General features: G+C 60.4%; 106 protein-coding genes and 2 tRNA genes (2 of these 108 cut by a window edge). 74 read left to right on the top strand and 34 right to left on the bottom strand.

The genetic code is table 11. The features are described from left to right. From hisI to pyk, 11 genes are all read left to right on the top strand, one after another. A protein-coding gene (gene hisI / locus ACWTV1_RS01400; RefSeq protein WP_100388949.1) for a phosphoribosyl-AMP cyclohydrolase crosses the window boundary here: on the top strand, window positions 1–224 show its 3' portion. 154 nt of this gene lie to the left of the window's left edge; 224 of the gene's 378 nt are visible here — the last part of the coding sequence; its start codon lies beyond the left edge, outside the window; its stop codon occupies window positions 222–224. Beyond that, on the top strand, window positions 217–1,743 hold the full coding sequence (locus tag ACWTV1_RS01395) for an anthranilate synthase component I (RefSeq protein ID WP_498503824.1): 1,527 nt from the start codon (window positions 217–219) through the stop codon (window positions 1,741–1,743). The genes hisI and ACWTV1_RS01395 overlap by 8 nt, the downstream gene beginning before the upstream one ends. Next, on the top strand, window positions 1,740–2,309 hold the full coding sequence (locus ACWTV1_RS01390; RefSeq protein WP_498503823.1) for a Trp biosynthesis-associated membrane protein: 570 nt from the start codon (window positions 1,740–1,742) through the stop codon (window positions 2,307–2,309). The genes ACWTV1_RS01395 and ACWTV1_RS01390 overlap by 4 nt, the downstream gene beginning before the upstream one ends. 60 nt (window positions 2,310–2,369) lie before the next feature. Then, window positions 2,370–2,600, top strand: a complete 231-nt coding sequence (locus ACWTV1_RS01385; RefSeq protein ID WP_100388952.1) for a DUF6704 family protein — start codon at window positions 2,370–2,372, stop codon at window positions 2,598–2,600. Window position 2,601: 1 nt separating this feature from the next. Next, complete coding sequence (gene trpC / locus ACWTV1_RS01380; RefSeq protein ID WP_498503822.1) at window positions 2,602–3,372, top strand: indole-3-glycerol phosphate synthase TrpC; 771 nt, start codon at window positions 2,602–2,604, stop codon at window positions 3,370–3,372. Then, entirely contained in the window at window positions 3,372–4,589 is a 1,218-nt protein-coding gene (gene trpB / locus ACWTV1_RS01375; RefSeq protein ID WP_498503821.1) for a tryptophan synthase subunit beta, read from the top strand. Before trpC ends, trpB begins: the two co-directional genes overlap by 1 nt. Before the next feature lie 2 nt (window positions 4,590–4,591). Further along, window positions 4,592–5,374, top strand: a complete 783-nt coding sequence (gene trpA, locus ACWTV1_RS01370; RefSeq protein WP_498503820.1) for a tryptophan synthase subunit alpha — start codon at window positions 4,592–4,594, stop codon at window positions 5,372–5,374. A gap of 24 nt (window positions 5,375–5,398) precedes the next feature. Beyond that, on the top strand, window positions 5,399–6,457 hold the full coding sequence (lgt, locus tag ACWTV1_RS01365; protein ID WP_498503819.1) for a prolipoprotein diacylglyceryl transferase: 1,059 nt from the start codon (window positions 5,399–5,401) through the stop codon (window positions 6,455–6,457). A 107-nt stretch (window positions 6,458–6,564) separates the two neighbouring features. Next, entirely contained in the window at window positions 6,565–11,139 is a 4,575-nt protein-coding gene (gltB, locus tag ACWTV1_RS01360) for a glutamate synthase large subunit (protein ID WP_498503818.1), read from the top strand. Beyond that, window positions 11,132–12,589 (top strand): glutamate synthase subunit beta, encoded by a 1,458-nt coding sequence (locus ACWTV1_RS01355; RefSeq protein ID WP_498503817.1) that lies wholly within the window; start codon window positions 11,132–11,134, stop codon window positions 12,587–12,589. Before gltB ends, ACWTV1_RS01355 begins: the two co-directional genes overlap by 8 nt. 46 nt (window positions 12,590–12,635) lie before the next feature. Further along, complete coding sequence (gene pyk / locus ACWTV1_RS01350) at window positions 12,636–14,081, top strand: pyruvate kinase (RefSeq protein WP_498503816.1); 1,446 nt, start codon at window positions 12,636–12,638, stop codon at window positions 14,079–14,081. A 115-nt stretch (window positions 14,082–14,196) separates the two neighbouring features. Here the strand turns inward: pyk and ACWTV1_RS01345 are convergent. Continuing rightward, window positions 14,197–14,279, bottom strand: a tRNA-Leu gene (locus tag ACWTV1_RS01345). Between the two features lie 39 nt (window positions 14,280–14,318). Between ACWTV1_RS01345 and ACWTV1_RS01340 the strand changes: the two genes are divergently transcribed. Continuing rightward, window positions 14,319–14,924 (top strand): ANTAR domain-containing response regulator, encoded by a 606-nt coding sequence (locus ACWTV1_RS01340; protein WP_100388959.1) that lies wholly within the window; start codon window positions 14,319–14,321, stop codon window positions 14,922–14,924. Window positions 14,925–15,008: 84 nt separating this feature from the next. Here the strand turns inward: ACWTV1_RS01340 and ACWTV1_RS01335 are convergent, their stop codons facing one another. Further along, window positions 15,009–15,440, bottom strand: coding sequence for a PaaI family thioesterase (locus ACWTV1_RS01335; protein ID WP_498503815.1), 432 nt, complete (start codon window positions 15,438–15,440; stop codon window positions 15,009–15,011). Between the two features lie 87 nt (window positions 15,441–15,527). Between ACWTV1_RS01335 and polA the strand changes: the two genes are divergently transcribed. The 4 genes from polA to rpsA all read left to right on the top strand — a co-directional run bounded on the left by polA (window position 15,528) and on the right by rpsA (window position 21,970). Then, window positions 15,528–18,176 (top strand): DNA polymerase I, encoded by a 2,649-nt coding sequence (gene polA / locus ACWTV1_RS01330; protein ID WP_498503814.1) that lies wholly within the window; start codon window positions 15,528–15,530, stop codon window positions 18,174–18,176. Between the two features lie 76 nt (window positions 18,177–18,252). Next, window positions 18,253–18,519 (top strand): HPr family phosphocarrier protein, encoded by a 267-nt coding sequence (locus ACWTV1_RS01325; RefSeq protein ID WP_498503813.1) that lies wholly within the window; start codon window positions 18,253–18,255, stop codon window positions 18,517–18,519. 37 nt (window positions 18,520–18,556) lie between these two features. Continuing rightward, on the top strand, window positions 18,557–20,269 hold the full coding sequence (locus ACWTV1_RS01320) for a DUF885 domain-containing protein (protein WP_498503812.1): 1,713 nt from the start codon (window positions 18,557–18,559) through the stop codon (window positions 20,267–20,269). Window positions 20,270–20,503: 234 nt separating this feature from the next. Further along, complete coding sequence (rpsA, locus tag ACWTV1_RS01315) at window positions 20,504–21,970, top strand: 30S ribosomal protein S1 (protein WP_100389304.1); 1,467 nt, start codon at window positions 20,504–20,506, stop codon at window positions 21,968–21,970. 78 nt (window positions 21,971–22,048) lie between these two features. On the opposite strand, the gene ACWTV1_RS01310 is transcribed toward rpsA, so the two are convergent. Then, window positions 22,049–22,639, bottom strand: a complete 591-nt coding sequence (locus tag ACWTV1_RS01310) for a DUF4126 domain-containing protein (protein ID WP_498503811.1) — start codon at window positions 22,637–22,639, stop codon at window positions 22,049–22,051. Between the two features lie 39 nt (window positions 22,640–22,678). Here ACWTV1_RS01310 and coaE point away from each other — a divergent pair, with 39 nt between their 5' ends. Both coaE and uvrB read left to right on the top strand, forming a co-directional pair. Continuing rightward, window positions 22,679–23,296 (top strand): dephospho-CoA kinase, encoded by a 618-nt coding sequence (coaE, locus tag ACWTV1_RS01305; RefSeq protein WP_498503810.1) that lies wholly within the window; start codon window positions 22,679–22,681, stop codon window positions 23,294–23,296. 60 nt (window positions 23,297–23,356) lie between these two features. Beyond that, window positions 23,357–25,429, top strand: coding sequence for an excinuclease ABC subunit UvrB (gene uvrB, locus ACWTV1_RS01300; protein ID WP_498503809.1), 2,073 nt, complete (start codon window positions 23,357–23,359; stop codon window positions 25,427–25,429). A gap of 74 nt (window positions 25,430–25,503) precedes the next feature. Here the strand turns inward: uvrB and ACWTV1_RS01295 are convergent, their stop codons facing one another. Further along, window positions 25,504–26,634: a glycosyltransferase gene (locus ACWTV1_RS01295; protein ID WP_498503808.1), complete on the bottom strand. Its 1,131-nt coding sequence runs from the start codon at window positions 26,632–26,634 to the stop codon at window positions 25,504–25,506. Between the two features lie 79 nt (window positions 26,635–26,713). Between ACWTV1_RS01295 and uvrA the strand changes: the two genes are divergently transcribed. The 10 genes from uvrA to ACWTV1_RS01245 all read left to right on the top strand — a co-directional run bounded on the left by uvrA (window position 26,714) and on the right by ACWTV1_RS01245 (window position 38,030). Continuing rightward, entirely contained in the window at window positions 26,714–29,587 is a 2,874-nt protein-coding gene (uvrA, locus tag ACWTV1_RS01290) for an excinuclease ABC subunit UvrA (protein WP_498503807.1), read from the top strand. A gap of 17 nt (window positions 29,588–29,604) precedes the next feature. Continuing rightward, the gene (uvrC, locus tag ACWTV1_RS01285) at window positions 29,605–31,551 is read left to right on the top strand and encodes an excinuclease ABC subunit UvrC (RefSeq protein WP_498503806.1); all 1,947 of its coding nucleotides are present in this window, start codon (window positions 29,605–29,607) and stop codon (window positions 31,549–31,551) included. Between the two features lie 21 nt (window positions 31,552–31,572). Further along, the gene (gene rapZ, locus ACWTV1_RS01280; protein WP_498503805.1) at window positions 31,573–32,448 is read left to right on the top strand and encodes an RNase adapter RapZ; all 876 of its coding nucleotides are present in this window, start codon (window positions 31,573–31,575) and stop codon (window positions 32,446–32,448) included. Window positions 32,449–32,493: 45 nt separating this feature from the next. Further along, window positions 32,494–33,477, top strand: coding sequence for a DNA-binding protein WhiA (whiA, locus tag ACWTV1_RS01275; RefSeq protein WP_100388971.1), 984 nt, complete (start codon window positions 32,494–32,496; stop codon window positions 33,475–33,477). Window positions 33,478–33,584: 107 nt separating this feature from the next. Further along, window positions 33,585–34,211 carry a superoxide dismutase gene (locus ACWTV1_RS01270; RefSeq protein ID WP_100388972.1) on the top strand — a complete coding sequence of 209 codons (627 nt, stop codon included), beginning with the start codon at window positions 33,585–33,587 and terminating at the stop codon, window positions 34,209–34,211. A gap of 108 nt (window positions 34,212–34,319) precedes the next feature. Then, complete coding sequence (gene gap / locus ACWTV1_RS01265) at window positions 34,320–35,327, top strand: type I glyceraldehyde-3-phosphate dehydrogenase (RefSeq protein WP_498503804.1); 1,008 nt, start codon at window positions 34,320–34,322, stop codon at window positions 35,325–35,327. 12 nt (window positions 35,328–35,339) lie between these two features. After that, on the top strand, window positions 35,340–36,557 hold the full coding sequence (locus tag ACWTV1_RS01260) for a phosphoglycerate kinase (protein ID WP_498503803.1): 1,218 nt from the start codon (window positions 35,340–35,342) through the stop codon (window positions 36,555–36,557). Then, window positions 36,545–37,342, top strand: a complete 798-nt coding sequence (gene tpiA, locus ACWTV1_RS01255; protein WP_100388975.1) for a triose-phosphate isomerase — start codon at window positions 36,545–36,547, stop codon at window positions 37,340–37,342. The genes ACWTV1_RS01260 and tpiA overlap by 13 nt, the downstream gene beginning before the upstream one ends. 46 nt (window positions 37,343–37,388) lie before the next feature. Then, window positions 37,389–37,637 (top strand): preprotein translocase subunit SecG, encoded by a 249-nt coding sequence (gene secG, locus ACWTV1_RS01250; protein ID WP_100388976.1) that lies wholly within the window; start codon window positions 37,389–37,391, stop codon window positions 37,635–37,637. A gap of 30 nt (window positions 37,638–37,667) precedes the next feature. Next, complete coding sequence (locus ACWTV1_RS01245) at window positions 37,668–38,030, top strand: RNA polymerase-binding protein RbpA (RefSeq protein WP_100388977.1); 363 nt, start codon at window positions 37,668–37,670, stop codon at window positions 38,028–38,030. Between the two features lie 147 nt (window positions 38,031–38,177). Here the strand turns inward: ACWTV1_RS01245 and pgl are convergent, their stop codons facing one another. The 6 genes from pgl to tkt are packed head-to-tail and all read right to left on the bottom strand — an operon-like array spanning window position 38,178 to window position 46,351. Further along, window positions 38,178–38,981 carry a 6-phosphogluconolactonase gene (gene pgl / locus ACWTV1_RS01240; RefSeq protein WP_498503802.1) on the bottom strand — a complete coding sequence of 268 codons (804 nt, stop codon included), beginning with the start codon at window positions 38,979–38,981 and terminating at the stop codon, window positions 38,178–38,180. Next, window positions 38,981–39,952, bottom strand: coding sequence for a glucose-6-phosphate dehydrogenase assembly protein OpcA (locus tag ACWTV1_RS01235; protein WP_100388979.1), 972 nt, complete (start codon window positions 39,950–39,952; stop codon window positions 38,981–38,983). The genes pgl and ACWTV1_RS01235 overlap by 1 nt, the downstream gene beginning before the upstream one ends. Beyond that, window positions 39,949–41,490 carry a glucose-6-phosphate dehydrogenase gene (gene zwf / locus ACWTV1_RS01230; RefSeq protein WP_498503801.1) on the bottom strand — a complete coding sequence of 514 codons (1,542 nt, stop codon included), beginning with the start codon at window positions 41,488–41,490 and terminating at the stop codon, window positions 39,949–39,951. Before zwf ends, ACWTV1_RS01235 begins: the two co-directional genes overlap by 4 nt. Before the next feature lie 35 nt (window positions 41,491–41,525). After that, entirely contained in the window at window positions 41,526–43,124 is a 1,599-nt protein-coding gene (locus ACWTV1_RS01225) for a glucose-6-phosphate isomerase (protein WP_498503800.1), read from the bottom strand. Next, complete coding sequence (tal, locus tag ACWTV1_RS01220; protein ID WP_498503799.1) at window positions 43,121–44,233, bottom strand: transaldolase; 1,113 nt, start codon at window positions 44,231–44,233, stop codon at window positions 43,121–43,123. The genes ACWTV1_RS01225 and tal overlap by 4 nt, the downstream gene beginning before the upstream one ends. Window positions 44,234–44,257: 24 nt before the next feature. After that, window positions 44,258–46,351 carry a transketolase gene (gene tkt, locus ACWTV1_RS01215; RefSeq protein WP_498503798.1) on the bottom strand — a complete coding sequence of 698 codons (2,094 nt, stop codon included), beginning with the start codon at window positions 46,349–46,351 and terminating at the stop codon, window positions 44,258–44,260. Between the two features lie 231 nt (window positions 46,352–46,582). On the opposite strand from tkt, the gene ACWTV1_RS01210 reads away from it, so the two are divergent. Further along, the gene (locus ACWTV1_RS01210; protein WP_498503797.1) at window positions 46,583–47,503 is read left to right on the top strand and encodes a heme o synthase; all 921 of its coding nucleotides are present in this window, start codon (window positions 46,583–46,585) and stop codon (window positions 47,501–47,503) included. Between the two features lie 28 nt (window positions 47,504–47,531). On the opposite strand, the gene ACWTV1_RS01205 is transcribed toward ACWTV1_RS01210, so the two are convergent. Then, window positions 47,532–48,464 carry a COX15/CtaA family protein gene (locus ACWTV1_RS01205; protein WP_498503796.1) on the bottom strand — a complete coding sequence of 311 codons (933 nt, stop codon included), beginning with the start codon at window positions 48,462–48,464 and terminating at the stop codon, window positions 47,532–47,534. A gap of 246 nt (window positions 48,465–48,710) precedes the next feature. Between ACWTV1_RS01205 and sufB the strand changes: the two genes are divergently transcribed. Genes sufB through ACWTV1_RS01180 form a run of 5 tightly spaced genes read left to right on the top strand, consistent with a single transcriptional unit; the run spans window position 48,711 to window position 52,785 of the window. Then, window positions 48,711–50,129, top strand: coding sequence for a Fe-S cluster assembly protein SufB (gene sufB, locus ACWTV1_RS01200; RefSeq protein ID WP_339620503.1), 1,419 nt, complete (start codon window positions 48,711–48,713; stop codon window positions 50,127–50,129). After that, window positions 50,130–51,317, top strand: coding sequence for a Fe-S cluster assembly protein SufD (gene sufD, locus ACWTV1_RS01195; RefSeq protein ID WP_498503795.1), 1,188 nt, complete (start codon window positions 50,130–50,132; stop codon window positions 51,315–51,317). Next, window positions 51,314–51,649: a non-heme iron oxygenase ferredoxin subunit gene (locus ACWTV1_RS01190; RefSeq protein WP_100388988.1), complete on the top strand. Its 336-nt coding sequence runs from the start codon at window positions 51,314–51,316 to the stop codon at window positions 51,647–51,649. The genes sufD and ACWTV1_RS01190 overlap by 4 nt, the downstream gene beginning before the upstream one ends. A 37-nt stretch (window positions 51,650–51,686) precedes the next feature. Continuing rightward, a complete protein-coding gene (gene sufC / locus ACWTV1_RS01185; RefSeq protein ID WP_100388989.1) occupies window positions 51,687–52,451 on the top strand; it encodes a Fe-S cluster assembly ATPase SufC in 765 nt (254 codons plus the stop codon). 4 nt (window positions 52,452–52,455) lie between these two features. Beyond that, the gene (locus tag ACWTV1_RS01180; protein ID WP_100388990.1) at window positions 52,456–52,785 is read left to right on the top strand and encodes a metal-sulfur cluster assembly factor; all 330 of its coding nucleotides are present in this window, start codon (window positions 52,456–52,458) and stop codon (window positions 52,783–52,785) included. On the opposite strand, the gene ACWTV1_RS01175 is transcribed toward ACWTV1_RS01180, so the two are convergent. After that, a complete protein-coding gene (locus ACWTV1_RS01175; RefSeq protein ID WP_498503794.1) occupies window positions 52,782–53,408 on the bottom strand; it encodes a biotin transporter BioY in 627 nt (208 codons plus the stop codon). The genes ACWTV1_RS01180 and ACWTV1_RS01175 overlap by 4 nt on opposite strands. A 113-nt stretch (window positions 53,409–53,521) precedes the next feature. Here ACWTV1_RS01175 and ACWTV1_RS01170 point away from each other — a divergent pair, with 113 nt between their 5' ends. Then, the gene (locus ACWTV1_RS01170; protein ID WP_100388992.1) at window positions 53,522–55,120 is read left to right on the top strand and encodes an ABC-F family ATP-binding cassette domain-containing protein; all 1,599 of its coding nucleotides are present in this window, start codon (window positions 53,522–53,524) and stop codon (window positions 55,118–55,120) included. On the opposite strand, the gene ACWTV1_RS01165 is transcribed toward ACWTV1_RS01170, so the two are convergent. From ACWTV1_RS01165 to ACWTV1_RS01155, 3 genes are read right to left on the bottom strand one after another with little or no spacing between them, the layout of a single operon-like run. Next, window positions 55,117–55,953: an SURF1 family cytochrome oxidase biogenesis protein gene (locus ACWTV1_RS01165; RefSeq protein WP_498503793.1), complete on the bottom strand. Its 837-nt coding sequence runs from the start codon at window positions 55,951–55,953 to the stop codon at window positions 55,117–55,119. The genes ACWTV1_RS01170 and ACWTV1_RS01165 overlap by 4 nt on opposite strands. Beyond that, a complete protein-coding gene (locus ACWTV1_RS01160; RefSeq protein WP_498503792.1) occupies window positions 55,950–56,192 on the bottom strand; it encodes a hypothetical protein in 243 nt (80 codons plus the stop codon). The genes ACWTV1_RS01165 and ACWTV1_RS01160 overlap by 4 nt, the downstream gene beginning before the upstream one ends. Next, the gene (locus ACWTV1_RS01155) at window positions 56,189–56,488 is read right to left on the bottom strand and encodes a DUF3099 domain-containing protein (protein ID WP_100388995.1); all 300 of its coding nucleotides are present in this window, start codon (window positions 56,486–56,488) and stop codon (window positions 56,189–56,191) included. Before ACWTV1_RS01155 ends, ACWTV1_RS01160 begins: the two co-directional genes overlap by 4 nt. 70 nt (window positions 56,489–56,558) lie before the next feature. Here ACWTV1_RS01155 and ACWTV1_RS01150 point away from each other — a divergent pair, with 70 nt between their 5' ends. Continuing rightward, window positions 56,559–57,281 carry a beta-ketoacyl-ACP reductase gene (locus ACWTV1_RS01150; RefSeq protein WP_498503791.1) on the top strand — a complete coding sequence of 241 codons (723 nt, stop codon included), beginning with the start codon at window positions 56,559–56,561 and terminating at the stop codon, window positions 57,279–57,281. A gap of 50 nt (window positions 57,282–57,331) precedes the next feature. Here the strand turns inward: ACWTV1_RS01150 and serB are convergent, their stop codons facing one another. Continuing rightward, on the bottom strand, window positions 57,332–57,970 hold the full coding sequence (serB, locus tag ACWTV1_RS01145; RefSeq protein ID WP_498503790.1) for a phosphoserine phosphatase SerB: 639 nt from the start codon (window positions 57,968–57,970) through the stop codon (window positions 57,332–57,334). A gap of 129 nt (window positions 57,971–58,099) precedes the next feature. On the opposite strand from serB, the gene ACWTV1_RS01140 reads away from it, so the two are divergent. Further along, a complete protein-coding gene (locus tag ACWTV1_RS01140; RefSeq protein WP_100388997.1) occupies window positions 58,100–58,882 on the top strand; it encodes an ABC transporter ATP-binding protein in 783 nt (260 codons plus the stop codon). A 73-nt stretch (window positions 58,883–58,955) separates the two neighbouring features. Beyond that, a complete protein-coding gene (locus tag ACWTV1_RS01135; RefSeq protein WP_100388998.1) occupies window positions 58,956–59,207 on the top strand; it encodes a type B 50S ribosomal protein L31 in 252 nt (83 codons plus the stop codon). Window positions 59,208–59,351: 144 nt separating this feature from the next. On the opposite strand, the gene ACWTV1_RS01130 is transcribed toward ACWTV1_RS01135, so the two are convergent. Further along, the gene (locus tag ACWTV1_RS01130; protein WP_100388999.1) at window positions 59,352–60,050 is read right to left on the bottom strand and encodes a 3'-5' exonuclease; all 699 of its coding nucleotides are present in this window, start codon (window positions 60,048–60,050) and stop codon (window positions 59,352–59,354) included. 143 nt (window positions 60,051–60,193) lie between these two features. Between ACWTV1_RS01130 and ACWTV1_RS01125 the strand changes: the two genes are divergently transcribed. Both ACWTV1_RS01125 and ACWTV1_RS01120 read left to right on the top strand, forming a co-directional pair. Next, window positions 60,194–61,102, top strand: a complete 909-nt coding sequence (locus ACWTV1_RS01125) for an alpha/beta fold hydrolase (protein WP_498503789.1) — start codon at window positions 60,194–60,196, stop codon at window positions 61,100–61,102. Further along, on the top strand, window positions 61,102–62,187 hold the full coding sequence (locus tag ACWTV1_RS01120; protein WP_498503788.1) for a glycosyltransferase family 4 protein: 1,086 nt from the start codon (window positions 61,102–61,104) through the stop codon (window positions 62,185–62,187). Before ACWTV1_RS01125 ends, ACWTV1_RS01120 begins: the two co-directional genes overlap by 1 nt. A gap of 36 nt (window positions 62,188–62,223) precedes the next feature. On the opposite strand, the gene ACWTV1_RS01115 is transcribed toward ACWTV1_RS01120, so the two are convergent. After that, complete coding sequence (locus tag ACWTV1_RS01115) at window positions 62,224–62,856, bottom strand: histidine phosphatase family protein (RefSeq protein WP_498503787.1); 633 nt, start codon at window positions 62,854–62,856, stop codon at window positions 62,224–62,226. Between the two features lie 55 nt (window positions 62,857–62,911). Next, on the bottom strand, window positions 62,912–63,742 hold the full coding sequence (locus ACWTV1_RS01110; RefSeq protein ID WP_498503786.1) for a Sir2 family NAD-dependent protein deacetylase: 831 nt from the start codon (window positions 63,740–63,742) through the stop codon (window positions 62,912–62,914). An 82-nt stretch (window positions 63,743–63,824) separates the two neighbouring features. On the opposite strand from ACWTV1_RS01110, the gene ACWTV1_RS01105 reads away from it, so the two are divergent. From ACWTV1_RS01105 to ACWTV1_RS01095, 3 genes are all read left to right on the top strand, one after another. Next, window positions 63,825–64,628: a TrmH family RNA methyltransferase gene (locus ACWTV1_RS01105; RefSeq protein ID WP_498505014.1), complete on the top strand. Its 804-nt coding sequence runs from the start codon at window positions 63,825–63,827 to the stop codon at window positions 64,626–64,628. A gap of 34 nt (window positions 64,629–64,662) precedes the next feature. Beyond that, window positions 64,663–65,889, top strand: a complete 1,227-nt coding sequence (locus ACWTV1_RS01100; RefSeq protein WP_498503785.1) for a D-alanyl-D-alanine carboxypeptidase family protein — start codon at window positions 64,663–64,665, stop codon at window positions 65,887–65,889. A 111-nt stretch (window positions 65,890–66,000) separates the two neighbouring features. Further along, entirely contained in the window at window positions 66,001–67,107 is a 1,107-nt protein-coding gene (locus ACWTV1_RS01095) for a fatty acid desaturase family protein (protein ID WP_498503784.1), read from the top strand. Window positions 67,108–67,230: 123 nt separating this feature from the next. Here the strand turns inward: ACWTV1_RS01095 and ACWTV1_RS01090 are convergent, their stop codons facing one another. Continuing rightward, window positions 67,231–67,992, bottom strand: a complete 762-nt coding sequence (locus ACWTV1_RS01090; RefSeq protein WP_498503783.1) for an SGNH/GDSL hydrolase family protein — start codon at window positions 67,990–67,992, stop codon at window positions 67,231–67,233. Between the two features lie 154 nt (window positions 67,993–68,146). Between ACWTV1_RS01090 and ACWTV1_RS01085 the strand changes: the two genes are divergently transcribed. The 3 genes from ACWTV1_RS01085 (at window position 68,147) to ACWTV1_RS01075 (ending at window position 71,662) form a co-directional block, all read left to right on the top strand. Next, window positions 68,147–68,410 (top strand): GlsB/YeaQ/YmgE family stress response membrane protein, encoded by a 264-nt coding sequence (locus tag ACWTV1_RS01085; RefSeq protein ID WP_100389007.1) that lies wholly within the window; start codon window positions 68,147–68,149, stop codon window positions 68,408–68,410. A 141-nt stretch (window positions 68,411–68,551) separates the two neighbouring features. Beyond that, entirely contained in the window at window positions 68,552–69,799 is a 1,248-nt protein-coding gene (dinB, locus tag ACWTV1_RS01080; protein ID WP_100389008.1) for a DNA polymerase IV, read from the top strand. 93 nt (window positions 69,800–69,892) lie between these two features. After that, window positions 69,893–71,662 carry a DEAD/DEAH box helicase gene (locus ACWTV1_RS01075; protein WP_498503782.1) on the top strand — a complete coding sequence of 590 codons (1,770 nt, stop codon included), beginning with the start codon at window positions 69,893–69,895 and terminating at the stop codon, window positions 71,660–71,662. 163 nt (window positions 71,663–71,825) lie between these two features. Here ACWTV1_RS01075 and ACWTV1_RS01070 read toward each other — a convergent pair whose 3' ends face one another. The 4 genes from ACWTV1_RS01070 to imuA' all read right to left on the bottom strand — a co-directional run bounded on the left by ACWTV1_RS01070 (window position 71,826) and on the right by imuA' (window position 78,109). Beyond that, a complete protein-coding gene (locus ACWTV1_RS01070) occupies window positions 71,826–72,029 on the bottom strand; it encodes a cold-shock protein (RefSeq protein WP_100389010.1) in 204 nt (67 codons plus the stop codon). 155 nt (window positions 72,030–72,184) lie between these two features. Then, window positions 72,185–75,628 carry an error-prone DNA polymerase gene (locus ACWTV1_RS01065; RefSeq protein WP_498503781.1) on the bottom strand — a complete coding sequence of 1,148 codons (3,444 nt, stop codon included), beginning with the start codon at window positions 75,626–75,628 and terminating at the stop codon, window positions 72,185–72,187. Beyond that, window positions 75,628–77,214: a DNA polymerase Y family protein gene (locus ACWTV1_RS01060; RefSeq protein ID WP_498503780.1), complete on the bottom strand. Its 1,587-nt coding sequence runs from the start codon at window positions 77,212–77,214 to the stop codon at window positions 75,628–75,630. The genes ACWTV1_RS01065 and ACWTV1_RS01060 overlap by 1 nt, the downstream gene beginning before the upstream one ends. A 58-nt stretch (window positions 77,215–77,272) precedes the next feature. After that, complete coding sequence (imuA', locus tag ACWTV1_RS01055) at window positions 77,273–78,109, bottom strand: DnaE2-dependent mutagenesis accessory factor ImuA' (RefSeq protein ID WP_498503779.1); 837 nt, start codon at window positions 78,107–78,109, stop codon at window positions 77,273–77,275. A gap of 78 nt (window positions 78,110–78,187) precedes the next feature. On the opposite strand from imuA', the gene ACWTV1_RS01050 reads away from it, so the two are divergent. The 3 genes from ACWTV1_RS01050 (at window position 78,188) to ACWTV1_RS01040 (ending at window position 80,986) form a co-directional block, all read left to right on the top strand. Continuing rightward, window positions 78,188–79,207, top strand: a complete 1,020-nt coding sequence (locus ACWTV1_RS01050; RefSeq protein WP_498503778.1) for an ATP-binding cassette domain-containing protein — start codon at window positions 78,188–78,190, stop codon at window positions 79,205–79,207. Beyond that, a complete protein-coding gene (locus ACWTV1_RS01045; RefSeq protein WP_100389015.1) occupies window positions 79,204–80,049 on the top strand; it encodes an ABC transporter permease in 846 nt (281 codons plus the stop codon). Before ACWTV1_RS01050 ends, ACWTV1_RS01045 begins: the two co-directional genes overlap by 4 nt. Before the next feature lie 223 nt (window positions 80,050–80,272). Further along, on the top strand, window positions 80,273–80,986 hold the full coding sequence (locus tag ACWTV1_RS01040; protein WP_498503777.1) for a GDSL-type esterase/lipase family protein: 714 nt from the start codon (window positions 80,273–80,275) through the stop codon (window positions 80,984–80,986). A gap of 10 nt (window positions 80,987–80,996) precedes the next feature. Here the strand turns inward: ACWTV1_RS01040 and ACWTV1_RS01035 are convergent, their stop codons facing one another. Further along, window positions 80,997–81,716: a LysR family transcriptional regulator substrate-binding protein gene (locus ACWTV1_RS01035; protein WP_498503776.1), complete on the bottom strand. Its 720-nt coding sequence runs from the start codon at window positions 81,714–81,716 to the stop codon at window positions 80,997–80,999. 37 nt (window positions 81,717–81,753) lie between these two features. Between ACWTV1_RS01035 and ACWTV1_RS01030 the strand changes: the two genes are divergently transcribed. The 5 genes from ACWTV1_RS01030 to ACWTV1_RS01010 all read left to right on the top strand — a co-directional run bounded on the left by ACWTV1_RS01030 (window position 81,754) and on the right by ACWTV1_RS01010 (window position 86,921). After that, window positions 81,754–82,116 carry a DUF5997 family protein gene (locus tag ACWTV1_RS01030; RefSeq protein WP_100389308.1) on the top strand — a complete coding sequence of 121 codons (363 nt, stop codon included), beginning with the start codon at window positions 81,754–81,756 and terminating at the stop codon, window positions 82,114–82,116. A gap of 97 nt (window positions 82,117–82,213) precedes the next feature. Continuing rightward, window positions 82,214–83,401 carry a GAF domain-containing protein gene (locus ACWTV1_RS01025; protein WP_498503775.1) on the top strand — a complete coding sequence of 396 codons (1,188 nt, stop codon included), beginning with the start codon at window positions 82,214–82,216 and terminating at the stop codon, window positions 83,399–83,401. A 225-nt stretch (window positions 83,402–83,626) separates the two neighbouring features. Further along, window positions 83,627–84,202 (top strand): DarT ssDNA thymidine ADP-ribosyltransferase family protein, encoded by a 576-nt coding sequence (locus ACWTV1_RS01020; protein ID WP_498503774.1) that lies wholly within the window; start codon window positions 83,627–83,629, stop codon window positions 84,200–84,202. A 21-nt stretch (window positions 84,203–84,223) separates the two neighbouring features. Continuing rightward, window positions 84,224–85,543: a GNAT family N-acetyltransferase gene (locus ACWTV1_RS01015; protein ID WP_498503773.1), complete on the top strand. Its 1,320-nt coding sequence runs from the start codon at window positions 84,224–84,226 to the stop codon at window positions 85,541–85,543. Window positions 85,544–85,622: 79 nt separating this feature from the next. Further along, the gene (locus ACWTV1_RS01010; RefSeq protein WP_498503772.1) at window positions 85,623–86,921 is read left to right on the top strand and encodes a M18 family aminopeptidase; all 1,299 of its coding nucleotides are present in this window, start codon (window positions 85,623–85,625) and stop codon (window positions 86,919–86,921) included. A 79-nt stretch (window positions 86,922–87,000) separates the two neighbouring features. Here the strand turns inward: ACWTV1_RS01010 and ACWTV1_RS01005 are convergent, their stop codons facing one another. Further along, window positions 87,001–87,522, bottom strand: a complete 522-nt coding sequence (locus ACWTV1_RS01005) for an RNase H family protein (protein WP_100389021.1) — start codon at window positions 87,520–87,522, stop codon at window positions 87,001–87,003. Between the two features lie 124 nt (window positions 87,523–87,646). Here ACWTV1_RS01005 and ACWTV1_RS01000 point away from each other — a divergent pair, with 124 nt between their 5' ends. Then, complete coding sequence (locus ACWTV1_RS01000) at window positions 87,647–88,420, top strand: ABC transporter ATP-binding protein (RefSeq protein WP_498503771.1); 774 nt, start codon at window positions 87,647–87,649, stop codon at window positions 88,418–88,420. After that, a complete protein-coding gene (locus tag ACWTV1_RS00995; protein ID WP_498503770.1) occupies window positions 88,402–89,973 on the top strand; it encodes a transporter in 1,572 nt (523 codons plus the stop codon). Before ACWTV1_RS01000 ends, ACWTV1_RS00995 begins: the two co-directional genes overlap by 19 nt. Window positions 89,974–90,038: 65 nt before the next feature. Here ACWTV1_RS00995 and ACWTV1_RS00990 read toward each other — a convergent pair whose 3' ends face one another. Together ACWTV1_RS00990 and ACWTV1_RS00985 are read right to left on the bottom strand one after the other, a co-directional pair. Further along, window positions 90,039–90,323: a GNAT family N-acetyltransferase gene (locus tag ACWTV1_RS00990; RefSeq protein WP_498503769.1), complete on the bottom strand. Its 285-nt coding sequence runs from the start codon at window positions 90,321–90,323 to the stop codon at window positions 90,039–90,041. A gap of 11 nt (window positions 90,324–90,334) precedes the next feature. Continuing rightward, the gene (locus ACWTV1_RS00985) at window positions 90,335–90,820 is read right to left on the bottom strand and encodes a glutathione peroxidase (RefSeq protein WP_498503768.1); all 486 of its coding nucleotides are present in this window, start codon (window positions 90,818–90,820) and stop codon (window positions 90,335–90,337) included. A 121-nt stretch (window positions 90,821–90,941) separates the two neighbouring features. Between ACWTV1_RS00985 and ACWTV1_RS00980 the strand changes: the two genes are divergently transcribed. From ACWTV1_RS00980 to ACWTV1_RS00970, 3 genes are all read left to right on the top strand, one after another. Then, window positions 90,942–91,880, top strand: a complete 939-nt coding sequence (locus ACWTV1_RS00980; protein ID WP_498503767.1) for a J domain-containing protein — start codon at window positions 90,942–90,944, stop codon at window positions 91,878–91,880. A 91-nt stretch (window positions 91,881–91,971) separates the two neighbouring features. After that, the gene (locus tag ACWTV1_RS00975; protein WP_498503766.1) at window positions 91,972–93,249 is read left to right on the top strand and encodes an APC family permease; all 1,278 of its coding nucleotides are present in this window, start codon (window positions 91,972–91,974) and stop codon (window positions 93,247–93,249) included. A 38-nt stretch (window positions 93,250–93,287) separates the two neighbouring features. Continuing rightward, the gene (locus ACWTV1_RS00970) at window positions 93,288–94,007 is read left to right on the top strand and encodes an endonuclease/exonuclease/phosphatase family protein (protein ID WP_100389311.1); all 720 of its coding nucleotides are present in this window, start codon (window positions 93,288–93,290) and stop codon (window positions 94,005–94,007) included. 65 nt (window positions 94,008–94,072) lie between these two features. Here the strand turns inward: ACWTV1_RS00970 and ACWTV1_RS00965 are convergent, their stop codons facing one another. From ACWTV1_RS00965 to ACWTV1_RS00955, 3 genes are all read right to left on the bottom strand, one after another. Continuing rightward, window positions 94,073–95,590 carry a SulP family inorganic anion transporter gene (locus tag ACWTV1_RS00965; RefSeq protein WP_498503765.1) on the bottom strand — a complete coding sequence of 506 codons (1,518 nt, stop codon included), beginning with the start codon at window positions 95,588–95,590 and terminating at the stop codon, window positions 94,073–94,075. 267 nt (window positions 95,591–95,857) lie between these two features. Further along, on the bottom strand, window positions 95,858–97,558 hold the full coding sequence (locus ACWTV1_RS00960; protein WP_498503764.1) for an ABC1 kinase family protein: 1,701 nt from the start codon (window positions 97,556–97,558) through the stop codon (window positions 95,858–95,860). Between the two features lie 36 nt (window positions 97,559–97,594). Next, entirely contained in the window at window positions 97,595–98,161 is a 567-nt protein-coding gene (locus tag ACWTV1_RS00955) for a PadR family transcriptional regulator (RefSeq protein WP_100389028.1), read from the bottom strand. Between the two features lie 173 nt (window positions 98,162–98,334). Between ACWTV1_RS00955 and ACWTV1_RS00950 the strand changes: the two genes are divergently transcribed. Beyond that, window positions 98,335–100,095: a pyruvate dehydrogenase gene (locus ACWTV1_RS00950; protein WP_498503763.1), complete on the top strand. Its 1,761-nt coding sequence runs from the start codon at window positions 98,335–98,337 to the stop codon at window positions 100,093–100,095. Between the two features lie 145 nt (window positions 100,096–100,240). On the opposite strand, the gene ACWTV1_RS00945 is transcribed toward ACWTV1_RS00950, so the two are convergent. After that, window positions 100,241–100,324 (bottom strand) — tRNA-Leu (locus ACWTV1_RS00945). 152 nt (window positions 100,325–100,476) lie between these two features. On the opposite strand from ACWTV1_RS00945, the gene ACWTV1_RS00940 reads away from it, so the two are divergent. Both ACWTV1_RS00940 and ACWTV1_RS00935 read left to right on the top strand, forming a co-directional pair. Further along, window positions 100,477–101,808: a M20/M25/M40 family metallo-hydrolase gene (locus ACWTV1_RS00940; protein ID WP_100389029.1), complete on the top strand. Its 1,332-nt coding sequence runs from the start codon at window positions 100,477–100,479 to the stop codon at window positions 101,806–101,808. A 24-nt stretch (window positions 101,809–101,832) separates the two neighbouring features. Then, a complete protein-coding gene (locus ACWTV1_RS00935) occupies window positions 101,833–102,684 on the top strand; it encodes an undecaprenyl-diphosphate phosphatase (RefSeq protein ID WP_100389030.1) in 852 nt (283 codons plus the stop codon). Window positions 102,685–102,743: 59 nt separating this feature from the next. Here the strand turns inward: ACWTV1_RS00935 and ACWTV1_RS00930 are convergent, their stop codons facing one another. Beyond that, window positions 102,744–103,679 carry a proteasome assembly chaperone family protein gene (locus tag ACWTV1_RS00930; protein WP_100389031.1) on the bottom strand — a complete coding sequence of 312 codons (936 nt, stop codon included), beginning with the start codon at window positions 103,677–103,679 and terminating at the stop codon, window positions 102,744–102,746. Window positions 103,680–103,743: 64 nt separating this feature from the next. Between ACWTV1_RS00930 and ACWTV1_RS00925 the strand changes: the two genes are divergently transcribed. From ACWTV1_RS00925 to ACWTV1_RS00870, 12 genes are all read left to right on the top strand, one after another. Next, window positions 103,744–104,415, top strand: coding sequence for an HAD family hydrolase (locus ACWTV1_RS00925; protein ID WP_498503762.1), 672 nt, complete (start codon window positions 103,744–103,746; stop codon window positions 104,413–104,415). Further along, window positions 104,412–105,398 (top strand): tRNA (adenine-N1)-methyltransferase, encoded by a 987-nt coding sequence (locus ACWTV1_RS00920; protein WP_100389032.1) that lies wholly within the window; start codon window positions 104,412–104,414, stop codon window positions 105,396–105,398. Before ACWTV1_RS00925 ends, ACWTV1_RS00920 begins: the two co-directional genes overlap by 4 nt. Window positions 105,399–105,408: 10 nt before the next feature. Continuing rightward, complete coding sequence (locus ACWTV1_RS00915; RefSeq protein ID WP_498503761.1) at window positions 105,409–106,410, top strand: FKBP-type peptidyl-prolyl cis-trans isomerase; 1,002 nt, start codon at window positions 105,409–105,411, stop codon at window positions 106,408–106,410. A gap of 47 nt (window positions 106,411–106,457) precedes the next feature. Beyond that, complete coding sequence (locus ACWTV1_RS00910; protein ID WP_100389033.1) at window positions 106,458–107,441, top strand: helix-turn-helix transcriptional regulator; 984 nt, start codon at window positions 106,458–106,460, stop codon at window positions 107,439–107,441. Further along, a complete protein-coding gene (locus ACWTV1_RS00905) occupies window positions 107,434–108,417 on the top strand; it encodes a helix-turn-helix transcriptional regulator (RefSeq protein ID WP_498503760.1) in 984 nt (327 codons plus the stop codon). The genes ACWTV1_RS00910 and ACWTV1_RS00905 overlap by 8 nt, the downstream gene beginning before the upstream one ends. 8 nt (window positions 108,418–108,425) lie before the next feature. Beyond that, window positions 108,426–108,773, top strand: a complete 348-nt coding sequence (locus ACWTV1_RS00900; RefSeq protein WP_498503759.1) for a hypothetical protein — start codon at window positions 108,426–108,428, stop codon at window positions 108,771–108,773. After that, window positions 108,774–109,145: a hypothetical protein gene (locus ACWTV1_RS00895; RefSeq protein ID WP_498503758.1), complete on the top strand. Its 372-nt coding sequence runs from the start codon at window positions 108,774–108,776 to the stop codon at window positions 109,143–109,145. Window positions 109,146–109,234: 89 nt separating this feature from the next. Then, a complete protein-coding gene (gene tatA, locus ACWTV1_RS00890) occupies window positions 109,235–109,450 on the top strand; it encodes a Sec-independent protein translocase subunit TatA (RefSeq protein ID WP_100389037.1) in 216 nt (71 codons plus the stop codon). Window positions 109,451–109,500: 50 nt separating this feature from the next. Beyond that, window positions 109,501–110,259, top strand: coding sequence for a twin-arginine translocase subunit TatC (gene tatC / locus ACWTV1_RS00885; RefSeq protein WP_498503757.1), 759 nt, complete (start codon window positions 109,501–109,503; stop codon window positions 110,257–110,259). 25 nt (window positions 110,260–110,284) lie between these two features. After that, window positions 110,285–112,717 (top strand): DEAD/DEAH box helicase, encoded by a 2,433-nt coding sequence (locus ACWTV1_RS00880; RefSeq protein ID WP_498503756.1) that lies wholly within the window; start codon window positions 110,285–110,287, stop codon window positions 112,715–112,717. Between the two features lie 12 nt (window positions 112,718–112,729). Next, a complete protein-coding gene (gene lnt, locus ACWTV1_RS00875; protein WP_498505013.1) occupies window positions 112,730–114,295 on the top strand; it encodes an apolipoprotein N-acyltransferase in 1,566 nt (521 codons plus the stop codon). Then, complete coding sequence (locus ACWTV1_RS00870) at window positions 114,288–115,013, top strand: polyprenol monophosphomannose synthase (protein ID WP_498503755.1); 726 nt, start codon at window positions 114,288–114,290, stop codon at window positions 115,011–115,013. Before lnt ends, ACWTV1_RS00870 begins: the two co-directional genes overlap by 8 nt. Here the strand turns inward: ACWTV1_RS00870 and ACWTV1_RS00865 are convergent. Continuing rightward, window positions 115,010–115,343, bottom strand: the 3' portion of a protein-coding gene (locus tag ACWTV1_RS00865) for an RNA polymerase-binding protein RbpA (protein WP_100389042.1). 32 nt of this gene lie beyond the right edge of the window; only the last 334 of its 366 coding nucleotides appear in the window; the start codon falls outside the window, past its right edge; its stop codon occupies window positions 115,010–115,012. The two genes, ACWTV1_RS00870 and ACWTV1_RS00865, sit on opposite strands and share 4 nt — an antisense overlap.

The following is a 115,343-nucleotide window of genomic DNA, read 5'->3' as shown; positions in this document are numbered from 1 at the left end:
TCACTGAGGGGCGCGTGACGTTCTACAGCCGCAGCCGTCAGGAACTCTGGCGCAAGGGCGACACGAGCGGGCACCGCCAGTACGTGCGCACTGCGGCCCTGGACTGCGACCGTGATGCGCTGCTCGTGGGCGTTGAGCAAATCGGCCCTGCGTGCCACACCGGCACTCACTCCTGTTTCGAAGTAGATCCGCTCGTTCCCCGTCAAGGATTCTCTGATGAATAGCACCACCACTCGCGAAGAGTTCGATCAGCTCGTCGCTGCCGGCCACCGAGTCGTTCCGGTCATCCGCCAACTCTTCGCTGATGGTGAGACTCCGGTCGGGGTCTACCGCAAGTTGGCAAAAGCAAATCCGGGCACTTTCTTGCTCGAGTCGGCAGGTCAGGGCGGTATTTGGGCACGCTTCTCGTTCGTCGGCGTAGCGAGCTTTGGTGTGCTCACGCAGCACAAGCATGGCGTTGAATGGATCGACTACGGGATGCCGCGTGAGCGCATTCTGGGCGACGACTGCCCGACGGCTCCGCTGGAAGCACTCGCGCATCTCAACGAGCGCTGGAAGACTCCGCGCGTTGAGGGTCACCCTCCGTTGACCGGCGGTCTTGTCGGCTTTGTCGGCTGGGAAGCCGTTCGAGAGCTCGAAAACCTTCCGGATGCCCCTCCCGCTGACTTCGAGGTCCCGAGCCAAGCGCTCAGCTTTGTTTCCGATCTCGTGGTTCTCGACCACCGTTTCGGCACGGTTTTGCTCATCTCGACCGCGCTGAACGATGCTCACCAGTCTGCCGACGACATGTGGACCGAAACGCAATTGCGTCTCGACTCCCTCCAAGCGGGCCTAGCTCAGCCGACGGAAGCCTTCTTGGCCGATGTCGACATCGAGATCGAACCGCAACCCACCCCGCGCACCACTCCTGCCGAGTACGCAACCGCCATTGAGAAGTCCAAAGAATTTATTCGTGATGGCGATGTCTTCCAAGTCGTAATCTCTCAACGTTTCGACCACGAGGTCTCGGCGACTCCGCTCGACGTGTACCGCGTATTGCGCACTCTGAACCCGTCGCCGTACATGTATTTGCTCTCGCTCGTCGATGTGGATGGGCGACCGTACTCAATCGTAGGCGCGAGCCCCGAGGCGCTCGTGAAGGTCAGCCAAAAGCGTGTGCACATGCATCCGATCGCGGGTTCGCGTCCGCGGGGCAGTGACACCGAACGCGATCTTGAACTTGCGGAGGAATTGCTCGCTGATACCAAGGAACGAGCCGAACACCTGATGCTTGTCGACCTTGCTCGTAACGACCTCCTGAAGGTCTGCACTCCCGGCACGGTCGCGGTTACGGAATTCATGCAGGTCGAGCGCTTCAGCCACATCATGCACCTCGTATCGTCCGTAGAAGGCGATCTGCGCCCTGAAGCAACCGCGGTCGATGTGTTTCGCGCAACGTTCCCCGCCGGCACGCTCTCGGGTGCCCCGAAGCCTCGCGCTCTAGAGATAATTGACGAGCTCGAACCCGCTCAGCGCGGTGTGTATGGGGGAGTCGTGGGTTACTTCGACTTCGCCGGTGACGCTGACCTGGCGATTGCTATTCGCACGGTCACGATTGTTGACGGTATGGCTCGGGTGCAGGCTGGTGCCGGGCTCGTTGCGGATTCAGATCCCGCCGCAGAGCACCAAGAAGCGCAGAATAAGGCTGCAGCCCCGTTGCGTGCTGTTGCAGTCGCTAATGCGATGACACAGTTGAGTTCATGAACGGTAAGCGGTCTCGAACAGTAGTTCTCGCGGGACTCGTACTTCTCGCCGCTCTGGTAATGCTCACGTGGACCCAGCGGTGGTTCACAATCACGCTCCCGGATGATGTCACGGTCGAGGTGCTCGGCAGCGACGCGGCCGGTGCGCTGGCTGCGCTCGCACTTTCCGTGTTCGCGCTGGTTGCCGCTCTCAGCATCGCGTCGGTGCTTGTGCGACGGATTCTCGGTGTCGTGGCGGCAGCGGTAGGCGTGGCAATTGTCGTCGTGAGCCAAGCGACCATCGCCGACCCCGCTTTATCGTCGTCCGAACTGGTAACCCAGTCCACCGGCATCAGCGGCATTGATTCTGTACGGGCGCTCATCGTCGCGGTTGAGGGCAGCATGTGGTCGTACACCGCGCTCGTGGCAGGGGCGCTAATCGTCCTCGTGGGGTTGCTTGCAACGATCTCCGCTCACCGGTGGCCGACTGCCACGAAAAAGTACGAGCGAGCAACCGCCATCGTCGCGGATGATCCCGCCTCGCAGTGGGACGCGCAAAGTCGTGGAATCGACCCGACAGAGCGCTAATTGGCAACGCCGAGCGGCTTACTCCCGCTACAATTTAGGATCAGCAAAGAATGGAGCCTGATGAGTACTGATAATGACCCCGGCCACGGAAACTCTCCGGCGGCATGGACCGCTGTAGTGATCATGTTGGTCGCGTTCACGATCGGAACGCTCGCTTTCTGGTTCAACATCGCGTGGCTTGTCTTCGCGTCGGCCGGACTGGTTGTCGTTGGGCTGATCGTCGGCCAGGTGCTCAAGCGCCTCGGCTATGGCGTGGGTGGCGACAAGCTCACCCCCAAGACGCACAGCTAGAGTGCTCTCCGATTTAGTTGACGGCGCTCGTGAAGACGCCGCCGTCCGTCGTGAGTCTGTCAGTCTCGCCGCTGTAGAGCGCGCTGCGGCTGACGCTGCTCCGGCGCTGGATGCTCTTGAAGCGCTGTCTCCTCGCGAGCGTGTGCACATCATCGCTGAAATCAAGCGATCGAGTCCGTCTCGCGGTTCCCTCGCGGAGATCGCTGATCCTGCGTCGCTCGCCACCTCGTATCAAACCGGGGGAGCGAGCGCGATTAGCGTGCTCACCGAACAGCGCCGCTTCGGCGGTTCGCTCGATGACCTGATGACGGTGAAGTCTGTAGTGCGGCTTCCCGTGTTGCGTAAGGACTTCATCGCCGAGCCGTATCAAGTGTTTGAGGCTCGTGCCGCCGGTGCTGACCTCGTTCTTTTGATCGTTGCGGCGCTGGATCAACCCACATTGACCACGCTCTACAACCTCATCGTGCAGCTCGGTATGACTCCGCTGGTGGAAACACACTCAGCAGAGGAAGTTTCTCGCGCCCTCGACGTGGGAGCGAGCCTCGTGGGAGTCAACGCTCGCAACTTGAGCACGTTTGAACTTGACCAAAATCTGTTCGGTGAACTCGCTGACCAGATTCCTAGCGGAGTCATCCGCATCGCAGAGTCGGCAGTGAAAACCGCCGCAGACGTTGCGCATTACCGCAACGCGGGAGCGGACGTCGTTCTCGTGGGCGAAGCTCTCGTCACGGGCGACCCGATCGCCACTTTGCAAGACTTTTTGGACTGCTAATGCTGAAAGATGAAGTGGGCCCCTACTTCGGTGAGTTCGGCGGGCGATTCGTTCCAGAATCGCTCATTGCTGCGCTCGATGAGTTGGATGTCGCTTACAACGAAGCCAAGAACGATCCGGAGTTTGCTGCCGAGCTTGCTGAGCTCCACGCGAGTTACACGGGCCGTCCTTCGATCATCACTGAGGTCCCGCGTTTTGCGGGACACGCCGGGGGCGCTCGGATCATCCTCAAGCGTGAAGATCTCAACCACACGGGTTCGCACAAGATCAATAACGTTCTCGGCCAGGCGCTGCTAGCCCGCCGCTTGGGCAAGACACGTCTGATCGCGGAGACCGGCGCCGGACAACACGGTGTGGCCACGGCCACTGCAGCTGCCCTCTTCGGAATGTCGTGTGTCGTGTACATGGGCGAGGTCGACACTGAGCGCCAAGCGCTCAACGTTGCGCGCATGCGCCTCCTCGGGGCAGAAGTCATCCCCGTTACGGCAGGCTCGCGCACGCTGAAGGACGCAATCAATGAGGGACTGCGCGACTGGGTCGCCAACGTTGAAGACAGCCATTACCTCATGGGCACCGTTGCCGGCCCTCATCCTTTCCCGGTCATGGTGCGCGACTTCCACCGTGTTATCGGTGATGAGGCGCGCAAGCAAGTTCTCGAACTCACCGGAGCACTGCCAACCGCGGTCGCCGCGTGCGTGGGTGGCGGTAGCAACGCGATGGGAATCTTCCATGCCTTCCTCGACGACACCGATGTGGCCCTCTACGGCTATGAGGCAGCAGGCGAAGGGCACTTGACCGAGCGTCACGCTGCCACGCTCACCAAGGGACGCCCCGGCGTTCTGCACGGTGCTCGCAGCTACATGCTGCAGGACGACGAAGGCCAGACCGTTGAATCGCATTCGATCTCGGCAGGGCTCGACTACCCCGGAGTGGGCCCCGAACACTCTTGGCTCAAGGACATCGGCCGCGCCAACTACGAACCGATCACCGATGCCGAAGCGATGGAGGCGCTGCGACTGTTGAGCCGCACCGAGGGAATCATCCCCGCTATTGAGTCTGCGCACGCCTTGGCCGGAGCGATCAAGCTCGGCAAGCAGTTGGGCCCAGAATCGGTCATCCTCGTGAACCTCAGCGGTCGCGGAGACAAAGACATGGAAACAGCGGCCGAGTATTTCGAACTGATTGATTCAGCCGAAGCCAGCAAGGCAGGGGAGTAGCCGTGAGCGCAGTAGAAGCGGCGATTGCTCGCGCCAACGCGGAACGTGGCGGAGCCCTCATCGGCTACTTGCCCGTCGGTTTCCCGACCGTTGCCGAGAGCATCGAGGCAGCAGTCGCAATGGCGGAGAACGGCGTCGATGTTATTGAACTCGGCCTTCCCTACTCTGACCCGGTCATGGACGGTCCCGCAATCCAGAAGGCAACGCAGACCGCGCTGTCGAACGGTTTTCGCCTTCAAGACGGCTTCGATGCGGTTCGCGAGATTACCTCTCGAGTTTCGGCACCGGTTGTTCTGATGAGCTACTGGAACCCGATCATGCAGTACGGCGTTGATCGTTTCGCCGATGAGCTCAAGGCTGCCGGCGGGTCTGGAATCATTACTCCAGACCTCGTGAGCGACGAAGCGGCTGACTGGATCGCTGCATCCGAGCGAACAGGTCTCGACCGGGTGTTCCTCGCGGCTCCGTCGTCGAGCGACGCGCGCCTCGTTCGTGCGGTTGAAGCGAGCACCGGGTTCGTTTACGCCGTCTCCACGATGGGAATTACGGGCGCACGTTCCGACGTCGACGCTGCAGCCAAGACTCTCGTGGCACGTCTGCGTGAAGCTGGCTCCACCAGCGCCTGCGTCGGTCTAGGTATCTCTACCGCCGAACAGGTCCGTGAGGTCCTCACCTACGCCGACGGTGCAATTGTCGGTTCAGTGTTCGTCAGTGCTTTGTCGACCGGTGGGGTGGATGCTGTCGCGAAGACTGCAGCGTCACTCGCGACCGGTACTCTTGCTTAGTCGCAGTCCAGAAAGGTGACCTCCTTGTCATTAGTGCCCCTCAGTATCCCGAGCCCACCTGACTCGTGGTCGACGCTTGTTACGATCCCGTTCGATCAGTGGTTCAGTGCTGTCGGCCTCGACTTCGGTCAAGCAGTCCAGATTCACACGTACGCGATTTGCATCCTGCTGGGAATCATCGCGGCGACGATGCTCACCGAACGTCGCCTCACACGTCACGGCGCCGAACCCGGAATCGTCATTGACATCATCATCTGGGCGGTGCCGCTCGGTCTCGTCGGTGCCCGTTTGTACCACGTCGCGACTCACCCTGGCGATTACTTCTACGACGGGGCAGACCCGTGGGAGATTATCCGCATCTGGAACGGCGGCAACGCCATCTTCGGGTCGCTCATCGGTGGCGCTGTTGGTGCCTACATCGGAGCCCGCATCACGGGCATCCGGTTCTGGAGTTTTGCGGATGCTCTGGCTCCCGCCATGCTTTTGGCTCAGGCCATTGGTCGCCTCGGTAACTACTTCAACCAGGAGCTCTTCGGGCAGCCGACGGCATTGCCGTGGGGCCTGCAGATCGATGCCGGCAACTCAGCTATTCCGGTGGGGCTTCCCGCCGACACGCTGTTCCACCCGACGTTCCTCTACGAAATGATCTGGAATGTTGTGGGCATCGTGTTCCTGCTCACCATGGAACGCCAGTACGGCTTTGTCAAGAAGCACGTTCTCGGTCTTACCGTTCCCGTCTTCGCGCCTACCGGTCCTGTCCGTCTGCAGTGGGGCAAGGTTTGGGCGCTGTACATGATTTGGTACGGAATCGGCCGAGTGTGGTTTGAGTCGATTCGCATCGACCCCAGCGAAGTGATTCTCGGGCTGCGCGTGAATGTCTGGGGAGCCGTGTTGACTGTTGCTCTCGGTATCGTTCTCTTCATCATCCAGTCACGTCGACACGTGGGCGCCGAAAAGACGGCCTACGTTGACGGACACACGTGGTCTGCCGATGGTGTTGTAAACTCCGAAGATCGTTATTCCGAGCATGACATTGTCGTCAACGCTGTCCAGGAGTCCGCTCCTGTCGTAGCTTCGAAATAGTCCGCCACAAGCGGTCGCACCCCCTCAGGCCTGAATCAGGCGCTGAAAATTGTCTCTGGGCCATAGAAGTCCCTCTCCGCACCAGTAATACGTGAGGACGGTACGGCATGGCTGTTACCCCACCCTTTGAACGCTTTGGATCGATCCCTGCAGCACAGGGGATGTACGACCCAACAGACGAGAAAGATGCCTGCGGGCTCGCCATGGTCGCGACGCTGCGTGGCACGCCCGGGCACGACATTATTGCGACCGCCCTCGAGGCGCTGCGTAATCTCGAACACCGTGGCGCAGTCGGTTCCGACGCCGGTACCGGTGACGGTGCTGGCATCATGCTCCAAATTCCGGATGCGTTTTTCCGCGACGTCGTAGAGTTCGACCTGCCTACCGAGGGTCGCTACGCCGCCGGCATCGCGTTCTTGCCCCTCGACAGCGCAGCGCGCGCCGAGGTGAAAGAGGGCATCGAGAAGCTCGCTGAAGAAGAGGACCTCACCGTTCTCGGCTGGCGCGACGTTCCGATCCAGCCGGGAGAGCTTGGCTCGCTGGCTCGCGGCGCTATGCCCGCGTTCGAACAACTCTTCCTGCAGTCGAAGCGAGTCGATCTCAAGGGAACGCTTCGCGGTATTCACCTTGATCGCCAGACGTATCGCCTGCGTAAGCGCGCCGAGCGCGAGCTTCACGTGTACTTCCCGTCGTTGTCGTGTCGCACGATCACCTATAAGGGAATGGTTACGACGCTTCAGCTCGAGCCGTTCTACCCTGACCTGTCAGACGAGCGCTTCGCGTCCAAGCTCGCGCTTGTTCACTCGCGCTATTCCACAAACACGTTCCCGTCCTGGCCGCTTGCTCAGCCGTTCCGCATGGTCGCTCACAACGGCGAGATCAACACCGTGCAGGGAAACCGCAACTGGATGCGCGCCCGTCAGTCTCAGCTCGAGTCCGCGGTCTTTGGTGACATCAAGGACATTCTTCCGGTCAACACTCCGGGCGCCAGCGACTCGGCTTCGTTCGATGAGGTTGTCGAACTGCTCAACTTGGCTGGTCGTTCATTGCCGCACGCCATGATGATGATGGTTCCCGAAGCGTACGAGAACCAGACCGATACCGATCCGCGTCGTCGTGCCTTCTACGAGTACCACTCGATGCTCATGGAACCGTGGGATGGTCCTGCCGCCCTTGTCTTCACCGATGGCTCTCTCGTGGGTGCCACTCTCGACCGCAACGGACTTCGCCCCGGACGTTACTTGGTGACGGATGACGGTCTCGTTGTTCTCGCGAGCGAGATCGGCGTCTTCGACGTCGAACCGACGAAGGTTGTTCGTAAGGGACGTCTCCGCCCCGGCAAGATGTTCCTCGTTGACACGGCTGCTGGTCGCCTGATCGAAGATGACGAAATCAAGGCAGAGCTAGCTGCATCGCAGCCCTGGGCTGAGTGGCTCGAGAGCGGTCGAATTGCCCTCGAAGAGCTTCCTGAGCGCGAGCACATCGTGCACACACCCGCGTCGGTCACTCGTCGTCAGCGCACCTTCGGTTACACCGAAGAAGAAGTGCGCATCCTCATCGAGCCCATGTCGCGGCTCGGCGCCGAGCCGTTGGGTGCCATGGGGTCGGATACTCCGATTGCTGTGCTCTCACAGCGCCCACGCCTACTCTTCGACTACTTCACTCAGCAGTTCGCCCAGGTCACTAACCCGCCGCTCGACTCCATCCGGGAGGCTGTCGTTACCTCCATGGCGCTGGGCATCGGTCCGCAGCGCAATCTGCTGAACGCAACGCCGGAGCACGCCAAGCAAGTCGCGCTGCCGTTCCCTGTGATCGACAACGACGAGCTCGCCAAGATCCAGCACATTGAACCGCACCCCGGAAGTCGTCTTTCGACGACGATCAAGGGGCTGTACCGCGTTGATGCGGGCCCCTCCGCAATGGAATCCCGGCTCGCCGAGATGTGCGCTGAAGCCGATGCTGCTATTGCCGCCGGCGCTGAGTTCATCGTTCTCTCTGACCGTGACTCGAACAAGGACCTTGCGCCTATTCCGTCCTTGCTCATGCTCGCTACCGTGCACCACCACCTCATTCGTCAGCAAGAGCGTATGAAGGTAGGCATGATCGTCGAGGCTGGTGACGTTCGGGAAGTTCACCACGTCGCGCTGCTCGTCGGTTACGGTGCTTCCGCCATTAACCCCTACCTCGCTATGGAGTCCGCGGAAGAACTCGTCCGCAATGGCACCATCACCGGACTCACGCCTGAGAAGGCTGTTCGCAACCTCATCACTGCGCTCGGTAAGGGCGTACTCAAGATCATGTCCAAGATGGGCATCTCAGTGGTGAGCTCTTATGCGGGTGCCCAAGCTTTCGAAGCTGTCGGCCTCTCGCAGGCGTTCGTTGACCAGTACTTCACCGGCACCAAGAGCATCCTTGGCGGTATTGGGCTCGATGTCATCGCTCGTGAAAATGCAGAGCGTCACATTGCTGCGTACCCCGAAGACCGGGCGCCTACGGTCCACGAGCGCCTGAACACGGGTGGCGAGTACCAGTGGCGCCGTGAAGGCCCACCGCATCTCTTCAACCCCGAAACAGTGTTCAAGCTGCAGCACGCTACGCGTAACCGGCGTTACGACATCTTCCGGGAGTACACCTCCAAGGTTGATGAGCAGGCCGAAAACTTGATGACTTTGCGTGGCCTCTTTAAGTTCAAGAAGGATGAGCGTACGCCTATCTCGATTGACGAGGTCGAGCCAGTATCGAGCATCGTCAAGCGCTTCAGCACGGGGGCGATGAGCTACGGCTCCATCAGCAAGGAAGCCCACGAGACCCTGGCTATCGCGATGAACCAACTTGGTGCGCGTTCCAACACGGGCGAGGGTGGCGAAGACGTCGACCGTCTTCTCGACCCAACCCGTCGTAGTGCAATCAAGCAGGTAGCTTCTGGCCGCTTCGGCGTAACGAGCATGTATTTGACGCACGCCGATGACATCCAAATCAAGATGGCTCAGGGAGCAAAGCCCGGTGAAGGTGGGCAACTACCTGCTGGCAAGGTGTACCCGTGGATCGCTCGAACGCGTCACGGTACTCCCGGTGTCGGTCTGATTTCGCCGCCGCCTCACCACGACATTTACTCGATCGAAGACCTCAAGCAATTGATCTTCGATCTCAAGCGCTCGAATCCCTCGGCGCGCGTCCACGTCAAGCTCGTAAGCCAGAAGGGCATTGGCGCGGTTGCTGCCGGTGTCACGAAGGCTAAGGCGGATGTTGTTTTGGTCTCCGGCCATGATGGCGGTACCGGCGCGAGCCCACTGAACTCGCTCAAGCACGCGGGCACGCCCTGGGAGATCGGTTTGGCTGAGGCCCAGCAGACGCTCATGCTCAACGGCATGCGCGACCGCGTCGTGGTTCAGGTAGACGGCCAGATGAAGACCGGCCGCGATGTCATTATCGGTGCGCTTTTGGGCGCTGAAGAGTATGGCTTCGCTACGGCTCCTCTCGTTGTGTCGGGTTGTATCCTGATGCGCGTCTGTCACCTCGACACGTGCCCCGTTGGCGTCGCGACTCAGAATCCCGAGTTGCGGGAGCGCTTCACCGGCAAGCCTAAATTCGTCGTGAACTTCTTCGAGTTCTTGGCTCAAGAAGTGCGCGAATACCTTGCAGAACTTGGCTTCCGCACGCTGGAAGAAGCGATCGGCCACAGCGAACTGCTGGATGTGGACCGTGCCGTTTCGCACTGGAAGACTGACGGGCTCGACTTGTCTCCGATATTCGACGGTCCCGAGTTCAGTGACTCTGAGCCTCGCACGCATGCCGTCGAGCAGGATCACGAACTCGCTGAGCACTTCGACCAGCAGCTCATTCAGTTGAGCAAGGCCGCTTTAGAGAACAAGGAGCCGGTCGAGATTGATCTGGCTGTTCGCAACACTGATCGAGCGGTCGGAACGATGCTGGGTCACGAAGTAACTCGCCGCCATGGCGAGCACGGATTGCCCGCGGATACGATCTCGATCACACTGCACGGTTCTGCCGGTCAGTCCCTGGCCGCGTTCGTCCCCGCCGGCATCTCGATCAAGCTCTATGGTGACAGCAACGACTACGTCGGTAAGGGCTTGTCGGGCGGCTCGGTTGTGGTGCGCCCTGACCTCACCAGTGTGTTCGCTGCGGAGAAGAACGTCATCGCTGGAAACGTCATCGGTTACGGTGCCACCAGCGGAAGCATTTTCATCCGCGGCAAAGTCGGTGAGCGCTTCATGGTGCGAAACTCAGGCGCTACCGCAGTTGCCGAAGGCGTCGGCGACCACGCGCTCGAGTACATGACGGGCGGGCTGGTGCTGATCCTTGGCGCCACTGGCCGCAATCTGGGTGCGGGAATGTCAGGCGGTACCGCTTACATCCACCAGCTCCGCGAGGAACGTGTCAACGGTGACTCCCTGAGTTCAGGGGAGCTCATGTTGAGCGGCCTCGGTAGTGCCGATATTGAAATCGTCAAGGATCTCCTCGAACGTCATCTCGAAGAGACCGGGTCAGTAGTTGCCGAAAGCATGCTGGCCGATATGGATGCCACGGCAGCCCAATTTACGAAGGTTACGCCTCGTGATTACGCGGCCGTCATTCAGACTCGAGAGACTGCATTAGCCGAGGGACTCGACCCCGACGGGGACGTTACCTGGGCACGAATTAGGGAGGTTACCGGTGGCTGATCCCAAGGGATTCCTCAAGGTTCAAGAGCGCGAGCTTCCGAAGCGGCGCCCCGTCAGTCTCCGACTGATGGATTACAAAGAGGTCTATGAGCAGCAGGAGTCGGGCCAGTTGGCTCGGCAGGCTGGTCGTTGTATGGACTGTGGCGTGCCGTTCTGTCATCAGGGGTGCCCGCTTGGCAACCTGATTCCGGAGTGGAACGACCTTATGCGCCGCGGCGAAAGCGCCGAAGCGATCGAGCGTCTCCATGCCACTAACAACTTCCCGGAGTTCACGGGACGTTTGTGCCCGGCACCATGCGAGAGCTCGTGCGTGCTGGGAATCAACCAGCCGGCAGTCACGATCAAGCAAATCGAAGTCTCGATCATCGAGCAGGCCTTCGCCGACGGTAACGTCACGCCCCACCCGCCCGGACGCTTGACGGGCAAGACCGTTGCCGTTGTCGGCTCGGGCCCCGCGGGGCTCGCTGCCGCTCAACAGCTCACTCGCGCAGGCCACACTGTCGCTGTTTTCGAGCGCGAAGACCGCATCGGCGGATTGCTGCGCTACGGAATTCCAGACTTCAAGATGGAGAAGCGCCACATCGAGTCGCGCCTCGCTCAAATGCAGGCAGAGGGAACGCGTTTCCGCGCCGGCGTCAACATCGGAGTCGACATCTCGTGGAGCGATCTCCGCTCACGTTATGACGCTGTCGTTGTTGCTACCGGCGCCACCGTGCCCCGCGATCTGCCGATTCCGGGACGCGACGCCCTTGGCGTCCACTTCGCCATGGAATACCTCGTTCAGTCCAACCGCGCAGTCGCGGGCGACACCGTGAGCGAACAGGTAACGGCTGAAGGCAAGCACGTCGTCGTTCTTGGTGGCGGAGACACGGGGGCTGACTGCATTGGCACCGCTCACCGTCAGGGTGCGCTCTCGGTCACGAACCTCGCCATTGGTGTTCAGCCTCCGAGCGAGCGCCCCGAGCACCAGCCCTGGCCGCTCACGCCGACGCTTTTTGAGGTCTCTAGCGCCCACGAAGAGGGCGGCGAACGCCAGTACTTGGCGTCCACCGTTGAGTTCTTGACGAACTCGGTTGGCGAAGTGCGCGCTATTCGTGTCGCCGAAACTGAGTTCGTTGACGGTCGTCGTGTACCAAAGGTAGGCACCGAGCGCGAGATCCCTGCGGATCTCGTTCTGCTGGCTCTCGGGTTCACCGGGCCCGAAACTGACACTCTCGACAAGCAGCTTCCGCTCGAGGCTGACAACCGTGGCAACCTCACCCGCGACGACAACTACGAAAGTGGAACGCCCGGCGTCTACGTCGTAGGAGATGCCGGGCGTGGCCAGTCGCTGATTGTATGGGCGATCGCTGAAGGTCGGGCTGCGGCATCCGCCGTTGATCGCTACCTTGAGGGGGAGACGCAATTGCCGTTCCCCGTTCGCCCGAACGATCGCGGTATGACGCTCTAAGAGTTCCACCACCACTACCACCACCACTAACCCGTCAAAGGAAGATATGAGACGCGCTAAAATCGTCGCGACACTCGGCCCGGCTACGTCGAGCTACGAGAACATCAGGGCAATCATCGATGCAGGTGTCGATGTTGCCCGTATGAACCTCAGCCATGGAAGCTACGCCGTCCACGAAGAGGTGTACGCGAACGTTCGTCGCGCCGCTCAGGATGCCGGCAAACCGGTAGCGGTGATGGTTGACCTTCAGGGCCCCAAGATTCGTCTCGGCAAGTTCGAAGACGGCCCGTACGACCTCGCGGTTGGCGACATCTTCAAGATCACTATCGAAGACATCGTGGGTAACCGTGAAATCTGCGGCACGACGTTCAAAGGACTGCCCCAAGACGTCGCCCCCGGCGACTTCCTACTGATCGATGACGGCAAGGTCAAGGTCAAGGTTGTTTCGGCGACTGACACCGTCGTTACGACTGAGGTCGTGGTTGCTGGCGCCGTATCGAACAACAAGGGAATCAACCTTCCCGGTGTGGCCGTCAACGTTCCTGCTTTGTCTGAAAAGGACGAAGACGACCTTCGTTGGGGTCTCAAGCTCGGTGCTGACCTCATCGCACTCTCGTTCGTGCGCAACGCGGAAGACATCGTCCGCGTCCACGAGATCATGGATGAAGAAGGCCGCCGCGTTCCCGTCATCGCCAAGATCGAAAAGCCGCAGGCTGTAGATCACCTCGAAGCCATTGTGGACGCATTTGACGCGATCATGGTTGCTCGCGGTGACCTTGGTGTTGAGCTCCCGCTCGAGGCAGTGCCGATCGTTCAGAAGCGCACCGTTGAGCTCGCTCGTCGCATGGCGAAACCCGTTATCGTCGCGACGCAGATGCTTGAGTCGATGATTTCGAGCCCCGTGCCAACTCGTGCCGAGACGTCTGACGTTGCTAACGCCATCCTCGATGGCGCTGACGCCGTCATGCTCAGCGGCGAGACCAGCGTGGGGGAGTACCCCGTCATCACCGTGCAGACCATGGCGAAGATTGTGGAGTCCACCGAAGAGCACGGCCTCGACCGCATCGCGGAGCTCGGCACTAAGCCGAAGACGCAGGGTGGTGCCATCACGTTGGCCGCTGCTGATGTCGCGTCGTTCGTCGAAGCGAAGTTCGTCTGTGTCTTCACCGAGTCAGGCGACTCGGCTCGTCGTATGTCGCGTTTGCGCTTCCGCATTCCGATGAAGGCGTTCACTCCGAGCCCGGAGATTCAGCGCCGCATGTCGCTGATCTGGGGTATCGAATCGTTCACTGTCGACCGTGTTACTCACACCGATGAGATGTACCGCCAGGTTGATGAGATTCTTCTCGGACAGGAACTCGCACAGGTCGGCGACAAGGTCGTCGTGATCTCGGGATCCCCTCCCGGAATCTCCGGTTCCACCAACGACCTGCGCGTGCACGTCATTGGCGATGCCGTCAACGCCAAGGCACCAGCTTGGGCCACAAAGTAGCGTCACGAGGCTTCTGAGGCCCCTCTGCGGCACGAACTTTCGACTTCGTGCCGCAGGGTTCGTTAACGAGAAAAAACCGGGAGCAGAACTGCTCCCGGTTTTCCCTTGTTCGTTGTGCCGAATGTGGGACTCGAACCCACACGTCCTTTCGAACAAAGCATTTTGAGTGCTCCGCGTCTACCATTCCGCCAATTCGGCTGACTACAACGCTGAATAGAATACCGTAGGCTTGGCTCTGTGACTGACCAAAACACCAATCAAACTGCTCCTCGCCGCGTTGTCGTTGCCGAAGATGAGTCGCTCATCCGCATGGACATTGTCGAAATCCTGCGGGATGCCGGCTACGAGGTCGTCGGTGAAGCCGGTGACGGCGAGACCGCTGTCGCCCTCGCTACCGAGCTGCGCCCCGATCTGGTCATCATGGATGTCAAGATGCCCCAGCTCGACGGAATCTCCGCAGCCGAGCGCCTGAGCGCCAACCACATTGCTCCCGTAGTGCTTCTCACGGCGTTCAGCCAGAAGGAGCTTGTGGAGCGTGCCTCTGAGGCCGGCGCTCTGGCTTACGTGGTCAAGCCCTTCACCCCCAACGACTTGCTGCCTGCGATCGAGATCGCTCTCAGCCGCTACACCCAGATCATTACGCTGGAAGCCGAGGTCAGCGACCTCGTTGAGCGCTTCGAAACGCGCAAGCTCGTCGACCGCGCCAAGGGCCTTCTCAACGAGAAGATGGGGCTCAGCGAGCCAGACGCGTTCCGTTGGATTCAGAAGGCTTCTATGGATCGCCGTCTCACCATGCACGATGTTTCGCAGGCGATCATCGATCAGTTGAGCGCCAAGAAGTAGACGCATCACCAAAAACCCGGTCCGCCTCGTGATTGCGAGGAGAACCGGGTTTTCGTGTTTCTCAAGCGTGCGACACGCCCCTGGTTACGTCGTGGGGCGATCTTTCAGGATGTTTGTAATCCGGATCGTGGAGAGGCGGCGCTCTTGCTCGTCGCGAACGACGATCTCGTGAGTCGCTAATGTGCGCCCCAGAGCAAGCGCGGTGCAGGTAGCGGTCACGACGCCGGAGCGCACCGATCGGCTATGAGTGGCGTTGATCTCGATCCCCATGGCAATGCGCCCCGGACCGGCGTGGATCGCGGATGAAATCGAGCCCAGGGACTCTCCGAGCACGACGTGTGCTCCGCCGTGAAGGATGCCGATTACTTGGGTATTGCCCTCTACTGGCATAGTCGCCACGGAGCGTTCAGCGCTGAGCTCGAGAAATTCGATGCCCATTTTTCGGGTGAGTGAGCCGCCACCCGACTCAACGAGGCGAGCAATTAGTTCGGGATCGAGGTCATCGGGGTATTTCACAGAGGGTGTCCTTCTTGTTGGGCCGTTTCCGCTGTCGGCAGCCCCGGCTAGGCTGGCTGCGTGTCGGATTCCCAAAAGCCTACTCTTATGATCATTGACGGCCACTCGCTGGCCTTCCGAGCCTTTTATGCGCTCCCCGTCGACAGTTTTCAGAACCGCGAGGGGCAACACACCAATGCCATCCACGGTTTCTTGTCGATGCTGATTTCTCTTCTTCAGAACGAGAAACCAACGCATCTAGCGGTCGCGTTCGATATCTCGAGGTACTCCTTCCGTACCCGTGAGTACCCCGAGTACAAAGGAACCCGCGGCGAGACGCCCGTCGAGTTCGTCGGTCAAATACCGCTTCTCGAGGAAGCGCTCAAGGCCATCGGCATTCAGACGCTCAGCAAAGAAGACTTCGAAGCCGACGACATCCTCGCCACTCTGGCCCACGAGGGCTCGGCGAACGGCTATCGCGTGCTCGTGGTTTCGGGCGACCGCGATGCGATCCAGATGGTCAACGACAACGTCACCTTGCTGTACCCGAACGCTCGCGGTGTTTCTGAGCTCAAGCGTTACGACCGCGATGCAGTGTTCGAGCGTTACGGCGTGGAACCCCATCAGTATCCGGATGTCGCAGCACTCGTCGGGGAGACCAGCGACAACCTCATCGGCGTCGACAAGGTGGGGGAGAAGACCGCGGTCAAATGGGTCAATCTGTACGGGTCCCTCGACGAGGTGCTGGCTCACGCTGAAGAGATCAAGGGCGTCGTCGGCCAAAATCTTCGCGATCAGATCGATCGACCTGCGCGTAATCGCAAGCTCAACCATTTGCTGACCGATGTCGACTTGCCGGTGAGCGTGGGAGACCTCGACCGCCGACCTATCGACGAGACGGCCGTCCGTGAGGTATTCGATCGTCTGCAGTTCAAGACGTTGCTGCAGCGAGTAATGAAGATCGCTGCCGCCGAACGCGGCGACGACGCGACTGCCGCGGCATCATCCGACGCCGTGGATGACTCGGCGGCGATTCCCGCCATCCGCACGATGGTCGACGAAGAGCTCGCTAAATGGATTTCTACCAACAGCAAAGACAACACGGCGCCGCTCGGGCTCACGGTCACGAGCGTGGACGGCGTTGTGACCGCGTTAGGGCTCGCGACAGCCACTGAGACAGCGTTCGTTCCTTGGGCTGCTGATCGCCCCGACTACGAGGCGCTCACGACTTGGCTCGCGAGTGATTCGCCCAAGTTCATGCACTCCGCCAAGACGCAGCTCAAGATAGCCGCAGACTCGGGTCTGAACATTGCCGGTGTCGCTTTCGACACGATGTTGGCAGCCTGGGTGCTCAAGCCGAGTGGTAAGCCCGAAGAGCTTGAGGCACAGGTTTACAACTACCTCGGTGAAACTATCGAGCAGGGCGATCCCAACCAGTTGGTCCCCGAAACCGAAGAACTGAGTCCTGCAACGAAGTCGTGGTACGTCGTGCGGCTAGCTGAGTACCTTGCGTCGCGCCTCGACGAGGGATCCCTTGCGGTTCTTACCGACATCGAAATGCCGCTTGTGCCCGTCTTCGCGCAGATGGAACGCACCGGAATCGCGGTCAACCGCCAGCTGCTCACTGATCTCAGCTCGTCGCTCAGTACGACTGCGGCTGACGTCGCCCGGAATGCGTTTGAAGTGATTGGGCGCGAGATCAACCTCGGTAGCCCGAAGCAGCTTCAAGACGTGCTGTTTACTCAGCTCGAAATGCCGAAAACTCGTGCCAATAAAACGGGGTTCTCGACGGATGCTGCCAGTCTCGCCGATCTCCAAGAACAAGCACCGCATCCCTTCCTCGACTTGCTGCTTCAGCATCGCGATGCGACCAAGCTGGTTCAGATCATCACCGGAATTGAGAAAGCGATCGATGACTCCGGTCGTGTTCACACGACCTATGAGCAGGCCGGATCCAGCACGGGACGCATTGCCTCGAACGATCCCAACCTGCAGAACGTGCCGGTCAAGACGGCCACAGGGCGACAGATTCGCGCGTCGTTCGAAGCGGGGGCGGGATTCGACACTCTCCTCACTGCGGACTACTCGCAGATCGAAATGCGCATCATGGCCCACCTCTCCGGCGATGAGGGCCTTATCCAAGCCTTCAACGAGGGCGAGGACCTCCACCGTTTCGTCGGCTCTCGCATCTTCGGCGTCGAGCCGGCAGACGTCACCGCCGAAATGCGCACCAAGGTCAAGGCGATGTCGTACGGGCTCGCCTACGGTTTGAGTGCGTTCGGCTTGAGCAAGCAGTTGCGTATCGAGACCAGTGAAGCCAAGGCGCTGATGACTGACTACTTTGCTCGCTTCGGCGCAGTGCGTGACTACCTGCGCAACGTCGTTGAGCAGGCTCGAGTCGATGGGTACACCACGACAATCTTCGGCCGCCGCCGTCCCTTCGGAGACCTCAACTCCAAGAATCGCGTTCTGCGGGATAACGCAGAACGTCAGGCCCTCAACTCGCCTATTCAAGGCTCGGCAGCCGACATCCTCAAGCGGGCAATGTTGCAGATCGATGCGGACATTCGCAGCGAAGGACTTCAGTCGCGCATTCTGCTTCAGGTGCACGACGAATTGGTCTTTGAAATCGCTGGGGGAGAACTCGAACGAATGACTACACTCGTTCATGAGCGAATGTCAGGGGCTGCGTCGTTGACGGTTCCGCTCGATGTACAAATCGGTACGGGCCATAACTGGGACGCTGCCGCGCACTAGTCGCGCTGGTGGCCGATCCCGTACGCCGTACCCGGTAAGCGGGAGCAACACGCGCGCACCCCACGAAGGAGCAGATGTGAGTAGCAGAACAGTCACTGTTGGTTCGAAAGTGGGGCTGCACGCCCGCCCCGCTTCGGTATTCGCGCAGGCGGTCGCTGAGTGTGGTGTTGTAGTGATGCTGACGGATGCCGCGGGCAAGACCGTGAACGCGGGCAGCATCCTCAGCGTGCTCTCGATGGGTATCGGCTACGGAGATTCGATCACTCTCAGTTCCGACGACGAGAACGCCGACCCCGCTTTGGATTCTCTCGCTCAGTTGCTCGCAAGCGAACTCGACAACTAACACGCCCACCCCGGCAACTTAAAGGAGCCCGACAACGATGTCAGAGACGAACACCTCATCCGCAGCAGCCGACCATGCACCTCGTGCGGCCACACCGATCGACGCGATCGCCGAGGCGTGGGTAGAAAAGCTGGTGGACCTGAATCCCGCTATTGGAACCTATATCGGTTCGCCGGGGGAGCACTCAGGCTATGCCGACTACTCGCCTGAAGGTCACGCGAATGTGGTCGCGGCTACCCGTGAAGTGCTGGCGAGGCTAGAAGCGGCACCGATCATCGATGACGTCGACGTCGTCACCAAGGCAGAGATGGTCTCGACGCTCAAGCTTGATCTCGATTCCGATGCCGCTCAGCTGTGGAAACGCGATCTCAACAACCTCGCTAGCCCTGCTCAAGATATTCGTGGCGTTCTTGACTTGATGCCCACCGCGACTGAAGCGGATTGGTCTGTCATCGCCGAGCGCCTCCACAACATCCCCGAGGCAATCAACGGCTACATCGCAACGCTTCGTCACGGAATCGAAGGTTCAGTCGTTCCTGCCCAGCGTCAAGTCGCTGAAGTGATAACTCAGGCGCGCCAAATCGCGGCTCCCGGCGGGTTCTTTGACTCGTTCATCGCCCAGGCCGCCGCGGTAGGTGGCAGCAGCACGCTCAACTCCGCATTGTCGGAGGGCGCAGCGGCTGCAGCATCCAGCTATCAGAAGCTCGAACACTTCTTGGCAGAGGAACTGGCGCCGAATGCAACAGCGCAGGATGCATTCGGTCGCGATTTGTACGCGCTGCAGTCGCAGTCGTTCCTCGGCGCGAAAATCGACCTGGACGAGACCTATGAATGGGGAATCGAAGAGCTTGCGCGCATGACGGCCGAGCAACAGGAGATCGCTCACGAGATCAAGCCGGGCGCTTCGATCGCTGAAGCGATCGAGCTTCTCGACGCTGATCCCTCCCGCACCCTCCATGGCACTGATGCTCTGCAGCAGTGGATGCAAAAGCTCAGCGATGAAGCGATCGAGGCGCTGGCGGGCACCCACTTCGACATTGCTGAACCGATGCGCGCTCTCGAGTGCATGATCGCCCCCACGCACGATGGAATCATCTACTACACCGGCCCCAGTGATGACTTCTCGCGCCCCGGCCGCATGTGGTGGTCGGTTCCCGAATCGGTGACGGAGTTCACGACTTGGCGCGAAGCAACGACCGTCTATCACGAGGGCGTTCCCGGCCACCACCTCCAGATTGCTCAGGCTGTCTACAACCGCGATCAGCTGAACACGTATCGGCGTCAACTGGCCGGCTCATCGGGTCACGCCGAAGGCTGGGCGCTCTACGCCGAGCGACTCATGAGTGATCTGGGCTTCCTTGACGACCCTGCGAATCGTCTTGGGATGCTCGACGGCCAGCGGATGCGGGCGGCTCGGGTAGTTCTTGACATCGGCGTGCACCTCGGCAAGCCCAAGCTCACGGGTTCTGGCGTCTGGGATTGGGACTATGCCCTTGATTTCATGACGAACAACGTGACTTTGGACCCCGCAAACGTGCGGTTCGAAGTGAACCGTTACTTCGGGTGGCCAGGGCAAGCCCCGTCCTACAAAGTTGGTCAGCGCATTTGGGAACAGTTGCGAGACGAGTGCCAAGCCAACGAGGGTGCGGACTTCGATCTCAAAGAGTTCCACCGGCGAGCTCTTAACGTCGGCGGCGTCGGTCTTGACACGCTCCGTGCAGCACTTTTGGCCCCATACTCGGTGTCGTAATCCCGCGGTCGTCAGTGGCGATGCTCGAGTATCGGTCCACTGTGGATGCGGGTGAAGCGACATCCGCGAAATACCGGCGCTTAACAGTTGGTTTTGTGGGCTTCGAAGGGCTAGGCTGGAGTGTCGCAATTGCGACTTCTTATTCGCCTGCCTTCGGCGATCCACAAGATTCATTTCGTCGTCGGCCCAATTATGCGCTTCTCGAAGCGTGACCCATACCGGAGCAACTACTACATGACAAACGCAACGACCGACAAGGCACCCAAGCAGGTCGCCATCAATGACATTGGATCTGCTGAAGATTTCCTCGCCGCGGTCGAAAAGACGCTGAAGTTCTTCAACGATGGTGACCTTATCGAAGGTACCGTCGTCAAGATCGACCGCGACGAGGTTCTCCTCGACGTCGGTTACAAGACTGAGGGTGTCATTCCCTCTCGTGAACTTTCCATCAAGCACGACGTTGACCCCACTGAGGTCGTCAACGTTGGTGACACCGTTGAGGCCCTCGTTCTCCAGAAGGAAGACAAAGAAGGCCGCCTCATCCTCTCCAAGAAGCGCGCACAGTACGAGCGTGCTTGGGGCGACGTCGAGAAGATCAAGGAATCGGATGGCGTTGTCACCGGTTCGGTCATCGAGGTCGTCAAGGGTGGACTCATCGTTGACATCGGACTTCGTGGATTCCTCCCGGCATCGCTCATCGAGCTGCGCCGTGTTCGTGACCTCACGCCGTACCTCGGCCAGGAGATCGAAGCCAAGATCCTCGAGCTCGACAAGAACCGCAACAACGTTGTTCTGTCGCGCCGTGCACTCCTTGAAGAGACGCAGTCGGCTAGCCGCACTTCGTTCCTCAACAACCTCGCCAAGGGCCAGGTTCGTAAGGGTGTCGTTTCCTCGATCGTCAACTTCGGTGCATTCGTTGACCTCGGCGGCGTAGACGGCCTCGTCCACGTTTCTGAGCTCTCGTGGAAGCACATCGAGCACGCTTCAGAAGTTGTTGAAGTTGGCCAGGAAGTTACGGTTGAAATCCTCGAGGTTGACCTCGAGCGCGAGCGCGTGTCGCTGTCGCTCAAGGCAACGCAGGAAGACCCGTGGCAGGTATTCGCCCGTACCCACGCAATCGGACAGGTTGCTCCCGGTAAGGTCACCAAGCTCGTTCCGTTCGGTGCGTTCGTTCGCGTCGCAGACGGCATCGAGGGCCTCGTGCACATCTCCGAGCTTTCGGGTAAGCACGTTGAACTCGCCGAGCAGGTTGTGTCGGTTGGCGACGAAGTATTCGTCAAGGTCATCGACATCGACCTCGAGCGTCGCCGCATCTCGTTGAGCCTCAAGCAGGCCAACGAGGGCGTTGACCCCGAGGGTACCGAGTTCGACCCGGCTCTCTACGGAATGCTCACGGAGTACGACGACCAGGGTAACTACAAGTACCCGGACGGCTTCGACCCCGAGACCAACGAGTGGAAAGACGGCTTCGAGTCACAGCGCGAAAAGTGGGAGCAGGATTACGCTGCTGCCCAGGGTCGCTGGGAACAGCACAAGAAGCAGGTTGCCGCCGCAGCGATTCAGGAAGAATCGATCAGCAGCGCGCCCGCCGGAGCATCCTCGTTCTCGAACGATGACGCTGCATCGAGTGCAGGCGCGGGAACGCTCGCAGACGACGAGACTCTCGCCGCTCTTCGCGAGAAGCTCTCAAGCAACAACTAGTAGTACCTAGCTGAACGTTGTGGCCAGTCTCCTTCGGGAGGCTGGCCACAGTCAGTTAAGGCGGCGTCTGTCTGAGCGCTAAGAAGTGCGAGCTTTGAGCCGACGAGCTCGTCTCACTCGCACGACAAGCAGAGCGATAAGCCCCACGAGCGCGATCGTGCCGATCACCGGGACGATCAACGCGAGCAGACTGAGCACTACGCTGCTGATGTCTTCTACAGTGCTCACGACCGGCGCTGCTACTCCGGCTGTTGCCGCATTGAGCACCGGGCGGGCCGCCATCTTCGTGGCATGGGTACCCAGCGCGAGTACTATTCCGATCACGACGGGCACCCAGGCGCTCGACGAGAAAAAGGATGCGGGGTCGGTGACGACCGCTGTTTCTGAGGCAGCCCCGGTCCCAAAAGCGATGCCGCCAGCTGCCGGTCGGACAATAGTTTGGATCCAGTCGTTGATTGAGTCGACCATAGGCACCTTGTCGGCGATGACCTCGACGACGAGAAGTACGCCGAGGATCGCAATCACCCAAGGATTCTCGAGCCAAACCCAGGCGCTGGGCAACTCGACGAAATCCAGTGTTCGGCCCGCGACCCCGAGCACGAGTAGGGGTATGTACGCGTTAAGACCGGCCGCCACAGCGAGTCCGCTACCGGTGAGAACTTCGAGCATCCGCAGATCCTTTCGACAGGCTGAGGCTAGCATTAGGGCATGCATTTGATAGCGCTCACTGGAGGCATTGCCTCGGGTAAATCGACCGTCGCGGCGCGTTGGGCGGAGCACGGAGCCGTCGTTGTCGATGCGGATGTGCTGGCACGAGAGGTCGTGGAGCCGGGGTCGCCAACGCTCGGTGCGATTGCGGAGCGTTTCGGCTCGCAGGTGTTGCGGAGCGACGGGGCGCTCGACCGTCAAGCACTTGGGGCACACATCTTTGGTGATGCGAAGGCGCGCGAAGCTCTGAACGCGATCACGCATCCCGCCATTAGCGCTCTTGCGCATCAACGCTTCGAGCAGGCCGCTGAGCAGAACCCTGACGTGTTCGTCATCTACGATGTGCCGCTGCTCGTGGAGTCCGGTCAGCCACTGGCGAAGTTTGAGGCGGTCGTAACGGTCGAGGCCGATGCGGAGCGTCGAGTGCAAAGGCTCATTACCCATCGGGGCATGGATCGCAGCGAGGCAGAGCGTCGCGTTGCATCGCAAGCAACTGGCGATCAGCGCCGTGCCATTGCCGACTTCGTCGTCGATTCCGGTGACGACCTGGAGAGCACCGTCGCCCGAGCGGATGACGTGTGGCACCAACTCCGCAACAAGCTGGTGCGTTCGCCCTAAGCGTTCGCTAGACGCTCGACTCTCAGGCTCGTTGTCAGTGCCCTTGTTTACACTTGAGGGATGCAACCAACTCGATCTGTGCGTCCTTTTGAGGTGATCAGCGAGTACTCGCCTTCGGGTGACCAACCTCAAGCGATCAAGGAATTGGCTCAGCGCATCAACGCGGGCGAAACAGACATCGTGCTGTTGGGTGCTACCGGTACGGGTAAATCCGCAACCACCGCGTGGCTAATCGAGCAGGTGCAGCGCCCCACGCTCATCATGTCGCACAACAAGACTCTCGCGGCTCAACTCGCTAACGAGTTCCGCGATTTGATGCCCAACAACGCTGTCGAGTATTTCGTGTCTTATTACGACTACTACCAGCCTGAGGCCTACATTCCTCAGACAGATACCTTCATCGAGAAAGACTCCTCAGTTAACGCCGAGGTTGAGCGTCTCCGTCACTCCACTACAAACTCGCTACTGAGCCGCCGCGACACCGTGGTGGTTTCGACGGTGTCAAGCATTTACGGGTTGGGCGCCGCAGAATCCTACTTGGAAGCGATGATTGCTCTGCAGGTAGGCATGCGCATCGATCGGGAAGCGCTCATTCGCAAGTTCGTCGGCATGCAGTACCAGCGCAACGACTACGACTTCTCCCGCGGTAATTTTCGAGTGCGTGGCGACACTATTGAGATCATCCCGGTGTACGAAGAGTTAGCTATTCGCATCGAGATGTTCGGCGATGAGATCGAAGCCCTCTACTCGCTGCACCCGCTCACCGGCGAAATCATGAAAAAGATGGACTCAGTTTCCGTCTTCCCCGGCACGCACTATTCGGCCAGCCCCGAAACGATCAAGACCGCTATCGTCTCGATCCAAGAGGAACTGGCCGATCGCCTCGCCGTCCTGGAACGTCAGGGAAAGCTTCTCGAAGCACAGCGTCTTCGCATGCGCACGACGTTCGACATCGAAATGATGGAACAGATCGGGTTCTGCAACGGAATCGAGAACTACTCGCTCCACATGGACGGCCGCCAACCGGGGGAGCCGCCGAGTTGTTTGCTCGATTATTTCCCCGATGACTTCCTCGTTGTGCTCGATGAGTCGCACGTCACGGTGCCTCAAATTGGTGCGATGTACGAGGGCGACGCCTCTCGCAAGCGCACTCTGGTCGAGCATGGCTTCCGCCTCCCCAGTGCGCTCGATAACCGACCGCTCAAGTGGGAAGAATTTCTCGACCGGGTGGGCCAGAAGGTTTATCTTTCGGCGACGCCCGGTAAGTACGAACTCGGAATCACTGACTCCATCGTTGAGCAGGTCATCCGCCCCACGGGTCTTATCGACCCTCAGATCGTCGTCAAGCCGTCGAAGGGGCAGATCGATGATCTGCTCGAACAAATCACGGCGAGGGTGGAGAAGAACGAACGCATCTTGGTGACTACGCTCACGAAGAAGATGGCAGAAGAGCTCACCGAATTCCTCTCAGAAAACGGCGTACGCGTGCGCTACCTGCATTCGGATGTCGATACGCTGCGCCGAGTTGAACTGCTCACAGAACTCCGCCAGGGCGTCTACGACGTGCTCGTCGGCATCAACCTGCTACGGGAGGGTCTCGACCTTCCTGAGGTGTCGCTCGTGGCGATTCTCGACGCCGATAAGGAAGGCTTCCTCCGCTCGTCGACCTCCCTCATCCAGACCATTGGTCGAGCCGCGCGTAACGTCTCGGGCGAAGTGCACATGTACGCTGACGTGGTGACGCGCTCGATGGCGTTCGCGATCGAAGAAACCGATCGGCGCCGAGAAAAGCAGATCGCCTACAACACCGAACACGGAATCGATCCTCAACCTCTTCGAAAGAAGATTGCTGACATCACTGACGCGCTGCTCCGCGAAGGTGCAGACACCGCTGAGCTGCTCGCCACGCGCAGCCGGGACGGAAAGAAGCGCGCTCCGACGCCGAATCTCAAGCGAGAGGGAATCGCGGCCGCGGGCGGGAACGATCTCGAGCAAATAGTTTCAGACCTCAACGAACAGATGCTGCAGGCAGCATCCGAATTGAAATTTGAACTCGCTGCTCGACTGCGCGATGAAGTTCAAGATCTCAAGAAAGAACTGCGGCAGATGGAGCAGGCAGGTCACTTGAAATAGCGGCCGGTGCGTGCCAGCGCCAAACGCGATCGCAGCGGTTGTAGGTGCCCTGACGCGAGGAGCGGCTGTGCTCCCTAGTTGCGCAGCGATTCATGGAGAGCGAGGAGAGTTCGCTCTGATTCGGCGGAGTCATAGGGGAGCGCTGTAGCACGCGCAGCATTTCGCCTATTCTCGACCGGCTCACCCTGAATGATGCGCAGTGCGTGTTCAATATGGGTCAGATCCGGCTCGACTGAGAGTCCGCCACCGTCGACGAACAGGAGGGATGGGCTGCAGGTGCTGGTTGCAACAACGGGCGTTCCTGAGGCGAGCGACTCCAACGCAACGGCGTGACCGTCATGGCTTCCGACTGTCACTAAGGTGATGTCAGCGGTGGCAAAAACTTCGGCACGTTCAGCGAGCTCAAGATCCCTTGCGCTCAGAAACTGTACGGGCAGCTCGATAGTGCTGCGCTCCAGACGCCCCAGAAGCGGTCCATCTCCCAGAATCACCAGATGAACATTCTCGCCGGCTGCAACGAGCCGCTTCACCACGTCGACGGCGAGGGCAGGTATACCGGCAGCGGTGAGGGGCGTTGCGCACAGAAGGACGATGTCCGCATCGCTGGAATCGCGAAGGGTGCTGTTGTGGCGAAGCGGCGAGAACACCTCTAGGTTTACGCCCGCCGGAGCGTGGATCAACTCATCGTCGCTAGCTGTTGCTGAGACAGCTGCTGCATTCGCTGCGCGAGCGCTGTCGCCCGCATCCTGTACGGAGTCGGGCGTGTTTTCTGGATGCACGAGCCCCTGAGCGATGGGAGCCACGCTGACTACCCGGCCGTAACCGACGAGGTCATGGATGCTCGGCGCAGCATTGTTGGATGGGTCGACAATGTAGATCGCGGGAATACGGTTCTGTTGCGCCCACGACCCGATTTCACGAGCGCTGAGGCGATCGGCGACCTCAATGTGATCGGGAACAAGCTTCTCGAGTGCATGGCGAATTGCTTTCGCTATCGGCACAAAGCCACGAGATAGCGAGCGTCCCCGAGCGGGAACGGTGATAACCGTGCCGTACTCAGCCCACGCTACAGATGCCTCTTTACCCGGAACAACGACCGTAAATTCGTGGCCTGCTGCTCGGTAAGCGAGTCCGCGAGAGCGAACCGCGCTCGACGGGCCGAGCGGGGGAGCAGTAAAGAAACTCGTGACGTGCGCAATGTGCATGGTGCCATTATCCCGGTTGCTTCTCGCGATACACGGCGAACGTACAGGCAATGTCAGTGGTCTCCGTAGAATAGGAAGAGTGACTACTGCACAGTCGATCCCCAATTCTCACCTCAGCGTCCGTGGCGCTCGGGTTCACAATCTCAAGAACGTCGACCTGGAGATTCCGCGCGATTCTCTCGTCGTCTTTACCGGCCTGTCTGGTTCGGGTAAGTCGAGTCTTGCGTTCGACACGATTTTCGCGGAGGGTCAACGACGCTATGTTGAGTCTCTCTCGGCCTACGCCCGCCAGTTCTTGGGACAGGTGGATCGACCCGACGTCGACTTCATCGAGGGCTTGAGCCCTGCGGTTTCGATCGATCAGAAGTCAACCAACCGCAACCCTCGCTCTACTGTCGGCACGATCACAGAGATTTACGACTACATGCGGCTTTTGTGGGCTCGCATCGGTGTCCCGCATTGCGCTGTTTGTGGCGAAAAGATCGAGCGCCAATCGGTGCAGCAGATCGCTGACCAGCTCATGAAGCTCGAGACAGGCAAGCGCTACCAGGTGGTGAGCCCCGTGGTCTCGCAGAAGAAGGGCGAATTCGTCGATCTCTTCGCAGAGCTCGCGTCGAGCGGTTACTCTCGCGCCATTGTTGACGGCGAAGTTGTGCAGCTCAGTGATCCGCCCAAGCTCAAGAAGCAGTTCAAACACGACATCTCCGTTGTCGTCGACCGTCTGGTCGCTGGCGACGATATCCTGACGCGTCTCACCGACTCCCTCGAAACTGCGCTTCGTCTCACCGATGGCACCGTTGCGATCAATTTTGTGGACGACGAGGGTGATGCCGCCTGGCGTTCGTTCTCCGAAAAACTGTCGTGCCCAAATAACCACCCCGTCCAACTCACCGAGATCGAGCCACGTACGTTCTCGTTCAATGCTCCTTTTGGCGCTTGCCCGGAGTGTTCAGGGCTCGGTACTCGCATGTCGATCGACGCTGAACTGCTCGTTGCTGACGACTCGGTGAGCCTTGCTGAAGGCGCGATTCTTCCGTGGGCTCAGGCGGGTAAGGGCCTCTATAACTACTTTAAGAAGCTACTCGGTGGCCTTTCTCGTGATCTCGATTTTTCGTTGAACACCCCGTGGGGCGAATTGCCCGAAGATGTGCGGGAGGCCGTGCTTCGCGGCAACGACTTCAAGGTCTCGGTCAAATGGAAGAACCGTTACGGCCGTGAGATGAAGTACTCAACCGGCTTCGAAGGTGTTATTCCGTACATTGAGCGTAAGTATCTCGAGGCCGAGACTGACGTGCAACGTCAGCGTTACGCCGCGTACCTTCGAGAGATTCCGTGCCCTGTCTGCGACGGAAAACGACTCAAGCCTGAGGTCTTAGCTGTCACGGTCGCTGATAACAGCATTTCGGATATCTGCGAGCTCAGCTTGATTGATGCCTACGGTTTCATGAAGGAACTGGAACTCTCCGATCGGGATGCTCGGATCGCCGCGCAGGTGCTGCGTGAAATTCGTTTGCGCCTCGAGTTCTTGGTTGAAGTAGGGCTGAGCTATCTCAATCTCGCGCGCGCAGCAGCCACGCTGAGCGGTGGAGAAGCGCAGCGTATCCGACTGGCAACCCAGATCGGTTCTGGCCTTACCGGAGTCCTCTACGTGCTCGATGAGCCCAGCATCGGCTTGCACCAACGTGACAACCGTCGACTGATCGAGACGCTCGTGAAGTTGAAAAACCTCGGCAACACGCTCATCGTGGTCGAGCACGACGAAGACACTATTCGAACAGCGGACTGGGTCGTTGACATTGGGCCGGGAGCCGGCGAGCACGGTGGAGAAGTCGTTCACTCCGGCTCCTACAAAGACCTTCTCAAGAACAAGAAGTCAATTACGGCTGATTACCTCTCGGGGCGAAAGGCTATCGAGACGCCGAAGAAGCGCCGCCCCGTCGACAAGAACCGTCAGATTGTGGTCGAAGGCGCCAAGGCCAACAACCTCAAGAACCTTACGGTCAAGTTCCCCTTGGGAACCTTCACGGCGGTGACGGGGGTGAGCGGGTCTGGCAAGTCCAGTCTCGTCAACGACATTTTGTACAAGGTGCTCGCCAACGAGCTCAACGGCGCACGCCAGATCCCGGGAAAGCACACACGCGTTACTGGCCTTGAGAACCTCGACAAGGTTGTGCACGTTGATCAAAACCCGATCGGCCGCACTCCACGATCGAACCCTGCCACCTACACAGGAGTCTTCGACAAGATTCGAACTCTCTTCTCGGAGACCGCGGACGCTAAGGCGCGCGGGTATCTTCCCGGTCGCTTCAGTTTCAATGTCAAGGGCGGCCGTTGCGAGAACTGCTCGGGTGACGGCACGATCAAGATTGAGATGAACTTCCTGCCCGACGTTTACGTCGCGTGTGAAGTGTGCGGGGGAGCCCGGTACAACCGCGACACGCTCGCCGTGAAGTACAAAGCGAAGAACATCGCCGAAGTACTCGATATGCCGATCAGCGAGGCTGCAGAGTTCTTCGAGGCGATCTCCAGCATCCACCGGTTCTTGAAGACGTTGGAAGATGTTGGACTCGGCTACGTGAGGCTCGGCCAGAGCGCGACCACCCTCTCGGGCGGTGAAGCTCAGCGCGTCAAGCTTGCGACTGAGCTGCAGAAGCGTTCCATGGGCCGCAGCATTTATGTTCTCGACGAGCCGACGACTGGTCTGCATTTCGAGGATGTACGTAAGCTACTCCTCGTCCTTAATGGACTCGTCGACAAGGGCAACACTGTCATCGTCATCGAGCACAACCTGGACGTCATCAAGTCGGCAGACTGGCTCATCGACCTCGGTCCTGAAGGTGGTTCTGGCGGCGGTGAGTTGCTGTCCACTGGCACACCAGAAAAGGTCGCCAAGGTCGCTGGCAGCCACACTGGTCAGTTCCTCGCTGAGGTGTTGAGCGGCAACCGTGTCTAGAACGCGAGGGATGCACCGTGGCTAATACCGTCGCGTGGCGGCCCCGAGCGGGCGATATCCCGAACCAGCCAGGGGTCTACCGATTTACGGACGACAACAAGCGAGTGCTGTACGTCGGTAAGGCGAAGAACCTTCGCGCCCGGTTGAGTAATTATTTTGCCCCAGTGGCGACGCTTCACGAGCGCACTCGGCGCATGGTTCTGTCAGCGTCGAACGTCGAATGGACGATTGTTGGCAACGACTTCGAAGCGCTCCAACTGGAGTACACCTGGATCAAGGAATTTGATCCACCTTTTAATGTTCAGTACAAAGACGATAAGTCTTACCCGTATTTGGCGATCACGATGGGCGACGAGGTTCCAAGAGTGCTCGTCACTCGAAACCGAAACCTTCCCAATGCTCGCTATTTCGGACCGTATTCCCGCGCGTGGGCTATCCGCGACACTGTTGACGTACTACTCAAGGCATTCCCGATGCGCAGCTGTTCCACGTCGGTGTACAAGCGCGCCCAGCAGACCGGACGTCCCTGCCTCCTCGGCGATATTGGTAAGTGTGCCGCTCCCTGCGTTGGCCGAGTGTCTCAAGAGGATCACAAGTCGATCGCTCTTGACTTTGCCTCGTTCATGGCGGGCAACGATTCTCGAATGTTGGACTCCATCCGGGTGAAAATGACGGATGCCGCTGGCGAACAAGACTACGAATCCGCTGCGCGGTACCGCGATCAGATCGGCGCAATGGAGACTGCGCTCGCTAAGAACCAGATCGTGCTCTCCGAAGACGTTGACGCCGATTTCTTCGGCATCGCCCACGACGAGCTTGCGGCTGCCGTACAGCAGTTCATCGTGCGCGGCGGGCGCATTCGCGGTGTGCGGGGCTGGGTTGTCGACAAAGAACTCGATGTCGAGCTCGGTGGACTCGTTGAATCGGTGCTCCAGAACGCTTATGACGACACCTCGCCGCCGCGCGACGTACTGGTACCGGCGCTGCCGGACGACAGCACAGCGCTCGAAGAGTGGCTAGCGCAACGGCGGGGTTTGGGGGCTCGGGTTCGGCTTCGGGTTGCCCAGCGTGGCGAGAAGGCAGCGCTTGCGCAAACCGTGGAGACCAACGCGAAGAACGCGCTCATGCTCTACAAGTCGAAGCGAAGCGGCGACTTCGTTGCCCGATCGCAGGCGCTGGCTGATATTCAAGAAGCACTCGGCATGGCAGAAGCGCCATTGCGCATGGAGTGCTTCGATGTTTCACACCTTTCCGGAACCAACGTTGTTGCCTCCATGGTCGTGTTCGAAGACGGCCTACCAAAGAAGCAGCATTACCGTCGTTTCAACATCGCAGAGACCACCGATGACACGGACTCGATCTACCAGGTGCTGAAGCGCCGCCTCGCTTACCTCGCTGCCGGCGATGCAGTCCCTACTGCAGCCGAGGTCGAAGAAGCAGCGATGCTAACGGAAAGCTCTAATGCGGCGGGCGACACGGCACGCTCCGCCGCCGAAAGCGACGTTGTTCCGGCACCACCGTCCAAGTTCGCCTATCCGCCACAACTTCTCATTGTGGATGGGGGTCAGCCCCAAGTGAACGCAGCGCAGCGCGCTCTCGAAGAATCGGGTGTCTCAGGCATCCAGTTGGCGGGAATCGCCAAGCGACTCGAGGAGATTTGGCTTCCGGATTCTGATTACCCCGTCATATTGCCTCGAAACAGCGATGCGCTCTTCCTGATTCAACGTCTTCGCGATGAAGCTCACCGTTTCGCGATCACGCATCAACGCCAACGACGCTCCAAGGACATTTCTTCGGTGCTCTCCACCGTTCCGGGCCTCGGTCCCTCGCGCATCAAGGCGCTACTCCAACACTTCGGTTCAGTGGCGCGGCTCAAGGCAGCCTCCGCTGAACAAATGAGCGAAGTGCCGGGCATCGGCGAGACCACGGCAGCCGCAATCATCGAGAAGCTGGGTCAGCGCTAGCTCGGGTAGTCTGGACACACCATGAAACCCGTCACAGAGCAGCAGGAAGTACTCATTGTGACCGGCATGTCGGGCGCGGGGCGTTCGACTGTTGGCAACGCCTTAGAAGACCTTGGATGGTATGTCGTCGACAACCTTCCGCCTCAGATGCTGCTGCCACTCGTGGATCTTGCTCACCGGGCGGGGGATTCGCTCCCTCGTGTAGCTGCCGTCATCGATGTTCGCGGCGGAAAGCTCTTTTCGGATGCGCAACACGCAATTGAAGCGCTGCGAGGCTCCACGTCATTGCGGGTGCTCTTTCTCGATGCCGAAGATGTAGCACTCGTGCGTCGATTCGAGCAGGTGCGCCGGCCGCATCCGCTTCAAGAAGAGGGCACTCCGCTCGATGGCATCGCCGCTGAACGAACGCGCATGGCTGAAATTCGCTCGAACAGCGACATCATCATCGACACTACCGACCTCAATATTCATCAGCTCGCCACCACGATCATCGAAAAGTTCTCTGTGGAGAACGACGCTGGATTGCGTATTACTATTGAGAGCTTCGGATTTAAGTACGGACTTCCAGCGGACGCCGACATGGTGGCTGACTGCAGATTCTTGCCTAATCCCTTTTGGGTGCCCGAGCTCAAAGCACTAGACGGACTCAATGAACGCGTCCGTGCGTATGTGGTTGGGGCGCCCGGAGCACAGGAGTTCGTTGCGGATTACGCACGAGCCCTCGAACCTGTATTCGCCGGGTATCAGCGCGAGAATAAACGACACGCAACGATCGCGATCGGCTGTACTGGTGGCAAACACCGTTCGGTCGCGATTGCCGAAGAGTTGTCAGCTATTCTTAGCGGCCTGCCCGGTGTAGCCGTCAGCATCAAACATCGGGACCGTGGACGAGAGTAGATTACTCATCCAACCGGACCGTCATCTTAGAAGGAAGGCCAGTTAGTGGCATTAACTGCTGAAGTCAAAGACGAACTGGCACGAATTCAGTTAGGCAAGACGACTGAGCGCGCTGCAGAGCTCGCGACTATTTTGCGTTTCTCCGGTGGTCTCCACCTCATTTCTGGACGCATCGCAGTCGAGTCTGAGCTGGAGAGCGAATTGCTCGCGCGACGGGTACGCCGCGATATCGCTGAGCTATACGGCGTGCGTTCCGAGATTTCACGTGTCGCCTCGTCGGGCGGTGGCCGTCGCACTAACAACCTTCTCGTTCGCGTGCTCGATGGGGGAGAGACCCTGGCGCGTCAGACCGGACTTTTGGATGCGCGTCGGCGACCCATCCGTGGGCTTCCGAATCGTGTTACCACCGGCGGTCGCGGCGAACTCGCTGCCGTGTGGCGCGGTGCCTTTCTCGCTGCTGGTTCACTGACTGACCCTGGACGCTCCGCCGCGCTCGAGGTCACGTGCCCCGGCAATGAAGCAGCCATGGCGCTCGTGGGAGCAGCCGGCCGTCTTCGCGTCGCCGCTAAAGCCCGCGAAGTCCGCGGCGTGCATCGCGTTGTGGTTCGTGATGGTGAAGCGATCAGCGCCATGCTCACGATCATGGGAGCGAACACCACTGTGGTGAGCTGGAACGAGCTTCGCCAGCGCCGCGAAGTGCGCGCGACTGCCAACCGCTTGGTGAACTTTGACGACGCGAACCTTCGTCGATCGGCGCAAGCAGCCGTTGCAGCCTGTGCGCGGGTTGAGCGTGCGCTCGAAATTCTGGGCGACGACGTTCCGCAGCACCTTCGGTATGCGGGAGAGCTTCGGTTGAGCCACCGCGATTCGAGCCTCGACGAGCTTGGTCATCACGCCGACCCACCCATGACAAAAGATGCCGTGGCCGGTCGTATTCGCCGCTTGCTGGCTATGGCAGACAAGCGCGCCAGTGATCTGGGCGTTGCTGGCACCGAGGCAAACCTTCCTGCGGAGTTGGACGAGGCTTAGCGTTCCCTCCATGCGGCACGAGTGTCGCATGGACGTGGTTAGACTGGGAACATCGCCTGGCCGTGCTTACAGCCGGTTCAGGAATCTAGATCCTAGGAGGACTTTCGATGGCTGACTACACTCTTCCCGAACTCTCGTACGACTACTCCGCGCTTGAACCAAGCATCAGCGCGATGATCATGGAGCTGCACCACAGCAAGCACCACCAGGCCTACGTCACTGGAGCGAACGCAGCGATCGCTGGCCTCGCAGAGGCTCGCGATTCCGGCAACCTTGCCAACGTGAACAAGCTCGAGAAGGACTTGGCCTTCAACTTGGGCGGCCACGTCAACCACTCGATTTTCTGGACCAACATGTCTCCCAACGGTGGCGACAAGCCCACCGGCGACCTCGAGAGTGCGATCGATGACCACTTCGGATCGTTCGACAAGTTCACCGCGCACTTCACTGCGACCGCCATGGGCGTCCAGGGCTCCGGTTGGGCAGTACTCGCTTGGGACTCGATCGGAGAACGACTGATCATCGTTCAGTTCTTCGATCAGCAGGGAAACCTCCCCGCCGGTATCGTGCCTCTCCTCATGCTCGACGTGTGGGAGCACGCGTACTACCTCGACTACAAGAACGTACGTGCCGACTACGTCAAGGCGTTCTGGAACATCGTTGACTGGGCAAACGTACAAGACCGCTTCAGCGCAGCTCGCTCGAAGACAAACGGTCTCCTGCTACTCTCGTAGCGGCATCGTGGCCGGGTTAGGCCCCGGCTTAAGCCCTGTCTCCGCTAGAAGCAACATCCCACCACTACAGCACGACGCGTCGTAGACGCCTGATTTTCTGGAGTAACAGTGAGCGTAAAAATCGGTATTAATGGTTTCGGTCGCATTGGTCGCAACTTCTTTCGAGCGGCTATGGCCAAGGACAGCAACATTGAAATCGTTGCCGTCAACGACCTGACAGACAACAAGACGCTCGCTCATCTGCTCAAGTACGACACCATCACTGGTCGCCTCAACGCCGACGTTACGTTTGATGACGACCAGATCGTCGTTGACGGCAAAGCGATCAAGGTTTTCGCCGAGCGCGACCCTTCCAACCTGCCGTGGGGCGAGTTGGGTGTTGACATCGTCATTGAGTCGACCGGCCACTTCACCAAGTCGGCGGATGCTGCCAAGCACATTGCTGCAGGCGCCAAGAAGGTCATCGTTTCAGCACCGGCTACGGGCGACGACGTCGCTACGTTGGTTCTCGGAGTGAACGAAGACACCTATGACTCGGCCGTCCACAACATCATCTCGAACGCTTCGTGCACCACGAACTGCTTGGCTCCTCTTGCCAAGGTGTTCATGGACAACTTCGGCATCGAGACTGGCTTCATGACCACGGTTCACGCGTACACCGCTGATCAGAACCTTCAGGATGGCCCGCACGGCGACCTGCGTCGTGCACGCGCTGCGGCGCAGAACATCATCCCGACCTCGACGGGCGCCGCTAAGGCACTCGGTCTCGTCATCCCCGAGCTCGTCGGCAAGCTCGATGGCTATGCACTGCGCGTTCCCGTCATCACTGGATCGATCACGGACCTCACGATCACCACGCATGCCGACGTCACCGTCGAGCAGATCAACGCAGCGTACAAGGCAGCGGCTGAGGGCCCCCTCAAGGGAATCCTCAAGTACACCGAAGACGCGATCGTATCGACCGACATCGTTGGCGACCCGCACTCGTCGATCTTCGACGCTGGTCTCACGAAGGTAATCGGCAACCAGGTCAAGGTCGCTTCGTGGTACGACAACGAGTGGGGCTACTCCAACCGCCTCGTTGACGTTGCAGAGTTCGTCGGCGCACGCCTCTAACCCTCAACGACTATGAGCCTCAGAACTCTTTCAACGCTCTCCGACTTGCGCGGAAAGCGCGTCATCGTCCGATGCGATCTGAACGTCCCGCTCAAGGATGGTCAGATCACCGACGACGGTCGCATCCGTGCATCCTTGCCCACACTGAACGCTCTCATCAACGAGGGCGCCCGCGTGGTCATCGTTTCTCACCTGGGTCGCCCCGGGGGAGAGCCCGATGCTCAGTACAGCCTCGAGCCTGTCGCTCAGCGACTCTCGGAGTTGTTGGGTAAGGCAGTGGTGTTCGCTAAGGACACCGTAGGTCACGCCGCCGAACAGGCCGTCGCTGACCTCGAAGACTGCGGCGTAGCGCTGTTGGAGAATCTGCGGTTCAATTCCGGTGAAACTTCGAAGTCAGAGACCGAACGCGAAGAGTTTGCTCACAAACTCGCTCGCTTCGGCGACGCGTTCGTCTCTGACGGTTTCGGAGTCGTGCACCGAAAGCAGGCCAGCGTTTTCGAGCTTGCTCAAGCTCTACCGAGCGCTGCAGGACTGCTCATCGAGACCGAACTGGGAGTGCTTGAACGCCTTACGGTCACTCCTGAGCGTCCCTACACGGTTGTCTTGGGTGGTTCCAAGGTCTCCGACAAGCTCGATGTCATCGGAGCATTGCTCCCTCGCGTCAACTCACTCCTTGTCGGCGGCGGGATGCTCTTTACTTTCCTTGCGGCACAGGGCTACAAAGTCGGCGCGAGTCTTCTCGAGGAAGACCAGCTCGAGACTGTCAAGCGCTACTTGACTCAAGCAGATGAGCTTGGCGTCGAGATCGTGCTGCCCACAGATATTTCTGTAGCCGCATCATTCGGCCCCGACGCTGCGCACACCGTCACCTCAGCGCACGCGATCGAAGATACTGAATTCGGCTCTTCGGGCATCGGCCTCGACATCGGTCCCGAGACTGCAGCGCGGTTCGCTCAGGTAATTCGAGAGTCAAAGACGGTTTTCTGGAACGGCCCCATGGGCGTGTTTGAGTTCCCCGCTTTCGCTGCGGGCACGAAGGCGATCGCTCAGGCTCTGACCGATACCGAAGGTTTCGGCGTGGTTGGCGGCGGAGACTCTGCCGCTGCCGTACGCGCATTAGGTTTCGACGACGACCAATTTGGTCACATTTCTACGGGTGGCGGTGCAAGCCTCGAGTTCCTTGAGGGTAAGCAGCTCCCCGGACTGGAGGTACTCGGATGGCAAAGGTAAAGCGCGTCCCGCTTATCGCGGGCAACTGGAAGATGAATCTCGACCATCTTCAGTCGATCGCTTTCGTGCAGAAGCTTGCATGGACGCTAAAAGACGCGAATCACGATTTCGGCGTCGATGGCGCAGAGGTAGCGGTATTCCCTCCGTTCACTGACCTGCGGTCGGTGCAGACGCTCGTCGCTGCCGACAAACTCGACGTCCGCTTCGGCGGTCAGGACGTCTCCGAGCACGAGTCCGGTGCCTACACTGGCGAGATCTCGGGAGCGTTCCTCTCAGCCCTTGACTGCCGTTACGTTTTGGTCGGGCACTCGGAGCGTCGCACGATGCACGGTGAGACCGATGAGCAACTCGCTCGCAAGGTTGCCGCTGCCCTCAAGCACGGCCTCGTGCCTGTCTTGTGCGTTGGCGAAACTGCCGACGACCTCGAAGCTCACGGTCCGAGCGCCGTTCCTGTTGCTCAGCTGAAAGCTGGTCTCGCCGGCATCACGGGTTCGCCCGAGATCGTCGTAGCTTACGAGCCCGTATGGGCTATTGGCTCGGGCAAGGCCGCTACTCCGGAACAAGCCGAGCAGGTAGCCGCCCGTCTCCGCGAGACACTTGCTGAAGTGCTTGGCGACGATGTCGCCGCAGCCACCCGCATCCTCTACGGCGGTTCGGTGAAGTCGAGCAACATCGCGAGTCTCATGCGAGAGCCGAACATCGACGGTGCTCTCGTCGGTGGAGCGAGCCTTGATGTGGCCGAATTTGCCAGCATCTCGCGCTTCTCCAAGCACGTCGGCACCTAAACGCTATACTGTTCGAGGCCGCTACGGCCTGTTCGAAAGGTTCTTTGTGGAAATTCTCCAGGTTGTGCTGCAGGTATTGCTCGGTATCACGAGCTTGCTGCTCACACTTCTTATCCTTCTCCACCGCGGTCGCGGTGGAGGTCTCTCCGACATGTTCGGAGGAGGAGTCACGTCCAACCTCGGTGCGTCGGGTGTTGCTGAACGCAACCTCAACCGTATTACGGTGATCCTCGGCATCGTCTGGATCAGCTGCATCGTGGTTCTTGGTCTCATCACCAAGTTTGACGGCGCTTAAGAACCTCTAGCCTCAAGACGAAGGAACACAGTGGTATCAGGCGGAAGTGCAATTCGTGGTTCGCGCGTGGGCTCAGGCCCCATGGGCGAGCAAGATCGTGGGTTCCAAGCTGAACGTGTCCAAATCTCGTATTGGGACGCTGCTGGCAACGAAACCGTGCGATCGTTCGCTGCCAATGTGCCCGATGAAGATATCCCGGAGACGATCGATTCGCCATCCACGGGTCTTCCTGCAGGCCGGGACAAAGAGAACCCGCCCTCAGTTTCAAAGCTCGAACCGTACAAGACACACTTGGCCTACGTAAAAGAACGTCGTAGCGACGACGAAGCCGCAGAGCTTCTCGACGAGGCACTCGTTCAGCTCCGCACACGCCGCGGCACCGTGACATCTTAGAAGATACAACTCGGCCAGCGAACTCAGAGTTCGCGCGGCAGGCTCGCAGCTTGTAATAATAGGAAAGCCCCAACCGATTCGGTTGGGGCTTTCCTATTGTCTCGAAACCTGGCGCTACCGCGTGTGCGAGCGCGTTGGCGAAAGGACTTAGTGCTCGTCTGTCGAATCGGCGCTCGTCCAAAACTGGCCTGGGTCGATCAGCGCCGCCGGAACCTGCGCCGCTGCATCAGAGTCGACAAGGAACAGAGTCTTGCGGCGCCCTTCGAGCCCGGCCGCCGGAACTTCGTTGTAGCTCGCACCAGCGAGCGTGAGTCCAAGAGCAGATGCCTTGTCAGCGCCGGCCACTACTGCCCAGATACGTACCGATGAGTTGATGACCGGCAGTGTGAGGCTAACGCGCTCGTCGGGTGGTTTGGGCGAGTTGCGAACGGCAATCACTGTGCGCTCGGTCTCACGGATGCCCTCACGCTCGGGGAAGAGCGATGCGATATGTCCGTCAGGACCGATACCAAGAAACACGATGTCGAAGTTCGGGTACTTGCCATTGCGTGCGGCGTGCGCCCGCAGATCGTTAGCGTAAGCCTGAGCAGCGTCATCCAGCGACAGCCCTGCGTCAGAGGCCGCTACGGCGTGAACGCGAGCCGGATTAACCGGGATGTGGTCGAGAAGCGCAGCGCGCGCCTGTGCATCATTGCGCTCAGGATCTCCGGCGGGCAGCCAACGTTCGTCGCCCCACCAGAAGTTGACGCGAGACCAATCAACGGCGTCACGCTGCGGAGATTCGTTGATGGCAGCCAGAACAGCCTGTCCCATACTCCCACCGGTCAGTACGACTGTGGCTTCATCGAACTCCGCGATGATTTGGGGCACCTTGGAAAGAAAGTGAGCCGCTACCGCTTGGGCGAGATCAACCTTGTTGGGGTGGACTATTGCACGACGTTCGTTGCTCATCAGATCTTTGCCTTCACGTATTTTTCGATCTCGACACCGGTGATGTCACTCACGCCGTAGCGGACGACGTTTCCGAAAAGCTTGTCGGGGTCAAGTCTGCGCAGTTCCTCCGAGAGGCAATCGCGAAGGTTTCGACGGGGGAGTGAGATGTCGTGCACCGGTTGATCGGGCTGCGTCAAAGTAGCGATCGACGCCACATTGCGCTCGAGCGTGATCGTGCCAGATGCACGTTCTAAGATCACGGCGTGAATTCCGGTGGGGACTGGCGATCCGTCTGCGACGTCAAGAGTCACAGTTACCTTGAGTTGCATTTGCAACCACGCTGCCAGAAGCATCGTCGAAGCAGAATCTGCGGAACCGCTCACGGTAACCGCGGTGATCGGCTCGTACGGCGGCTGGTCGAGCACAGCGGCTAGCTGCGCTCGCCATAGCGTAAGGCGAGTCCAAGCGAAGTCAGTGTCGCCGGGAACGTAGGTCTTGCACATGCGGTGCATCGCATCGAGCGGCGACGCACTTGCCGCCGCGTCGGTGATGCGGCGCTGGGCAATGCGTCCCAGTGGCGACTCGGATGCGCTCTCCGGGCCTTCGCCCGGCCACCATGCGACTACCGGCGCATCGGGCAGCAAGAGCCCCGTGACAAGGCTCTCCTGATCGAGTGCGGCATCGCCGTGGGCGGTCACGACGATAACTTCGCTCGCTCCGGCATCCCCGCCGACGCGAATCTGGGCGTCAACGCGTGCTTCCTCATCCGACGATGAAGCGGTGGGACTGGTCGACACCACGAGAACCCGCATGGGGTGCTCGCGTGAGGCGTCGTTGGCCGCCTCGATTGCTTCTTCTTCGTTGCCGAACTCGGTCGCGATAATCAATGTGAGTACGCGTCCGAGAGCAACGGCACCGCCATCTTCACGAATGCGCACGAGCGCTTTCGAAATTTTAGCCGTGGTGGTGTTGGGCAAATCAACGATCATGGTCGTCTCCAGACTCGGCCGTCGCGCTCCATGAGGTCATCGGCAGACTTCGGGCCCCAGGTTCCGGGACGGTATTGCTCTGGGGCGCCCTGCGTTGCCCAGAACTCTTCAATCGGGTCGAGAATTTTCCAGCTGAGCTCGACCTCTTCGTGGCGTGGGAACAACGGGGGATCGCCGAGAAGTACGTCGAGAATCAAGCGTTCGTAGGCTTCGGGGCTTGCTTCGGTGAAGGCGTGACCGTAGCCAAAGTCCATCGTGACATCGCGAACGTGCATTTCTGCACCGGGGACTTTGGAGCCGAAACGAATCGTGACACCTTCATCGGGCTGCACGCGAATCACGAGCGCGTTTTGCCCGAGTGCAGAAGTGCGGCTTTCCTCGAAGAGGTACTGCGGTGCCCGCTTGAATACGACGGCGATTTCGGTAACCCGACGTCCAAGGCGCTTGCCGGCGCGAAGGTAGAAGGGCACGCCTGACCATCGCCGAGTTCCGATATCAAGACGGATGGCAGCATACGTCTCCGTGGTCGACTCAGGATTCATTCCGTCTTCGTCGAGGAAGCCGCTGACCTTCTCGCCGCCCTGCCAACCGCCCGCATATTGTCCGCGCGCAGTGTGCTCCCCGAGGTTTTCTGGAAGGCGCACGGCTGAGAGCACTTTCTCTTTCTCAGCGCGCAGGTCAGCGGCATCAAACGACACAGGCTCTTCCATTGCGGTGAGCGCGAGAAGTTGCAAAAGATGGTTCTGGATGACGTCGCGTGCGGCGCCAATGCCGTCGTAGTAACCAGCCCGGCCGCCCACTCCGATGTCTTCAGCCATGGTGATCTGAACGTGATCGACGTGGTTGGAGTTCCAGAGGGGTTCGTACAACTGGTTCGCAAACCGCAGCGCCAAAATGTTCTGCACGGTCTCTTTACCGAGGTAATGGTCGATGCGGAAGACGCTGTCGGGCGGGAAGACAGACTCCACAACGTCATTGAGATCACGAGCCGTATGAAGGTCACTACCGAAAGGCTTTTCGATAACAACACGGCTCCAGCGACCTTCGCGCTGTTCTGCGAGGCCAGAGTTACGAAGCTGCTCGGTCACCTGCGGGAACGACTTGGGCGGAATCGAAAGATAGAACGCGTGGTTACCCATGGTTCCTCGTTCGCGATCCAAGTCGGCCAAGGTGTCCTTGAGTCGCTCAAATGCCGCGGCATCGTCGAACTCGCCTTGGACGAAGCGGATGCCCTGAGCGAGCTGCCTCCAGACGTCCTCGTCAAAGGGCGTGCGCGCATACTGCTTTACGGCATCATGGACGACCTTCTCGAAGTCTTGGTCTTCCCAGTCGCGGCGGGCAAAGCCCACGAGGGCAAAGCCAGGAGGAAGTAGCCCCCGGTTGGCGAGGTCGTACACAGCCGGCATGAGCTTCTTGCGCGACAAGTCGCCGGTTACGCCAAAAATGACCAGAGCGCTCGGGCCCGCAATGCGATTAAGCCTGCGGTCCGAGGTCAACCTCAAGGGGTTGAATTCGGCACTGATGTCAACGGGGGACATACTTCTCCTCTGTACGCTGCGCTAACGAGCGGCAGCTATCCGATGGCGTCGAGAACGAGCGGCAACGAAACCTTCGGGTTCGAGACCGTGAGGCTCAACACCGGACGGCCATGCCCTGCCAGAACGCTGGCGTCACCAGCAGCCTGCGCACGGATAAGTTCGCCGAACGTAAACGGACGGTCAGGAATCTGCAGATCAGACTCTTCAACCACGATGATCTGCAAGAACACGCCTACCGCGGGGCCGCCCTTATGGAACTGGCCAGTCGAGTGCAGGAAGCGAGGTCCCCAGCCGAACGTCACAGGGCGCTTAGCGCGCGCTGCAGCACGCTCACGGATCTCCGCGAGCTCGGGGTAGGCGGTGCGATCGGCGTAAGCCTGGATCGCGACGTAGCCATCGTCATCCAAGTAGGACAGCAACGACGAGACGACGCCCGCGAGATCGGTGCTCTCTGCCACGACTCCAGCGGTACCGCGAACCTCGATATCCCCGGCGACGAAGGCGGGAGCCTGCGGCGGTGTGGGGTTATCGATCAGCTCGCGCGCTGCGTTCTTCGCAGCTTCGACATCCGGCTGGTCGAAGGGGTTGATGCCGAGAAGACGTCCGGCAACAACGGTCGCGTACTCCCAGAGAAGTAGCTGCCCGCCGAGCGAGCCGGCAATTTCAATCTCGCCTTCGACGACCTCTTTGGTGTCATCCCAGTCGCCAACGAGTCGAACCACCTGCAGGTCATCGAGACCTTCAGCAATCTCGGGGGAGTCAGGCTGCAAAACAACGGGCAGGATGCCCGTGCCCAGTTTTCCCGTTGACTCAGCAATGAGCTGTTCAGCCCAATCTCCGAAGCCGAGGATGTGGGTACCGTCAGCAACGATGCCCAGCTTGTCTTTGCGCGGATCCGTGCCAGCGATCGCAGCGCCGAGCACGAGGCCCGGATTGCTCTCGTTGTCTACCGCGAGTTCCACCATCATTGCTTCGGCTTCGTCAAGAAGCTCCGACAGGTCAACGCCAGCGAGTCCTGACGGAACAAGGCCGAACGCGGTGAGTGCCGAGTAGCGCCCGCCAACGTTCGGGTCGGCGTTAAAGACACGGTATCCGGCGGCACGAGCCGCACCATCCAAGGGCGAACCGGGATCGGTCACGATGATGATGCGTTCGCGGGGGTCGATCCCGGCATCAGTGAAGAACTTCTCGTAGATTCGTTTCTGCGAGTCGGTCTCCAACGTCGATCCCGACTTCGAAGAAATAACTACTGCAGTCGACTGCAGTCGGTCAGCCAACGCAGCCTGCACCTGAGCGGGATCGGTTGAATCAAGAACCGTGAGCTCCACGCCGTAGGTGCGAGTAATGACCTCGGGCGCGAGCGACGAGCCGCCCATTCCGCCCAGCACGAAGTGATCGACGCCAGCGGCACGCATTTTATCGCGCAACGCGTAGATGTCATCGATCATTGGGCGTCCGACGGAAACGGCTTCGACCCAACCGAGACGCTTAGCCGACTCCTCTTCAGCGTCGGGGCCCCACAGGGTCGCGTCGCCTCCGGTGATTCGGCTCGCCACGAGATCGTTGACTAGCTGCGGAACAATACGGTTGACGGCTTCGGCAGCCGCGCCTGATACTGCGATTTTCACACTCATTTTGCAGCCTCTAGTGCGGCGGAAACTGTGTCGAGAAGCTCGTTCCAGGAAACGATGAACTTCTCAACGCCTTCTTTCTCAAGAAGCGCAGTTACCTCGTCGTAGGAAATTCCGAGCGCTGACAAAGCGTCCAAGGTGATGTTCGCGGCGTCGTAGCTAGCCGTCACTTGCTCGCCCTCGATGACTCCGTGGTCGAAGGTTGCTTCCAGAGTCTTCTCGGGCATCGTGTTCACGGTCTCGCCGACGGCGAGCTCGGTCACGTAGAGCGTGTCGGGCAGGCTTGGATCCTTGACACCGGTGGATGCCCACAGCGGACGCTGCTTGTTGGCGCCAGCGGCAATGAGGGCCTGAGCGCGGTCGGTCGCGAATGCGTTCTCGAAGACCTCGTACGCCAAGCGTGCGTTAGCGACGCCCGCCTTGCTCTTCAGGGCCTTGGCCTCGTCGGTGCCGAGCGCGTCGAGACGCTTGTCGATCTCGGTGTCGACACGCGACACGAAGAACGAAGCGACCGAGTGGATCTTCGAAAGGTCGTGGCCTGCGGCCTGAGCCTTCTCAAGACCCGTCAGGTACGCCTCAATGACATCGCGATGGCGCGCCAAGCTGAAGATCAAGGTGACGTTGACGCTGATACCAGCGGCAATGGTCTCGGTGATTGCTTCGAGACCCTCTACCGTTGCCGGAATCTTGATCATGGCGTTCTCGCGAGCAACCTTGGCCCACAGCTGCTGTGCCTGAGCGATCGTGCCGGCGGCGTCGTGAGCCAGTCCGGGCTCAACCTCGATCGACACGCGGCCGTCGCGACCAGCGGTTGCATCGTAAACGGGACGGAAAATGTCGCTGGCAGCAGCGACATCGTCCGTGGTGATCTCGAAGACAGCATCCGTCACGCTCGTACCCTTGGCGGCGAGAGCAGCAACCTGCTCGTCGTATGCCTCGCCCTTGGCCAGCGCCGTAGCGAAGATCGTAGGGTTTGTGGTGACGCCGACGACGTTGCGTGACGCCATCAGTTCCTGCAGTCCGCCTGAGTTGATGCGTTCGCGAGAAAGGTCGTCTAGCCAAATGCTCACTCCGAGGTCGGAGAGGGCTGCGGTGGGGGTTTCGTTGGTCATTCTTATCTCCTTGACTGGGGGTGCCTAAACGGCATCCAGCGAATCGCGTGCGGCGGCCACAACGGCCTCGGTGGTGATACCAAACTCACGGAAGAGTGTCTTGTAATCCGCGGATGCGCCGAAGTGGTCGATCGAGATGCTGCGACCAGCGTCGCCGACATACTCGCGCCATCCGGTGGACACTCCCGCTTCAACTGACACGCGTGCACGCACAGTGGAAGGCAAAACAGACTCACGGTATTCCGCGGACTGCTCAGCGAACCACTCGAGGCTCGGTGCCGAAACAACGCGAGCGTTGATTCCGTCTGCCTTGAGCGTCTCGCGTGCCTCTACAGCGAGCTGAACTTCTGAGCCGGTTGCGATGAGAATCACATCGGGCGTTCCGTTCGGAGCCTCTGCCAGTACGTAGGCGCCACGAGCGACGTTGGATGCCGCAGCGAAGGTCTCTCCGCTTGCCTCTGCTTCGCCACGCTCGAAGACGGGGATGTTCTGACGGGTAAGAGCGATACCAGCGGGTCCGTTGCGGCGCTCGAGGATGGTCTTCCACGCCCATGCCGTTTCGTTGGCGTCGGCGGGACGGACGACATCCATGCCCGGGATCATGCGGAGGCTTGCGAGCTGTTCGATGGGCTGGTGAGTCGGTCCGTCTTCACCGAGAGCGATCGAGTCGTGGGTCCAGACGAAGATCGACGGAACTGCCATCAAAGCAGCAAGACGAACTGCGGGACGCATGTAGTCGCTGAAGATCAAGAACGTGCCACCAAATGCGCGGGTGTTTCCGTGCAGAACGATGCCGTTGATGATCGCGCCCATAGCGTGCTCTCGGATACCGAAGTGAAGAACACGGCCGTATTCGTTGCCGCTCCACTCGTCGGTCGAGTGCTCGGCAGGAATGAAGGACTTTCCGCCAGCGATCGTAGTGAGGTTCGACTCGGCGAGGTCAGACGAACCGCCCCAGAGTTCGGGCATGACGGCACCGATAGCGCCAAGAACCTTGCCGCTCGCCGCGCGCGTCGAAACATCCTTGCCCGCTTCGAACTGGGGGAGTGCCTCGTCGATGCCTTCAGGCAACGCGCCCGCGAGCACGCGGTCGAGAAGTTGCTTGCGCTCAGGGTTCGCAGCAGCCCACTCGTCGAACTTCTCAGTCCACTCAGCGCGTTCCTGCTTGCCACGTTCTACAGCCAAGCGAGTGTGAGCAATTACGTCGTCGTCGACTACGAAGCTCTTCTCGGGGTCGAGACCCATCGCGACCTTCGTCGCAGCGAGCTCGTCAGCTCCCAAAGCAGATCCGTGGATCTTTCCGGTGTTCTGCTTGTTGGGTGCCGGCCAACCAATAATGGTGCGCAAGATGATGAGCGAGGGCTGGTCGGAAACGGCTTTGGCATCTTCGATTGCAGCGTTGAGAGCTTCGACGTCTTCGACGTACTCGCCGGTCTTCTTCCAGTCAACTACCTGGACGTGCCAGTTGTAAGCCTCGTAGCGCATCTGCACATCTTCGGTGAAGGCGATGTTAGTGTCGTCTTCGATCGAGATCTGGTTGCTGTCGTAGATCGCAATGAGGTTTCCGAGTTGCTGGTGACCCGCGAGTGATGATGCTTCGGCGGAAACGCCTTCTTGGAGGTCGCCATCACCTGCGATGACATAAACGAAGTGGTCGAACGGGCTCGTGCCCGCAGCTGCCTCGGGGTCAAATAGTCCACGCTCATAGCGGGCTGCGTAAGCGAAGCCGACTGACGATGCGATGCCCTGGCCAAGAGGGCCAGTGGTGATCTCTACGCCCTTAGTGTGGCCGAATTCGGGGTGTCCGGGAGTCAGCGAACCCCAAGTACGAAGTGCCTTGAGGTCATCGAGCTCGAGGCCATAGCCACCCAGGTACAACTGAACATACTGAGTGAGCGAGCTGTGGCCCACGGAAAGGATGAAGCGGTCGCGGCCGATCCACTGATCATCGCTTGGATCACGACGCATCACCTTCTGAAAGAGCAAGTACGCTGCAGGCGCCAGGCTCATCGCGGTACCGGGATGCCCGTTACCTACCTTCTCAACAGCATCAGCCGCCAGAATTCGAGCGGTGTCTACCGCTTTATTGTCGATGTGATCCCATTGAAAAGCTGCCATGAGATTAATGACCCTTCTGCAAGCGAAGTGCCCGACCGAAAACGATCAGGGCACATGAACGACCCGCCACGCGACATCATTGCCTCAGTCGGAAGTGTCTCGCTGCACCACACTGTGTGCAGGCAGTCCACCGACAGGCGGGCACCCCAAGTATAGGGAACCGAGCAAGTGCTCGCTGCCCAGTTACGGGCGCGGTCAGCGCAATTCTTTATGCGGATTACAATCGTTGGTATGGATGTCACGTTAGAAGCCCCCACGCAGCAGGAACGCATTGGCATCCTTCGTAAGATTCGCGCTTACGTTGCGCTGACGAAGCCCCGTGTTATCGAGCTGCTTCTCGTCACCACCGTCCCCGTTATGGTGCTCGCTGCCAATGGCATCCCGAATCTCTGGCTGGTCCTCGCGACTCTCGTCGGCGGCATTCTCAGTGCCTCCTCCGCGAATGCGTTCAACTGCTACATCGACCGCGATATCGACCGCGTGATGGCCCGCACCAAGGGCCGCCCCTTGGTGACCGGCGAGCTGAGCGACCGCGAGGCGTTGATGTTCGCCTGGATCAGTGGAGTCGGCTCCGTCGTGTGGCTCGGCGTTCTGACGAACTGGCTCGCTGCGGCACTCTCGCTCTTCGCCATCCTCTTCTATGTCTTCGTTTACACACTGTTGCTCAAGCGGCGCACCCCTCAGAACATCATCTGGGGTGGCATTGCTGGGTGCATGCCCGTACTCATCGGCTGGGCTGCTGTGACCGGCGACCTCTCATGGGCTGCCTTCATTCTCTTCGCGGTGGTATTCCTGTGGACGCCGCCGCACTACTGGCCCCTGTCGATGAAGTATCGCGCTGACTACCAGTCGGTTGGCGTTCCCATGCTCGCAGTCGTCCGCGGCCGTGCGGCAGTGGGCCTGCAGGTCATTCTTTACGCGTGGGCTACCGTCGTGTGCTCGTTGCTGCTCGTACCGGTTGCAGGGATGGGCGTGCTGTACACGCTCGTCGCAGCCCTCAGCGGTGCATGGTTCATCATCGAATCTCACCGTCTCTACAGCACCGCGATTCGTCACGGCGAAGTCAAGGCCATGCGCGTGTTCCACAGCTCAATCAGCTACTTGACGCTGGTCTTCCTGGCTGTGGGCATCGACCCGCTGCTCCCGTTCTAGCTCGGGAACAACGGGCCCACCGTTTGCGCTAGAGAGCAGCCTTTTCTGCGCTAGTGCGCTCGACTTGGGTGACGCTGGGTCGCAGCGAGAGCACGACCGCGGTCATGGCCGCGGCAATCGTGCAGGCGATCACCATGTGGCTGCCCACGAGGAGAATAGGTAGTCCGCTGCGCGACTGGATGATTCCGATCAATGCCTGAACGACCTCAAGCACGAGCAGAATGATGGCGAAGTCCATGATGCGGCGGTGCCCGCCACGTGCCAACACGATGACGAGCGCGAGGGTCGCCGCGATCAACGCGTAACCCGGCCAGCTGTGCACGTGCTGCAGGATGCCGGCGTCAAGGCCATTGCGGGCGGTTCCGTCGTCGCCGGCGTGAGGGCCTGCTCCCGTAGTCAGGATTCCCGCGACGATCGTCAATGCCACAAAGAGGCTCGTCACATGCGTGAGAATCGCCACGGGCTTGGGCACCGAGAGTGCCGGTCCGCGAAGACCAGTCCAGACCCGATAAACGAGGGCCGCGCTAATAGCCACCAAGATCGCCGAGATGGCGTAGTGAACGCCCACGATGCTGGGGTCGAGCTGAACGCGCACCGAAAGACCTCCGATGAGGCCCTGAAGGACGGTGCCGCCCAAAATCATGAGGGACAGCGACATGAGGTCGCGGCGTTCGCGACGGATGCGCAGCACCATCAGCACCATGAGAATCGCTACGAAGCCGACGATGATTGAGAGCAAGCGATTGCCAAACTCGATTACACCGTGAACTCCCATCTCAGGAGTCGCGATCAATGACGCGTCTGTGCAGAGCGGCCAGGTCGGGCATCCGAGTCCCGATCCGGTCAAGCGAACGGCCCCGCCTGTGGCGACAATGAGGATTTGGATGACCAGTGAAGTGACTGCAAAAAATCTCACTCGAGCGTCGACAGAATGGGGCAATCGTGCGATGACGGCGTTCACGGCCGTACCTCCTGTTATTTCGGGCTTCTGCCTGTAGAATGGATTGCGTTCAGGAACACAGCCCACGCCGGGAAGTCAATGTTGACAGCGGGATAGTCTCTCGCTTGTCCTGTTTCAGTCTAAGTTCGCCCGCGCAGTGTTGTGACACAGCGCACGCGCACCTCACGAAATATTCCCGGCAAAGTGCTGTGCGAAGGAATGCCAACGCAGCCACCTTGGTTGATAGGGGCAGGAAAAGAGGTACCAATGTCCGACGTGCTGATTGATCGTCCGGAACTCAATGGCTTGGGCCAGTATGAGTTTGGCTGGGCTGACTCCGACGTTGCGGGAGCCTCTGCGCGACGGGGCATCAACGAAGAGGTCGTTCGCGACATCTCTACGCTTAAAAACGAACCCGAATCTATGCTCAAGATGCGCCTTAAGGGCCTCGAGCTGTTCGGTCGCAAACCCATGCCGAAGTGGGGCGCCGACCTATCGGGCATCGACTTCGACAACATCAAATACTTCGTGCGCTCTACCGAGAAGCAAGCCCAGACGTGGGAAGACCTTCCGGCAGACATTCGCGACACCTACGAGAAGCTGGGAATCCCGGAAGCCGAGCGCAACCGCCTCGTCTCCGGTGTTGCTGCGCAGTACGAGTCTGAGGTGGTATTCCACTCGATCAACGCCGAGCTTGAAGCCAAGGGCGTTATCTTCATGGACACCGATACGGCACTGCGCGAGCACCCCGAGTTCTTCGAAGAGTACTTCGGAACCGTAATTCCGGCCGGCGATAACAAGTTCGCGGCTCTCAACACGGCCGTCTGGTCGGGCGGCTCGTTCGTCTACGTCCCTAAGGGCGTTCATGTAGAGATCCCGCTGCAGGCTTACTTCCGCATCAACACGGAAAACATGGGCCAGTTCGAGCGCACCCTGATCATCGCTGACGAGGGTTCCTACGTTCATTACATCGAGGGTTGCACCGCGCCGATCTACAAGTCGGACTCACTGCACTCCGCAGTTGTAGAGATCATCGTCAAGAAGGACGCCCGCGTTCGCTACACGACAATCCAAAACTGGTCGAACAACGTCTACAACCTCGTGACCAAGCGAGCAATCGCGCACGAAGGGGCCACCATGGAATGGATTGATGGCAACATCGGGTCCAAGGTCACGATGAAATACCCATCGATCTACCTGGTGGGGGAGCACGCCAAGGGCGAAACGCTTTCCGTCGCATTCGCTGGCCCCGGTCAGCACCAAGATGCCGGCGCGAAGATGATCCACATGGCGCCCTACACGACGTCATCGATCGTCTCGAAGTCTGTCGCACGGGGTGGCGGCCGCGCTGGTTACCGCGGAGAAGTCCGCGTTGACGAGAAAGCCCACCACTCGGCCAATACCGTTCGCTGCGACGCGCTGCTGGTTGACACCATCTCTCGCTCGGATACGTATCCGGCAATCGACATCCGCGTGGATGACGTACAGCTCGGCCACGAAGCTACGGTTTCGAAGGTCAGCGCTGAGCAACTCTTCTACCTGCAGTCCCGCGGTATGGAAGAGGACGAAGCTATGGCGATGATCGTCCGCGGCTTCATCGAACCCATCGCGCGCGAACTGCCCATGGAGTACGCCTTCGAACTCAATAAGCTCATTGAACTGAGCATGGAAGGATCCGTCGGCTAAATGACCGTCGTTACACCAGAACAACACGGATTTAAGGCTCACAGCGACGGCGGATGGGACGCAAGCGAAAAAGGCTTCGTTCCCGTTCAGACTCGTTCGGAGCGCCCCAAGTCATTCACTCACGATGATTTTGCTGCGGTCAACGGACTTGAAGCAGAGTGGAAGCTCACTCCCGTCAAGCTTGTCAAGCCGCTCATCGACGACGCCCTCGACGGCTCGCCGTACGACATTGCTACTGACGCGGTCGACGGCGCCACCGTCGAGTGGGTTTCACGCGATGATTCTCGCGTCGCTTCCGCTGGCGCGCCCGAAGAGCGTGCTTCCGCTAACGCGTGGAGCAGCTTTGAACAAGCTTTGGCGATCACCTTGACGGGCGAAGAGCACAGCACAGTGCGAATCTCGCGCTCGACTCTCGGCACCGCTGCACGCGGCGCGCACACGGTAATTACGGCTCGTCCTCACAGCAACACCACGGTGATCATCGAATCTGCCGGTGAAACCTTGCTGAGCGAGAACGTTGAAGTCGTTGTCGAAGAGGGCGCAACCTTGAACTTCGTGAGCGTGCAGGATTGGGCGGCTGACGCCATCCACCTCTCAAGCCACTTTGTTCAGGTAGGGCGCTCGGCCACGCTGAAGCACACGATCGTCTCGCTCGGCGGCAAAGTCGTTCGCGTGAACCCGTCCGTTCACCTGTCGGGAGAGGGCGCCGACGGCGAACTCTACGGTCTGTACTTCGCTGACGCGGGACAGCACCTCGAACAGCGCGTGTATCTGCACCACCAAGCTGCCCAGACTCGCGGTCGCGTCAACTACAAGGGCGCGCTTCAGGGCGACGGCGCACGCACGGTGTGGGTCGGTGATGTCTTGATCGGTCACGACGGTGCTGGCACAGACAGCTACGAGCAGAACCGAAACCTAGTTCTTACCGAAGGCACGCGCGCCGACTCGATCCCGAACCTTGAAATCGAAACCGGAGACATCCAGGGAGCTGGCCACGCTAGCGCCACCGGACGCTTCGATGACGAACAGCTGTTCTATCTGCAGGCTCGTGGAATCTCCGAAGCAGAGGCACGCCGCCTCGTTGTCATCGGCTTCCTCGCAGAGATCGTTCAGAAGGTGGGCGACGAAGAACTCGAAGCGCGACTTACTGTTGCGATCGAGTCTGAGTTGGAAGGAACTCACTCGTGACCGCTCAGCGCGTCTGTGGCGTCGATGAACTCGAACTCAACAAGGCCTACCGCGTTGAACTCGACGGCACCGCAATTTGCATCGTCAAGGACTCCGCCGGTGAGGTACACGCCATTGGCGATACCTGCACCCACGGGGACATCTCCCTTGCTGAAGGCTTCGTTGAAGACGGTGCGATTGAATGCTGGGCTCATGGCTCCCTTTTCTCTCTTGACACGGGAAAACCACTGAGTTTGCCCGCCTATGAACCTGTACCGGTCTTTGTAGTGAAGATCGACGACGACGGAGGGGTTCACATCGATCCCGAAGACACCGTCGCCATCGAGAGCTAACGGCTCTCCACACGAGACCATTAAGGAAAGAAAACCAATGTCAGTACTGTCAGTCAAAGACCTGCACGTGAGTGTCGAAACCGAGCAGGGTACAAAGCAGATCCTCAACGGCGTCGACCTCGAGATCAAGCAGGGCGAAATCCACGCGATCATGGGCCCCAACGGCTCGGGTAAGTCGACTCTCGCTTACACAATCGCTGGTCACCCCAAGTACCACGTCGAGGGCGGCTCAATCACTCTCGATGGTGCTGAGGTCCTCGACATGAGCATCGACGAGCGTGCCCGCGCTGGCCTCTTCCTGGCCATGCAGTACCCGGTAGAGATTCCGGGCGTCAAGGTCGCCGATTTCTTGCGCACCGCTAAAACAGCTCTCGCCGGTGAAGCCCCGGCTCTTCGTCCGTGGATCAAAGAGGTCAACGAGTCCATGAAGGCTCTCCGCATGGACAAGACCTTCTCCGACCGCAACGTAAACGAAGGTTTCTCTGGTGGCGAAAAGAAGCGCCACGAGATTCTTCAGCTCGAGTTGCTCAAGCCGCGCTTCGCTATTCTCGACGAGACCGACTCCGGCCTCGATGTCGACGCGTTGAAGATCGTCTCGGAAGGCGTGAACCGTGCCCAGGAAGCAACCGGACTCGGCCTGCTGCTGATCACGCACTACACGCGCATTTTGCGCTACATCAAGCCCGACTTCGTGCACGTGTTCGTTGACGGTCGCGTCGCCGAAGAAGGCGGTCCGGAACTTGCAGATCGCCTCGAGAACGAGGGCTACGATCGATTTTTGACCGACACGAGCGTAGCCTAAGCGTATGTCTACCGTTTTGGCGCCCGCTCTCTTCGACGAAGTCGAAGAAGCCCTCAAGGACGTTGTTGACCCCGAGCTCGGTGTCAACATCGTCGACTTGGGTCTCATCTACGATCTCAGCTGGGATCCCGAAAACAATGCCCTGATCATCAGCATGACGCTGACCTCAGCCGGTTGCCCACTTACCGACGTCATTGAGGAGCAAATCGCTCAATCTCTCGATAACGTCGTAGAGGCCTTCCGCATCAACTGGGTGTGGATGCCGCCGTGGGGCCCCGAAAAGATCACTGACGACGGCCGCGACATGATGCGCGCTCTCGGCTTCTCGATCTAAACAAACTCCGCAGCTCGTGGTCGTCGCTGCAGCACTGCCTTCCAAGTAAACGAAAGTAGCGCTGCGGCGATTGTCACTTTAATGAGCGCGCCAACGATGAACCGTGCGACGCCGATAGTGAACAGATAGGCGAGGCTGAACTCTTCACCGGCTTCTGACAGCACTCTCGCGATGCCCATCATTCCGAATGCGTAGATGACAACACTGCCGATGACGCTGGCGAGAGCGGCTCGCCAGAAGGACTTGTTCCAGCCCCGTTCGGCGAGGGCGCCGATCAACCAGGCCGCAGCGATGTAGCCAACGATGTAACCGCCGCTGGTACCGGCAACGACATCGGCACCGCCTTGAGCGTTACTGAATACCGGGAGGCCACTAAGCCCGAGCGCTGCGTAGAGCACCATGGCGAGGGCCGCCCGTGTGGCGCCGAGACTAAGTCCTACGATCATTACAGCGAGCGTTTGCGCCGTAATCGGAACGGGATTCAGGGGAACGACGAGTTGGGCAGCAATCGCAGTGAATCCGGCCGCAGCCGCGATAAAGACGACGCTGGAAGCGGGACTCGGGCCAAAGATGAGGTCGATCATCGTCGGCTTGAAGAATCGCTCGCTCACGCTCTTAGCCATGGCATTCCCTTTGAATCGTCGTTCGTGCACTGATCGACCAGCGCTAGGAAGTAGACTAGTTGGTTGGTGCTGTCGCCCACTTTCTCCAACCCCCAAGATTTGGATGTTTTGCCGTGCTTGCTGTGCATGACCTCGAGTTGCGCGTAGGCGCACGCATGCTGATGCAAGGTGTCAACTTTCGCGTAGACCGCGGAGACAAAATCGGGCTTGTTGGGCGCAACGGTGCTGGCAAAACCACGTTGACCAAAACCCTCGCGGGGGAGTTGGAAGCCACCGACGGCAAGATCGAACGCACGGGTGAAATCGGCTACTTGCCGCAGGACCCACGCTCGGGAAACCCCGAAGATCTCGCCCGAACCCGAATTCTCGATGCGCGTGGGCTGGGAAGCATCGTTCTCAAGATGCGCCAGGCTCAAGACGAAATGGGCAGCAGCGATCCCGCCATCAGCGCCGCAGCGATGGACCGGTACAGCAAGCTCGATGACCGCTTCTTAGCGCTGGGTGGTTACGCGGCCGAGGCCGAAGCCGCGTCGATCGCCAGCAACCTCAGCCTTCCTGACCGCATCCTCGATCAGCCGCTTTCCACGCTTTCGGGCGGACAGCGTCGCCGCATCGAACTCGCGCGCATTCTGTTCTCGGGCGCTGACACGATGCTGCTCGACGAGCCGACAAACCACCTCGACGCCGATTCGGTTGTGTGGCTCCGCGAGTTCCTCAAAAACTTTAGCGGCGGTCTGATCGTGATTAGCCACGATGTTGAACTGGTGGAAGACACCGTCAACAAGGTGTTCTATCTCGATGCCAACCGCCAATTGATCGACCAGTACAACATGGGCTGGAAGCACTACCTGCGCCAGCGCCAGTCCGACGAAGAGCGTCGCAAGAAGGAACGAGCCAACGCCGAGAAGAAGGCGTCAACGCTGCAGGCTCAGGCCGCACGTTTCGGTGCGAAAGCATCCAAAGCTGCCTCAGCTCACCAGATGGTGGCCCGCGCCGAGAAACTGCTTGCCGGGCTTGAGGATGTTCGCGCCTCTGACCGGGTCGCCGCTCTGCGTTTCCCGGATCCAGCACCGTGTGGTCGTACGCCGCTCATGGGTTACAACCTCAGCAAGAGCTACGGCTCACTCGAAATCTTCGCCTCCGTCGATCTCGCGATCGACCGCGGTTCCAAAGTAGTCATCTTGGGATTCAACGGTGCGGGAAAGACGACGCTGCTTCGCATGCTCGCCGGGGTAGATTTGCCGGACACTGGCCACATCGAGCCCGGTCACGGCCTTCGAATTGGTTACTACGCTCAGGAGCATGAAACGATTGACGTCAAGCGCTCCGTGCTTGAGAACATGGTTTCGTCGTCGCCCAACATCACCGAGATGGAAGCGCGTCGTGTTCTTGGGTCATTCCTGTTCACCGGGGATGACGCGACTAAGCCTGCTGGAGTTCTTTCCGGTGGAGAGAAGACCCGTCTTGCTCTCGCGATGATCGTCGTGAGCGGCGCAAACGTGTTGCTGCTCGATGAGCCGACTAACAACCTCGACCCTGCGAGCCGCGAAGAAATTCTCGGCGCCCTCGCGAACTACACCGGTGCCGTCGTTTTGGTCAGCCACGATGAGGGCGCTGTCGAAGCCCTCAACCCCGAGCGGGTCTTGATCCTGCCCGACGGTATCGAAGACCACTGGAACAAGGACTACGCAGACCTCATCAGTCTGGCCTAAGAATCGAGCAACGCGTCTTCGATCTCCGCGTCAGTGGGGCCACGCTTCTCTGACTTGAGGCGACGCTTCTTAGCGCGCTCCTGCTCGGCGGGGTCGTCTTCATTGATCAGGCGGTACTCCTGACGCACAGCCCAACCCAGGCCGATAAAAGCGAGTACACCGAACGCCACCCACTGGAATGCGTAGGACAGGTGCGCGCCTTCGTCGAGGAGCGGTTTGGGGTAGGCGAGTGGTCGTACGTCGGCGGCAGGCGTCTCTGTGGCGAGCAACCCATAGGCGCCGGTGTAAGTGGAGTCGCCGAGGATCTCCGCGATCGCCGGTAAGTGAATGGTTGCAATCTGACCCTCAGGAGCTGAACGCCCGAATACGGTTGGTTCACTCGGCTTGAGCCTCATGACGACATCGACGGTGCCGGTCGGAGCTTCGGGTACCGAATCCGGCGCGTCTTGGCTATTACCCGAGGGCACCCAGCCGCGATCGACGACGATGATTTCGCCGCTCTCGAGTTGTAGCGGCACCAATACTTCGAATCCTGGCTGTCCGCCGTACGGACGGCCTCGAACGAGGAGCTGTTCGTCGTTGAGATACTCGCCGCTCACCGCGACCGACATCCACTTATTATCTTCGTTGAATTCGTTGAGCTCAGGCATCACTGAGTCAAGAGATCGCGGAGCGGATTCCCAGTTTTCGCTGACACGAGCTACTTCAGTAGCGGCCTCTTCGCGGCGATCAAACTGCCAGTGTGAGAGAAAAACGCAACCAATTGCAAACACGATCACGAGCGTGAGGTAGCCGAACCAGCGACTTGAAAGTACGAAACGCCACTTACTCACGCAGCACCGCCATCCGGAACCATGCTGACAGGGGAGTCGAGATCGCTCACCAGAACGGGGAATCCCCGGCTTGCGAGATAGTCACGAAGAAACTCTTCGTGCTCGGCACAGGCGAGCCACACCTTCACACGCTCGGGGCCGTGAATACGAGGGTTACGCCAGTTGACGTTGACCTGCGCTGGCGCACTGCAGCCAGCGCGCGAGCACTGTTGCGTGCTCGGGCCACTCTCTCCGATCACCGAGCAGCCTCATCCGATCCATGAGCGAGAAAAGAATCACGCGACTCGAGAGCAAACTGGCCTGGCGCGCTCACGGCGCCCGAACGGCGCGTCTCGACGTTAGCGAGGACGACCGCGATATAAGGCAAGACCACTGCACCAAGAATCGGCAGCACGAGCCACCAGCCGCGCACGAACACACACAGCAACACGCAGACAACGCGAATCGCCATAGCTATGGAGTAGTTGATGACGCGGCGACGACGCTCATCATCCGGCCGCTCAGGGAGCGACGTGATCGACTCTGGAGTGTTCATTGGCTTTCTTCGGTTGCCGAGGTTGTACCCCTAAGCCTACGCCGCCCTCGGCGACTATATGCTGGGAACCATGAGCACCACTGCAACTGAACCACGAATCGTTCTCGTTACCGGCGGCAATCGCGGCATCGGCCGGGCCATCGCCGAAGAGTTTGTGGCTCAGGGCTACCGCGTAGCCGTGACTGCGCGCTCGGGCACCGGCCCCGACGGAACCCTCACGGTCCCCGCAGATGTCACCGACGCTACAAGCATTGATGCCGCTTTCACCGAGGTTGAAGCCAAGCTAGGCCCGGTTGAAATCGTTGTCGCCAATGCCGGCATCACCCGCGACATGCTGTTGATGCGCATGAGTGACGAAGACTTCACCGACGTACTCAACACCAATCTTTCCGGAGCCTTCCGCGTCGTCAAGCGGGCCTCAAAGGGCATGATGAAAGCGCGCTTCGGGCGCGTCATCCTTGTATCGAGCGTTGTCGGCCTCTTGGGCTCGGCAGGTCAAGTCAACTACTCCGCATCGAAGAGCGGTCTGATCGGGCTCGCTCGCTCGCTCACTCGTGAGCTGGGCAGCCGCGGAATCACCGCCAACGTGGTTGCTCCCGGTTTCATTGAAACTGACATGACAGCAGCTCTCGCGACCGAGCAGCAGGATGCGTACCTCAAGCAGATTCCCGCGAACCGCTTTGCCCAGCCGTCTGAAGTTGCGAAAGCAATCACGTGGCTGGCCAGCGATGACGCCGGCTACATCTCAGGCGCGGTTATCCCAGTCGATGGTGGCCTAGGAATGGGCCACTAACCCACCAACCCACCGGACAGCTGCCCAAACTGGGCAACCTCGGATGCACGCTAACTGCGCAATCCCAAGAGCGGCAGAACGGCGCTGAGGTCGCGAATGTCGATGTGTACGTCGGCATTGGCGCGAACGATCGGTTTCGCGGTGATACCGACAGCCAGCCCCGCGACCTCCATCATGCGGAGATCGTTGGCGCCGTCGCCGACGGCAATGGTTCGCGAAAGCGGAATACCCGAATCGACGGCCCATTCGCGCAGTGCATCGGCTTTGGCTTGCGCGTCGATGACGGGACCGAGAACCGCCCCGGTCAGGGCACCATTGGCTACTTCGAGTCGGTTCGCTCGGGCGTAGTCCAGCCCAAGCGTGGTTGCGAGGGGATCAAGAAGCTCATGGAAGCCACCCGAGACTGCGGCAACGCGGCCTCCGGCATCCTTCACTCCAGCAATAAGTTCGGTGGCACCGTTGGTGACCCGGATGTCGCGAGCACACTCGGCGATCACGCTCTCCTGGAGACCCGCGAGCGTTGCGACTCGCGCTCGGAGGCTCTGCTCGAAATCGAGTTCGCCGTTCATGGCGCGCGTGGTGATGTCGGTAACTTCTGGTTCGGAGCCTGCGCGAGCGGCGAGGAGTTCGATGACTTCGTTCTCGATGAGGGTCGAGTCGACATCGAAAACAACGAGAAACTGTGCCACAACGAGGCTCCTTCTAACGACGATTACTAGCGTGAGGTTCTTCACCTCACCACTTCACTCGTCAGACTATCGGGATCGCCCTTCGCGCCTCGCCCATAGAAGCCTGCGAAGCAATATGATGAACACATCATGGCTAGCGTTCTTTCATTCACCGACGTCACCGTCACACGTAGTGGCAACACGATCCTCGACTCCGTTTCTTGGAGCGCGGACGCCTCCGACCGGTGGGTGATACTCGGTCCCAACGGTGCAGGCAAGACAACACTGCTCCAAATCGCTGCGGCGCAGATTCATCCTAGCTCGGGTGATGTCACCGTCCTCGACAGCACGCTCGGCTCTGCTGACGTGTTTGATGTGCGCCCGCGCATCGGCTTTTCGTCAACGGCTCTTGCCCGCCGCGTGCCCAGCAACGAACGCGTTATCGATGTCGTGCTTACAGCGGCGTACTCGGTGACGGGGCGCTGGAACGAGGAGTACGAAAACGTCGACATTCGTCGTGCGCGCCGAGTACTCGCCGAATGGAGCCTTTCGCACCTCGAGGAACGTCGCTTCGGCGACCTCAGCGATGGTGAGCAAAAGCGAGTTCAAATCGCGCGCTCAGTCATGACCGACCCAGAAATTCTTCTTCTCGATGAACCAGCAGCAAGTCTTGACCTCGGTGCACGGGAAGAACTTGTTCAATTGTTGAGCGGCTATGCGCAAGCGGAGACCGCGCCGGCAATTGTTATGGTCACGCACCACGTTGAGGAGATTCCCCGCGGATTTACTCACGCGCTGGTTTTGACCGAAGGATCTGTGCACAGCGCCGGTAGAATCGACGACGTTGTTACATCAGAGAACTTGAGTGCCGCATTCGGCCTCGAACTCATCATCACGAAAGACGCCGGCCGCTACACCGCACGAGCCGCCTAATCCTCTGATAGGCTTGTGTGTCGGTCCGAGTGACCGCCTACGTCTTTTTTCATCCAGAATCCAGGGAAATCCAATGAAGTCCGAGATCCACCCCACGTACGCGCCCATCGTTTTCCGCGACCTCGCGTCTGGTTCCACGTTCCTTACCCGTTCGACCGTGTCGAGCGACAAGACGATCGAGTGGGAAGACGGCAACACCTACCCGGTGATTGACGTTGAAATCTCCTCGGAATCGCACCCGTTCTACACCGGTAAGCAGCGCATCATGGACTCCGCCGGCCGCGTTGAGAAGTTTAAGAACCGCTACAAGGGCTTCGGCAACTAGTAGTAGACAGTTTTTCCTGAAGGCGACCGGTTATCCGGTCGCCTTCAGTCGTTAACTTGGCGGACCGCACAACGTACTCCGCCACCAACGACAAGTGCGCAGCGCCCGAGGGCACTGCGCACTTCGACGTAATGAGCCGTGCGGCTACTGGGGGAGTGAGCGCACCGGCCAGTCAGGGTTGGCCACGAAACTGTGATCGCCCTTGGACGAGCGCATGTAGTCCTGAAAACTGGCGGCCTGATCGGCGTACCAGCGCTGCTGCTGCGAATGCAGTTCTCCGAACGGGATGCTGAGCTGGTCACCGTACTTGGCGAGGAGTGCCTGCGCGACACGTGCCGCCGCAATGGCATCTGACCCGGCATCATGCGCATCGTCGAGGTCGACGCCATAAAGCGCGGACGTGACTTCGAGCGTGCGCTTGCCGCGGCGGTAGCGGTCGACGGCTTTGTCAATCACGAGCGGATCGATCACGATGTACGGCTCTGCCAGGCCCTCAAGCGCGTACCGACGACATTCGCGGTCGAGCAGCGACAGGTCATAAGGAGCGTTGTAGACAACCAGCGGGATTCCGAGAGCACAGGTCACCTTGAGGGTCTGCACGATCTCCGCGACGACCAAGGATGCCTGCCGGCCTTCTGCTTGAGCTCGTGCGGTCGAAATTCCGTGAATTGCCGCCGCACCCTCCGGAATCTCGATGCCGGGATCGGCGAGCCAATCCCACCGCGATACGACAGCGCCAGAGGCATCGACGATCGCGATGCAGGCTGAGACGATGCGACTAGTTTCGACATCGACGCCGGTGGTTTCAAGATCAAAGGTGGCTAAAGTGCCGGAGTTGCTCATGCACTCAGCGTAGAGCGCGACACTGACACCGGGAACTCGGCTCGCGGCACTCCGCGGGGAAGCGGCTAGCCAAGCACTGCTCCGCAGCAGCCCCGGTATGCTCAATGCCGCCAACTGACGCCGCACTACATAGGATTGTCTGAATGAAGCCCGCATCGCCTTATGGAGCACTGCTCGACGCCACACCGGCGAAGCACTCCGAAATAGCCGTGTTGGGGTCATCCACCCATTACTGGGAGTACGGCCCCGCAGACGCCGACACCGTGCTGGTGCTGGTCCACGGGTTTCGGGGCGACCACCACGGTCTTGAGGCTGTCTGCGCCCACCTTCGCGGCATCCGCATCGTTAGCCCTGACCTTCCGGGTTTTGGTGAATCTGAACCGCTCACTGGGCACGTTCATGACATCGAGGGCTACGCGCTGTGGCTCGACGCGTTCGTAGGACAACTCGGGCTCAGCGGTCGCGCGTACATTCTGGGGCACTCGTTCGGGTCAATCGTCGTGTCTGCTGCACTTGCACGCGGGCTCACCACGCCCCAACTCATTCTGGTGAATCCCATTGCTGCGCCAGCGCTCTCGGGGCCCAATGGTGTGCTCAGCAAGATCACGCTGTGGTTTTATCAGGCTGCTCGCGCCCTCCCTCTCGCCATCGGTGCACCGCTGCTCAGCAACTGGCTGGTAGTCCGCGTGATGAGTCTCGCCATGGTCAAGACCCGCAACCCTGAGCTGCGCCGCTGGGTGCACCAACAGCATCATGCTCACTTCAGCAGCTACGCCAACCGCGACAGCCTGCTCGAAGCCTTCGAAGCCTCGATCGGTTCGGATGTCAGCATGTTTGCCGAGAGCATCACGGTGCCCACACTCCTGATTGGCGCGCGCAACGACCCGATCAGTCCCGTTCCCGCCCAAGAGCGACTGCACACACTTTTCGCCGACTCTCAGCTCGAAATTTTCGACAACGTCGGTCATCTCATCCACTATGAACGGCCGCGCGAAGCTGCCGAACTCATCGTCTCGTTCCTCGGCGCAGGAACAGTTGCGGAGCCCCACTAATGAAGATCGTTTTTGACTGCCGATACACGCGCATCGGCCGCCACGATGGGATTAGCCGCTACGGCTCACGCCTCGTCGAGGAGATCAGCAAGGTCCACCCGGTAACGATGCTCATCTCCGACAAGCGCCAGCTTGAGCTGCTGCCCGATCTGCCGTGGGAGATGGCATCGTCTCCCACCGGCATCCTCGAACCTTTCGTGGCGCTTCAGGTAAACAAACTCAAGCCGGATGTCGTCTTCACGCCGATGCAAACCATGGGGCCATTCGGCCGTAAGTATGCGCTCGTCACCACGGTGCACGACCTCATCTACTACAAGCACCCCACACCACCCCACAATCTGCCCGCGGCGGTGCGCGTCATGTGGCGCCTCTACCACCTGACCTGGGCGTTCCAACGCGCCCTCTTGAACACGGCAGATGGACACGTCTCCGATTCCCACACCACGCGCAATCAGATGCTCGAGCACAAGCTCACTCGCAATCCGATTTCGGTTGTGACGCTCGGCACGGATAGCCCGGGGGAGTACACCCCACGTAGTGCACCGACCACACGTGAGCTCGTCTACATGGGCTCGTACATGCCGTACAAGAATGTCGGTCTGATCGCTCGCGCGCTCCACGACCTTCCGGGCTACACCCTGCACTTAATGAGCCGGGTCGATGACGCTAACAGAGCAGAGCTCACTGCACTTGCGCCCGCCGACAGTCTCGTATTCCACAACGGGGCGAGCGACGAGGTGTACGCCGAGACGCTGTCACGCGCCACCGCTTTGGTTACGGCATCCCGCGACGAAGGCTTTGGCCTACCGCAGGTTGAGGCAATGGTTCTCGGAACTCCCGTATTGGTTAGCGACACAGAGATCTTCCGCGAAATCTCTGGTCCGGCCGGGGGATTCTTCAGCCCGGATGACCCTTCCGAGCTCGTACGCGAAGTGAAAGCTCTCGAAGACCCCGCAACGTGGCAGGAACGTTCCACCGCGGCGCGAGAGCGCTCAGCTGAATTTTCCTGGGAGAAGGGCGCTGCAACCCTCTACACAGCGCTAGAAGATGCTGTTACCGCTCGTCGCGCTAAGAAGAAGCGCTAAGAAGAAGCGCTAAGAAGAAGCGCTAGCGAGCATGAACTACTCAAGGGTGGTTTCCCGCCGAGCGAGAGCGTTCTGAGCGGCAAAGTCTTCGCCGCCCTGGCGTTCTGACTCTTCTTCAATCGGGTCGTTAAAGTCCACCAAGGTCAGAGATCCGTCGTCGTGACGGAAGCTGTGCACCGAGCCGTTCGCGATCCGACCATGAGGGTGATCGGGAGCGACAGCGGCGAGAACAGCGGCAATGACGCCTCCGTGGGCAACCACGATGATCGACTCACCGTGGTGCTCTTCAGCGAGCGTCACGAGCGCGGGAAGAACTCTCTCGACAACAGACTCTCGTGATTCGCGACCCGGGACTTCGACATCCGCCGAATAAATGGCATCGATCTGCTCGGCAGTGCGCCCCTCGGCAACCCCGTAGTTGCGTTCGACAACAGCAGCGATGGGCTCGGGTGCCGGCAGCCCCACCTCGGCGGCGATGATCTCGGCGGTCTCCATGGCGCGCGACAAAGGGCTGGCGAAAATACCGTTCCATTGGCGGCGAGCGAGAAGGGCACCGGTGGTTCGAGCCTGAGCACGACCAGTGTCGTTGAGCGGGATGTCGGTGCTGCCCTGAATGCGACGCTGAAGATTCCAGTCGGTCTCTCCGTGCCGCACAAGATAGATGAACACAACGCTCCATTCGAAAGTCAGGACTCAGCGCGGGCGAGCTGAGATGCGCCGGTTACTACGCGGCTAGCCGTTCCACGAGTTCGCCAAGAACCGCAGAAGCACCACCGTCAATCTTAACGTCGGCTCGACGATCGGCCTTTGTGGTTCCGCGATTGATAATCACGAGCGGAATCTTCTTGCGCATGGCGCGTTCGACCAAGCGGATGCCGGAATTCACCACGAGAGAGGACCCGGCGACGATCATCGCCTGCGATTGGTCCACGAGCGCGGCACCAAGTTGGAACTTTCGCGTCGGCACGAACTCGCCAAAGAAGACAACATCCGGCTTCAACAGCCCGCCGCACACCGTGCAATCCGGAACAATGAAGTCATCTACGTTATGCACGTCGGCATCGCCGTCGGGGTTGAGAGTGTGGGAGTCCGACTCTTCGAGCCAAGGATTGAGTTCGGAGATCCGGGCGGCTAGGGGAGTACGTGCAAAGTACTGACCGCAACGCAAGCATCGAGCCCGGTCGATGCTGCCGTGGACGTCGACAACGCGCTTGGAGCCTGCCCGCAAATGCAATCCGTCGACATTTTGAGTGACGATGCCGTTGCTGAGGCCCAAGCGCTCGAATGCGGCAAGCGCCTCATGGCCATCGTTGGGCGTGGAGGCCGCGAAACGCTTCCAGCCGAGGTGACTGCCCGCCCAATACCGTTGACGGAATTCCGGCGAGCTCTGAAACTGCTGGAAAGTCATCGGATTGCGCACAGCGGCGCCTTCACCGCGATAATCAGGTATGCCCGAATCGGTGCTGAGGCCCGCGCCAGTGAGTACGCTAATGAGCTTGCCCTGAAGAAGCTCGGCAGCACGATCAATATCGTCGCTGAGCGGGAGTGTATTCACACTTCAAGCGTAAGCACTTCGAGCACGATAAGCGCCATGAGAGATTCACCTGATGGCGAAACCGCACAGTTGGGAACACACCGTGAACGTCATCCGAGTCACCGATCTCTCCGATCCTCGCCTCAGCGACTTCGCTAACCTCACGGATGTCGCGCTGCGTCGCCGCACCGAACCCGCCGGTGGTCTCTATATCGCCGAGTCATCGAAGGTCATCGCCCGTGCGCTGCGTGCCGGCCATCAGCCGCGTGCGATCTTAGTTTTGGAGCAGTGGCTCGACGATGTGGCTGAACTGCTGGGAGACTCCGAGACGCCGGTCTACGTGGGCGAATCAGACTTGCTCGAGCAATTGACAGGCTTCAACCTGCACCGGGGGGCTTTGGCATCCATGCATCGGCCTGTTCTCCCCACGGTTGCTGATCTGGTGAAGGATGCACGTCGGATCGTCATTCTCGAAGACATCGTTGACCACACCAACGTGGGTGCGATCTTCCGCTCGGCGGCTGCTCTGGGCGCCGACGCTGTGCTGATCACGCCCCGCTGCGCAGATCCCCTGTACCGCCGCAGCGTTCGCGTGAGCATGGGCACGGTGCTGCAGGTGCCCTGGACGCGCATCCCGAACTGGCCCGAAGACGCCGCCGAGCTCAAGGCTGCAGGGTTTCATCTCGCTGCGCTGGCCCTCAACGACGACTCGGTCGACCTTGATACTTTTGCCGCGACAGCACCCGAGCGCGTCGCTCTCATTCTCGGCACGGAAGGCGACGGCCTCTCGCGCAGCACTATCGAAACTGCCGACACCGTCGTGAAGATTCCGATGATGCACGGGGTCGATTCGCTCAACGTTGCCGCGGCGAGTGCTGTCGGGATGTACACACTTCGGGTGCGCTAGGTTTCCACCGCCCCGCACCTGTTAGCGTTATCCGGTGCCGCTGACTCAACGCCAAATCTTCCGTCGCCGTCGCATCGTCGTTTTCTCCGCTGTAGCCGTTGCATTCTCGTTAACGTTCTATTTGCCCCTGACGTTGCTAGCCCCTCTCGATGCGATCTCCGCGAACGTGGTGCCCGTAGCTGAGCCCGAGGTAGCAGTACCTGAAATTACCCTTCCGGGATACGGCGCTTCGGCGATAGGTGCACTCGACCGCCCTGGTGTCTTGGCTCAGGCTGGTAGCGCAGAAGCTGTACCAATTGCCTCGATCACGAAAATCATTACGTCGCTGGTCGTTCTCGATGCCAAGCCACTCGCTGCGGATGAAGCGGGACCGACCATCACCTTTGGTCAAACGGACGTCGATTATTACTACGACCAACTCGCTCAATACGGTTCGGTCGCCCCTGTCTATGTCGGCCAACAACTCTCGCAACGCGATGTTTTGACTGTCGTTTTGCTCCCGTCGGCAAATAACTACGCTCAATCGCTGGCCCACTGGGCTTTCGGCTCCGAAGAAGCGTTCGTTGCCGCGGCCGCGGCGTGGCTAGACAGCAAGGGTCTGGCAGACACGACGCTAACCGAAGCATCGGGCATCCAAGAAACCAATCGGAGCACGGCTGCTGATCTGACCGAGATCGCGCGGTTGGCCATCGAGAATCCCGTCATCGCACAGATCGTGTCGAGCTCGACTGCAGAGATCCCCGGCATCGGTACGGTCAGCAACAGCAACAAGCTCCTCGGCATCGATGGCGTAGATGGAATTAAGACGGGAACCCTTGACGAGGGTTGGTCGTGCCTTCTCTTCTCGGCTGATGTTTCCGTTGGTGACACCGTGATTACGCTCGTCGGCGCCGTCGTGGGCGGGCCAGACCATCCCACTATTAACGCCGCGATCCAGGAACTCATTGCGGATGCGACCGCCGGCTACTCCGAAGTGACACTCGCCAGCGTTGACGAAGAGTTCGCCGAATATGACACGCCGTGGGGTGACGAAGCGTCCGCCATCTCGGAGTCCACCGTCAGCGCAGTCGTGTGGGGCGAAGACGAGATTTCAATGAGCGTGAATGTGCCGACTGTGCGTACCGCGGATGCCGGGAAGAGCGCAGGAACCGTGGAATTCCGGGTCGGAGACGAGACGTTTAGCGTGCCGCTGGTCTTGAGCGGCGAGATTGACGATCCAGGGCCATGGTGGAGACTGACAAATCCGGCCGCGATGTTTTAGTTATCGAATAGACACGGCGCTCACAGGCGGCCGCGATAAGGTGGAGTGTATCTGGAGCACTTGCTCGCTTGTCACATGACTGGGAAGTCATTCGAAAATATCTGAGGTCACGTGAGTAGTTCTCTCTCAGCCGATCCCGTACGTGTAATTAAAACTGGTCCCCGCGGCGTCGGTAGCCAGATGAGCGATTTCGCCGCCCTCTTGCGCACTGTGCGCGAGGCCGGCCTACTGCGTCGCAGCAAACGCTTTTACATCACCACTTTTGCCGTCATCACCCTCGCCATGGCTGGCGCTTGGGTCGGCTTCGCGATGCTCGCCGGCACGTGGTACATCCTTCTCATCGCCGCGGCGATGGGTATCATCTTCACGCAATACGCATTCTTGACTCACGAGTTGGCACATCGCCAGGTCTTCCAGTCGAGCAAGCTCAACGACACGCTCGGCCGGTTGATGTCCGACCTCGTGGTCGGCATCAGCTACGCGTGGTGGATGAACAAGCATTCGCGTCACCACGCGAACCCCAACACTGTCGACAAAGATCCCGACATTGAGACTGACTTCATCATTTTCCAGAAGGAAAAGGCTGTCGGCCTCAAGGGACTCACTAAGTTCATGGCTAACCGCCAGGGCTACCTGTTCTTTCCTGCACTCTTGCTTGAGGGCTTCAACCTTCATTCGCACGCCTTCCAAGAAGTTTTCAACTTCAAGAAGAAGGTCGACAAGCGTTGGCTCGAGATCACGCTGTTGCTAGTTCGCAACATCGGTTACCTCGCGATCGTGTTCAGCTTCCTGCCCCTCGGAATGGCTTTCGCCTTCCTCGGCGTGCAAATGGGAATCTTCGGTCTCTACATGGGCGCATCATTCGCGCCCAACCACAAGGGAATGCCGATCCTGCCCAAGGGCTCCAAGGTCGACTTCCTGCGCCGTCAGGTACTCACGAGCCGCAACATCCGTAGCGGTCACTTTATGAACCACTTCATGGGCGGCCTCAACTACCAGATCGAGCATCACTTGTTCCCGACTATGCCGCGACCACATTTGCGCCGCGCGCAAGAGATCGTCAAGGAGTACTGCAAGACCAAGGACATCAAGTACACCGAGGTCGGTCTCTTTACGTCCTATGGCATCGTTATTCGCCACCTCAACGAGGTCGGCCTGAGCGCCGAGGGCGATCCGTTCGACTGCCCGGCAGCAGGACGCACCGGCTACAGCGGCTAACTGCCGCTTGAGTTCACAGAAAAGGCCCTCACCACTAGGTGAGGGCCTTTTCTGCGGTCATGGGGCGCACAGCGACCGCTGGCGAGGCAGCGGTCGCTGGAGACTGGCCCGAGCTGGCCTGAACTAGAAGCCGGGGCGCTTGGCCGTGATGTTGTCTCCAGACGACTGGTGGCGAACGCGACGCAGTACCCACGGCACGAGGTGCTCGCGAGCCCAACCCATGTCTTCGACGCGCGCTTGACGCCACCGCCGCGGCGGTAGCGGCTCTGGCTGGAAAGGTTCGAGATCATTCTCGACATTGAGAGCATCCAGCACCATCCGGGCAACCGTGTGGTGGCCCACTGCGGAGAAGTGCAAACGATCGGGGGCCCACATGCGCGGGTCGCCCAGCTCACGCATTGACCACATGTCAGCCACGATCGCGTCATGGCGCTGAGCTACAGCCCGGATGTTCTCGTTGTAGATGGCTACCTTGCCGCGCATTCGGTTCAAAACTGGCGTCATCCCGATGTCGGGCCCCGTGAAGAGCACGACCGTAGCGCCGTCGCTGCGCAGCTGACGCACGAGCTCGTCGACGCGGCCGGCAACCTCGTCAGCATCCGAACCGGGGCGGATGATGTCGTTGCCGCCCGCAGACACGCTGATGAGGTCAGGCTTCAGCTCGAGCGCCGGCTCCAGTTGCTCGCTAGCAATCTGATTGAGCAGCCGGCCTCGGATCGCCAAGTTCGCGTAGGCGAAGTCCTGTTTGCGCGAGCCAAGCACTTCGGCCACGCGGTCCGCCCAGCCACGATTGCCGCCGGGGGAGTCGGGCTCGGGGTCTCCTATGCCTTCGGTGAACGAGTCGCCGATCGCGACATATCTACTCCAAGGATGTTCCTGTTGCATACTTCTACCTTGTCTCACAATTCCTCTGTGCGCTACCCGTGTGCTTCCTGTGAGCCACCTGAATTACTTTGACCCTCGTACAGGGCACGTGGTTAAGTCGTCTCTGTTGGTTTTCACAACGAAAACTACTTAACCACCGTTTGGAGAACACACAATGGGAATCATCGGTTGGATCGTCCTGGGACTGATCGCTGGAGCAATCGCTAAGGCAATTCTGCCCGGACGCCAAGGCGGCGGTTGGCTCGCAACACTCCTGCTCGGTGTAGTAGGTGCTCTTGTCGGAGGATTTGTCGGAGGCGCCATCTTCGGTGTCGAGCTCGAGACATTCTTCTCAATTGAAACCTGGCTCGTCGCAATCGGCGGCTCGGTACTCGTGCTCTTCCTCTACGGACTGATCACGCGCGGCTCACGTCGCTAAACACTCTTAGCTAGACAGCTTCACAAATAGGGCGGTGCACTTGGGTGCACCGCCTTTTTTGCGTCCGCACAACGTCGCCAAAGGCGGGCGCCGAGTCGATGGCGAAGCTCTAACGTCAGCGGTACCTGAGACAATAAGCCCATGGGTAAGCAAGACGGTCGAACGCGGCACGTAACCGCGGCGGGCGTCGACGACAGCACTGCCACGATCCTCCACGTCGACATGGATGCGTTCTTCGCATCCGTGGAGCTTTTGGATCATCCGGAGCTCGTGGGCAAGCCCGTCATCGTCGGGCACAACTCAGTTCGGTCCGTGGTCACTGCAGCAACGTACGAGGCCCGCAAGTTCGGCGTGAACTCGGCGATGCCCATGGCGCTGGCACTGCGCCGTTGCCCTCACGCCATCGTTCTCGAGCCGCACTTTGAGCGCTACCAGCACTTTTCGTCGGTTGTCTTCGACATCTGCGACCAACTCACCCCCAAGGTCGAGCGGCTTGGCATCGATGAAGCTTTCTTGGATGTTGCAGGCGCCCGCGCGATCTATGGTTCACCGATCGAGGTGGCCACACTGCTGCGCAAGCGAGTGTTCGAAGAAACCGGGCTGGTGTGCTCGGTCGGAGCAGCTGCTTCGAAATATGTGGCAAAAGTGGCATCCGGGCTCTCCAAGCCCGATGGACTTCTGGTCATCCCTGCCGACAAGACCGTCGAGTTTCTTCACCCCCTTCCCATCTCCGCGTTGTGGGGCGTTGGCGGCAAGACCGCCGAGGCCCTCCAGCAGCGCGGATTCACGACCATTGCCCATGTCGCCCACGCAGATCGCGAAACGCTCACTCGCGCCGTCGGCGAGGCGGGAGCAGTCAAACTGCACAACCTCGCCTGGGGCAACGACCCACGCCCGGTAGTCGAACGAGCAGCCGAGAAGAGCATCGGGCACGAAACCACGTTTGAATACAACGTGCTCGATGCCGATGAGATTCGTCGAGAATTACTTCGACTTTCCGGCAAAGTCGCCGCTCGATTACGGGCCGGGGGCGTCGAGGCACGCACCGTCGTGCTCAAACTCCGTTTCGAGGACTTCAGCACCATCACTCGGTCGCGCAAGCTTCCCGACCCCACCGACCTCGGCCGCACGCTGTACGAGACCGTGCGCGACATCTACGCCGACTTCGCTCGAGAGGGCCGACCGGTGCGCCTCGTCGGCGTGCGCGGTGAGCAACTCGTCGAGCCCGGAGGCGGGCAGATGAGTTTGTGGGACACGACCGACGGCTGGCGGGATGCCGAAGAAGCCATGGAGGCGGCATCCGCTCGGTTCGGCACCGGCGCTATCGGTCCAGCCCGGTTGCTCGGCTCGCAACGCTCTGAGCGTCCTCGGCTTGGCCAACGCGACTAGCTCTCTTCTTCAACAGCTCGGAATTCGCAGCAGGTCAAAAAACGCAGCCGACACGAACGCGGTTGTCAGAAGTGAACGGTAAAGTCTTATCAAGTGAGTACTCCATTGCCAGCCCCCACCGTGGGCACCTTCGCGGCGGAACATCTCTCACCGTCGTATCCTGAACGCGCCGCCCGCGGCACCGCATCCAAATTGCGGGCCTGGCAGGCAGAAGCGCTTGACCTGTACTTCGAGAAAGAGCCGCGTGACTTTCTCGCCGCGGCAACCCCGGGCGCAGGCAAGACCACTTTCGCACTGCGCTTGGCTGTTGAACTCATAGCCCGTCGCGAGATCGACCGCGTCACCGTTGTTGCGCCGACTGACCACCTCAAACGCCAGTGGGCAGATGCTGCCAACCGCGTTGGTCTGCGCCTGAATCCGTCGTTCTCCAATGGCGATGCGTGGGGCGGCCGTCGTTTTCACGGCGTCGCCGTCACCTACGCACAGGTGGCAATGAAGGCATCGTTCCACCAGGAGATCACTGACTCCGCCCGCACCCTCGTCATCCTCGACGAGGTGCACCACGGCGGTGATGCTCTCAGCTGGGGCGACGCGATTCACACCGCCTTCGGTCGCGCCACGCGCCGACTCTCGCTCACCGGAACACCCTTTCGCAGCGACACTGCCCCCATTCCCTTCGTCACCTACGCGCCCAACCATGAGGGCATCCGCACCTCAGTTACCGACTACAGCTATGGCTACGGTCGCGCGCTCGAAGACGGCGTTGTTCGCCCCGTGATCTTTATGGCCTACGCCGGCAAGATGAAGTGGCGCACGCGCATGGGCGACGAGATGGAAGCCCGCCTTGGCGAAGGAGACACCAAAGACGTTACGGCGCAAGCGTGGCGCACAGCACTTGATCCCAAGGGCGAATGGATGCCGGCCGTGCTACGGGCTGCCGACCGTCGCCTCAGCGAGATTCGCCACTCTGTTCCGGATGCCGGAGGGCTCGTGATCGCGACGGATCAGCTCGCGGCGCGCGCCTACGCCAAACTCATCAGGGACATCACGGGGGAGCCCGCCACGGTCGTGCTCTCCGATGAGAAAGAGTCGTCGTCGCGCATCGAGACCTTCGCCGAGAGCGATAGTCGCTGGATGGTCGCTGTGCGCATGGTGTCAGAGGGCGTCGACGTTCCTCGACTGGCGGTTGGTGTGTACGCGACGTCGGCATCTACCCCGCTCTATTTCGCTCAGGCAGTGGGACGCTTTGTGCGTACCCGTCGTCGAGGCGAAACAGCGTCGATCTTCTTGCCGAGTGTTCCGAACCTCATGAATCTGGCCGGCAAGCTCGAAAAAGAGCGCGATCACGCGCTTGATCGTAAAGAAACAGGCGACGAACTGCTCGACGACAGCCTCCTTGATGCGGAGAACCGCGAAGAGAAGACGAGCGACGAACTTGCGGACGAGTTCACGTGGGAAGCGCTGGAGTCAGAGGCGAACTTTGACCGGGTGCTATTCGACGGCGCTGAGTTCGGCTTTGCCGCTGAGCCGGGCAGCGACGAAGAGCTCGACTTCATTGGCCTTCCCGGCATTCTGGAGCCCGAGCAAGTGCGTGAGCTACTCATGCAGCGCCAGAAGCGTCAGTCAAAGCGCGCTGAGAGCCGGCCGAAGGCTGAACAACCCGCTCCGCTGTATCGCACGCTCAAAGAGCAGCGGACCTTGCTGAACAACCTCGTGGGCCGCAGAGCGAAGCTTTCTAACGAACCGCACGGATTGATCCACGCCGAGCTCCGACGCGTCTGTGGCGGTCCTGCGGTCGCTCAGGCCACTGTCACGCAATTGCAGACCCGCATCGATTACCTGCGCAAGGGTTTTCACTCCTAGAAGCCGCTCTGCGTGATCGTTAACGCAAAAAACGCGGCTGTCTAGAAGCCGCGGTCATCCTGTGTGCGTGAGCCCCATCATCGTTGTTGCTAAAAAAACGTCGTTAACAAGAAAACGCCCCCGGTATAGGACCGGGGGCGTTCTCATTACTGAACTATCAAGATCAGAGGGGGCGGATGTTCTCCGCCTGGGGACCCTTGGGTCCCTGTGTGATGTCAAACTCAACCTTTTGGTTTTCGTCGAGCGACTTGTAGCCATTTGTTGCGATGGCCGAGTAGTGGGCGAACACGTCAGGACTTCCATCCTCGGGGGCGATGAATCCAAAGCCCTTTTCTGCGTTGAACCACTTGACGGTACCTAGTGCCATTTAAAACTCCTCCAGGAGCGTTCTTCAGGCCCCGACAGTCGAGGCCGCCTTCATGCCTTTGTATAGAACATGAACGATGGCCTAAGGCTATAGCAGGAAAGCCCTGCATGTGTCATGTATTTCGAAAAAGTCACATAACGGTAATGAATTGGTCACTAATGAAAGTCACGAGATTGGGTGCGAGGGAGTCCTGAAAGTGGTTCAAAACGGTCAGCAACCACATTGATTACGCCGTCAACAGACCTCTCCAGCACCCCGCGAACAATGAGGGCGGCGCTATCCCGAGCGACACGCCGATAGCGGCCCCACACCCCGACGCTGCAGATCACATTGATCAGGCCCGTCTCATCCTCGATATTCATAAAAGTGATTCCGCTGGCAGTGGCGGGGCGTTGACGGTGGGTCACTACGCCCCCAATTTCGACGCGACGACCCGATTCTGCGGTCACAAGATCGCTCGCGCTCAGCACGCCACGGCGCGCCAGAGCGGGCCTGATGTGGGCAACGGGGTGACTGGCGGGCGAAATTCCGGTTGACCAGAGGTCAGCCATGAGGTCATCGACCGGGGTAGCCATCGAGAAGAGAGGGGGCTGCACCGCCACCATGCTGTGCGGCAAAAACTCTTCACGGTCTTGGGCGGCCGAGCCGGCATTCCACATCGCTTCGCGTCTCGTGAGTTCGAGACTCTCGAATGCTCCCGCTGCCGCCAATGCTTCCAATTGTTTCGTTGTGAGGCCCACCCGGCGCACCACATCGTTCATCGACGTAAATTCGCCGGCCTCGCGCGCCGCCACAATTTTTTCCGCTACCGGCGTGCCGATGCCCTTGACCTCGTCAAAACCGAGCCGTACGGCAAAAGATCCGTCACGACGGTGGTCGTCGGTGTCAAAGTGCGCAGAACGATCGAACAGGCCCACGGGAGGCTGCTCCGCAGCGAGGCACTGATCGCTGCCCGTTGCCCCCACTCGACCTTCGTGTGGTTCGAGAGAAGCGAAAACCCCCGAGAGCTGGATGTCGGGACCACGCACGACCACACCGTGGCGTCGAGCATCCGCCACCAACGACTGCGGCGAATAAAAGCCCATGGGTTGCGCCCGCAATAGCGCCGCCAAGAAAGCTGCCGGATAGTGCAGTCGCACCCAGGCGCTGGCATAAACCAGCAGCCCAAAGCTCAGAGCGTGACTTTCGGCAAAACCGAAACCGGCAAACGCTTGGATGCTTTCGTAAATGCGGTCGGCATCCGCCCCGGTAATGCCATTGCTAGCCATTCCGGCATAGAGCTTGGTGCGGAGCTTGTCGATTCGCTCGATACCGCGCTTAGAACCCATCGCGCGACGCAGCAGGTCGGCGTCATCGGCCGAACACCCGCCCACCGCCACAGCGATCTGCATGAGTTGCTCTTGAAAGATGGGCACGCCGAGGGTGCGCTCGAGCGGCTCCACAAGGTTGGGGTGCAGGTAAGTAATCGGTTCGGCGCCCATCTTGCGGCGAACGTAGGGGTGCACGGCACCACCCTGGATCGGGCCGGGGCGCACAAGCGCGATCTCAACGACGAGGTGATAGAACTCGCGCGGCTGGAGGCGCGGCAGCAGCCCCATTTGCGCGCGGCTCTCGACCTGAAAGACACCGATGGCATCCGCTCGACAGAGTTGGTCGTAGACGCCCTGCTCTTCGGCCGGGATCGTGGCGAGATCCCAGCGTTCGCCCAGAGCCTCATCGACCAAATCGAAGCTGTACTGCATGGCCGAGAGGATGCCAAGGCCGAGCAGATCGAACTTGACCAGCCCCATCCAGGCGCAATCATCTTTATCCCACTGCACCACCGTGCGCTTCTCTTTGCGCGCGTGCTCGATCGGCACCACTTCGCCGACCGGACGCTGGGTCAACACCATGCCGCCCGAATGGATGCCCAAGTGCCGGGGAAACTTCATGACCTGCTGGGCAAGCTCCAACACCGAATCGGGGATGTCGTGGTCGATTCCCGAGACATCAGAGCCCCAGCGCTCCATTTGCTTCGACCACGCATCCTGCTGCCCGGGGCTATGACCGAGTGCTTTCGCCATATCCCGCACGGCGAAACGAGGACGGTACTGAATCACATTGGCCACTTGAGCGGCGTTCTCGCGCCCGTAGCGCTCAAAGACATACTGAATGACTTCTTCGCGGCGCTCGGAATCGAAGTCGACGTCGATGTCTGGCTCTTCTTCGCGCATCGCCGAAATGAAACGCTCGAAGGGGAGTTTGTAGCGAATGGGATCAACCGCAGTGATCTTGAGGAGGTAACAGACCACAGAACTCGCAGCTGAGCCGCGCCCCTGGCACAGGATTCCTCGCCCCCGAGCAAAGGCCACAATGTCGTGCACGATCAAGAAGTAGCCGGCAAAACTCTTCTCCTCGATCACATCGAGCTCACGCTGAATGCGGGCCCGATTCTCGTCAGACAGTTCAATGGAGCGGTCTTTCACTCCCGCCCACGTCAGTTCTCGCAACCAACTCGCCGGGGTATGGCCCTCAGGAACATCTTGATCGGGCAGGGCAGGTTTTGCCTGCCGCAACTCGAAAGCGGCCTCTTCTGCAATCTGCACCGTCTCGGCTACCACTCCGGGATAGTGAGCGAACCGCGCAGCCATCTCAGCCCCTGACCGCAAGTGCGCGGTTCCTGCTGCGGGGAGCCAACCATCCATCTCGTCGAGACTGCGCCGGGCTCGCACCGCCGAAATCGCGGAGTGCAAGTGGTGTTGGCGGGGAGTGGCGTAGTGCGCGTTCGAGGTAGCGACGACCCGCAGTCCACGCTCTGCAGCTAAGCCATAGAGGGCGTCGTTGTACGCCGAATCGAGTGGATAGCCGTGATCGAAGAGCTCGACGACTATCGAATCGTGCCCGAAAAGCGTGCAGAGGGTGTCGAGTTCTGCTCCGGCCGCGAACAGTGATTCCGCGGTGGGAGCGTTCGTGCCGTCGGGGCCCGCCAGCGCTCGACGTACTGCTCCTTTGCGGCATCCGGTGAGAATGAACCAGTGGCCTGATGCCAACTCGGCCAACTCATCGAGGTCGTACCGCGGCCGCCCCTTTTCTCCACCGGCAAGCTGGGCACGAGTAATCGCCAAAGCGAGACGGTGATAGCCCTCTTCTTTGCGCGCCAGCACAAGAAGGTGGTCGCCCTCGGGATCGGCGATGCCGTTCTGCGGACCGCTAAGCCCCAGCGACAGCTCTGCCCCAAACATCGTTCGCAATCCCAGTTCGGCTGCCGCTTCTGCCATGCGCACGATGCCGTACAGCCCATCGTGATCGGTAAGAGCAAGCGCGCTCAGCCCCAAGCGGGACGCCTCCTCGGCAAGTTTTTCGGGCATGCTCGCGCCATCAAGAAAACTGAAACTCGAATGCGCGTGCAGTTCGGCATAGGGCACCACATCGCCGGCGTTCGCGGGTGCCACGGTGGCGTCAGCCGGTGGTTCCACCGGCGCGATGTAGGGCGCTCGTTTGCTCGACACGAGAGACTGGGCACGCCCATCACCAGCTTCACCGATCGGCGTGACCGTGCCGAAGCCCGACAGCGTGCGCTCCAGCTTCTTCCACGAGATAGGCGGATTACTCCAGGCCATTAGTCATACCTCGCTTCAGCCCACCAGCCACCGTTATCGAGCACAAGAAGCCAGGCACAGCCGGTGTCATCAACGGCCTGGAACCGCCACGAGGGACCTGACGACCCCGCCTCCCACCAGCGTTCGGCGAGAGGCCACGGCCCCGCCCACGCTGTGAGGCTGCGCGATCGCGAATCGCTCGTCGAGAACCGGGCGGGTGGCGCCAGAACTTGGCCCCGCTCATCCACAGCCACGGCAGTTCCATCGGCCGCAAAAACATGAACGGCGTGACGACTAGAGAACACCGTTCCCGGCAGGGGATCGGGCAATGCGCCAGGCCACGGGCGTTGAGGAGATCGCTCGGCAACGCTGCGGTCGCCCCACGCCGTGAGTCGCTGGCGGGAGCTGAGGGTGCGCCCGCCCTCAATCGACGGCACAAGAACTCCTCCGTGGCCGAGCATGCTCTGCACTCGAGAAAGGCCATGGTGGATGCGGGGCTCTAGCCCGGAACCCCACAGTCCGATCTCGTGGTGACCAATCTCATCCACAGTTTCGGGAACAATGCGTACTCGACTTATGCCTGAACTGAGCCCTGCCTCGATGAGGTTAGAACCCTGCACCTGCCACCGCACTCGATCAACAACATCGCTGGCGCTGAAGGAACGGGGATGCAGCCACACCCGTTCGGCTACCTCACCCGATTCGGAATCGAGTTCGACCCGGATCGCCGTCGCTACCAACTGAGCCCGCATCAGAGCATCAATAAAGTCGTCGGCACGGCCACGAACCGCAAATGCCACCTGATCGACGCGGTCGAGCGCTGGCTCAAAATCAAGAACGACATCAAGGTCGAGCGGGGGAGTGCGGGCCACAAACGCCTGCGGGTCGCGGCCACTGGCAAGAGCATGCAAACGCGCTCCCGGCTCACCAAAACGAACGCGGACATCGGTGCGATCGAGATGCGCAAATTCACCGAGCGTCGAAATCCCCAGCTTCGACAACAGCGAAACGATGTGAGGCTCCTCCAACACCGCCAGCGGGAGTGGGGCCAGAAACGCAGCAGAGTCACCGGCAGTGACCACCCGCACGTGGCTAACCCGCGAACGCGGATCACGAGCAATGGTGCTGCGGGCAGCGTGGACCGCCGTGAAGAGCGCATCCGCTACCCCCACCCGAGCATCGGAGGCCGCGATCTCATTCACGCGAGCAATCACTGTCAATGCGGCAGCTTTTTCACCGCCGTAGTACTGGGCGGCTCCGCGTACCTTCACGGCACACATCCCCGGCCGCAACAACTGCACTCCGGGAATCAGCTCTTCTATCGCCGTCAACACCGGCTCGAAGGCACGGCTATCGAGAGCCGGATCGTAAGGCCGGTCAATGATGCCGGGAAAACGCGACTGGGCCTCCCGCAGCCGCAACCCCCTCGTGACGCCCTCGGCGCGAGCGGATGCCGCCGCCGCGAACACGAGACCCTTCTCGACAAGAACGAGGGGAGCATCCGCCGGCAGCTTCTCGTGCTGGCGGGCGGCAACAATCGGCCAGTCCGGAGCCCACACCACGAGAACTCGCGGCAGCGATTCTGGAACCGTCGATGCCGCACTCACGCTGCCACCGCCGGGACTGTCGCTGTCACTGTCGCGGCCGCCATTGCCGCAAACACCATCACGCCGACACCCGGTGTGGAACTGGCCGCAGCTGCGGGGGAGCAGAATCAGACGCGGCCGGAGAATCCGCAGCGCTGTACGAGCGAACGGTCTGCGCAGCATCCGGCAACCAGACCCGGGCGCTGCGGGGGCGCCCCGCGTTCTTGCTCGTCACCGTGATCGTGACCTCGCGCGCGGCCAAGTGCCCGTGACCCTCACCAATGCCATGCCACCGGCTTTCGCCGAGAGACAGCATCGCTTCGCTCTGCGGCCAGGAGCCAACCATGAGCAGCGTCGACTTGCGTTGTCGCAGGCGCGAAGCGAGTCTGGCAACCGCAGAGTCTGACGCACGACGAGGCGGCCTCGCCACCACGACATCCACCACGTCGGCGATCGCTGCCGTTACCGCCAACCACTGATCACCCGGATGCGGCACCAACACGAGCCGTTCGAGGTCGACCCCGAAACGCTGGGCTGCTTCAATGCCAAACTCGGGCACCCCGACAACAGCGCACCACGATCCCGCTGCGGACGGCGCAGCCAAAAGCGTCATGAGGAGCATCGCCGAGCTATCGACCGAATAGACGCTGCCCTGCTGCAAGCCGCCACCGGGCAACAAGGAAGCGATAACGGGGTGAGTGGGAATGAGCTTCGAACTGAGCGTGCGGGACTGCATCTGACCGATACGTGCTTGCAACTCAGCGACGCGTTCTGCCGCCGACAGGCTGCCGCCCACTGCACTCGCAACCCCACCACTACCGCGGTCGCCGCCGCCACTGCGCTCAGCCGAAAAGACTTCAGCGGTCGCTGAAGCGGCGGAGGCAGATACAGGGGACACCTGTTCATATTCGAACATATGTTCGAGTGTGTCAATTGCGTACGACATCCACCGGCGTGTCTTTCGGATGTCGGCGCCATCGCCTACCGTTACCTCGTGAGTTATATCGAAGCAGTAGATCTCAAGAAGACGTACACGCCCAAAGGCGCTTCTCCCGTGCACGCTCTCGATGGCCTCAATCTCGAGGTTCCGCAGGGCACGGTGACGGCGCTTCTCGGCCCTAACGGTGCGGGCAAAACCACCACCGTCAAGGTTCTCACCACACTGACACGCCCCGATTCCGGTACAGCAACGATCAACGGCGTCGATGTGATCGCATCGCCCGAACGCATTCGCCCCATGATCGGGGTTTCCGGGCAATATGCGGCCGTTGACGAAAACCTCACTGGCTTCGAAAACCTCGATATGGTGGGCCGGCTTTACCACCTCGGCGCCAAGCAGTCGCGTGCGCGAGCGCGTGAACTTATCGACCTCTTCGACCTCACCGAAGCCCAAAACCGCCCCGTCAAAGGTTTCTCCGGCGGCATGCGTCGTCGCATCGACCTCGCGGGTGCCCTGGTGATGCGCCCACCGGTGCTCTTTCTCGACGAGCCGACCACCGGGCTAGATCCCCGCAGCCGCATTGGTATGTGGGAGATCATCACCACGCTCGTGGGGGAGGGCACGACAGTGCTTCTCACCACCCAATACCTCGAAGAAGCCGACCAGCTCGCCGACAGCATTTCCGTGATCGATGACGGCAAAGTCATTGCCAAGGGCACCTCAGACGAACTCAAAGCGTCCATCGGCGGTCAGCGCGTCGAGCTCAGTCTGGTGTCGCAGGATGACGCGACCGCAGCCCGCGAAATCCTCACCCGTTTCGGCAGCACCGAACCTGCCGTGAGTCTCGACGGTCGCGGGTTTACCGTCAACGCGGAAGATGCTCCTGCAGCACTGCAGCTCATCCTTATCGAGTTCGCCAGCCGCGGCATCCCGCTCTATGACGCCGGCATGCGTCGCCCCACTCTCGACGACGTGTTCTTGAAGCTCACCGGCCATACGGCAAGCGCCGACGACGCTGCCGCAACGGGCACCGAAAACACAGATGCACCATCGTCACGGAAGGCCCAGAAATGACCGCCACTATTCCCACGCCAACGCCCAACTCCGTTGCCGCTTCACCAGTGATGAATTGGCTCAATGACGGCTGGATCACCACCCGCCGCAACCTCATCAAGATCAAGCGTGTTCCCGACATCCTGGTCTTCACGACACTGCAGCCCATTATGTTCGTGCTGCTCTTCACCTATGTCTATGCCGGCGTCATCGACATTCCCGGCAGCACGTACGCCGAATTCATCATGGCTGGCATCTTCGCCCAAACCGTCGTTTTCGGCTCCACCTATTCCGGGTCGGCCATGGCTCAAGACCTCAAAGACGGCATCATCGACCGTTTTCGCACACTGCCCATGAGCCCCTCCGCGGTTCTCGTGGGCCGCACCAACGGTGACCTTCTCATTAACTCGATCTCGATGATCGTCATGATGACGACCGGCTTGATCGTCGGATGGCGCATCAACTCCAGCCCGCTCGAGGCGCTTGCCGCAATCGCCCTCCTCCTGCTCTTTGCCTACGCGCTGTCGTGGGTTATGGCCTTTATCGGCATGAGCGTGCGCAGCCCCGAAGTCATCAACAACGTTTCGTTCCTGGTGCTTTTTCCGCTCACGTTCATCTCCAACGCCTTCGTTCCCGCCGAAACCCTGCCAACACCCTTGCGGGTTTTCGCTGAGTTCAATCCTGTTTCTGCTCTCGTACAGGCGGCCCGCGAACTCTTCGGCAATACTCCTGCCGGTTCAGCTCAATCTGAGGTGTGGACGCAACAGCATCCCGTGCTCACGGTTCTCATCGGCATCGTCGTTATGCTCGCTATTTTCGTACCGCTCGCGGTGCGCAAGTTCGCCAACATCAGCAGCCGCTAGTTCAGCAGGGGAGCAGACCGCGTCTGCGGCCGCGCTACGACGCTGCCCCGAACCGGCGCCTCATCAGTGATGTGAGAGCGCGACCATTTCAATTTTTACTATAGGAACAACGGTTTTTCGGTGATAATCTTCGCGTAATTGGAGTTGCCCGTCCCGCCGGGAAAACACGCCGAGACTGACCCACTCGACGCTCGAGGGCGCCACCCGAAACGGAGTTCGCGAGATGTTCGCCACCCTAGAACACGCTGTCATGAAAATCTTCATGTTCACGTGGGTGCGCATGTCGCCTAACTCGTGGCGTGGGTACCCGCGCCCCAAAGACAACCCGACCGTGTTTGCCGACGGTACCAAACCCCACAAAGTTATTCTTGCTGGCTCCGGGATCGTCATCGGCTACGGCGTTGCGTCTCACGAACTTGCTTTGGGAGGCTCCTTCGCTCGAGCATTGACGGCTCAGACACAACGGGGCGCCGAAGTCACCACCATTACCGCCCCCGGTTTCTCTCTGCCTCGAGCGCGGAAGCAACTAACTTCCCGGCTGCTCGGCGATGCCGACGTTGTCGTGCTCTCGTTCGGCACCTTCGAGATTCTCACACTGATGCCACCACGGCGCTGGGGCGCTCAGCTTGAAACTTTGGTTGCGAGCGTGCTCCAACGATCAGCGCCTCACACCCAAGTCTTTTTGGTCGATTGCAATACTCCCAAAATGTCGACCTTAGCTACGGCCTACCAGCGCCGTATTGGCCAGACCGCAGCCGGCTTCAACGAGCAACTTGCTGCCACAGCGCGCGCGCACGATCGCGTCCACCGTGTCGAATTTCGGCCGGTAGCGGAGGATGCCGAAAACATCGAAGGACGATCGCGCTACCAAGAGTGGGCAGCCAGCCTCATTCCCGACGTTGTCGCACATCTTCCCCTAGATAGCACCGGGGGATAGTCGAAGCAGATTAGCCCTTACGGCGTTTGTTCCGATTGAATGCCGGTCGGTCCGGGCGGCGCGGTGCTGCTTTGCCCCCAGAAGATCGGGGATTGGCGCGCTGCGAGGTGGACTTCTTCGGTGCGGATGCTCGGGGAGCCCGCTTCGGCGACTCTGCTTCCTCTGCCTCCGAGCCGCCGGCGGTGCCACGCGAGCTTTTGGCGGTGCGGCCGCGCACGATCCCAATGAATTCCTCGACGAGGGGGTCCACGGAACCATCGCGCCATGCCACGGCGACTTGCCACTCAGGGCCATCACTAATGATTCGCGATACGACGTCTTTGCGCTGGAGAGCGCGGGCGACAGCCTGGGGGATCACAGTGATGCCGATGTTCGCGGCGACCAAGTCGACCGCTGCACGCCATTCCTCAGTAATGCGGTGAGCAGAGTCGAGTTCGGCGAGGGTCACTTCGTCCCCCTGAGCCAGATCGTGTTCCTTGGGAATCACGGCAACGGCACGTTCGGTGTAGAGCGGGATAGCCGCAAGAGGGCGATCGCTGTCCACGGCGCGATCAATGGGCAGGCGCACGAGGGCGACGTCAGCGGTGCCCGCCGTGAGCATCGCAAGTGCATCGTCTTGTTCGCTCGGCACAAGCTCAATCGGGGTCTCTGGAAGCCGTTCCCGCCAGACGCGCGACCATTTGCCGGGCGTCGCCCCCAGCACAAAGGCGACAGTGAATGATGTTGGCATGTGTTCAGGTTAGTCTTGGGGTGTGCCAGTCCAGACCATGAAGCCCGCAACCGTCGCCAAGAAGCTGGGGATTTACCTCCCCGCCGCCCCGGAAGAGTTCCGCGATTCCGAAATTAGCCGCGAAGAGTTTGCAGAACTTCTTGCCACTCCTCCCGAGTGGCTCACGAAGCTGCGCGCTGACGGCCCGCACCCTCGCTTGGTCGTGGCCCAGAAACTCGGCGTTTCGGCGTCGGGGCTCGCTCGCGCTGGGGCACCCGATGTCATGACGACCGCCGAGATCAAGGCGTTGCTTGTCGAGATGCCAGAGTGGCTCGTCGTTGAGCGCGCGACGCACGCTGCGGTCAACGAAGAGAACGCCCGCGTGAAGTCAGAGCGCGCTGCGAAGGCCGCTCGCAAGTAATTTCAGTTTTCCTCATACTCGCTGGTATTGAAAAGTATTCAGCTCTATACTGAGCAGCCTAGAGTGCCCGTGTCTGGGCGTTCGGGTGGGGAACTGATTGCTTCGTAGCTATGCTGCGCTATCGGCGTGGCCAATAATTACTCTGTGGCTTGCGGTTTATCCGCAACGGTGGCGCGCGCTGATTGCGCCAAGCGATGACCCACGCGCCGAAGCCATCGGGCCTGATCCCGACAAGGTGCTGTTGGTGGGGCCTGGGAAGTCAGCAGGCCTCGGGGTACATACTCACGAGCTCGGCCTCGGAGGCCATCTTGCGCGGGAGCTTTCTGCACTGACCCGTCGAGGGTGCAGTGTCGACATCGTCTCGGAACCCACCCTGTCTGCCGCCGATGTCGGCGTAGTAGTCAACTGGGCCAGTCTGGATCGCTTCGACGCACTCGTGTTAACGCTAGGCGGTGGCGAGGTTTTGCGGTTCCGCTCGCTCTTCGGCTGGCGACGAAATCTGACTGCGTTACTCTACACCATCCGGGATTCAGGTGGCGGTGCGCTCCACACTTTCCTCTTGGGTATTGCGCCCATCGATGAATTCGTTTCGCTGCCCGTGCCGCTGCTGGCGATCGTGAACCGCAATATCCGAAACCTCGACGAGATCAGCGAGCAGCTGTGTTCTTCGCGCCCCAGCGTCACCTATGTTCCGGCCACGGCAAGGGCGGGCACAACCGCGATCTCTCTCGACAGTCCGACTTACGCTCACTGGGCCAAAGAGCTCGCACCGACGGTAGCGGCGCAGCTTGCCAGCGTCGCATTACCACCGGCCTCGACCGCTTCGACCGCCCCTGTACTTGCTCGCTTCGACGGCTCCTTACTCACCAAGGCGTCGGTCTCGAGTTCGTTGACCACCATCATGAACTCTGCCCGAGTGCTCTTTGACACAACGGGAGCGGCAGTCACGTTCCACGATCAAGAAGCGCACTGGTTCACCTCAACATCCGGTGTGGGGGACATGCGGCGTGATGAAGCCGGTGCGTTCTGCAGCCGCGCGTTCACTACTCGCAGCCTCGTAGTGCTCGAAGACACCCTGAAAGACGAGCGGTTCGCTGAGCACCCGTGGGTAGTGCGTGGGCCGCGCATCCGTTTCTATGCTGGCTATCCCATTGCCGCACCGAACGGCGACATCGTGGGGGCAGTCTGCGTCTTCGACACTGGGCCACGGCGCTTCGATCTGAGCCACGAAACACTCCTTCGTGAACTCGCTCGACGTGCAGAGTCGGCAATACGACGTCGATAATTGCCGTACCTTGGATACGGAGGTCATTTCTGAACTCCGAGAGAGGACCCTATGTCTGGCACTGAGTGCATCCACGGTTTTGAAAACGGCCTGTGCGATTCCTGTTTTCCTAAGGCAGCCCCCGTCAAGCCTGTAACCCGTGCCAGCAGCCCTTCTCGCTCGAAGCGAGTTCCCGGAACTCCTCGCGCTTCGAGCGCTAAGGTTCCTTCGCTCTCGGATCAGCGTGTGTATCACGTCACTCACATCAGCAACCTTGAGAGCATTCTTCGCGAAGGCCAGCTTGTTGCTGCAGCTTCGATCGAGGATTCGATTCTTGATATCAGTTCTCCGCTGACCCGCGAGCTTCGGAGTGCTGCAGCGTTGAGCACGGGCGAGCCCGTCGACCGCTATGTTCCGTTTAGCTTGGTTCCGGAATCCACTTCCTGGCGCGAGCTTCGCGCTGGTGCAACCGAGCCTCGCTGGTCGGATGCCGCCCGCACCGCTACCCCCACAGATTTCGTTTTTCTCGTGAGCACCGTGCGCGCGCTCGGCGACGACGCAGTACTCGCAGACGGCGATGCCGCCGCTAGTCTCACGCGCTTTGCAACGGACGAGACTGCGATCACCCGCATGCTCGGTAACTTGCGCGCCGATGAGCTCACCGATGACGCTGAAGTGCTTATCCATGGCTCGTTCGCCTTTGACGATGTTCAGCTGGTGGGCGTTGCCAGCGACAAGGCCCGTGAGCGAGTTAAGGCGTTGCTCGATGGCGCTTCGTTCAAGACCAAGGTCGCTGTCTACCCGCCATGGTTCATTCAGTAAGGTTCGCGATAGCGTTGGTGCATGACCAACGATTTTGCTCACCACCCCGTTGACCCCACGTCGGCTGCTTCCCTCGCGGCGAGCGGTTTTCAGTACGATCTCGTAGATACCGCCGATCGCGCTGCCTTCGAGGCATGGTTTCAGGCTGACTCCCGCGGTTTTCACGGCCCCGCGATGTCGAAAGAGCAGATCGACTCGGGCTTCGCCGGCATCACGTACCGCCGCACTGTCGGTGTCTGGGATGACCGTCTCGTTGCTCCAGAGGTTCCGGTCGCCACGGTGAGTTCTTGGACCGAACAGGTCACTGTTCCGGGAAACCGCAGTATCGATGCGTGGGCCATTAGTTCGGTAACGGTATCGCCTACTCACCGGCGTCGCGGTATCGCCCGAGCCCTGCTGGAAGGCGAGCTGCGTTCCGCCGTTGATATGGGACTACCGATGGCCACCCTCACGGTCTCTGAATCCACAATTTACGGCCGCTTCGGTTTCGGTCAAGCGGTGTTCGCTGCCGACCTCACCATCGACACCACACGGGCCACGATTCCCGTACGCGAACGTCGCGGTGTGCTCCAGCATGTTGCACCTTCGGTATTTGTCGCCGAAGCTCCCACGGTGTTCGAACGCATCCGACTTTCTACTCCCGGCCAGATCAATGTCTGGCCGTTGCGTTGGGAGCAGATTGCAGGAACGGCGCCCGGTGACGAGGAGTACACCAAAAACACTCGAGTGGTTCGCTTCGATGACGAAGACGGCACTCCGCGCGGGTTCGTCGTATATCGGGTCACCGGTGGAGGCCTCGATTTCACCAACCACAAACTCACGGTCGACTACTTGCTCGCCGAAACTCCGGAAGCGTATGAGGCACTCTGGCGTTACGTCCTCGAGGTCGACCTCGTTCGTGAGGTCAAAGCAGAACTGCGTTCGGTCGACGAACCTCTGCTGTGGCTGCTTTCCGACATGCGTGCAGCACGGGTGTCGCCCATCGATCACCTTTGGCTGCGCATCCTCGATGTACCGGCTTCGTTAAACGCCCGGTCGTATTCCAGCGCCGGCATGATCGCTTTCGAGGTCAGTGACGAACTCGGCTTCGCGAACGGTCGGTACGTGCTGGAGACCGACGAGCAGGGGATGCCAACGGCCAGCCGCGTAGAGAATCTTCCCGAAGGCGTACCAGCAGTGTCACTCTCGGTGAATGAACTCAGCTCGCTGTACCTCGGGGGAGTGTCCGCGTCATCCCTGATTGCTGCCGGTCGCATTGTTGAACTCAATCCGGGCGCGGGCGCCGCTATCGAGCGTATTTTCCACTCGCCGACCACTCCCTGGTTGAGCGTCTGGTTTTAGTCAGTCGCCGCCCGTACAGGCGCGGTGGCGACGCGCACCGCGGGAGGAAAGGCTCGGCGAGGGGTGCGAGAATAGGCGCATGACTGCTGCCCTGAATCACGTCCATGATCTTGCTTCTTTTGTCGCCGCTTCGCCGTCGTCGTTTCATGCGGTAGCCGAAGCCGCTCGCCGCTTGCGGGAGGCTGGTTTCACTCAGCTTCATGAAGCCGATGACTGGAACGGCTCGCGCACACGCAAGGCGGCTAAGTACTTCGTCATTCGCGATGGTGCGATCGCAGCCTGGGTTCAGCCGACTAAGGCTGTCGGCACGACCCCGTTCCGCATCCTTGGGGCTCACACTGACTCGCCGAGTTTCAAGCTGAAGCCGAAGCCCACGACCGGCTCGGAAGGCGTATTGCAGGCTGGCGTCGAGATCTACGGCGGCCCGCTGCTCAACTCGTGGCTTGACCGAGAACTCGAATTTGCGGGACGAGTCACCTTCCGCGACGGCAGCACTGACCTGGTGCGTACCGGACCGCTCTTGCGGTTCCCGCAGTTGGCTATTCACTTGGATCGCGGCGTCAACGACAAGCTCACGCTCAAGCGTCAAGCGCACATGAACCCGATGTTTGGTCTCGGCGAACGCGACGACGCCGACGTGCTCGGCCACCTCGCATCCATCCTCTCGTCTAAAGCCACGAACCGCTCGGCGGATGACATCGACGGCTATGACATCGTCGTCGCCGATACCGCGGCTCCCGCCGTCTTCGGTCTCGATGACGCCCTCTTTGCCTCCGGACGCCTCGACAATCTGTCGTCAGTGCACGCGGGTCTCGTCGCACTTCTGGGGCTCGACACGAAGCTCGATCAGATTCCGCTGTTCGTTGCCTTCGACCACGAAGAGATTGGCTCGGCCTCACGATCGGGTGCCGGTGGGCCGTTCCTGGCCGACCTCATCGCTCGCATTAGCGCCGGTCTTGGCGGTTCTGAAACCGACCGGATGCGCGCTGTCGCCGAGTCATGGTGCCTCTCGTCTGATGCCGGTCACGCTGCACACCCCAACTACCCGGAGCGCCACGATCCCGCTAACCGTCCGCGCCTCGGCGGGGGACCACTTCTCAAGATCAACGCTAACCAGCGCTACGCCACTGATGGCCCCGGCGCCGCCGAGTGGGCTCGCGCTTGCCGCCAAGCGGGCGTCGAGTACCAAGAGTTCGTCTCCAATAACGACATGCCCTGTGGATCCACGATCGGCCCGATCACCGCTACGCGTCTCGGCATTCGCACCATCGATGTAGGTTTGCCGCTGCTCTCCATGCACTCAGCGCGTGAAATGTGTGGCGTCGCCGACCCAATCGCGCTCAGCAACGCAATCGCCGCGTTCTTCGCGCCGGAGTAAGCCCTCACGCAGTTACGCAGTCGCACAGTGCGACTGCGTTGGTGCTGTCGCGAGGAGTACCCCGCGACAGCACCGCGCTCTAGAACAGGGGAGCGATCTCGTCCGCCGCGCCAGGCAGGCTTGCATCCGTGGCCGAGGCACCGGGGTAACCAGGTCCGACGGGGCATACCGTTCCGCGTTGGAACGCTTCGGCTGCGCCTCGAGCCCTCACATCGGCGGCTTCGTTGAGCGGATGCCCCACGTGCCCGCGCACCCATTCGAAGCGGTAGCGACGACCAGTAATGGCTTCATCAATTTGTTTGATGAGATCAACGTTCATGACGGGCTTACCGTCGCCTTTGCGCCAGCCCTTCTTCTTCCAGCCGGGCATCCACTTAGTAACGGAGTTGATGACGTACTGGCTGTCGCACAGGATGAGAAGGTCGTCGTCGACGTGCGCCGTTGCGCGAAACAGTTGCAGTACGGCCATGAGCTCGCCCTGGTTGTTGGTGGCGTGATCCCAGCCACCGGCAGCCCACGTGTTGTCGTCGACGTACCACGCCCATCCCGCCGGGCCCGGATTGCCGAGCGCGGAGCCATCAGCAGCAGCAGTAATCGTCATGACACCCTTTCGTGGAGCTCGCGAAGTCAGAAAAAATCGCGTCCCTCGACTCTAGTAGCTGGTTATCGTCACAGATTCTGCGGCGTTCCATGCTCTGAGCGCAGTTCGGTTTTAGGGTATACCTGTGCCCGAAAACCCGCCCCTTGCCCCTGCGCTCGAAATCACTGGACTGACGAAGCGCTTTGGCGAGAAACTTGCGGTTGATTCCGTAAACCTCACCGTGCCTCGCGGCTCGTTCTTTGGCCTCGTTGGCCCTAATGGGGCTGGCAAAACGACCACCCTCTCTATGGCCACTGGATTGCTGCGCCCAGACGCTGGCTCGGTCTCCGTTCACGGGCTCGATGTCTGGAGCAATCTGGTTGACGCGAAACGTCGAATCGGCGTATTGAGCGACGGCGTGCGACTCTTTGATCGCCTCACGGGACTCCAATTGGTCACTTACGCTGGCCTCTTGAGCGGGATGGAGCGCACTGTCGTAGCCGAACGCGCCGCCGACCTCCTCGACCTCTTCGACCTCGACTCCGTCAGCGGAACGCTCGTTGTCGATTATTCAGCCGGCATGACTAAGAAGATTGCCTTGGCCTGTGCGCTCGTTCACGCACCCCAATTGCTAGTACTCGACGAACCATTCGAATCAGTCGATCCGGTTTCTGGCGCCAATATCCGCGATATTTTGCATGGATTCGTCGAGTCGGGTGGCACGGTCATCGTGTCGAGCCACGCCATGGACCTCGTGCAACGAATGTGCGACCACGTCGCCGTCATCGCCGATGGGCGTGTGCTGGCATCCGGAACGACCGATGAAGTGCGCGGATCGTCAACCCTCGAAGATCGATTCGTCGAGCTCGTCGGTGGCCGCCGTCACGGAAAGGGCCCGGAATGGTTGCGCATCTCATAAGGCTGCGGTTCCGGCTGCTCGCCAATTCTCTGACCCGCAGCCCGTGGCAAGCGGTCGCTGTAGGGCTGGGCACCATGTACGGCCTCGCCATGCTGTTCCTCGCCGCCGTCGGCCTACTCTTTTTGAGCGCTGCCCCCGAGGAATTGGGCCGCACCGTAACGGTCTTAGGCGGCGCTGTACTCGTTCTGGGGTGGACCTTCTTGCCCCTCCTGAGTTCAGGTATCGACGAGACCGTCGAACCCGCGAAGCTAGCGACCTTCCCGATCCCCATCCCGACGCTACTGCTCGCCCTCGCCATCAGCGGCGTGCTTGGCGTTCCCGGCATCATCACGACGTTGGCCGCGCTGGCGACGAGCCTCGTCTGGTGGCACACGCCGGCGATCGCCGTCGTTGCGGTGATCTGCGCAATTATCGGTGCTCTCACCTGCGTTGTGGGCTCTCGGATGCTCGCAGCGCTCACGGTGCGCATCTCGTCGGGACGCCGCGCTCGAGAAGCAAAAACGGTTCTCGTACTCATCCCGTTGCTGCTGCTCGGCCCAGCGATCCTGGCGGTGTCGACTCTCTTTCGCGAATTCCGTTCCCTCCTGCCAATCATTTCGGATGTCGTGTCCTGGACTCCGTTCGGCGCGATCTGGGCGGTCCCCGGCGATCTCGCTACGGGGCGCCCCGGACTCGCTGCGCTCCACGCCCTCGTCGGTATCGCGACTCTGGTGGCATCCACCGCTGTCTGGCGCTGGGCTCTCGACCGCGCGCTCGAACGTCCAGCCGTCTCCACGGCCACCGGGGGAGCCCGACGGGGATTGGGCTGGTTTGCGGTGTTCTCGGGAACTCCGACAGGCGCCGTTGCGGCCCGGTCGCTGACGTACTGGGCACGCGACCCTCGCTACGCCCAGTCGCTCATCAGCGTTCCGCTCGTGCCAGCGATTGTCTTCTTCTACACCGGAGCCAGTGGCGATCTCAGCGGACTGCTCTTCGTTGGTCCCATCGTCGCGGTGTTACTCGGGATGTCTATCTACACCGATGTCTCCTACGACAACACAGCCTTCAGTTTGCACTTACAGACGGCTGTGAGCGGGCGCGCCGACCGCTGGGGACGAGTGATCGCGGTGAGCGTGTTCGCAGTACCCACCACCATCATCCTGACGGTGGCAAGCGTGTGGATCAGCGATAGCGGAGACCGCCTGGTGGGGATGCTCGGCATCTCGCTCGGTCTGCTCGTCACCGGGCTCGCACTGTCGTCGCTTGTGTCGGGGCGTTTCGCGTTCTCGGTTCCGGCTCCGGGCGAGAACCCGTTCAAGGCCCGGCCAGGCGGGGGATTCACCCTGATGCTGTCGATGTTCGCGTCATGGACGGCTCTCGCCGTGCTCGCGCTGCCCGAAATGGTGATCGCGCTGGTGGGGTTCGCCACTTTCAACGAAGCCCTCGGATGGGTAGCGCTAGCCGTCGCGCTCGTACTGAGCAGTGTCTTTCTCGTCATCGGGGTGCGCGTCGGCGGAACGATGCTCGACAATCGCGGTCCCGAGCTTTTGGTGCAGTTGCAACGTCAGAAATAGCGGATGCTGCCCTCGCGGCCTGACAGAGCGCTTCGGCACAAAGGCGGCACTGAGGCGGGGCGGCGTTAGCGAGACAGCAGTTCAGCCCGCTCGGGGTTGTGGTCAAACCATTCAGCGACGTACCAGCACATCGGCAACACACGCAGCGACGAATTCGCTTCGACGTCGTCGACCGCGAACTTCACGAGGTCAGCGGCATAACCTTTTCCCCGATGGGCCGGCTGGGTATACGTGTGATTGAACGAGATGGAGCTTCCGTTGGTGCGGTAATCCGCCACAGCGACAAGCGCACCGTCGACGTTCATGACGTAACGGGCAGCATCCTTCTCATGAATAAAGTCTGTAGCCATAACTCTCTAGCCTAGGCGGGAAGGGCGGCTTCAATTGCACCGACGATGGCCGGATCATCCGGAACAACAGTCGGACGGAAGCGCTTAACTTCGTTGCCGGGCGTCACCAAGAATTTTTCAAAGTTCCACGCGACCCGCCCCGCCTTACCGGCACCGTCGGCAGTCTTCTTCAACTCGGCGTACAGCGGGTGAGCTGACTTGCCGTTGAGCTTGACCTTCTCAAACATGGGGAAGGTCACACCCCACGTCATCGTGCAGTATTCCTTGATGGCATCTTCGCTGCCCAGTTCTTGCAAGAACTGGTTGCTGGGAAATCCGAGAACCGTGAAACCACGGTCCCCGTAGGTCTTCTGTCGCTGCTCGAGCTGCTCGTACTGCGGCGAGAGGCCACAACGCGACGCCACGTTGACGATGAGCACCACTTTGTCTTGATAATCGGCCAGCGTCGTTTCGCTGCCATCGATAGTGGTGAGGGGAATATTTCGGAGTTCGGTCACGCTATAAAACTACGCCCGCAGTCTGAACGCCCGCCCACGACATCCCGAAAGTTGCCAGCGACGTTCGCTAAAATGGGAGTTTCTGCACTCGCGCTTCGCGCGGTACACCGAGAGTGAGTTCATGCCCGATAGCCCCATGTCAGCGAGTGCGTACGACGTACTTGGTGTTCAGGCATCGGCGACCGAAGTCGAGCTCAAGAAGGCGTTCCGTCGAGCACTTCGAGAAACGCATCCCGACACCGGGGGAGACCCGACCAAGTTCGCTGCAGTACAGGATGCGTGGGATCGCGTGGGCACCCCAGAGAAGCGTCGTCGCTACGACGCCGGTTCCCGCACGAACGCCCACAGCACCCCGGCAAGCTCTTCGCCCTTCTCTTCACGACCGTCGACAGCAGCGCGCGAAGACTCCCGCCCTCGCGCCCGCACTCACGGGCATCCCGGTGGCTGGCGTCGCGAACGTTTTCTCGACAGCATGCGCGAGTGGGTCGGTCGCGGCGTCACGCTCGACGACCCCTACGACCCCGCCCTCGTTCGCAGCGCTCCGCGCGAAATTCGACGCACGCTCGCGGATGCCCTGGCTGAAGAAGCTACTGCTCGAACGGTGAGCAATCTGGGCATTGGCTACACGATCTGGCACGACGTTTCGACCGGGCCGCCGGAGCGCAAACTCGACCACATCGTGCTGGGCCCCACTGGCCTCTTCGCGATGCTCTCCGAAGACTTCGGTGGCGAAGTAAAGGTTCGCCGCGGCGAGCTCATCGGCCCTGCCGTCGCACCAGAGAAGCCCATGCACGAGCTAGCTGCGCGGGCCAAGTCGATCAGCCGCCAACTGAAGGTCAACTTCACCTGTTTCGTGATCGTGGTGCCCGATGACGCGCTAGCTCAACCCCAGATCTCGCTCGGAACAGTCAAGGGGCAACCCGCCGTTGTCGTGCGGCAGAGCGTGCTGGCGCACTTACTTCGCACCGGCCCCGAGCTCGGCCGCGGGCGCGAAATTGGCGGCAACGAACTTTTCGACGTGCGCACTCGACTCACTAGCGGCATCCGTTTCGTCGAATAGCGGTTCGCGGTTCACCCCCTCTTCATCGATCGTTCATCGCAATCTCTCCGTGCTTAACGCTCACGATTCTTCGTGGGAGTAGGGTGTGCACGTGAAGACCACTGCCCCGCTGGCACGACGGCTCAGCGTCTTCGACGCCACCGTGATCGGACTGGGTTCGATGATTGGTGCTGGCATCTTCGCCGCCTTCGCCCCAGCTGCTCTCGCTGCCGGCTCTGGGTTACTCATTGGGCTGGCGATCGCGGCTCTCGTGGCGTGGTTCAACGCCTCGGCGAGTGCGCAGCTCGCAGCGGTCTATCCGGTGGCCGGTGGCACATATGTCTACGGGCGCGAACGACTTGGCCCCTGGTGGGGATTCTTCGCGGGCTGGTCATTCGTGGTCGGCAAGACGGCAAGCTGTGCAGCCATGGCGCTGATCTGTGCGGCGTATATTGCGCCCGCAGGCTCTGAGAAGCTCGTCGCCGTGCTGGCCGTCGTTATCGTGACCACGGTCAATCTGCGCGGAATAACCCGCACCGCATCAGCAACTAAGGTCATCCTCGTGTTTGTCGTCGCCGTGCTGATCGGCGTCATAGCGTTGGTCCTGATCGCCGGCGATGCCACGACGAGCCCGTCGGCCGTGCAGACAGCGTCAGGGGCGCCTCAGGCCTACGGAGTTCTGCAGTCGGCGGGCATCCTCTTCTTTGCTTTCGCGGGCTACGCTCGCATCGCCACGCTGGGGGAGGAAGTACGCGATCCCCAGCGCGCCATCCCTCGCGCCATCATGGGAGCCCTCGGCGTTGCAGCGGTTCTCTACGCGGCGGTCGGGGCAACCCTCCTGACGGTTCTCGGCCCCGACAAGCTCGCGAGCTCTCGGGCACCGATCAACGATTTGCTGTCAGTTGCGGGATGGGGCGACGCATCGGCCCTCGTGGCAATAACGGCCGCTCTCGCCTCGCTGGGAGCATTACTCGCGCTCATGGCGGGGATTGGGCGCACCACGCTCGCCATGGCGCGCACACGCGATCTGCCGCGGTGGCTGGATGCCGTGCATCCGACATTCTCGGTTCCTCACCGCGCAGAACTCGTTGTCGCTGCGCTGGTGATCGTCATCGTTCTGATCGCCGACGTGCGCAGGGCGATCGCCTTCTCCTCGTTCGGAGTGCTGCTGTACTACTTCGTCGCAAACGTTGCGGCGTACACGCAGCCGGCATCACAGCGTCGTGTCCCGCGTGCAGTAAACATCCTCGGCGCGATCGCGTGTTTATTGCTGGTCGCTACGGTCCCGTTCATCGGCATCGCCGTTGGTGTCGTTGTTCTGGCAGTCGGGATTCCTGTACGTTTGCTTTCTAATCGCCAGTCTCGGCCAGTTTTCACCCATGAAACATAGGCTAGTTTTCTCTTAAGAAAGAGGGTTATCGGTTCGTGATTCGCGCAATTAGCTACAACCTCCGCAAGCACAAGGCGGCGTCGGAGCTCGAAGCTCTCTCGCACACCCCCGACCTCGACGTGCTGTGCCTCCAAGAAGCGATCTCTACCCAGCTGCCCGAAGAAATCGGCAACTTGCATCTCGCTGACTCCACAAAAAATAATCGCTTGGGGCTCGCGGTGTACTACCGTCGCGACCGCTATGAGCATCGCAAGAGCCAGGCATTTGAACTCAAGAAGTCGCTTCACGACCGCGTTTTCACGCCCACAACGGAACGCCTCGTCGGCTCCCAACTCGTGGATCGCGAGACGGGGCATGAGCTTGTTGTCGCGTCGTTCCATGCGGCACCGCTCACGGCACTCAATTCGCTGCGCCGCAACCAGATCAAGGCCGCCCACGGAATGCTCGCCGAGCTTGGCGCGGGTGCGCCCATGCTGATGCTCGGCGACTACAACTATCCGCTCTTCAAAGATGGGCTTACGCAGCGCGTCAACAAGACCGGCTATGACCTGTCTCTGAGCGACCGCACCACGTATACAAACTACAAGTTCTTCCGCGGCCATTTCGATTTCGTCACTTCTCAAGGGTTCACCATCGAAGGCGTAGAAACGATGCCGCGCGGTTCCTCGGACCACTTGCCGATCTTGGTAACCGCGTCTTACGGCTCCACGAATACGCATAAGTCCACGGTGTCGCCCGCCGAGACATTCTCTAACTAACGACGAAGAGGGGCGCAGCTTTCGCTGCGCCCCTCTTCGTTATTGTGAGCCTGTGGTGTGGCTAGCTAGCCTTCGCCGCCTAGGTTGCCCGCGAGACGCTCGTGCATGTACTGGCTGGCTTCGTTCATGCCGATCAGGATCACGCGCTTCTCAAGACGCTCGTACTTTGTCGTAATCGCGTCGAGCGCGGCCACCGTCGAGGCATCCCAGATGTGCGAGTTCGACATGTCGATAATCACGCGGTCGGGGTCATCCGTGTACTCGAACTGGGTGGTGAGGTCGTTGCTCGAAGCGAAGAAAAGTTCGCCATTGACGCGGTAGTACACGGTCGGCACTGCTTCGTCTTCGGGGAGCGTGCGCTCGACAGTGGCGAAGTGAGCCACTCGACGTGCGAAGGCGACCATGGCAACGACGACGCCGACAAGAACGCCGATCGCGAGGTTTTCGGTGGCGACCACGACGATCACGGTCGCGACCATGACGGTCGTCTCGCTCTTCGGCATGCGCTTGAGCGTGGACCAGCTCACACTGTGCCAGTTGAAGGTCGAGACAGCCACGATGATCATGACGGCGACGAGGGCCGCCATGGGGATGATCGCAACGACATCGCCGAGAACGACGACAAGGATGAGCAGGAAGACACCCGCGAGGAACGTCGAGATACGCGTGCGAGCACCCGAAGCCTTCACGTTGATCATCGTCTGGCCGATCATTGCGCAACCGCCCATTCCGCCGAACAGGCCGGAGAGTACGTTGGCAACACCTTGGCCCCAGGCTTCGCGGGTTTTGCGCGAGTGGGTGTCGGTGATGTCATCCACGAGCTTGGCGGTCAACAGCGATTCCAGAAGACCAACGAGTGCCATCGCGATAGCGAACGGGCCAATGATCTGCAGCGTCTCCCACGTCAATGGAACGTTAGGGATGAACAGCTCGGGCAGGCTGCGGGGGAGTTCGCCCTGATCGCCGACGGTCGGGACCGCGATGGCGAAGGTGACGGTAACAATCGTCAACAGCACGATGGCTACGAGAGGTGCGGGGATCACCTTGGTGAAGCGTGGCATCAGCACCATGATTACGAGCCCGACTGCTACGAGCGGGTACACCATCCACGGCACGTGGAAGAGGTGCTCGAGCTGAGCCATGAAGATGAGGATGGCGAGCGAATTGACGAAGCCGAGCATCACGCTGCGCGGGATGAAGCGCATGAGCTTTGCGACGCCCAATACGCCAAGCAAGACTTGAAGCAGCCCACCCAGGATGACGGTGGCGATCAGGTAATCCATGCCGAACTCACGAGCGACCGGGGCTACGACAAGAGCGATGGCTCCCGTGGCGGCGGTGATCATGGCCGGACGTCCACCAAGGAATGCGATGGAGATGGCCATCACGAACGAGGAGAACAAGCCAACCCGGGGGTCGACTCCGGCGATGATCGAGAACGAGATTGCCTCGGGGATCAGCGCGAGTGCCACCACAAGCCCGGCAAGTACTTCACGAGTGAGGATGCGGGGAGTGCGGAGGGCCGTCATGACGGACGGCTCCGCACGATAACGATCGGCGCGATTTGCTTGCGTGATGGCCATGAGGTTCTCCTACCAAAGGAGCCGCGAGAATGCGCGACTGACGATGCGATGTGAGCCGAGTACCTGGTTATCCGGCACGGCTATACGCCAGCAACACTGCCGACTACGAGTCGGCTGTTCTCCGACTAGACAAGGGTGGTTGGCAGCACAAGAGCGCGAACCTTTTTCCACGATAGCCGATCACGCAGATTCATGGGTGACTCCCAGCCAGTGCAGTACACGCCCAGCACACGCCCAATACACGTGCGGGGCGATCTGGCTGATCGGCTAGAAGAGGCGGTTTCGAGCGAAGACTCCGGCGAAGAGCGCGTGAGCCAGCGGCAACGCGGAGGCGATCATGAGAATGAGACCCACGGTGGGGTCGGTAGGGCGCAGCAAGATACCGCCAATGAGGAGTGCGGTGAACAGGATGGCAGACAGCACGCGACGCACGAGCTGTTCGATTGCCCGAAGTCGCTTATCGGCACTGGGCGTCTCGACCGCCAGCTGGCCGCGCTGCATGAGCGTTGCGACGCTCTCGAGTTGTTGCGGTAAGCGAAGAATGAGGCCGGCCGAGGAGAGCGCCTGTTTGGCGAACTCCCGTACGGTGCCGCCGCCTTCGTCTCGCGCTAGTCGTGCCGCAAAGGGTTCGATCGCGGTCCACACGTTGTAAGCGGGGTTGAGGTCGCTCGCGACGCCCGACGTGACTGAGACCGCCCGGATGATCAGCAGAAAGTTTTCTGGTAGCTGGAACGGCATCGTGCGCACGACTTCACTGAATTCGTTACCGAACGCACGAAACTCTTGAGGGTCAACCTGCTGCAGTTCGGTGAAGCCCATGCCACCGAAACGATCGAAGAGCTCGCCCATGGCTCGTTCGAGCGGCGCCGTCTCCGCTGTGCGCAGCAGGATGCCCATGTCGCGCACGCTGGCGACAAGTCCCGGGGCGTCGCGCGCTGCGGCAGCAATGATGAGGCGCTGAAGGCCGCGGCTGAGGTTCTCGGGAACCTCGCCCATCATCCCAAAGTCGATGAACGTGAGCGTCCACTCGGGCGTCGAGGAATCGGCGCGCTGCGGATCGGCCGGTGTCACAAAGATATTGCCCGGATGCGGGTCAGCGTGAAAGAACCGGTGCATGAAGAGCTGCTCGAACATTGCCCGTGACAGTTCATCAGCAACTTCTGCGGGATCAATTCCCGCTGCACGCAGTCGCTCATGATCGTTGATCTTGATAGCGGTGGCATCAGCGAGGGTCAGGATGCGTCGAGTCGAGCGCTCCCACACCACCTCGGGTGCCTGCACTCGAACATCATCAGCGAAGTTTTCGGCGAAACGTTCGGCGTTGCTGCCCTCATTGAGATAGTCAATTTCGCGCAGACTGATGATCGCGAACTCTTCCAACAGCGCGGGGAGATCTACTCTGCTCGACACGAAGCGCACACGGCTCAGCCAGGCTGCAACGCGGCGCAGCGCGGCGAGGTCGACGTCGATGATGTCGGCGATACCTGGTCGCTGCACTTTCACGACGACATCCGCAAAACCGACGTCACTGGCCTCGGCATCGGTCAAGCGGGCACGGTGCACTTGACCGAAGGATGCCGCAGCAACCGGCGTGGGATCAAACCGCGCGAAGGCGCGCTCCAGCGGTAGGCCCAGCTCGCGCTCGGCGCTCTCTCTGATCAGCGCGAAGTCGACAGCCGGCACTTCGTCCTGCAGTCCCTCAAGTTCGCGGGTGATTTCACCCGGCAGCACGTCGAGGCGCGATGACATGAACTGGCCGACCTTGATCATGAGACCGCCGAGATCAACGGCTAACCCGTGAAAGTTGCGCGCGATGTGAGCCGCACGGGCAAGACGACGCCGAGCGGCGATCCGCTCCAGCCCGAAGCGCGGCAGGACAAGCTCGAACCACCACTCCAGAACCATGTACCGGGCAGCGAAGCGCAGAATCCGCCGGTAGCGGGCGCGCAGCTGTCGGGTGTCGGTCATTACATCTCCCTTGAGCCGACGGTGCGGCGGGTCCGATCAGTCCTGAGCGAGAATTGCGTACAGCTTACGTCGCGCATCATCAATGATCGTGATGGCGTCATCGATCTGCTCGGGGGTGCCGGTGCGCATAATCGGCACGACTGCTTCCGCGAGTTTGGCTGCGGAACGCGGGAGGGCTGTGGGCCGTGTCGTTCCCTGCGTGTCCGCGTCTTTCCACGGAGCGGGTCGAGCAGCCTGGGCCTCGTCATGACCCTTCTCGGTGAGCGTGTAGGTCTTCTTACCTTCAGCCTCGTGAGCTTCGATCAGTCCTTCGTCGGCGAGCAACTGCAGTGTGGGGTAAACCGATCCGGGGCTGGGCTTCCACGCACCGTTGCTGCGCTTGTCGATCTCGCGAATGATCTGGTAGCCGTGCATCGACTCTTCGGCGAGCAGCGACAGGATGGCGACGCGAACGTCTCCACGGCCCATGCGCGGTGCTACGCGACGTTCGAATTCTGAGCGCACGTTATCGAGCGCGTCCCACAGCCCCTGGCCGGCCGTGTCAAAAGCGTCAGAGAAGGAGCGGCGCGAGTTGTGGCCACTGGTTCCGAATGAGTTATTCATGCTGATCCTCCAATCGGTGGATGCGGGGCACAAGCGGCCCTGCCGATAGTTAACGATACATCGTTAATTATCGCTCCGCGTAACGCTCAGCGAACCCAAAGCATTCTTTCGTAGACCCGAGCAACAATCCCGTTTTACTGTATTCGCGCAGGTAAGAGGAGTTAACTGGGCGCATGGCAGCTACAGTCTCAGATCAGCTCATCGGCCAACTACAAGACGCAGGGGTCACCCGCATCTATGGAATCGCGGGGGACAGCCTCAACCCCATCGTCGACGCGGTGAGGCGCACCGGCGGGTCCGCTAAGGGCGGCATCGACTGGATTCACATGCGCAACGAAGAGGCGGCAGCCTTCGCGGCCAGCGCCGAAGCACAACTGACCGGTCAGCTCGCGGTCTGCGCTGGCAGCTGTGGGCCAGGCAACCTGCACCTCATCAATGGCCTCTTCGATGCGCACCGCAGTGGTGCGCCGGTGCTGGCGATAGCCAGCCAGATTCCCTCGGCTGAAATCGGCAGCGAGTACTTTCAAGAGACTCATCCTGATCGTCTCTTCGTCGAGTGCTCGAACTACCGCGAACTCATCTCAACGGCCGCACAAGCTCCCCGAGTTGTGAATTCCGCACTTCGCCATTCGATTAGTCTCGGCGGAGTTTCCGTCATCACGCTTCCCGGAGACATCGCCGGGCTCGACGCTGTCGGCAGCGCGCCACAGCTGGCTCGCCCGGGTATTCCGGTCTTGGCCCCTGCGGCTACCGATGTGGCGTCTCTCGCTGAGGCCATCAATTCATCCGAACGGATCGCAATCTTCGCGGGCGCAGGAGTGGCAGGCGCGCACGATGAGGTCGTAGCGTTCGCAGATCTGCTTGCCGCTCCGGTCGGCCACACCCTCCGGGGCAAGGAATGGATCCAGTACGACAACCCATTCGATGTCGGGATGACCGGAATGTTGGGTTATGGCGCAGCGCACGATGGCATCTACGATGCCGATCTCCTCATCCTGCTCGGCACCGACTTTCCCTACGAACAGTTCTTGCCAGACGGTTCGCACGAGCGAATCGCTCAAATCGACACGAAGGCAGAGCACTTAGGGCGACGCACTAACGTCGACATTCCGGTTCACGGCGACGTGGCAGCGACCATCGCCGCAGTGACACCGTTGATCACGAGCCGCCCCAACCGGAGCTTTCTGGAGAAGACCCTCAAACGTCATCACCGTCTGTTGAATAGCGTGGTTGACGCCTATGCCACAAATGTCGAAAAGAAGATTCCGATTCATCCAGAATTCGCTGCATCGCTGCTTGACGACCTCGCCAGCGACGACGCGATCTTCACCGCCGATACAGGCATGTGCAATGTGTGGCAGGCCCGCTACATCAACCCCAACGGTCAGCGTCGCCTCATCGGCTCGTTTCTGCACGGATCGATGGCGAACGCTCTCCCGCAAGCCATCGGCGCTCAACTGAGCCACCCCCATCAGCAGGTCATCGCAATGTGTGGCGACGGAGGGTTGTCGATGCTGATGGGCGAGCTAATCACCGTCGCGGCAAACAAGCTCCCGGTGAAGATCGTCGTCTTCAACAATTCAACCCTTGGCATGGTCAAGGTTGAGATGCTCGTTGACGGGTTCCCCGATTTTGGCGTTGATGTCCCGACTGTTGACTTTGCCGCAGTCGCAAACGCCCTCGGAATCTTTGGCCAACGGGTGGAAGACCCCACCGACATCCACTCAGCACTCACGGCGGCGCTCGCTCACGACGGGCCAGCACTTGTCGATCTAGTTACCGATCCTCTTGCCCTGTCTCTTCCGCCCACTATCACGGGGGAAATGGCCCGCGGGTTCGCACTAGCGATGTCGAAAGTCGTCATGAATGGGGGAGCGGGCGAGGCTGTGAAACTAGCAAAAAGTAACATCCGGTTGCTCCCGGGCGCCCTGTAAGCCGGTCCTAACGAGGCGCCTGCGGAAGCTCTCCCGAGTTTTCGCAGGCGCTCATTCTCACCTGAGTAATCCGTCTGGGCAAAAAAATAGCTCGGACCCATAATCATGGATCCGAGCTATTTCGATGTCTTACGACACCTCGCTGTGCGCGAAGGGGGACTTGAACCCCCACGCCCTTTCGGGCACTAGCACCTCAAGCTAGCGCGTCTACCAATTCCGCCATCCGCGCGCATCTGCGGCGCTCTAGGAGCACCGCCGAGATAAGAGAATAGCACCCTTTTTGAGCACCAAAACACACATCGCTTTCATGACCCCCGCGAAGCCCTTTTTCGCCTGCCGTGGCGTGCAGATTTTTGCTGACGAGACGGCTAGCGTGGCCTTATGACTTCTGAGCCAGAACTTGAGCGCACCGCGCGCATCGCGCAAGATCTCATCCGATTTGATACTTCCAACTACGGGGAGGGTCGATCGAACGGTGAGACGGTAGCCGCCGAATACTTGGGCGCACTGCTCGAAGACATGGGTCTCACTACCCAGTACTTCAACGCCGCTGAGGGTCGCACCACGGTGATCGCCAAGGTCGAGGGAAGCTACGACACCGAGTCATCAGCCCCTCATGCCGCCGAGCGCCCCGGACTGATTCTGCACGGCCACACCGACGTGGTGCCTGCAGATCCCAAGAACTGGTCCGTCGATCCGTTCGGGGGCGTCATTCAAGATGGCCTTCTGTGGGGCCGTGGCGCGGTCGACATGAAGAACATGGATGCCATGATCGTCACCGCTCTCGGCGACATTCTGGGCGCCGGCAAACGCCCCGCTCGCGACCTCACGATCGCGTTCTTCGCTGACGAAGAAAATGGCGGCGAATACGGGTCACACTTCATGGTTCAGAAGCACCCCGAAGTTTTTGCGGGTGCGACAGAAGCCATCAGCGAAGTGGGCGGCTATTCGGTAGATCTTCAAGGTCAGCGCGCCTATCTCTTGCAAACGGGGGAGAAGGCGCTCATGTGGATCAAGCTGACCGCCCGCGGCATGGCTGCCCATGGTTCGCGCGTCATCAGCGACAACGCGGTCACTAAACTCGCCGAAGCAATCGCGATCATTGGCCGTCAGGAATGGCCGGTTCGCCTCACCGACACCACGACGCTCCTCATCGCTGAGCTGTCACGCATTCTCAATATTGATCCCGAAGAGGTCGGCCCCGACCAGCTGATTCTCGCTACTGGTACTGCCTCCGGCTTCCTGCAAGCCACTTTGCGCACGACCAGCAACCCCACGCTGCTGAATGCTGGCTACAAGCACAACGTGATTCCCGACGTCGCTGAAGCGCTCGTCGACATCCGCACCCTTCCTGGCGAAGAGGATGAGGTGCTCGCCCAAGTGCGTGCGCTGCTGCCGGATGAGATCGAGATCGAGATGATGCACCGCGACATCGGGCTCGAAACCAGTTTTGACGGCCCTCTGGTCGACGCCATGGTCAACAGCTTGGGAGTCTTCGACCCCGGAGCCCCCGTGCTGCCGTACTTGATGTCGGGTGGCACCGACAACAAAGCACTCAAGCTGCTCGACATCACGGGCTACGGTTTTGCGCCCCTACAGCTGCCGCCGGAAATCGACTTCCCGGGGATGTTCCACGGTGTTGACGAACGAGTGCCGCTAGACGCATTAGTCTTTGGCAGGCAGGTCTTGGGAGACCTGCTTCTCAAGTACTAGTTCTTAGCTGATCGGGAGCGCTCCATGGGTTTTATCGAGGCCATTATTCTTGGGCTTGTTCAGGGCCTCACGGAGTTTCTTCCCATCTCCTCGAGCGCCCATCTGCGCATTATGGGCGAGTTTTTACCCTCTGCGAGCGACCCCGGCGCGACATTCACGGCAATCACCCAGTTGGGCACCGAGCTCGCTGTCATCCTCTACTTCCGCAAGGACATTGCACGCATTCTGAGCCGCTGGTTTCAGCAGTTCCGCAGTAGCGGCGGCGCTCACGGCGAAGTAATCGACAAGAACCATCCGGATGTTCGCCTCGGCTGGCTCGTGATTCTCGGCACCATCCCGATCGTTCTCGTGGGCTATTTCGCTCAGGAATACATCCGTTCAACGTTCCGCTCGCTGTGGCTCGTCGCAACCGTGCTGATCGTCTTCGGCATCATTTTGGGAATCGCCGATTATCTCGGAAAGCGCACTCGTGCACTCGACGAAATGACGTACGGCCACGGCATCACGATTGGCCTCGCGCAAATGCTCGCGCTCGTTCCTGGCGTGTCGCGCTCGGGATCGACGATGACGGCAGGTCTCGCGCTCGGCTACACGCGGCCCGCGGCAGCTCGGTTCGGATTCTTGCTCGCAATCCCCGCGGTATTCGGCAGCGGGCTCTACGAACTCGTGCACAGCTTCGGTGAACCAGCTCAGGTTTTCACCTACGCCGAAACCGCCGTCGCCACAGTGATTGCGTTCGTCGTCGGCTACGTCGTTATTGCAGCCCTCATGCGCTATATCGAGAAGCGGTCGTTCTTGCCGTTCGTGATTTATCGCGTTGTTCTCGGCGTCGCGCTCTTCGTGCTGTTGTCGCTCGGCGTCATCCAGCCCGTCTAGTCACCACGATCGTTGCGCAGAGACCGCGGGCTCAGCAACGAACGATCGTCAGGGTGGCGTTAGTCCTTGCCCCGCCACGGTTCGTCACCAGCGGCGCCCTGGTCCGGCTTGTCGTCGCCACGACGGAGGTACTTTTCAAACTCTTGAGCGATCGCTTCGCCACTGGCTTCCGGCGAATCGACGGTGTCGCGGGCTTTCTCCAACTGCTCAATATACGACGACATGTCTTCGTCTTCACCCGCAAGAGCATCGATGCCGGTTTCCCAATCCGCGGCGTCGGTGACGAGCTCGCCGCGCGGGATCACGACATCCACGATTTCTTCAAGCTTGTCGATGAGCGCGAGCGTGGCCTTGGGTGACGGGGCGTTGTGCACGTAGTGCGGCACGGATGCCCAGATCGACATCGTGGTGATGCCGCTGGCTTCTGCCGCCTGACCCAACACCGACAGGATGCCGACAGGCCCTTCATATGTGCTGCGCTCGATACCGAGAGCCGTGCGAACGCCAGCGTTCTCGCTCGAGGTGAACACAGAAATCGGTCGAGTGTGGGGCACGTCCGCGAGCATCGCTCCAAGAAAGACGATCGAGGTAATTCCGTTATCCACGACGGTCTCGAGGATGTCGCGAGCGAAAGCCTTCCACGAACGCGACGGCTCAGTGCCGAGCAGAAGATAAATGTTCGATTGATTGTTGGCGCTCAACTGCAGTTCGGCATCCGCCGCAATGCTCTCGGGGCGAGCGGCGTTGGGCCGCGACGGACCGTACATGGTGACCGAGGGCCACGTGAGCACCCGGTTGCCATCGTCGTCGTGAGAAAGCACAGGGCGATTGAACTGGTAGTCGAAGTACTCTTCGGGGTCAACTTCGGAGATGGGATAAACGTCGAGCTGCTCCTTGAGCGATCGCACTGCACCGCTGGCCGCTTCTCCGGCGTCATTCCACCCCTCGAAGGCAACGACGAGGAGTCGTCCGTTCGCAAATGGGGTGTTAGTCACAGGTCTCCTTGGGGTGCATGCCACGAATGTCGCTTAGTCAAGGATAGAACTACGATGGTGCGTTGTGACTCACTCCACTCCAGCGGCCGTCCTGTGGGACATGGACGGCACGCTCATTGACTCAGAACCTTATTGGATTTCGGCCGAGATTAGGGTCGTTGAATCCTTCGGCGGCGAGTGGACCCATGAGGATGCCATGTCGTGTGTCGGCAATGGACTTGTGGAGTCTGCCCGTGTGATGCAAACGAAGGGCGTGACCCTCGACGCGCAGGTGATTGTTGATCAGCTCACCGACAGCGTCATGGCTCAGCTCAAGGAGTTCGGTATTCCGTGGCGCCCGGGGGCACGCGAACTGCTCACGGAGCTGCGTGAATCGGGAGTCCCGACCGCTCTCGTCACGATGTCGATCGGCCGCATGGCTCAGCATGTCGTAGAAAACCTTGGCTTCCGCGGCTTCGATGCCGTGGTCACGGGCGATGACGTCGAGCACGCTAAGCCTCACCCGCAGCCCTACCACATGGGCGCAGCCGCGCTCGGAGTCGAGATCTCCGACTGTGTGGCGATCGAGGATTCACCTCCCGGCGCATCATCTGCCTACGCCTCGGGCGCCACCGTGATCGGAGTGCCCTTTATGGTTGACATTCCCGAAGAGAAAACCCACGTACTGTGGCCGACTCTCGAAGGCCGAACTCTTGACCATCTCTCCGAACTTCACGCAAAGGTGACCACGCGATGAGCGACGTATTCCGACGACAGAGCGGCCCCTTTCGCGAGGGAGACCGCGTTCAATTGACTGGCCCGAAGGGTCGGCTCAACACCGTGACGCTCGAAGCTGGGGGAGCGTTCCACACGCACCGCGGCGTGCTGAGCCACGATCTGATCATCGGGCAGCCGGATGCCAGTGTCGTCGTCAGCACGAACGACATCGAATATTTGGCGATGCGCCCGCTGCTCACCGACTTTGTGATGTCGATGCCGCGCGGTGCCGCGATCATCTACCCGAAGGACGCAGCGCAGATCATCGGGCAAGCCGACATCTTCCCCGGCGCTCATGTTGTTGAGGCCGGTGTGGGTTCCGGTGCCTTGTCGCTGTGGCTGCTGCGCGCCATCGGGCCAAGCGGCAAGCTCAATTCCTTCGAGCGTCGTGAAGAGTTCTCTGAGATCGCTCAATCCAACGTTCAGGCATTCTTGGGCGCGAAGCCCGACAACTGGTCGGTCACCGTTGGTGACCTCCAGGAGCAGCTGCCAGCATCCGTCGAACCGGGCTCGGTTGACCGCGTTGTGCTCGACATGCTCGCTCCTTGGGAGTGCATCGAGGAGTGCGCTGAGGCTCTGACCCCTGGCGGTGTACTACTCTGCTACATTGCCACCGTGACCCAGCTGTCGCGCGTTGCTGAAGCCATCCGTTCCACTGAGCTCTTCACGGAACCCGATTCCAGCGAGACCATGGTGCGGGGCTGGCACGTCGAGGGATTGGCTGTACGCCCCGATCACCGCATGGTTGCCCACACCGGTTTCTTGATGACGGCCCGCCGTCTCGCGCCCGGTTCCGTTCTCCCCGAGCTCAAGCGTCGCGCTTCGAAGTCGGACTTCAAGGACGAGGATGTCGAGGCCTGGACCCCCGGCGCGCTTGGCGACCGTAATTCCAGCGCCAAGCGCCTGCGAAAGACCGCACGCGAAGCGAAAAAGGCGGCTGATGCCGCGACGACTGACCGGTAGAGTGTTGACGATGTCTGTGTCGATGAAAAGAGTGTTTGTGCGCAAGCTTGCAGTAGTGGCCGTGAGTGCCGGAGTTGTTGTTTCGTTGGCCGGTTGCGCCAATGGTCCGTTGAGTTTCGCGGACTGCACTCCGATCTACTCGTCTGGTGCCAACACCGCGTTGGTCACCACTACGGGTGAGTTCAGCGCAGACCCCGAGGCCGAGTTTCCCACGCCTCTCGTGGCGTCTGACCTCGAGAACACCATCGTGACGGTCGGCGACGGCGAAGAACTCAATGCCGGCGATGTTGCCACCATTCAAATCACGATCTACGACGCGGCAACGGGTGACCAGCTCATCTCAACAGGCCACGACACTGCGGGTCTTCGCGTTCCTGTGACCGAGCGCGAGCCGATCTTCGGTGAGATCGCTCAGTGCGCGACCGTGGGCTCGCGAATCGTCACAGTGGGTGCCGCTGGCGACATCCTCGGTGCCGAGAACATTGCGCAAAACCAGCTCGCGCTTGCCGAAGACGACGCCATCGTCATGGTGAGCGACGTCGAATCGCGCTTCCCGGGTAAGGCTGACGGTGTGAGCAAGCCCGCTCCGGCCGGACTTCCCGCGATCGTCTTGGCTCCGAATGGCCAGCCTGGCTTCACCTTCCCGGCAGGTGACGCTCCCTCCGAGCTTCAATACGCGGCCCTCAAGGTTGGCTCTGGCGAGAAGATCACCGAGGGCGACGCAGCAGTCATGCACGTCAGCGGAATCGAGTGGGGCGCAGATGCCACATTCACCAATAGCTGGGAGGACTCGGGTGTTCCCGGCACCTTCCTTGTCGAGAGCACCGCGACGTCGGAGAGCGGTCTGCCGCCCGGACTCGCTGAGGCCCTCATCGGCCAGACCGTTGGATCGCAGATTCTCGTTGTCTTGACTCCGGATGTGGGCTTCGCCCCGGGTTCAGAGCCCACCGGCGTCACGAGCGGGGCGACCTTGGTCTTCGTGTTCGACATCCTCGGAATTCAAGAGCAGTAACCGTTACCACGACACGGCCGGGTGTCAGAGACAAAAGGATTTGACTCGTGCCAGCACCGAAAGTTCCTAACGAAGAACGGCTCTTCAGCCTCGTTTTGGCGTTGCTCTCTACCGAGAATGGACTCACCAAGAGCGAGATACTGTCGACCGTTCAGGGCTATCGCCAGCGGTTCGTACACTCGGGCGATAACGCCAATCTTGAGCGACAGTTTGAACGCGATAAAGACGATATTCGTGAGCTCGGGGTGCCACTCGAAACAATCGAGCCACCCGAGCAAGCGGGTAACAACCAGAACCTTCGTTACCGCATCCCGCGCGTTGATTACGAGCTTCCCGACGACATCGCCTTCTCCGCAGAAGAGTCGACTCTTCTTGGTCTCGCGGCCATGGTGTGGCGTGAAGGATCGCTCTCTGAGGGCTCTCGGCGGGCAATCGTTAAGCTGCGGTCGCTCGGCATTGAAACCGCAGAGCCTGTTCTGAGCTACGCGCCCCAAGTGCGCGTTCGCGACGAGGCTTTCGAGCCACTGCGGGAAGCTATGGACCGCCGCGTGCTCGTGAACTTCGAGTATTTGAAGCCGGGGGAGCAGACCTCGACGACGCGTCTCGTGGCGCCACTCGCGCTGGTGCAGCATCAAGGGCGGTGGCACTTGTATGCGAAAGATCCTGCAACGGACACCTTCAAGACGTTTTTGCTTCGTCGCATGGTGAGCGGCATCCAGCGCACTAAAAAGACGTTCGATTACCCCACCGATAATGCAACAGCGCAAGCCCTCGCCGGGCTGGAAGAGGTCTGGCAGTCGAACGTTGCGCTCTTGCGTGTAGAGCCAGGAACCGACGCAGCCACCCGGCTCGGTAAACGCCGCGGCGCAGTGATGCACCCGGACTGCCGCCTCGAAGTGAACTTCACTGATCTGAATATCTTCGCGGATGAGCTTGCCAGCTTCGGTCCCGAGGTTGTCGCGATTTCCCCACCCGCCCTGCGCTCCGCAGTGATTGAGCGCCTCACGAGAACGGTGGCAGACCATGGCTAACAAGATTCCGCCCCTGCGCGCGCAAGACAAATTGGTCTTCCTGCTCGCTCTCGTGCCGTACTTGATGGATCGTGACCGCGTCAGCGTGGCGGAAGCCGCGAAGCACTTCGGTGTTCCTGAACAGCAGATTCGCGAGGCCGTTCGCCTTATCGCGGTGTCTGGTATTCCCGGAGAAACCGCCACGTATCAAGCAGGCGACCTGTTCGACATCGCCTGGGATGACTTCGAAGACAACGATCAGATCGTGTTGACCCAGCTGGTTGCCATCGATGATTCGCCACGGTTTTCCGCCCGCGAAGCATCGGCCTTGATCGCCGGCTTGCAGTACCTTTCGAGCCTGCCCGAGCATGCGGATCGCGAAGCCATCGCCACGCTCACCTCCAAGCTGTCCCGGGGCGCCTCGGCTGCACCGACAGCGGTAGCGGTGGAATCGAGCGCGCTCGACGAAACGCTGGCCCTCATCCGCGAATCTGTTGCCGCGGGCACCCAGATCGAATTTGATTACCGCAACTCGCGCGGCGAGTCTGAGCGTCGTCGCATTGACCCGCTCCGGGTCGAATCTGTGGATGCCGACTGGTACGTGCGTGGCTGGTGTCACTCTCGCGAAGACGTAAGAACGTTCCGCCTTGACCGCATCTCGCAGCCAGCAATGACTACTGAAGCGATTACGCACACCGCTGGTGATGTGAATCTTCCCGAAACACTCTTTGACACGTCAGACGAAGATATCGAGGTCGGCATCGAGGTTGTGCCCAGCGCCATTGGCCTGCTGGGGGACTACGTGGCCGATGACGCGCCACGAGTTGCTGCCGGAGATCGCGTGCGCACTACCGTTCGCGTTCCGCACTTTCACGGGCTCAAGCGACTGATCTCTGGCCTGCCGGGGGTCGTGACGGTTGTCTCACCTCCGGAAGCACGCGAAGCCGTGGCACGGTGGGCACAGGCTGGCGCCGAGCAGTATGCAGAAGAGCAGTAGGTGACGGCATGATCGCATGGTGGGGGTGGCTGTTGATCTGGGTGGGCCTCGTGCTCGCTCTTCTCATCATGCTCGTGGTCATGGCGTGGGTGCTGTTTCGCAAGGCGATGGCATTGATGAGCGACCTCTCGGATGTCGTAGACAAAACTGCGACTCTCGACGTGGAATCAGAGAAGATTTCGAAGCCTCAGATCGCGATTCTCACTGAGATGGCAGAGATTCGTGACCGGCACGAGGCCCACCGACGCCGGCGTCTCGAGCTTAAGGAAGCTCGGCGAGAACGGCGCCTCGAGCGCGGCAGAACGATTACGCAACGCGACGCGTCGGTCATGCAGTGGCCTCAGGGCTGGTCGTAGGTGGGCTGGGTTTTCGCCGCCGGCTTCATCCTGATCGCCCTGCTCTGGTTTGCAACCTGGCTGCGGCGCCGCACAATTCGTGCGCTCCTTCTCACAACGGGCGCTCAAACCATCGGTACGAGCAGTCTTCAGAGCCGCGGTCGACGATTACCTCGAATCGCGGTGCGCTACACCGACAACGCGGGAACCGAGCGCGTGATCGTCAAAGCGATCGTGAGCGCGGGGGATACCGAATTGCTGCAAAAACCCGCCGTCGTGCTCTATCACCCGAAACACCGCGGTCGTTCGGATTACGTATTGATGGGCTTCGGCGCCCAGCCACGGCGGTGGTTCCACGGCGAATTCAGCCGCGAGAAGAAGCCGTCCCGCTAACTCCCCGCTGACTCCCCGCTGTGCGCCCAATCTCGACCAACCTAGGTATGATTGGCCTACGCAGCCTTCGATTCTTAAGGAAGTTCTCCATGCTCGGCAATCTCAGCGGTTGGCACCTTGTCATTCTCTTGGTCGTCATTCTTCTGCTTTTTGGTGCACCGAAGCTTCCCGGGCTTGCTCGCAGTCTCGGCCAGTCGATGCGTATCTTCCGCAGCGAGGTCAAGACGATGAAAGACGAGAACAGTTCTGACGCTCCGACCGACTCGTCGTCGGACTCGAACAGCGACACTCCTCCTAAGCCTTAATCCCTATGGCAGTTCGCGCCGAGAGGTGGCGTTCCAAGAGTGAAGAACGGATGTCACTCGGTGCGCATCTCGTAGAGCTCAAAAAACGGCTGTTCATTTCAGCGATCGCCATTCTGGTGACCGCTATTGCCGGGTTTATCTTTGCTGACTTTTTCATCGATGCACTTCGCGCACCGGTTACGTCAATTGCGGAGTCATCCGGCCGCGGGGCGGCGTTGAACTACGACGCCGTGACTCAGGCCTTCGATATCCGCATGCAGATCGCGTTCACCGTCGCGATTGTGGCGGCGAGCCCCGTGTGGCTCTATCAAGTGTGGGCTTTTCTCGTTCCCGGCTTGGTGCGCAAAGAAAAGCAGTACGCTATCGGATTTTTGGCTACCGCCATTCCGTTGTTCCTTGCCGGTTGCGCCGCCGGTTGGTACGTCATGCCGAACATCATCACGCTGATGTTGGGCTTCGCTGGCGAGCAAGACCTGTCCAATTTGAACGCAAAGTATTACTACGACTTCATCGTCAAGCTCTTGCTGTCAGTGGGCATCGCTTTCGTTTTGCCCGTATTCGTCGTGCTGCTCAACCTCGTCGGCGTGCTCTCCGCGTCAGCGATTCTCAAAGGTTGGCGCATCGCCATCCTGACCATCTGCGTCTTCACTGCGATCGCTACGCCGGCTGCTGACGTCATCTCGATGTTCCTGCTCGCGATCCCCATGATCATGCTGTACTTCATTGCAGCCTTCATTGCGTGGATCCACGATCGCCGGGTAGCTAAGCGCGCCGCGCTGATTGACCCTGACGTGAGCAGCGAACTCTAGACTCTGAGCGCTTAGGCTGTAGTCAATGAGTGAACTGTCTCCCGCCGAACGGTACGCCGCGGCGAAGAAGCGTCGGGGGTACCCGGTACTCGAAGCCTTCCGCGCTAGTCAGCGCTTTGACCTCGATGATTTCCAGATCTCGGCGTGCGAGGTCGTCGAGTCCGACAAGAGCGTTCTGGTCGCGGCACCCACCGGTGCCGGCAAGACGATTATCGCCGAGTTCGCCATTTATCGGGCTATGCAACTGGATGGCCCCAAGGTCTTCTACACCGCGCCGATGAAGGCACTGAGCAACCAGAAGTTTCAGGAGCTCGTCGGCGAATATGGTCCCGAGGCTGTCGGCTTGCTCACGGGCGATACCAATGTGAATGCGGGCGCCCGCATCGTGGTGATGACCACCGAGGTCCTTCGCAACATGCTCTATGCGAAGTCGGACCTATTGACGAACCTCAGCACTGTAGTGATGGATGAGGTCCACTTTTTGGGCGACCGCTTCCGTGGTGCCGTCTGGGAAGAAGTGATCATCCACCTTCCCGAAGATGTGCGCATGGTCTCGCTCAGCGCAACGGTGTCCAACGCCGAAGAATTCGGCGACTGGCTCCAAGCGGTGCGAGGCGACACAGAAGTAATCGTGTCTGAAGAGCGCCCGGTGCCTCTCGAACAACACGTCCTGGTTGGCACGAAACTGATTGATCTCTTCGACTCGTCTGGGCTCGCCGCGACCAACCGTGTAAACCCCGAGCTCGCGCAGATGGCCCGCTTCGGTGGCCGCAGCCAATCGGTCGGCAACCGCCGCAAGAGCAACCGCCAGAACTCCTATGGTGGCCGTCCACAGCGCACACGCATGGACCGCGCGGATGTCGTGGCGATGCTCTCTTCCAAGAACCTTGTTCCTGCCATCTTCTTCATTTTCAGTCGCATGGGCTGCGACCAGGCCGTGAACCAGGTCTTGCGGGCTGGTGTTCGCCTAACGACCTCCGAGGAACGCGATGAGATCCGCGAAATCGTGGAGGCTCGCTGTCGCACCTTGCTCGACGAAGACCTCGCCGTTCTCGGGTATTGGGATTGGCTCAGCGGCCTCGAACGTGGCGTTGCCGCTCACCACGCCGGCTTGCTGCCCGCGTTCAAAGAGGTAGTAGAAGAGCTTTTCCAGAAGAAGCTTGTGAAGGCAGTCTTTGCTACGGAAACGCTGGCGCTCGGTATCAATATGCCGGCCCGCACCGTTGTCCTCGAAAAACTCGAAAAGTTCAACGGTGAAGCTCGAGTGCCGATCACCCCGGGGGAGTACACCCAACTCACCGGGCGCGCCGGTCGACGGGGCATCGACATCGAAGGCCACTCGGTCATCCAATGGGTCGATGGTCTCGACCCGCAGGCAGTCGCGTCGCTCGCCTCACGCCGCACCTACCCGCTCAACTCAAGCTTCAAACCGACCTACAACATGGCGGTCAACCTCATCGAGCTCTTCGGTCGCGAACATACTCGCGAAATTTTGGAATCGAGCTTCGCGCAATTCCAAGCCGACCGCGCCGTTGTCGACCTCGCGCGCAAAGTTCGTTCGCAGAAGAACTCGCTCGAGGGCTATGCGAAGTCGATGGAATGCCACCTAGGCGACTTCGCCGAGTACTCCCGCATCCGGCGCGAACTCAATGACCTTGAGAAGAAGGCTCAGCCCCGTGGTGATGCGGGTCACCGCGGCGAACGTGAACGTCGACAGCGCAAGCTCGGCGAGCTGCGCAATCAAATGCGCAAGCATGATTGCCACGCGTGTCCGGAACGCGAATCCCACGCTCGTTGGGCCGAACGCTGGTGGCGCCTCAAGCGCGAAACCGACCAGCTGAGCCGCCAGATTCAGAACCGTACAGGTGCTGTCGCGAAGATTTTCGACCGCGTCACCGACGTTCTCACTCAGCTCGAATACATCGAGCCGGGCAAGAACGGCGAGATGACCCTCAACGAGCACGGGCGCGTCTTGCGCCGCATCTACGGCGAACGCGATCTTCTCGTCGCTGAATCGCTGCGCCGAGGATTCTGGAACACGCTGGATGCTGCCTCGCTTGCCGCGATGGCCACCACCCTGGTCTACGAACCTCGTCGCGATGAGGGCGACCTGGGTGACCGCTACCTGCCGCGAGGTGCGTTCCGCGAGGCTTTCGATAAGACCTCCACGCTGTGGGCGCAACTCGACGACCTCGAGCGCGACAACCGGCTTCCCGGTAGCCAGCCTCTCGCCACTGGCCTCGCCCTGTCGATGTATCGGTGGGCCAATGGAGCCACCCTCGATTCTGTTCTCGACCTTACCGATATGGCCGCGGGCGACTTCGTGCGCGTCACGAAGCAGGTAATCGATCTGCTTGACCAGTTGTCGGTAGTGGCCGACGGCGATGTTGGACGCACCGCGCGCAAGGCACTCGATGACATCCGCCGTGGAATCGTCGCCTACAGCTCTGTCGCTTAGGCTCGACTCGTGATGCCCGATAAACCCGTTGCTGTGCTGCCCTTATGGGCTGCGATCGTTACAGCACTGGCCTCCGGCCCGATCATGGATGCCGGATTCCCCGACATCAGCGTCTGGCCGATGACTTTTGTGGGCATCGGCCTCATGCTGCTGGCTCTTCGCGGTCGACGCTCGTGGGCCGCGTTTCTCGTCGGCTTTCTCGGAGGGTTTGCGTTCTACCTCACGCACATCTCGTGGGCCTCGCTCTTCTTAGGGCCCGTTCCCATGCTCGCGCTGTCGTTCTTAGAGTCACTCTTCGTAGCCCTCGGAGCGTTGGCGATCACGCTCGCGTATCGCTGGCTGCCTCGGGCCTTCGGGGCGGGCTGGGGCGCGACGCTAGCGCTAGCCATCGTCGTAGCGGGCCTCTGGACAGCCCGCGAAGCGTGGATGAGCGTGTGGCCCTACGGCGGCTTCTCTTGGGGGCGCGTCGCTCTCTCGCAAGCAGAGAGCCCCCTCGCACCACTTTTTCCGTGGATCGGCGTCTCCGGGGTGAGCTTCACGATCGTTCTCGTCGTTGCGCTGACTCTCGCCGCCACCGAGTACTCGTGGCGCCACTACAGCGAGCTACCTCTGGATGCCCGCGCTCAACACGTGTCGCGCGCGCTGCGCACAGCATTCGTGCCGGTCGCTGTCTTCGCCCTCATGCTCAACGTTCCGACGTGGCAGGCGACGCTCGACGGCACCCTGCGCGTCGGCGCCGTCCAGGGCAATGGCAAGGCTGCCTACTTTGACGAGCGTGAGCGTGGCGATCTCCTTACCGCCCAGCTCACCGCGACTGAGCCTCTCTATGGCCAAGACCTCGACCTCGTCGTGTGGCCCGAGGGTGGCACTGACGTATCACCGCTGAGCAATAGTTATGCGGCATCCGCATTCGACTACGTGGTCGAGCAGACTGGCGCGCCCCTGATCTCCGGTGACATCACCGAGCGTGACGGCAAGATCTTCAATAGTCAACTGTTGTGGATGCCGGGGGAGGGCGTCGTGGACATTTACGACAAGCGTCACCCCATCCCGTTTGGCGAATATGTGCCGAATCGCGAGTTCTGGGCGCAGTTTGCCCCCGATCTCATCGGACTCATCGCGCGGGATTACTCCATCGGTACGACTGACATGGTTTTCGACGTCAATGGCGTCACGGTCGGGGTGAACATTTGCTTTGACATTGTCGACGATCAAATCTTGACTGAGTCGGTCGAGCAGGGCGCGCAAGTGATCATCGCGTCGTCGAACAACGCCGATTTTGGTATGACTGACGAGAGCGCTCAGCAGCTGGCTATGGCTCGTATCCGCGCGCTCGAGCTCGGCCGCAGTGTCGTCAATATTTCAACCGTGGGGCTCAGCGCGATCATCGCTCCTGATGGAACCACGATCGCCGAGGTTCCGTGGTACACGGCCGCCACGATGGTGGAGGATGTGCCGCTATCGACGAGCATCACTCCTGCGGTCGTGTGGGGTCGAGAGATCGAATGGCTCGTGTCTGGACTCGGACTCGGTGCCCTCATCGTTGCAGGATTGGCCGGTCGGAGAAAGAATGCCTAACGTCGTCGTGGTGGTTCCCACCTACAACGAAATCGAGAACATCGCCTCGATCGTCGGTCGTCTGCGCCAAGCGGTGCCGCGTGCCCATGTGCTTGTAGTGGATGACTCGAGCCCCGACGGCACGGGGGAGCGCGCTGAGGAGCTAGCCGCTGCTGATCCAGGAGTGTCGGTGCTCCACCGACCCGCCAAGGAAGGCTTGGGAAAGGCGTACCTCGCGGGCTTCGCGCTCGCTCTGGAGCGCGGCTATACCTACATCGTCGAAATCGACGCGGACGGCTCGCACGACCCCGCCGAATTACCCGCGATGATAGCCCTCGCTAAGGCCGGCAACGATCTCGTCATCGGATCGCGCTGGGTGCCGGGTGGATCAGTCAAGAACTGGCCGTGGTACCGCCACAGCGTGTCGCAGGCCGGAAACACCTATGCTCGGCGAGTGTTGCACTCCGACATTCGCGATCTCACCGCGGGCTTTCGGGTGTTCCGCGCGAGTGCTCTGCGAGAGCTCGGCCTCGAAGGCGTCTCGTCGCAGGGGTACTGCTTTCAAGTAGAGCTGGCCTGGAACTTAGAACGTGCGGGCTACCGAGTGGCGGAGCATCCGATTACCTTCGTTGAGCGCTCAACGGGCCGGTCAAAAATGCATGCAGGAATTGTTGCAGAGGCACTGCTCAGGGTCACCGGATGGGGAATATCGGCGACCCTGAGTTCAGTACGTCGTTAGGCGCCGATCTTCTGCTGGCCGCGACGGGCGCGCAAGAAGTCGAGACGCTCTTGAAGGAGCTCTTCTAGTTCGGGGCGAGTGCGACGTTCGAGAAGCATGTCCCAGTGGCTACGGGGAACCTTCACGTCGACCTCATCGAGTTCTACCAGTTCGCCGTTGTCATCGAGGAGTGTTCCTTCTTGACCCGTCTTGGCGTCTAGCCACTGCTGGGGAACTTCGGCGTCAGACGAGAACATCACTTCAAAAGTGTTTCCGTCGGTCGCCTTGTATACGCTCTTTTTCCGCGGGGAAAACTCGACACCCTCTTCGCTCTGTAGGCTCTGGGTACCA

The sequence above is a fragment of the Salinibacterium sp. VpJ6 genome, assembly GCF_059767345.1.
The sequence above is the reverse complement of the archived record's forward strand: the minus strand, read 5'-3'. Positions and strand labels throughout refer to the sequence as shown.

Excerpts from the sequence above, each read along its gene's own strand:
- ACWTV1_RS01395 (WP_498503824.1), top strand. The coding sequence starts at position 217 with ATGAATAGCACCACCACTCGCGAAGAGTTCGATCAGCTCGTCGCTGCC.
- ACWTV1_RS01390 (WP_498503823.1), top strand. The coding sequence starts at position 1,740 with ATGAACGGTAAGCGGTCTCGAACAGTAGTTCTCGCGGGACTCGTACTT.
- ACWTV1_RS01385 (WP_100388952.1), top strand. The coding sequence starts at position 2,370 with ATGAGTACTGATAATGACCCCGGCCACGGAAACTCTCCGGCGGCATGG.
- trpB (WP_498503821.1), top strand. The coding sequence starts at position 3,372 with ATGCTGAAAGATGAAGTGGGCCCCTACTTCGGTGAGTTCGGCGGGCGA.
- gltB (WP_498503818.1), top strand. The coding sequence starts at position 6,565 with ATGGCTGTTACCCCACCCTTTGAACGCTTTGGATCGATCCCTGCAGCA.
- pyk (WP_498503816.1), top strand. The coding sequence starts at position 12,636 with ATGAGACGCGCTAAAATCGTCGCGACACTCGGCCCGGCTACGTCGAGC.
- polA (WP_498503814.1), top strand. The coding sequence starts at position 15,528 with ATGATCATTGACGGCCACTCGCTGGCCTTCCGAGCCTTTTATGCGCTC.
- ACWTV1_RS01320 (WP_498503812.1), top strand. The coding sequence starts at position 18,557 with ATGTCAGAGACGAACACCTCATCCGCAGCAGCCGACCATGCACCTCGT.
- rpsA (WP_100389304.1), top strand. The coding sequence starts at position 20,504 with ATGACAAACGCAACGACCGACAAGGCACCCAAGCAGGTCGCCATCAAT.
- ACWTV1_RS01310 (WP_498503811.1), bottom strand. The coding sequence starts at position 22,639 with ATGCTCGAAGTTCTCACCGGTAGCGGACTCGCTGTGGCGGCCGGTCTT.
- coaE (WP_498503810.1), top strand. The coding sequence starts at position 22,679 with ATGCATTTGATAGCGCTCACTGGAGGCATTGCCTCGGGTAAATCGACC.
- uvrB (WP_498503809.1), top strand. The coding sequence starts at position 23,357 with ATGCAACCAACTCGATCTGTGCGTCCTTTTGAGGTGATCAGCGAGTAC.
- ACWTV1_RS01295 (WP_498503808.1), bottom strand. The coding sequence starts at position 26,634 with ATGCACATTGCGCACGTCACGAGTTTCTTTACTGCTCCCCCGCTCGGC.
- rapZ (WP_498503805.1), top strand. The coding sequence starts at position 31,573 with ATGAAACCCGTCACAGAGCAGCAGGAAGTACTCATTGTGACCGGCATG.
- ACWTV1_RS01270 (WP_100388972.1), top strand. The coding sequence starts at position 33,585 with ATGGCTGACTACACTCTTCCCGAACTCTCGTACGACTACTCCGCGCTT.
- ACWTV1_RS01260 (WP_498503803.1), top strand. The coding sequence starts at position 35,340 with ATGAGCCTCAGAACTCTTTCAACGCTCTCCGACTTGCGCGGAAAGCGC.
- tpiA (WP_100388975.1), top strand. The coding sequence starts at position 36,545 with ATGGCAAAGGTAAAGCGCGTCCCGCTTATCGCGGGCAACTGGAAGATG.
- pgl (WP_498503802.1), bottom strand. The coding sequence starts at position 38,981 with ATGAGCAACGAACGTCGTGCAATAGTCCACCCCAACAAGGTTGATCTC.
- ACWTV1_RS01235 (WP_100388979.1), bottom strand. The coding sequence starts at position 39,952 with ATGATCGTTGATTTGCCCAACACCACCACGGCTAAAATTTCGAAAGCG.
- zwf (WP_498503801.1), bottom strand. The coding sequence starts at position 41,490 with ATGTCCCCCGTTGACATCAGTGCCGAATTCAACCCCTTGAGGTTGACC.
- ACWTV1_RS01225 (WP_498503800.1), bottom strand. The coding sequence starts at position 43,124 with ATGAGTGTGAAAATCGCAGTATCAGGCGCGGCTGCCGAAGCCGTCAAC.
- tal (WP_498503799.1), bottom strand. The coding sequence starts at position 44,233 with ATGACCAACGAAACCCCCACCGCAGCCCTCTCCGACCTCGGAGTGAGC.
- tkt (WP_498503798.1), bottom strand. The coding sequence starts at position 46,351 with ATGGCAGCTTTTCAATGGGATCACATCGACAATAAAGCGGTAGACACC.
- ACWTV1_RS01210 (WP_498503797.1), top strand. The coding sequence starts at position 46,583 with ATGGATGTCACGTTAGAAGCCCCCACGCAGCAGGAACGCATTGGCATC.
- sufB (WP_339620503.1), top strand. The coding sequence starts at position 48,711 with ATGTCCGACGTGCTGATTGATCGTCCGGAACTCAATGGCTTGGGCCAG.
- sufD (WP_498503795.1), top strand. The coding sequence starts at position 50,130 with ATGACCGTCGTTACACCAGAACAACACGGATTTAAGGCTCACAGCGAC.
- sufC (WP_100388989.1), top strand. The coding sequence starts at position 51,687 with ATGTCAGTACTGTCAGTCAAAGACCTGCACGTGAGTGTCGAAACCGAG.
- ACWTV1_RS01180 (WP_100388990.1), top strand. The coding sequence starts at position 52,456 with ATGTCTACCGTTTTGGCGCCCGCTCTCTTCGACGAAGTCGAAGAAGCC.
- ACWTV1_RS01175 (WP_498503794.1), bottom strand. The coding sequence starts at position 53,408 with ATGGCTAAGAGCGTGAGCGAGCGATTCTTCAAGCCGACGATGATCGAC.
- ACWTV1_RS01155 (WP_100388995.1), bottom strand. The coding sequence starts at position 56,488 with ATGAACACTCCAGAGTCGATCACGTCGCTCCCTGAGCGGCCGGATGAT.
- ACWTV1_RS01150 (WP_498503791.1), top strand. The coding sequence starts at position 56,559 with ATGAGCACCACTGCAACTGAACCACGAATCGTTCTCGTTACCGGCGGC.
- ACWTV1_RS01140 (WP_100388997.1), top strand. The coding sequence starts at position 58,100 with ATGGCTAGCGTTCTTTCATTCACCGACGTCACCGTCACACGTAGTGGC.
- ACWTV1_RS01135 (WP_100388998.1), top strand. The coding sequence starts at position 58,956 with ATGAAGTCCGAGATCCACCCCACGTACGCGCCCATCGTTTTCCGCGAC.
- ACWTV1_RS01130 (WP_100388999.1), bottom strand. The coding sequence starts at position 60,050 with ATGAGCAACTCCGGCACTTTAGCCACCTTTGATCTTGAAACCACCGGC.
- ACWTV1_RS01125 (WP_498503789.1), top strand. The coding sequence starts at position 60,194 with ATGAAGCCCGCATCGCCTTATGGAGCACTGCTCGACGCCACACCGGCG.
- ACWTV1_RS01120 (WP_498503788.1), top strand. The coding sequence starts at position 61,102 with ATGAAGATCGTTTTTGACTGCCGATACACGCGCATCGGCCGCCACGAT.
- ACWTV1_RS01090 (WP_498503783.1), bottom strand. The coding sequence starts at position 67,992 with ATGCAACAGGAACATCCTTGGAGTAGATATGTCGCGATCGGCGACTCG.
- ACWTV1_RS01085 (WP_100389007.1), top strand. The coding sequence starts at position 68,147 with ATGGGAATCATCGGTTGGATCGTCCTGGGACTGATCGCTGGAGCAATC.
- dinB (WP_100389008.1), top strand. The coding sequence starts at position 68,552 with ATGGGTAAGCAAGACGGTCGAACGCGGCACGTAACCGCGGCGGGCGTC.
- ACWTV1_RS01070 (WP_100389010.1), bottom strand. The coding sequence starts at position 72,029 with ATGGCACTAGGTACCGTCAAGTGGTTCAACGCAGAAAAGGGCTTTGGA.
- ACWTV1_RS01065 (WP_498503781.1), bottom strand. The coding sequence starts at position 75,628 with ATGGCCTGGAGTAATCCGCCTATCTCGTGGAAGAAGCTGGAGCGCACG.
- imuA' (WP_498503779.1), bottom strand. The coding sequence starts at position 78,109 with ATGTTCGAATATGAACAGGTGTCCCCTGTATCTGCCTCCGCCGCTTCA.
- ACWTV1_RS01045 (WP_100389015.1), top strand. The coding sequence starts at position 79,204 with ATGACCGCCACTATTCCCACGCCAACGCCCAACTCCGTTGCCGCTTCA.
- ACWTV1_RS01040 (WP_498503777.1), top strand. The coding sequence starts at position 80,273 with ATGTTCGCCACCCTAGAACACGCTGTCATGAAAATCTTCATGTTCACG.
- ACWTV1_RS01035 (WP_498503776.1), bottom strand. The coding sequence starts at position 81,716 with ATGCCAACATCATTCACTGTCGCCTTTGTGCTGGGGGCGACGCCCGGC.
- ACWTV1_RS01030 (WP_100389308.1), top strand. The coding sequence starts at position 81,754 with ATGAAGCCCGCAACCGTCGCCAAGAAGCTGGGGATTTACCTCCCCGCC.
- ACWTV1_RS01015 (WP_498503773.1), top strand. The coding sequence starts at position 84,224 with ATGACCAACGATTTTGCTCACCACCCCGTTGACCCCACGTCGGCTGCT.
- ACWTV1_RS01010 (WP_498503772.1), top strand. The coding sequence starts at position 85,623 with ATGACTGCTGCCCTGAATCACGTCCATGATCTTGCTTCTTTTGTCGCC.
- ACWTV1_RS01005 (WP_100389021.1), bottom strand. The coding sequence starts at position 87,522 with ATGACGATTACTGCTGCTGCTGATGGCTCCGCGCTCGGCAATCCGGGC.
- ACWTV1_RS00995 (WP_498503770.1), top strand. The coding sequence starts at position 88,402 with ATGGTTGCGCATCTCATAAGGCTGCGGTTCCGGCTGCTCGCCAATTCT.
- ACWTV1_RS00990 (WP_498503769.1), bottom strand. The coding sequence starts at position 90,323 with ATGGCTACAGACTTTATTCATGAGAAGGATGCTGCCCGTTACGTCATG.
- ACWTV1_RS00980 (WP_498503767.1), top strand. The coding sequence starts at position 90,942 with ATGCCCGATAGCCCCATGTCAGCGAGTGCGTACGACGTACTTGGTGTT.
- ACWTV1_RS00965 (WP_498503765.1), bottom strand. The coding sequence starts at position 95,590 with ATGGCCATCACGCAAGCAAATCGCGCCGATCGTTATCGTGCGGAGCCG.
- ACWTV1_RS00960 (WP_498503764.1), bottom strand. The coding sequence starts at position 97,558 with ATGACCGACACCCGACAGCTGCGCGCCCGCTACCGGCGGATTCTGCGC.
- ACWTV1_RS00955 (WP_100389028.1), bottom strand. The coding sequence starts at position 98,161 with ATGAATAACTCATTCGGAACCAGTGGCCACAACTCGCGCCGCTCCTTC.
- ACWTV1_RS00950 (WP_498503763.1), top strand. The coding sequence starts at position 98,335 with ATGGCAGCTACAGTCTCAGATCAGCTCATCGGCCAACTACAAGACGCA.
- ACWTV1_RS00940 (WP_100389029.1), top strand. The coding sequence starts at position 100,477 with ATGACTTCTGAGCCAGAACTTGAGCGCACCGCGCGCATCGCGCAAGAT.
- ACWTV1_RS00935 (WP_100389030.1), top strand. The coding sequence starts at position 101,833 with ATGGGTTTTATCGAGGCCATTATTCTTGGGCTTGTTCAGGGCCTCACG.
- ACWTV1_RS00920 (WP_100389032.1), top strand. The coding sequence starts at position 104,412 with ATGAGCGACGTATTCCGACGACAGAGCGGCCCCTTTCGCGAGGGAGAC.
- ACWTV1_RS00915 (WP_498503761.1), top strand. The coding sequence starts at position 105,409 with ATGTCTGTGTCGATGAAAAGAGTGTTTGTGCGCAAGCTTGCAGTAGTG.
- ACWTV1_RS00905 (WP_498503760.1), top strand. The coding sequence starts at position 107,434 with ATGGCTAACAAGATTCCGCCCCTGCGCGCGCAAGACAAATTGGTCTTC.
- ACWTV1_RS00900 (WP_498503759.1), top strand. The coding sequence starts at position 108,426 with ATGATCGCATGGTGGGGGTGGCTGTTGATCTGGGTGGGCCTCGTGCTC.
- tatA (WP_100389037.1), top strand. The coding sequence starts at position 109,235 with ATGCTCGGCAATCTCAGCGGTTGGCACCTTGTCATTCTCTTGGTCGTC.
- tatC (WP_498503757.1), top strand. The coding sequence starts at position 109,501 with ATGTCACTCGGTGCGCATCTCGTAGAGCTCAAAAAACGGCTGTTCATT.
- ACWTV1_RS00880 (WP_498503756.1), top strand. The coding sequence starts at position 110,285 with ATGAGTGAACTGTCTCCCGCCGAACGGTACGCCGCGGCGAAGAAGCGT.
- lnt (WP_498505013.1), top strand. The coding sequence starts at position 112,730 with ATGCCCGATAAACCCGTTGCTGTGCTGCCCTTATGGGCTGCGATCGTT.
- ACWTV1_RS00870 (WP_498503755.1), top strand. The coding sequence starts at position 114,288 with ATGCCTAACGTCGTCGTGGTGGTTCCCACCTACAACGAAATCGAGAAC.